Source organism: Flavobacterium sp. CFS9 (genome assembly GCF_041154745.1).
Lineage (GTDB): Bacteria > Bacteroidota > Bacteroidia > Flavobacteriales > Flavobacteriaceae > Flavobacterium.
This window is the reverse complement of record NZ_AP031573.1, coordinates 1785818-1901160: the sequence shown is the minus strand read 5'-3', so window position 1 is coordinate 1901160 and position 115343 is coordinate 1785818. Positions and strand designations below refer to the sequence as shown.

The window sequence follows — 115343 nt, the reverse complement described above, 5'->3', positions numbered from 1 at the left end:
TCTTTTGTATCATTATTCTTGATACAAAATCCGTTAAAGTTATCCTTTATTAAATCACGATTTCCATCACAATCTGAAACAACATTTGGGATAGATAATGCTAAACTTTCAATTATTGCATATGGTAATCCTTCATATCTCGATGTAGAAACATATAATTTTGACTTACTGGTGATATGTAAAACGTCTTCTCTTGAAGTCCAATTCAAAATAGTTATTTTATCCTTTAAATTTAATTTTAAAACTAAATCCTTAACGATTTCCAGTTGATCTGCATGATGCCCAACGCCAACTAAAACCAAATGCACATCTTCCGTTTTGTTAACTTCGTATAACACACGTATCAATTCTTCGGTATTTTTTTGATAACATGGCCTTCCTACACTACAGAGGTACTTGTCTGGCCATGTTTTTGGTATGGATAGTGTAAAAACTTTTTCAATTGGTGCTATTGCATTATTAAAAAGTGCTGTTTTAGATTTAGGATAACCTACTTCATCAATTCCTCGTTTCAATTCTGATTCTGAAGAAGCTAGTAAAACTGAGTTTCCTTTTGAAAGTAGCTTTTCAATAAATAAAAAAGCAGTTCTTCTTATTTTTTTATCTGTACATAAATAAGAAAAAGCTTGTGGAGTATGGAGAACTTTTATACCAGTCAAAAAACCAATTACTCTGGCAATAACACCTCCTTTTGTACTGTGTGAATGTATTAAATCTGGTCGTTCTTTACGAATGATTTTTAATGCTCTTATCGTTGCTAAGAAATCCTTTTGGATTGAAATTTCACGATGAATGGGCAATTTGAATTCTTTAACTGGTTCAAAATTCTTGTCACGAAATAAAACCTGAGTATCAGATTCTCCATGTAGAACAATACTTTCAAACTCTGACACGTTTATATTTTGAAGTATTTGTCGCAATGAAACATCCACACCTCCAACGGAATGCAAAATATGTGCAATTTTAATCTTACTCATTTGCTTTGTTCTTAACGTGAGATAAAGTTAAAATAAATATCCCCACAAGGTAACATCCAAATTGTCTGTAAAATATATTCTCAACGCAAAAAAACAATAAAAAAGATGCGACAATAGCTGTTTGAAAAAAATTCTCTCTGACTTCCAGAAATAATTTAATAAAAAAAGCAACAAATAGTGCTAAGCCAATTAAACCTCCAATTAAATAAAAATCTATAAACTGATTGTGAGAGTTAAATTTTTCTGAGAGAAAATATTCTTTTTTAGATACATTTTCAATAGTATTACTATAACAATCTAAAAAATTATCTGAGACTGTACTATATCCATCAAATCCAATGAAAGAATTAAAATCACTTTTCTGTGTCATTGAAAATGCACAATTCCAGATTACAATTCTTGGTTCATAATCAGACGCTACTTTAAGTGATTCTTCAAGATTACTCTTGATAAAAAAACGCTCCGATATGTTTTTATTTGTTGCTACAATTAATCCAAAGAAAACAATAAACGAAATAAGGGATGCAACCTTTTTTATCAAACTAATTTTAGCATAAAAAAACAAATAGATCGTCGCCACTAAAAACAATGTGATGATTGAAATCCTGGCCGAAATTAAAATTATAAATAGAAATAATAATACTGAATTAATTATCCAAAAGTACTTAAACTTAATTGATATAAATACTCTTTCAATGGCTAATAAAAGACCTAAAACAGCAATAAAGCCAATATAAGGTCGCTCAAGAAGTAATAACTCATTTACCTCTGCAGTGTTTGAAAAAGGTAATATACGATGTCTCAAAAAGAACAAACTAACTAAAACGACAGAACACACAATTACAGCATTTATTCCCCATAAAACGGTCACTTTAAAAGAATTAAAATCTTTAACTTTTTTCAAAATAATCGCCAACCAAAAGAATAAAAAGAAACCTTTAAGAATTTTAAAATCATGTAATATTGTACCAAAAAAAATTGATTTTACAATAAGAAATGTTAACAACATCAATAAAATAGCACTTGATGAGAAGGTAAAATTTAATACTAAATTTCTATACTTTCTATAATCAATAATTGTCCAAATTGATAAAATTGCCAAGATAATATTAGGAATTGCCATCGAAAAAAACAATGACAATAATAAGGCGTAAATGAGATATTCAAAACCTTTTTCTTTAACTAAATCTCTCATTTTTAACTCTTTTTTTGATTGCTAAAATTATAGTATAGGGCATAATCAATAATATATAATTTCTAATAAGTCCATAAATTGGATAATATCCAAAATAAAAATTTTCTTTTATAATTTGTATTCTCGCTTTTACCTGTTGTCTTCTTTTTTGAATAGAAATACCTTTGTCATTAATTTCAATTTGGGTCAAATATTGCTCAATGTTAGCCATTTTAAACTTTTTTGAAATAGCAAAAAAGAAAGCAAAATCCTCTGCAGATTTATGATTTGTAGAATAAAATCCTATAGCATTTATAATCGATGTAGTAAATAATATTGCCGGATGAATTAACATAGAGTTGAAATACATCTTATTTTTTATTTCTTTATCATTTAATGGTAAATTAATTGAATACAAATAATTATCATTGTTATCAACTGCCAATACATTTGAGCCTACAATTTTTACTTCAGTATTTTGATCTAAAAATGCGGCCTGAATAGCAAATCGTTTTCCTAAACAAACATCTCCACAATCTAGTCTTGCGGTGTATTTATATCCTTTTTCAAGACTAATTTTAAGTCCATGATTTAATGCAAATTCAATTCCCTGATTTTTCTTGAAATATTCGAAATAAAGAGTTCCTTTTGCTTTAAAATTCTTTCGAAGTATTACCTCATCAAATTTATTTTTACTTCCGTCATCTACGATGATAATGTCCAATTCTTCACTAGCATCAATCGAATTCAGTGATTTTATTAACCCAATAGAATTATTATAGTAGGGAATCAAAAGTACAATCTTATTCATTTTCTGCTAAATTTGATTTTTTTCTCATTCTAATTAAAATTGCCAAACTTAACCAAACACCATACATTCTAAAAGTATCTATTTGAAACCAATTTACATATAAACCAATAAGTGAAATAAGAAGAATCATTAAGAGAACTTTTTCTTCTCCCTTAGCTATTTTTATTAATAGTCGTATTTCATTAATTGAAAAATAAAGTATCATTAAGAACAATATAATTCCAACTAATCCTGTCTCTGCCATCAAACGAGTATAGATATTATATCCAGGTGGAAATGCTCTTTCTTTTTTATTCTTATAAAACAATGTAAATTCATAATTGTTTCGAGTTGCCCATATTGGATAATGTGTTCTGCTATGGTAGGTTTGCTGACCAAATCCTACACCAATAATCGGATTTTCTAAAAACACCTGCAAAGAAGCATATTGCATTCCGAATCGTGATTGATTAGAAACACTTTTTGTGAGATTCTTTTTAAAGTCTAAAGAATCCATTTTTTCAGATACAGATTTTAGTACTTTTTCTCCGTTTAAAACTAATAACACACTAAAAAAAAGAGAAAATACTAATCCAAAATTTATAATATATTTCTTGAATTTTTGGTCTTTATACAGAAAAACTGAAAAAATCATTAACTGAATAAAAATTACAACAAGTCCAGTACGAGATCCTGAAAAATAAGTTAAAACTAAAATACAAATTGTAGGTAAAAATCTGCAAGGATTATTACTAGTAATAATGTAACTAAACATCCATCCTGAAATTGTAATTAAATAAATTGCGAGGAATGGTGGTTCATAGCATATTGATGAAATTCTTTCTTGAGGAAAAAGATTAACTTCTAAAAATGGAAAATAATTGAACAACTCCAGAATTTTGTAAAAAAAATGATATCCTACTGTGGAAATTAAAATTTGAAGAAAGCCACAGACAGAAGCTACTACTAAAGACCAAAGAAAAATTTTCCTGATTTTAAAAAGAATTTCTTTCAAATGCATTTTAGCCAAAACATTGATATACAAAATCAAAAACACTAAAATTGATAATAATAAAGCAAAATATTGTCTTATAAATCTATTTATACCGCCTGTTTGTTTAAAATAATTAGATAAAACAGTATTTACATTTAATAGAGTGGTAATCAAACACCAAACTAGAAAAAACATTACTAATTGAAAAATAAGATTTCTATAAGGTATATGAATTTTTCCGGAACAGACAATGTCAACACACAAAACCAAAAATCCCGCAATTAAAAAAATAGCACCAGCCTCACTTTTAAATTCGCCAAGCAAAGGAATTCCTTCATAAGTATTGAATGGAAAAAAGAAAAATCCTAAAAAGAATAATATTGTATATAATTTTCTAAGCAATACTTTTAAGTTTTTTGATTTTCAGATTATTTAGATTTCGGGCCACTTCTGAGATTCTTGAATGATACATAACTTTAGCCATTAAAACTAATAAATACAAACCCTTCTCAGATTTGTTTTTTATAATTTTCAAAACTAATCCTTCAAAGACTCCTTGTTTATTTAAAATATCTTCAGAATACTTCTTTGATACCTTAATAACTTCGGAATCAAAAGCTATGGTTTTTATTTTTTCAAATTTCTCCGAAAAGGACGTTTCTATAGTTGCATACTTAAATATCAAATAAAAAACTTTCTGAACAAATCTAATTGCTTTTAGTCTATCAATCTCTTCTTCTGAAAGTATTAAATCACATCTTTCTTTATAATTTAAATGAAGTTTCTGACGCGCTATTTCAAAATAATCAACTTTAAAGAGATTCTTAGAAACTCCATTAAAAACTTCTCTGTAAAAATAACCTGAATAATCTATAAAAAGAGCATTTGACGCTACATTAAAAGCTAATAAATTAAACAATTGATCTTCTTCATACACACTTGGAAAAGTTATCTTATTAGCTAAAATAAGATCTCTTTTATATAATTTATTCCAAACTGAAAAAAGATCCTCTCTTTCTAGCAAATTCGAAATAATTTCCTTTTGAATGTACTCTTTATCATAAACTATATTTACTGGAAATATTTCTTTTTTAAGTACATACTTTTTATCTCTTCCTAAAAAATAATTAGAAACAACCAAATCCACATTTTCCTTACTTACTCTATTATACAAAGTTTCAAACATTTCATCTGCCACAAAATCATCAGAATCTATAAAGCCTATATACTGTCCTTTTGCTGCAATTATTCCAACATTTCTTGCTATACTTCGCCCAGCATTTTCCTGATTAATAATTCTAATTCTTTTATCAAGTTCTTGATACTTCTCAATTATTTCCAAACTTTTATCAAATGAACCGTCATTTATAAAAATAAACTCGCATTCTTGCAATGTTTGATTTGTTAGCGACTTAATACAATCTTCTAAAAAGGATTCTGCATTATATACTGGAATAATCACACTAACTTTTATTTGTTTCATGCTTAATTTATTTTAGAACGATTTTATCAACCTCTTTTCTTGCATAGAACCACATTCCTAAGGCTATAAAAATTTGCGTGATCAGCAACGAAATGGCTGTACCGAATTCTTGGTATAATTGGGTTAAAACCAAATTAATAATCAAATTTAAAATTGTTGCTAACAATATAACCCGAAAATATAATTTATCTTTTCCTAAATTTAATAGAATCTGCTTACCAAACATCGTATCTAAAAACGATAACAAGGGTATAAGAATTACTATTCTGAATAAAAGAACTGCAGGAAACATTTGACTACCATAAATAATTACTATGATTTGCTCTGCAAAGCAAAAGCATGCGACTATAATTACAGAAAACAAAATGGCTCCAAATTTTGTTATTTTCTTTATTTTTTGAACTGTTTTTAACTTATCAACAATCATTTCCTTTGAAAGGTATGGAAAAATTGTATTTGAAATTGGAGTTTGAAAATTACCCACAGCCCTGACAAGTTTTTCTGCTGCTGAAAAGTATCCAACAGCATGATTTCCTGCTAGAATTCCTAAAATTAAAGTATTTGTATTCGTAAATAAAGAAATTTTAAGTTCAGATAAAAATACATATTTCGATTTTTGAAGTTGCTCTATGATACCACTTAATGGTTGTACTTGAAATCTAATATTAAAATCTTTATGTATATAAAACAACGCAAAAACTCCGGCAAATATAAACCCTAAAGCGTTAAAAACGGGAACTAGGTAAAAATCAGATTTTTCTCTAACAAAAATAAAAAGTGCTATAGTAAAAATTAACTTGGTAATTAAGTTGAGATAAGTAATATATTTCATCTTCTGAACTCCCTGAAAATACCAGACAGGAAAAATTGCCTGTCCAAGAATAGAACCAAATGAAAATAAATATATAACCCAATATGTTCTGAAAATTTCAAATGAAAACACAAGTGTCATCATTAAAATAAAACTTACTGTCACTAAAAATAATTTTGCTGACATAATTTGATTAAAAATTAAATTATGCTTCACACAATCGTCAATAGTTAATGAGATATCACGAGTTCCAGTAGCATTAAAGCCATAATCTGTAACAATTTGAAAATAGGTAACAAATGCAAAAGAAAATGACAATAGTCCGAAATACTCAACACCTAATACTCGGATTAAATAAGGAAAAGTAATTAAAGGTAAAAGCAAATTTAATCCTTGAAGAATAGAAAGATACACGAAATTTGAAGCTAAATTTTTATGCTTTTTACATCGCTGAAATATATCAAAAATTAGTTTCAATATTTATTTATGTATTATTAAAATAAGGCTATACCTTAGAAGGAACAGCCTTAAAAAATTAATTGTATTGAAAAAACTACAATTGAACTCCTCTTACTTTTTCTATTTCAGTATAAATTACTGGTTTTGTTAAAAAATACGGATCAAAATTTTCTCCATTTTTAATAAACTTTACTTCTCCTGTTGCTTCATCAAATTTTATAAATTCATTTGGCGTAAAATATTTTAAAATATCTCTTTTTTCAATTTTAAAAATTCTTCCTTCAAAACTTAAAGTTATTGCATTAATTATTATCGGATCTTGATCCTTTTTTGAACTAATATCAAGACGAATATCATTTGGTAAAATTCCTTCCGGAATACTGAATGTCAATGATTGTATCTCTGAACTTCCTTTTACACCGTTATAAACTGTATTTTTATCATCAAAATATGCAATAGAAGGATCCTTGTAAAAGAGAATTAATTCGTCATCCTTTTGTATTTTTAGATCAACAATTACATCAAATGTATTGGCTTTAATTTCCTCAACTGGTGTAACTTCTTCTTTATTCTTACATGATATAAAAAAAGTTAGTAAAACTAAATTTATAAAAATTAGCTGTTTTTTCATTGTAATGTACTTTTTAAATAGATTTTTTTTAAAACTAATAATATATTCCATTCTTTAAATTAGAATAATTTTTAATCATTATTTATTTGAATTTAAAAACTTTTGTTTGTTATAAAAAATCTTGAAAAGATTTATAAATCCAAATAAAATAATGAATAAAGCTGGTAGTATAAATTTTAACTTTCCAAAGATGGAATTTGTATTTTTTATATTTAAGGTTGAGTTAATATCTTTGACTGTTTTATCAAAACTTACTAACTCTAGCCTATTTCTGCCCTGATCATTAACCAAGTCTTGTTTCGTCTTTATAATGTCATTTAATTGCGTATTCTCATTATAATATACTAATTTGTCGTTTTTAGCCGTATTTTTTACTGTCCCTGAAAACCCGTTTAGAACATCATTTATCTGACTAATTATAGTATCATTTTGAGCAATTTTCAGTTCAATATTTTTGAATTCTATTTTTTGAATTGAATTATAGTATTCTGAAGTATTCAAATATTTTAATATCGGTTCTACAAATTCTTTTTCATCAATTAATTCATTAGAAATAAATGAAATCGAATGAAAAGTATAATTTTTACTGGTAACATTATCCAATAAGATTTTGTTAATGTCACCATCTTCAGCCATTAACTTTATAAGCTCAAAATTCTGTTCTTTATTTTCTACAAATCTAAAAACATCAGAAATGGGTTTAATTTCAATTTTTGAAATTACTCTCGGATTCGAAATCCCAACAATATTTTTTAAGAAAACAGTATCTCCGGAAGCAATCTTTGAATCAATTAAATCAATCTTTGAATATAAATAATCAACACTCCCAAAATTTGGTCTAACAATAATTTTATTATCATACGATTCTCTATTGGCATCAAAATACCACCCCATCAAAAAACCTAACAAAATGAGTACTGCTACCAAAATCCAGTTTCGAATAAAAAACTGAATACCCCTAAAAATAGAAGTATTAATGCCCTGAAAAAAGTTGCCTATTTTTTTTGAAATCTGCAACAAATCAATCTCCTGATCCTCTTGATTTTGGGATACTTTTGTACTCATTTATAAGTTTTATTATACGTTGAAAATCTGCTCTAAAATTTTAATAGTAATCAAATACGTTGGTTTTACACCTGTTGTACCTAATCCGCCTGACGCTAATGTGCTGCCGGTTTCCAGTGGATTATCTGATGCATAATAAGCGTAACGAACTTTGATATCATGCGGTACACTTTTTCTGATTTTTGAGGCAGATTGTATCGCTTTCTGATAATAAGAACCTTCCATTTCAAGACCAATTACACCCCAGGTAGACTCGTGGAAAAATTTCAACAAATCTCTGTTCTGTAATGATGTTCCTAAAACGGTAACCATAGCTCCTTCAAAAACAGCAATATCATTTCCTTCAAACATGGCTCCTGTTAATTCATTTTCAAAGAAATAATTATCAGCAGTTCCTTCATTTATATGTGCTGTAGGAATCATAATATCTCCTTTTCCACCCTCCAGAATTCCGGCTTTACCCATTATCGAAACCGATTTTACGTTCAATAAGGTATCTTTTTTATACGGTTTCAAAAGCTCATCAATTGTTTCATACGCCTGCTCTCCAAACGCATAATCCATTACAATGATAACCGGTTTTTCTTCTTCTAATTTTGCCTTTGGAAAAGCAGTTTTTGCCCAGTCAATTTTAGCCGTATCAAAAATCTGAACGTCGATATTCGTTCCGGAGCTATCCGGTAGCGAAATCATTCCGTTTTTTAATGCCAGTTCTTCTACATGGCTTCTAATTTCTTTGGCACCTGATTTACTTAACTCTTCGTAAATATAGAAATCAGATTTCTCCTTGAATTTTGTTTTCAACAACGGTGTTGCAAAAATTGAATTCATTACACTGTGCATATTGGCACTGATCACATGAATTGGGCGTTTTAAAAGGTTATTTGCCTTAAGAACTTCCTTGATGTTTGTTGCCCAGATTTCACCGTGAATATGGTGGCCTAAACGTTCTCTTAAAACCGGACTAAAGGTGATTGTACGCTTATTATTGTCAATAACTTCTTCAATCGCCAGTTTTCCTAACCAGTAAATAACGTGAAGGAAACGATCCGGAGCATTCTCTGATCCAAAAGCATCGTAAATATCTAAAACTTCTTCAAAAGTTCTTGCCAAAATATTAGCAACATGTGAAATTGCTTTTTCTTTTTCTATTTGAGAAAGCTTCTTGGTTTGCAATACGGCTTGTTCTAGTTTTAACCAATCGCGGGAAACCTCTCCTCCATCGTCTAGTAAAACTCTGTTTTTAATTTTATGTGATTCAATGAAAATAAAAGTCAAATGCGTCAGAATATCATAAATATCGGATCGCCCGCGGGTGATTTCAACATTCATTTGTTCCTCATCAATTCGGTAGCAGTTTCTTCTTCTTTTTGGAGGAACAATTGGCTGGAAATGTGATTTAGAATATCCTTCGTCTGAAGTTAAGTTAATGAAACGGCATTGCTCGATTCCTATCGGCAAACGTTCTATAACGTATAAAAGACCATTAAGTTCTACTTTTTCTTCCCCTATATTTCCGTATATCTCCGGACGTAATGCTAGTAATGACTCACGTAAACTATCTCCTGAAACTCCCATTGGTTTATAAAAACCACGGTTGAATAAGTGACGCATTGTAATGTACATTTTTTCTATAGCGGCAGACGATTCCTGCGCTCTTGATCTTGATATATGTTTGGTTTCTTTCATGCTATTCTATTTTAAAATCTTCTTCTTCAGAAGATGCAATTTGTATTTTTCAATCAACGAAAGTAGTAATTTTAAACTATAGTTTCATAAAACCCTAGTGTTACTAAACTGTTGTTTCATTATAATCTTACTTTAAATTATCAGCAATATCTCTATTATTTGATAATCTTGGGATTTTGTTCTGACCTCCTAATTTTCCTTGGGATTTCATGTATTTCTGAAATCCATTTTTTGATACTTTGCTTACCACAACTTTACGCAAAACATTTCCGGTTATCAAATCATCGTAGTAAATATTTTGTTTTCGCATCGAATTGTCAATTGCTTCTGCAAAAACATCCATGTTTTCGGGTTCTGTTTCAAATTCAATCAGCCATTCATGGTACGGTAATCCATTTGAAGGATTGATTTGAGGGGCAACTGTAAACTCATTAATTACAACTTTGGTTCCTTGTGTGGCTTCTTTCATTGCATTTTCAACCTCGTTCGCAATCACATGCTCTCCAAAAGCTGAAATAAAGTGTTTGATTCGGCCTGAAACAATAACTTTGTGTGGAAATAAAGAAGTAAACTGTACAGTATCTCCAATGTTATAACGCCAAAGCCCGGCATTTGTTGAAATAATCAGAGCATAATTTACACCAACCTCTACTTCTCCAATGGTCATACTTTTTGGGTTGGGTTCAAAAAATTCATCTGCTTTGATAAATTCGTAAAAAATTCCTGAGTTCAGCAACAACAGCATCCCTTTTTCTTTTTGAGAATCCTGATACGCGAAAAAACCTTCTGAAGCCGGAAAAAGTTCAATACTGTCTACCTTTCTGCCCATCAGATTTTCAAACTTGGCACGATACGGTTCGTAATTTACTCCTCCGTAAATAAACAATTGAAAGTTTTTAAACAAATCCGTGATTTTTTTACCGCCGCTTTTTTCCTGTAAACGTTCAAAATACATCTGGACCCATGACGGAATTCCCGAAATAACGGTCATATTCTCCTGTATTGTTTCCTCAACAATAGCATCAATTTTAGTTTCCCAATCCTCAATACAATTGGTTTCCCAAGAGGGCATTCGGTTTTTTTGAAGGTATTTTGGAACAAAATGTGCTGCGATTCCCGATAATCTTCCAAACTTGATTCCGTATTTTTCAACTAAAATAGGGCTTCCCTGCAGGAAAATCATTTTACCATCAACAAAATCAGTCTTTCCTGTTTCACGAATATAATGCAGAATCGCATTTCTGGACGCTTCAATATGAAAAGGCATCGACTCTTTTGTAAGGGGAATATATTTAGCTCCGGAAGTTGTACCGGAAGTTTTCGCAAAATAAAGCGGTTTTCCTTTCCAAAGAATGTTTTCTTCCCCCATCCTGGCCTTATCAATATAAGATTTTAGATCTTCATAATCCCGAACAGGTACATTATTTTTAAAATCATCGACCGTTTTTACCTGATCAAAATGATGATCTTCTCCAAATTGAGTTTCTTTGGCACTATGTATTAAACTCTTAAATACAGCTTGTTGGGTTTCGACCGGTTTATTGGCCCAGGCCTTGGTTTGATAATATATGGTGCTGGCAAATAATTTTGCTGCTACTGACTTAATAGACATTGTTTGAGATATTAATTCTTGTCACTTTTCTTTGTATTTCGGGATTTTTCACCCGACTCCTTCTCCATTTTGGCCACTTCTTCTCTTAATTTGATTTCTTCCTCTGAAGCTTTCATATCTACCTGTGAAGGTTCATCTGTTTCTGCCAGAATAGAATCTTTATTGAATTTCGCGTATTCCAGTTCTCCTCTCAAAACCTTCTGAATTCCTTTGATATAGGCTTCATTTTTCTTTAAAGCGGTTTCCAGTGAATCTGATTTTATAGCCAATTCTGTCGCATTCTTTTTTAATTCAGAGGAAGAATACCCCGGAATAAACTCGCGTAAAGGTGTAAAAGCAATGATAAAAGTGGTAACTAAAATTAAAAAAATGCCACCCAAAGTAAACGTTACAAAAACGTTCATCAAATTAAGTTTGAACGAAAAAATTTCTTCAAAAGTATCCTCATTCAAAATCACCAATCGGTTCTTAATGAATAAACTTTTCCTGAAATTGAACTTTTTACTGGTCATTTATGGTTATTTATTACGAGCAAATATAACAATTAATCGTCTTGTTGCTGCGGGACAAAAATGAACGAATACACTTATTTTACTATTTTATAAAATATTTAACGCTGTCACAAACAAATATTTTAATCTAAAAAGACTTCTTGTTCGTATAATTCTATATACCTTTGCTTAAAATTTAGAAAACAATTTGCTTCGGCATTAAATATACAATCATGGGAAGATTAGGTCTTACAGAAATCCTCGTAATAGTAGGTATTGTGATATTACTTTTTGGAGGTAAAAAAATTCCGGAATTAATGAAAGGTTTAGGAAGCGGAATTAAAGAATTCAAAAATGCCGCTAAGGATGATCAATCTGCTCCTGCTGCTAAGAAAGAAGAGGAAGAAACAAAATAATAACACTAAGTTATTAAAAATCCCAAATTACAATAATTGTAATTTGGGATTTTTTATTTTTTGTTTTATAGTATCATCGTCAGCTGAATTCTCTTCCTGTCTTCATCAACCTCAGTAACCTTAACGTCAACATGCTGATGTAATTTTACAACTTCGTTTACATCACTCACAAATCCGGCTTTCAATTGAGAAATGTGAACCAAACCGCTTTCTTTGATTCCAATATCAACAAAACAGCCAAAGTTGGTAATGTTATTCACAATTCCCGGTAAAATCATTCCTGTTTTCAAATCTTTAATCGATTTTACATTGGCATCAAACTCAAAAACCTTAGCCGATTTTCTTGGATCTAAACCTGGCTTTTCAAGCTCTTTTATAATGTCTTTTAATGTTAGTAACCCAATTTCAGGAGTAATATAATTTTCGGCCTTAATAAGAGCTGTTTTCTCTTTATTAGCAATTAATTCATTCACCGAAAGTTTTAAATCTTTTGCCATTTTCTCTACAACCGCATACGCTTCAGGGTGCACCGCCGAATTATCCAATGGATTTTTAGCATTTGTAATTCTAATAAAAGCAGCTCCCTGTTGATAGGCCTTATCTCCTAAACGAGGCACTTTTTTAAGCTGTTTTCTGTCTTCAAATGGACCATTTTCTGAACGGTACTGAACGATATTTTCGGCCAGCTTCTCTCCTATTCCACTCACGTAACTCAATAAATGTTTACTTGCCGTGTTGATATTGATTCCCACTGAGTTTACACAACGAATTACAGTATTATCAAGTTCTTCTTTTAATTTCGTCTGATCCACATCATGTTGGTACTGACCTACTCCAATTGCTTTTGGGTCAATTTTTACCAATTCGGCCAAAGGGTCAGAAAGTCTTCTTCCGATAGAAACAGATCCACGAACCGTAACATCATAATTTGGAAACTCTTCTCTCGCAATTTTTGATGCCGAATATACCGACGCTCCTGCCTCAGAGACAATAAAAACCTGTATCGGCTTGTCAAACGCGATTTTTTTAATGAAAAACTCCGTTTCACGCGAAGCGGTACCGTTTCCAATAGAAATTGCATCGATCTGATACGCATTTACCATAGAACGTATCTTCTTGATCGCCATAGTTTCCTCATTTTGAGGTGCATGAGGATAAATTGTTTCGTTATACAACAAATCTCCTTTTTCGTCTAAGCACACCACTTTACAGCCGCTTCTAAATCCGGGATCGATCGCTAAAATACGTTTTTCACCTAAAGGCGGTGCCAATAACAGCTGTCCTAAATTGTTTGCAAAAACCTGAATTGAATTGGCATCGGCTTTTGCTTTTGCTTCTTGTAAAGTTTCATTTCCAATAGCAGGATTTAACAGTCGTTTGTAACTGTCTTCAATGGCTAACTGCAAATGAGCTGTTGTACTGTTTTGCTTTTTAATAATAATTTCATCAATAATGTCATAAGCTTCATCCAGATCAACATCCACTTTCATTTTTACAAATCCTTCATTTTCTGCACGAAGCATTGCCAATAAACGATGTGACGGCGCTTTAGTCAACGGTTCTTCCCACTCAAAATACTGACTGAACTTTTGAGCTCCTTCTTCTTCAGCCTTCTTTTTTACAACTTTAGTGGCTATCACTGCTTTTCGCTGATACAATCTCCTCAATTGTTTACGAACATAAATATTTTCGTTAATCCATTCCGCAATAATATCTCTTGCACCCTGCATGGCAGCTTCTTCATTAATCACATTTTCGTTCAGATATTGTGTCGAAATAAAATCAACATCAACATCACTCTCTGACATAATAATTTTTGCCAATGGCTCTAAACCAAATTCACGCGCAACATCAGCTTTTGTTTTTTTCTTCTTTTTAAAAGGCAGATAAAAATCTTCTATTTCCTGTAAATCAAAACTTTGCTCAATTTTCTGCTTCAATTCCGGCGTAAGCGATTTTTGTTCTTCAATAGATTTCAAAACCGCTTCTTTGCGTTTTACGATCGTTTCATATTCCTTTTGAAGTTTCGCAATTTGCTCAATTTGAACTTCGTCCAGATTTCCGGTTGTATCTTTTCGGTAACGGGAAATAAACGGAACAGTACAATCTTCCTCTAGTAATTTTACCGTGTTTTGAATGTTAATTGCTGCTGTTGGAACAGACTTGGCAATGAATTGAATATTAGTCATACTTTATAATGAAATAATTTCTGGATTAGAAAATGAGATCATCTGTCTGTCAAAATCGACATTAGATTAATCAATCACCCGGCTAAAATAATATCTTTGTTTTTAATTTTAAGCCGATGGAAGTTTTATTAACGTATTTTTTAATTGTAAATATCAGTGTTTTTGCTCTCGCAGGATATGATAAATATCAAGCCAGGAAAAACAAACAAAGAATTCCTGAAAACACCTTGTTTTTTCTTGAAGCCGTTGGCGGTACAGTTGGATTGTTTTTAGCCATGTTATTCTTTAGACATAAAACGAGTAAATCTTCTTTTATTATAAAATTCTCGTTTATTTTTTTCATTCAGATTATACTTATTTATCTAAAACTAACTTATAAAATCTAAATAATTACTCTTATTAATCACTTCAAAAGCAGCTTCAGGATAAGCTTTTGCGAAGGCTGTTGGGATTTTTGCTTTTTTATTTTCGTTCCACTTAAATTCAAAACCGTTCAATTGATCTCCTATTTCTTCCAGCCAATCCATCTCTTGCTGGTCATAAGTTCTCCAGAAATAATTATTGGTTTTAATTTTAAAATAATGCTGTTTTTTAATTCGCTCGTAAGCTAAATAATTCTCCCATAGATCTCCAACATCATTTCTTAAAGCCAGAGTATTAAAATTGTTAATAACAGCATTTCTGATACCATTATCATAAAAATACCAGCGGCTTGACTTTACAATTTCTTTGCGTAAATTTCTGCTAAATCCTTCTACTTTAAAAAGAATAAACACTTTTGAAAGTAAATCTAAATAATTTGCGACTGTATTTTTAGACAATTGCAATTGATTGGCTAACTCTTGAATAGAAACTTCTTTTCCAACCTGATAAGCAACTAAACGAAGTAAATCATAAATTTTATCTGCATGTTTTATTCCTTCAAAAACTAAAATATCTTTTAATAAATACGAATTAATAATTTCAAATAAATATTCCTTTTTATCTTCCCAATTATCATATTGAATCAATTCCGGATAACCTCCAAAAAGCAACTTTTCTTCTAATTTTTCAAGTGTTTCTTTATAATTTTCCGTTTCAGAAAACTCAAGCTGTGCCAATGGAAACAAGTAAATTGTATTCTTCCTTCCTACTAAAGGTTCTCCTAATTTATTACTTAAATCAAACATTGAAGATCCCGTAGCAATAATCTTTATCCCTTCTATTGTATCAACAATTAGTTTTAGTATCAGACCTATTTCAGGAACATTTTGAGCTTCATCAATTACCAGTAAATCAATACCTTTCAGAAGTCTTTTATAGTTATTAACAGAGCGTTCTTTAAGCAGGTTAATATCATTTATATCTTCTCCATTAAGCTGTAAATAACTATTTGCTGGTATATCTTTCAAATAATTAATAATGAGCGCTGTTTTTCCAACACGTCTTGCTCCTAATAAGATTAAAACTTTGTTTAGAATTATTTTTCGATTAAATTCCTCTATGACTGCTCTTTTTAGATAGACTTTCATTCTATTTTTAATTAGAATTACAGTACAAAGATATAAAAAATGTAAATTCAGTCATCGTATTCATCAAATTTACATTAATTCAGTCATTTTAATAACTGAATTTACATTTAAAAAGAAAAACCGGAAGAATTTTAAAAATCCGCCCGGCTTATACATTTAGTATTGGTGCGAAGCACCGAATTTTTTTTGACTTTTTACTGACAAGCTATTTTACTCACTCTGTTTTGATGTCTTCCTCCTTCAAATTCAGTTGTTAAAAAGGTTTCAACAATTTCAACTGCTTGAGGAATAGAAGTAAAACGAGCTGGAATACTTACAATATTAGCATCGTTGTGTAAACGTGTTAAATAAGCAATTTCTTTAGTCCAGCACAAACCAGCTCTCACTTTTGGATGTTTGTTAGCCGTCATTGCAATTCCGTTTCCACTGCCGCAGATTACAATTCCAAAATCAGCTTTACCTTCAGATACATCACTTGCAACCGGGTGTCCAAAATCGGGATAATCAACAGAAGCTTCTGTATCAGTTCCGTAATTCGTTACTTCATATCCTTTCGCCTCCAGCATTGCAACAATTGCTTTTTTGTAATCCGGTCCTGCGTGGTCATTTCCTATCGAAATTTTCATTTTTTCTATACTATTAAGTTGTGTGGTACAAATTTACTCAATTAATAAATGTTTGCTACGAATTACATGAATTTTCACGAATTTCTTTTTTCTACTCACTTATAAACATTCCACAAAACATCTCAATTGCAATTGATATACATTCGTAAAATCAACTGCAAAAAACAAAATTTATAACTATCATACTATCAAAATCTTAACAGTTATCAACATTATTAACAACTCTGTAACTGTCTCATTACCAATAAGGAATAATCATAATATTTGTTAAAATTTTGAAGTGTTGATAGCGATTCGTAATTCGTTGATATTCAATTAACTTTAAGTTAACATTATTTGTTAATAAGTTAGAATAGAAAATAAGAAGTTTTTTTTGGTCGTGTCGAAAAAAAACCTAATCCAAAACGTAAATGAAATAACCAAACAAAGTTTCGGGAATTTTTAGAAAAGTTATCAATATCAAAAATACCATTTTCAACAACTATGAACAGATCAACTTATTTACAAAATCAGATCAACTTTAGTTGTCAACCGTTGTTAATTAAAATACAAAAAGTCTTATAAATTAATCTTTTAGCTAAAAATAACTATGTTAATAACTCAGAATAAATAAGTAAAACGAGATTTCAATGACTTTAAAAAAAAATTTATTCGACATATTAACAAGCTATAATAACAACCAAATTTTTTAAAATTTTTAAAATTCTTTTTTGTTGTATTTAATATATGTTGAAAACTAAAAAAGTTGAAAAGGAAAAAATTTAAATTTTAGTTGAATTCAAAGCTGATTTGAATTTGTTTTTGATTGTTGTTTCAAACGATTTTGAGAGGATTGTTCAGATTGTCCAGAATTTGCTGAACTTCTTCGAAATCGTTCGGATGAACTTTGAGTTTGATTCCACCCAGCGCAGTGCTGTACAGCGGGACAACAGACAGTGTCATTTCGTTTTCAAAAAAATAAGGAATTCCTTCCTGTTCCAATAAGTGTTTCAGAACCACGGTCTCGTGTAAATAATTGAATACAGCAATGGTTTTAAAGCTTTCCATATCAGGTCTTTTTGTAAAGATACTGAAATGAACATTATTAAAATTTGTTGTTGATACTAATTTGATAAACGAATTATAAAGGATTCCGGAAAGTTATATTTTTAATAATTTATTTGTTAAAATATATAATCTGATATCTTATTTGTAATTTTAAACTTTTAAGAAAAGATATATGAGTAAGAAAATTAGAAAGCCGATAAAAAAAGAGAAGGATTTCTCCAGTAAGATAGTAAAAATTTTATCGCAAAGCCCTAATAAAGGATTTAACTACAAACAAATAGCAGCAAAACTAGAACTTGACGATACTAAAAGCAGAAATCAGATTATAAAAGATTTAAAAATTCTGGCTGCTTCAAAGAAAATTATAGAATCAGAACCGGGTAAATATTTAGTAAAAGCCGAGAGTCAGGATTATTACGAAGGAACAATTGATATGACCAGTAGAAAAACGGCATATTTTATTTGTGATGAGTTTAGCGAAGATGTATTTATTCCAACCAATAATTTAAACAGGGCATTAGACAAAGACAAAGTTAAAGTCTATGTTTACAACCGAAGAAAAGGTAAAAGACCTGAAGGTGAGGTTATTAGTGTAATAGAAAGAAACAAAACAGAATTTGTTGGAGTAATTGATATTCAGGCCAATTTTGCCTTTGTATCTACAGCAAACCCTAAGATGTATACCGATATTTTTATTCCAAAAGATAAACTGGGAGAAGCAGAAAATGGTGATGTTGTTTTGGTTAAAATTGAAGATTGGCCTAAAAGAGCTGATAGTCCGTTTGGATCTGTAATCAGAGTTTTAGGAAAACCAGGAGAACACAATACTGAGATTCACGCTATTCTGGCCGAATACGGTTTACCGGCAGATTTTCCAGTAGAAGTAGAGGTTTATGCCCAAAAAATAGATACTTCGATTCAGGAAGCTGAGATTGCAAAACGTCGTGATATGCGTGATACACTTACGTTTACGATAGATCCGAAAGATGCTAAAGATTTTGATGATGCCTTATCTTTCAAAAAGTTAGAGAATGGAAATTATGAAATTGGAATTCATATTGCCGATGTTTCTTATTACCTGGAAGAAGGAACAATCTTAGATGATGAAGCTTATCAGCGTGCTACTTCAGTTTATTTGGTAGATAGGGTAGTGCCAATGCTTCCGGAAGTATTGTCTAATTTTGCCTGTTCATTACGTCCAAATGAGGAGAAATATACCTTCTCAGCTATTTTTGAAGTTTCTCCAACTGCACAGGTTATGAATCAATGGTTTGGAAGAACTGTAATTTATTCTGATCAGCGATTTGCATACGAAGAAGCGCAGTATATAATTGAAACTAAAGACAATACAATTCCTGTTGATATCTCAATTACCGGAGAATCGTATACGGTTTCAGATGAAATTACGGAAGCCACTTTAAAATTGGATGAATTAGCAAAGATTTTAAGAAGAAAAAGAATGGCTAATGGAGCTATTTCTTTTGATAAAGTCGAAGTAAAATTTAACCTTGACGAAGAAGGAGAACCGGAAGGAGTGTATTTCAAAATTTCAAAAGATGCCAATCATCTGATTGAAGAATTTATGCTTTTGGCCAACAGAAAAGTGGCGGAGTACATTGGTAAACAAAAGAAAACATTCGTTTACAGGATTCACGATGAACCTAATGAAGACAAATTAATTGCGATGCAGACCGTAATTGCTAAATTTGGTTACAAACTAGATTTTAGAAATAAAGGAGATATTTCGAAATCATTGAATGCCTTAATGGAAGAAGTAAATGGTAAAAAAGAGCAAAATTTAATTGATACTCTTGCTATTAGAAGTATGAGTAAAGCTAAATATTCGACAGAGAACATTGGTCACTATGGTTTAGCTTTTGATTATTACAGCCATTTTACATCACCAATTCGTCGTTATCCTGACGTTATGGTGCACCGTTTACTGCAGTATTACTTAGACAATGGAGCTTCTGTAGATGAAGAAGTCTATGAAACAAAATGTTTGCATTGTTCTAATATGGAGAGTTTAGCGACTAATGCAGAACGCGATAGTATCAAATACATGCAGGTAAAATACATGCAGGATCATCAGGACGAAGAATTCCTTGGTGTTATTTCAGGTGTGACAGAATGGGGAATTTATGTGGAGATTGTTTCCAACAAGTGCGAAGGAATGGTTAGGATCAGGGAGATAAAAGATGACTATTATACTTTCGATGAAAAACAATATGCATTGGTTGGAGCCACTTCAAACAGCGTTTTACAGTTAGGTGACGAAATTTATGTAAAAGTTAAAAATGCCGATTTAGTTAAAAAACAATTGGATTTTCATTTTTTAAGAAGAGCAGAATAGAAGTTTAATTTAAAAGAATAGAAGTATGAAAAAGTTAATTATAGTAGCTGCAATTTTATTGGTTCAGATGTCTTTTGGTCAGGTTACTAAAGAGTTAGGTGATTTTGATTCGGTTAAAGTATTTGATAAGCTAAGTGTAAAATTAGTTCAGTCTTCAGAAAATAAGATTGTAATTAAAGGAGCAAGAGAATCAGAAGTTGAAGTTGTTAACAAGAAAGGTTTATTAAAATTAAGAATGCCTTTTCCTAAGTTATTATCAGGAAATGATTTGGATATTACTTTATATTACAAACGTTTAGAGCTTATAGATGTTAATGAAGGAGCAAGCGTTAGTGGTAAAGATGCTATCAAAGCAACAGTATTTAAAGTAAGTGCGCAAGAGGGAGGAACGATTAATGTTGAATTAAATGTTGATAAACTCAATGTAAGCTCCGTTTCCGGTGGTTCAATTACTTTAACTGGTAAGGCTGATAATCTGGATGCAGGTTTAGGAGCTGGTGGTTATTTGCTGGCAAGTAAATTAAAGACCTCACAAACGAAAGTAAGCGTTTCTGCGGGCGGAAAAGCAGATGTGAATGCTTCAACCCTTGTGGATGCAAAAGTGAGCGCAGGAGGCTCTATTTACATTTATGGAAAACCGAAACAAATCAATCAAAAAACGGTTTTTGGAGGTAAAATTGAAGAAGTAAAATAAGAAATTGTATTTGAATGATAAATGATATTTTAGCTGGACTGCCTTGGGGGCTTTTTTTAAGTTTTATGATTGGTCCGGTATTTTTTATACTATTGGAAACCAGTATTACAAAAGGATTCAGAGCTGCATTAGTTTTTGATCTTGGTGTTGTATTAGGTGATATTTTCTTTATTGCAATTGCCTATTTGGGAAGTTACAGACTGATTCAGAGTTTAAAAGACAAACCGGCTCTTTTTATTTTCGGCGGAATAATTATGCTGGCCTATGGTATAATCTCTTTTGTAAGATTAAAGAAAGAAGCAAAAATAAATGATGAAGAAATCGATCGTGATATTATCAAAAGAGATTATGGTAGTTTATTCGTAAAAGGCTTTTTACTGAACGTTATTAACATTGGTGTTCTTGGTTTTTGGTTAGCCGTTATTATTTCTGTAGGACCAAAGTTAGAAATGCAAAATTCAAGAATGATTACTTTTTTTACTTCGGTTATTATTACATATTTATTAGTTGATTGCCTTAAAATATTATTAGCCAAACAATTAAAGTCTAAAATGACACCTGTTAATATCTTAAAAATTAAAAAAGGTATTAGTGTGGTTTTGATGGTTTTTGGTGTTGTTTTAATGATTCAGGGATGGTTTCCTAAAGAAAAAGAAATGGTGAAAAACGCTTTCGAAAAGATTGAAAAGTAAGTTGTTAATAACTCTAAATTTTAAAATTAAACCTCTGTATTTCAGAGGTTTTTTTTATGTTTATAATGTTTATTTAGAACTTTTTCAAAGTTTCAAAGTTTGAGAAAGTTAACAACGGTTTGTCATTTCGACGAAGGAGAAATCTTCGCAAGTAACTCTGCAACAATTGTATAATCTTGGTCGAATTGCGCGTGTGATTCTTCGTTCCTCGGAATGACAAAATAGTGTGTAATTGTACTAAATATAAATCCGACAGGTTTTTTTAAAACCTGTCGGATTTATTAACCGTTTGTAATCAGTGTTTTCTAAAAATTACCTATAGAAAAATTAGACACATTTCTGTATCTTTTTTAGAGATATCGTCCGGATTTGAACATAACTATTTATTTAATTTTTTCTAAAAATTAGGCATAAAAAAAAGAGACACATTTCTGTATCTTTTTTAGAGATATCGTGCGGATTCGAACATAACTATTTATTTAATTTTTTCTAAAAATTAGGCATAAAAAAAAGAGACACATTTCTGTATCTCTTTTTGAGGCATCGTCCGGATTCGAACCGGAGTAGGAGCTTTTGCAGAGCCCAGCCTAGCCGCTCGGCCACGACGCCATTACTTGAACGGATGGCAAAAGTAACTAAAATCTTTAAATTTCAAAAGTTTCAAAGTAACTATTTTAAAAAATTCGCATTTTTAAAGAAAAAATTATTTTCTGGTTTCCGTCATTTTTATAGTAACTGTTTCAACATCACCACCAATAGGAGGATTTATCTTAGAAACCCAAACAGTAGTTTTTTCTATCATTTCGATCTCCGAAAGTACACGAATATTGATTCTTTTGGCTACATGCTCTAGTAAATGAGATCGAATTGCCATTTCTTCCGTTACAATTTTGTTCAAATGAACGTAATCAACAGTGTCTAACAAATGATCTGTTTGTGCTGATTTTTCTAAATTGGTTTTAATTTTTAGATCGACCGTGTAATCAGATCCAATTTTTCCTTCTTCAATTAAACATCCATGGTAGGAAAAAGTGCGGATGTTTTTTAATTTTATAACTCCCATTTTTAATTTTAGTTTCAGGTTTTATGTTTCAAGTTGCACGTTTACTGAGAAGTTTCTAAAGAAAACTGTAAACTGTAAACCGAAAACTGTAAACTTTTTTATCTTTGCTAAAATTACTATAAAATAATGGCATCAGAAGAGAAATCACTCAATTTTATTGAACAAATCATAGAAGAAGATTTGAAATCAGGTCTTTCTAAAACCAAACTTCATTTTCGTTTTCCACCAGAACCAAATGGATATTTGCACATTGGACATGCAAGTTCTATTGCATTAAATTTTGGTTTAGGACTTGATTATCAGTCACCGGTGAATTTACGTTTTGACGATACAAATCCCGAAAAAGAAGAGCAGGAATTTGTTGATGCTATAAAAAAAGATGTAGAATGGCTGGGATATACCTGGGCAGAGGAACGTTATGCTTCAGATTATTTTCAACAATTATACGATTGGGCTGTTCTGTTAATTAAGAAAGATAAAGCCTATGTAGACAGTCAGTCTTCAGAAGAAATGGCAATTCAAAAAGGAACTCCTTCAACTACAGGAACGGATAGTCCATACAGAAATCGTTCGGTTGAAGAGAATTTAGACTTGTTCGAAAGAATGAAAAACGGTGAATTTGAGGCTGGTACACATATTCTTCGTGCTAAAATAGACATGAAATCGACCAATATGCTGATGCGTGATCCTATCATGTACAGAATTTTACACAAGCATCATCATAGAACAGGAGATAATTGGAAAATCTATCCAATGTACGATTGGGCACATGGACAAAGTGATTATTTAGAGCAAATTTCACACTCATTTTGTACACTGGAATTCTTGCCGCATCGTGAATTATACGATTGGTTTTTAGACCAGATTTTTGAAGATAATAAACTGCGTCCAAAACAAAGAGAATTTGCCAGACGTAATCTTTCACATACAGTGGTTAGTAAAAGAAAATTACAGCAACTGGTTAAGGAAAAGCATGTTAACGGTTGGGATGATCCTAGAATGTCAACCATTTCCGGACTAAGAAGAAGAGGTTATACTGCTGCATCTTTGCGTAATTTTGCTAATACAATTGGTATTGCAAAACGTGATAACTTAATCAGTGTATCGGTTTTAGAATTCTGTATTCGTGAAGATTTGAACAAAATTGCACCACGTGTAATGGCTGTTTTAGATCCGGTCAAATTGGTAATTAGAAACTATCCGGAAGGAAAAGAGGAGTGGTTGGAAGCTGAAAATAATCAGGAGGATGAAAATGCCGGTTTCAGAAAGGTACCTTTTTCACGTGAATTATACATTGAAAGAGAAGACTTTTTAGAAGAAGCTCCTGCTAAATTTTTCCGTTTGACTTTAGGAAAAGAAGTACGTCTAAAAAATGCTTATATCATTAAAGGAGAAAGTGTTATAAAAGATTCAGAAGGTAATATTACTGAGATTCATGTAACTTATGATACTGATTCTTTAAGTGGAAGTGGGACAGAAGCAAGTCAGAGAAAAGTATCCGGAACCTTACATTGGGTTTCCATTCAGCATGCCGTTGAAGCAGAAGTTCGTTTGTACGATCGTTTGTTTACAGATGAAGCTCCGGACAGTTATAAAGAGAAAAATTTCTTAGATTTTGTCAATCCAAAATCATTAGAAATTGTTACCGGATTTGTTGAGCCAAGTTTAGTTACAGCTCAAAATGAAGATAAATTTCAGTTTCAACGTTTGGGTTATTTTACTGTTGATAAAGAGTCAACTCCTTCAAAATTAGTATTTAACAAAACGGTTGGACTAAAAGATGCCTGGGAAGAGAAGGGTAAAAAAGAAGAAAATAGCATCAACAATTCTTTGAAGGATATCAATAAATATTTCAAAGTAGAGACAAAAGCAGAGCGTATTGCCATTGAAAGTGCTATAGGGGAGAGCATCAAAAATGTTTCTAGTTTTTCTTTGCTGCAAAATTCGTTAAAGAAGAATATTAACAATAACAAAGCTTCATTGTTGTTTGCTCAGTTTATTTTAAAATATTCAAGTTTGAAATCTGCTGATTTTGAAGAAGAGGATATTAAAAAATTATACACGATGTCTCTTCGCAGTGAATCTACTTATGTGAGATCTAAAGCACTTTTAAATTTAAGAGATTTAGAAAATGAAAACCTAAGAAATCAATTTGAAGAAGATATTTTGAAGTTACATTCAAATCCTCCAAAAAATGCTTCGGAGAGAGAAATTGAAATTCTTTCTGAAATGATTCGAAAATAATATTAATAGAATCTATTGAAAAGCGCTTTTTATAAGCGCTTTTTTTATTATTTATATTTACTATTGATTTTTTAAATTCAATAGAGTTTTTATATTAAAAATAGCCTTCATAAATTGATTTTAAGCAAAAAAAATACATCTTCCTACTCATTTGTCATCTTTTTAAAAATGGTTAAAAATTTGGCTTTATTTTAATTTTAGCTTTTATTTTAGTCTGATTTGATGCTTTTGAACATTAGATTATGTAAAAAGTTACGAATTCGATCAGTTTTACAAATTTTTCAATGAATTTATCCAATCTTATCACTTTTGAAGCGAAATAAAAAGTAAAAAGTATAATAATTAATTTTATCTATTAATATTGTTTTTTATAATGTTTTTAATTATTATTTATAAAAACTATTAATTTATAAAATAATATAGTTTTTATAAACTAAAAATAGCTTTTATAAATCTAATTTAAGCTATAGAAAATAATTTGTGGAGTAATTTATCATCTTTTTAAAAATGATTTAAAAACAGTGCTTATATTGATTTTAGCTATTTTAGAGTATATTTTTTAGAGGAAAAACTCATTATTACTTGTAAAATTTATGGTTATCCAATTTTTGGAAAACAGAAGAAGAATTTCGATCAGAAGATAGATTGAAATAAGAATTTTGGACAATTAGTTAATTATTTATTTTAATTATATAATTTTCAATTAAGTATGATTTTATCTATTATTTGTAAAAACTATGTTATTTTTTAAATTTATAGATTTTGTAGATTAAAAATGGCTTTCATAGAGTAATTTTGAAACAATTTTTTATTTCTTCCATGTCATAACTCATTTATTGAATAATCGTTGATTTAAGGTCTTTATTTTAGTTTTTGATGTTATTTTTCTCAGTTTAACGGGTTATTAACACACAATTGTTTATAAAGTTCGTATTTTTATACAAATGTCAAATTGAAAATGTTTTTTCGATAATTTAAAACGAAAGTTGAGAATCGAAAAGTGAGTTCTACTAAAGTTTAAAAATGAATTATTTTTTGCTTTAGTTTTAATTCTAAATATGAATTCTTGCCAGTCGTTTTATATTCTAATTTTCATTGTGATCTCATTTTGATAATACTTTAACAGATAAGTATTTTTTCGAAGTAGTTTCATAATGTTAAAAATCATAGAATTATTCATACTGATAGTTTCAAATTTTGATTTTCAATTTTTGACTACAAACAATTTTAAATTTATTTAGTTATGAAAAATATTATTATTACACTGTCGTTTTTATTTGCAAATCTTGCAATCGGTCAGACGCACCAAATTCTAAAACACAATGGAGAACAATTGGATGTTAATTTTATCAAACAAGAAAATGATTTAATTTATTATTCATTAGATGGGAGCAGAGAAGAACACAAAATTAGTAAGTATGCGGTTTCGCAATTGACCAATAAACAAACAAAAGAATCTAAAAAAATAACGGATAAAGTTCTGGTTGATTCTAAATCAGATTACAAATTTGTTACAGTTTTGCCTCAGGAGAAAACAGCTGGTTTAAAACAAGTAGCTAATTTTTCTGGAGTCTCAACTAAGACAAAAGGGGAGTCACCACTTGCAAATCAGCAGCAGACTGCCATGAGAATAAAAACAAAATCGGCTTCAAACGGATATCCATTTGTAAGCATTGTTGAAAAGGCCGATGGAAAGTATGAAGCGGTAGCTTATGCGTATTAAATTTTGTGTTAACTTTTATTAAATAACATCAAGTCAGTATTTTATAGTTTAAAAAAAGAGTACCTTTAGTAATCACTTAAATTAAATATTATGTCAAAGAATCTAAATACTGTAGCAGCGATCATAGGTGCTGCGGCCGCTGGTGCAGCGATTGGAATTTTATTTGCTCCTGATAAAGGATCTAAAACCCGTGCTAAACTTAAAGAAGGTTTAGATGATGCGGCTCACAATTTAAAAGATTCACTTTCAGCAAGTTCTGAAGTATTACGTGAAAAGTTTACCCATGCAAAAGAAAATTTAGATGGAACTTATGGAGAGCTGCTTTCCAATATGAGTTATAAAACCGAAGAAGTAATTAGTTTTTTAGAAGCTAAACTGGCTGATTTAAAAGCGCAAAACGCTAAACTTCAGAAATAATAATCCAGAAGCACAAAGCTTAGAATGATTTGTTGGATTGTTTTGGTTATTTTATTTTTAGAATAATCAAATGGCAATTTTTAGATCATAAGTTTTGTGCTTCTTTTTTAACCAAAACTACAACTATGGCTTTTGAAGAATTAAAAGAGAATACTGAAAACATTCAGGATCAGGCTAAAATTTATCTCGACAGTCATTTGGCCTATTATAAACTTTGGGGTTTTAAGGTTGCAATGAAATCGACCACACTAATTTTTAAGTTTACTTTGATTTTATTGTGTGTTGGAATGGTATTACTTTTTGGATCTGTTGCCGCGGCATTCGCTTTTAGCAATCTGTTTGGAAGTTATACTTTAGGATTTCTGACAGTAGGAGGGATATATCTTTTGGCAACAATACTACTTTTCTTTGTAAAAGATAAGTTTGTAGAGGGACCAATTTTGGAGAAATTTTCAGAAATATTTTTTAATGATTAATTATGGAAACAAAAAAATATTCGTCGTACGCTGAAATCGAGAGAGATTTAGAAATTCTGAAACTGGAGAAGGATATTAATTACCAGAAATTAGTATTAAGTTTTCAAAAAACGAAGGAGTCTCTAACACCACAGTATGTGATTAATGGAGTATTTTCTTCTTATAAAGAGTATTTCTTCAATTCGTATCCACAAATTTTACAATCCATTTTGCCCTATATTATCAATTGGTTTATAAAAAGAAAAAGAGGCAAATAGCCTCTTTTTTCTTTTGTTAATTATTTTACTTCCGGTGGAGTGTCCTCTTCATAACCGGATTGTTGTGGTTCAATTGGTTTTGGTTTTGTAATTGGTTTGTTTGTTTTTTTCATCATTTCACCAACCTGGTTCGAAGCTGTAAATGAAGCAACCATATTGTTGAGCATATCACTTCCGGCTTGTGGAGAATTTGGTAACAAGATTAGGTTCGAATTAGCATCAGCACCAATTGCTTGTAACGTATCATAATGTTGAGTAACTACAATTAGGGCAGAAGCTTCCTGAGAATTTATACCTACATTGTTTAAAACTTCAACACTTTCTACAAGACCTCTGGCAATTTCACGACGCTGATCTGCAATACCTTGACCTTGTAAACGTTTACTTTCGGCTTCGGCTTTTGCTTTTGCAACGATTCTGATTCTGGAACTTTCAGCCTCAAATTCAGCAGCAGTTTTTTCTCTATCTGCGGCATTAATTCTGTTCATGGCATTTTTCACCTGAATGTCAGGATCAATATCAGTCACCAAAGTATTGATAATATCATAACCATAAGTAGTCATCGCTTCATTTAATTCTCTTTTTACAGCAATGGCAATATCATCTTTTCTTTCAAAAACGTCATCCAGTTTTAGTTTTGGAACTTCGGCACGAACCACATCAAATACATAAGCAGTAATCTGATCGTGTGGATATTCTAACTTATAAAAAGCATCATATACTTTTTCCTGAATAACTTTAAATTGTACCGAAACTTTCATTTTTATAAAAACGTTGTCTCTGGTTTTGGTTTCAATAATAACATCTAACTGTTGTATTTTAAGATTTACACGTCCTGCCAATCGGTCAACCAAAGGAATTTTTAATTGTAATCCTGAATTTCTTACGCTTAAAAATTTTCCAAATCTTTCTATAATAACCGACGATTGTTGTTTTACGGTAAAGAAGGAGGACATTAGTATAAAAAATGCCAGGACTAAAATGATAATAAATGCTGTGTTCATGGTGATATTGATTTAGTTTTTGATGCTGTAAATTACGAATATTCTTCCAATTTAAAATTTTAAAACATTAAAAAAACGCTAAGAACATTTGTTAGTTGTTACTTAGCGTTTCTGTATTTAAGTGGAATTCTGTTTATAAAGTTGAAATTGCTTTTTGAATTCTCGAAATAGTTTCTTCTTTTCCAATGATTTCAACAATGTCAAATAGGTGAGGGCCTTTTAATGCTCCAACCAAACTAAGTCTGAATGGTTGCATGACTTTCCCCATTCCAATTTCATTTTTATTGAGCCAGTCTTTTACAATGGTTTCGATATTTGAAGAAGTAAAATCTTCAATATTTTCCAAAACTGAAATCAGTTCTTGCATTAAAGCCGGTGTTGCTGAATTCCAGTTTTTAGTTGCTTTTTCATCATAAGAGGTTGGAGCCTGGAAAAAGAAATCAGTTAAATCCCAAAATTCTGAAACAAAATTAGCTCTTTCTTTAATCAGCGAAACAATTCTTGTGAGCTTTGCATTGTCTTCCTGAGCGGAGGCGAAGGAAGAGAAGCCCTTTTCCTCTAAAATAAGAGAGAAGCTTTTTGCTAAATCGGCATCATTCTGTTGGATAAGATGCTGGTGATTGAACCATTTGTTTTTCTCAGGATCAAATTTTGCTCCCGCTTTATGAACTCTGTTCAAATCAAAAGAGGCTACTAATTCTTCTAAAGAAAATATTTCTTTATCAGTTCCATCGTTCCATCCTAATAAAGCAAGGAAATTTACAACTGCTTCAGGGAAAAATCCTTTCTCTCTATAGCCTGATGAAATACCTTCTTCCGTTTTCCATTCCAATGGAAACACAGGAAATCCTAGTTTGTCACCGTCTCTTTTAGATAATTTTCCGTTTCCAACCGGTTTCAAAATCAAAGGTAAATGTGCAAATTCAGGAGCATCCCAGCCAAAAGCTCTGTACAATAAAACGTGAAGAGGCATAGAAGGAAGCCATTCTTCACCACGAATTACATGTGAAGTTTCCATTAAATGATCATCCACAATATTGGCTAAGTGGTAAGTTGGCATTCCGTCACTTTTGAATAATACTTTATCATCCAATAAATTGGTTTCAAATTTTACATCACCACGAATGATATCTTTCAAATGTAAAGTTTCATCAACCGGAGTTTTAAAACGAATGACATAATGTTCTCCATTAGCAATTCTTGCAGCAGCTTCATCGGCAGAAATTACCAATGAAGTATCTAACTTTTCACGGTTATGATGATTGTATATAAACGTTTTTCCTTCAGCTTCATGTTGTTTTCTGTGTGCATCTAATGCTTCAGGAGTATCAAATGCGTAGTAAGCCCAGCCAGATTGTATCAGTTGATCGGCATATTTTTGGTATATTTCTTTACGATCACTTTGTCTGTATGGACCAAATTTTTCATTTTTTCCAACCGTTTCTTCCGGAGCAATTCCTAACCATTCCAGTGCTTCCATAATATAAGCTTCAGCTCCTGGAACAAAACGAGTCTGATCTGTATCCTCAATTCTCAGATAAAAAACACCGTTATGTTTTTTTGCAAATAAATAATTAAATAGAGCAGTACGAACACCGCCAATATGTAATGGTCCAGTTGGACTTGGTGCAAAACGCACACGAACTTGCTTTGACATTTGTTTAAATTTTGATACAAAGATACGCTTTATGATTTTAGATTTTAGAATGTCGATTTTAGATTTTTGCCTCTTAGCAGCTTAGTGTCTTAGTAACTTAGAATCTTAAAAGGTATTATTAAAATTACTACTTTTATAGGTTATAAATAAAAGAGATTCATTTTGAAAACAACATCTGCGATATATCAAAAGTTAGAAGCGTTTATAAAAAAATATTATACGAATGAATTGATAAAAGGAGGACTTCTTTTTATTGGTTTTGGATTATTGTATTTTCTTTTTACCCTTTTTATAGAGTATTTTCTATGGCTAAAACCATTTGGGAGAACCGTATTGTTTTGGTTATTTGTTGGAGTAGAAGTTTTTCTTTTGTTTCGATTTATTTTATTTCCAGTTTTTAAGTTGTTTAAACTTCAAAAAGGAATAGATTACAATCAGGCTTCGGCGATTATTGGAAACCATTTTACTGAAGTAAGTGATAAGCTGACTAACTTTTTGCAATTATCAGCTTCAGGAAATACAGCTGAAAGTTCAGAATTAATGCTGGCTTCAATAGAACAAAAAGCCAATTCTTTACAACCGATTCCGTTTGGGAATGCTATCAATTTTAACAACAACAAAAAGTATTTGCCATTGGCAATTGTTCCGGTTTTGCTTTTTGCTGTGTTTTATATTTCAGGAAACAGTACTATTATTTCGCAAAGTTTAAATAGAGTAGTACACTTTAATGCTACCTTTTTGCCTCCGGCGCCTTTTAAATTTGTAGTTCTAAACCAGAATTTACAAACGGAACAAAACAAAGATTTCGTCATCAAGATGGAATCTGTTGGTAAAATCGTTCCCGAAAATGTCATGATTCATATTGGTGATGAAAGTTATTTTATGGAATCTTCTCAACCAGGAAAGTTTGAATTTAAAGTAGAAAAACCAGTTGAAAATGTTTCGTTTTCTTTTGAAGGTAATACCGTATCATCGGAAGAATATGAGTTAAAAGTGATCACAGTTCCATCAATAGCGAACTTTGAAATGGTACTTAATTTTCCATCTTACTTAAAAAAGAAAGCAGAGGTTATTCAGGGAACAGGAAATGCAATCCTGCCTGAAGGAACTTTGGTAACCTGGAAAATGAAAACACAAGCTACTCAGGAGATCGTTTGGAAGGGTGAAAATTCAATTTTTAAGTTTGATAAAGACCAAAATGAGTTTAAATTGGCCAAAAATATCAGCCAAAATACAGAATATCAAATTCTTACCTCGAATAATAAGGTCAAAAACTACGAAAAACTGGATTATCAGCTCTCAGTAATCAAAGATCAGTACCCATCGATCCATGTTGCACCAGCTCCGGATAGTTTGAAGTTAGATAAAAATTATGTTCTGGGCAGGTTAGGCGATGATTATGGTTTGTCCAAATTACAAGTGGTGTATTATGAAAGAAACAAACCCAACACTGCCAAGCGTGGAACAATACCTGTGAAGTCAGGAGTATTTGATCAGTTCGTTTTTAATTTTCCAAGTAATCTGGCAGTACAGGAGGGAGTATCTTATGAATACTATTTTGAAGTTTTTGATAACGACGCACCACATGGTTTTAAGAGTACAAAGTCTTCTGTGTTTTCTGACCGTGTTGCTACAAGCGATGAAATTCATGATTTAGAATTACAGCAGCAGAATGAGAACATCAGTAGTTTAGAGAAGTCTTTAAAAAATCAAACCAAACAGTTTTCTGAGATGGACAAGATTCAGAAAGCTGGAAAAGAAAAAGATAATTTAGAGTTTAAAGATCAGCAAAAAGTAAATGATTTTATCAAACGTCAGAAGCAACAAGACGAATTGATGAAGCAATTTACAGAGAAGATGAATAAAAATCTGGACAAGTTTCAATCCGATAAGAAAGATAAAACAGCTGAAGATTTGCAAAAGAGATTGGACAATGCAGAGAAGGATCTTGAGAAAAATCAGAAGCTAATGGAGGAATTGAAGAATCTAAATGACAAGTTGAATAGTGAAGATCTGTTTGATAAGATGGAAAAATTCAAACAGATTAGTAAAAACCAATCCCGTAATTTAGAGCAATTAGTTGAATTGACAAAGCGTTTTTATGTATCCAAGAAAGCAGAGCAAGTTGCTGAAAAGTTAAACAGGCTTGCAGAGAAACAAGAACAGCTTTCAAACAAAGACAAAGAAAATACACAGGACAAACAAGAAGATATCAATAAAGATTTTGATAAAATTCAGGAAGATTTAAAAGATCTGAAAGAAGAAAATAAAACATTAAAAGCTCCATTAGACATTCCGAATGATGCTTCAAAGGAGAAAGATGTGAAGAGTGATTTGCAGAAAGCTTCAGAAGAACTGAGTAAAAAGAATTCGGCATCGGCTAAACCAAAACAAAAGAGTGCTGCTAAGAAAATGAAAAGTATGGCAGAACAAATGGATGCCGGTATGGAAGGTGGAGAACAAGAACAAATGGAAGAAGATGTTGCAATGCTTCGTCAGATTCTGGATAATCTTTTAGCATATTCTTTGTCACAGGAAGATGTGATGAAACAATTTAGAACGATGAAATTGGGTTCATCAGCATACACGAAGAACATTAAAATTCAGCAAAACCTGAAACAACAGTTCAGATATGTAGATGATAGTTTGTTTGCTTTATCACTCCGTAACCCTAAAGTAGCCGAAGATGTTACTAAAGAAATTGGAAATGTACAATACAATATTGATAAAGCTATTGAAAGTTTAAGCGATGTACAGGTTCCAAAAGGAGTATCACATCAGCAATATGCAGTTTCTTCCGCCAATAAGTTAGCCGATTTTTTAAGTGACTTACTTAACAATATGCAGATGTCTATGTCGAAACCGGGATCTGGAAAACCAAAACCGGGTAATGGACAAGGAATGCAGTTACCGGATATTATCCAAAAACAAAAAGGTTTGGGAGATAAAATGAAGGAAGGTATGAAGTCTGGTAATAAACCGGGAGATAAACCTGGGGATAAATCAGGAGAAAAAATGGGAGATAAACCAGGAGAAGGGAAAAATGGTGAAGGTAAAGAGAGTAATGGAAAGGATGGTAAAGGTAAAAACGGTGATGGTAAAACTGGTCAGGGAGATAGAAAAGGAGGTCAAAGTAATGGGCAGATGAAGGATAATGATGGAGAAGGAGATGCTGAGGCAATCATAGAAATTTATAAAGAACAAGTAAAATTACGTGAAGCCTTGCAAAAGGAACTTGCCAAAAAGGGATTAGATTCTCAAGGTCAATCTGTAATTGATCAGATGAAAGCTTCCGAAAAGCAAATTTTAAATAAAGGTTTTAAGAATGAAAATTTGCAGCGTATCCTTAATATTCAACAAGAATTATTGAAATTAAACAACGCAGTTCAGCAACAAGGCCAAGATACGAAGCGTCAATCTGAAACTAATAAGACAGAATTTCCTAATAGAACAAACGCATTACCAAGTTCATTACTGGAATATTTAAACAGTGTAGAGATATTAAACAGACAATCACTACCTTTGCGCTCGAATTTTAATCAAAAAGTTCAAGAATATTTTAATACAAAATGATCAATTTTAATTACGAAACCGAATTTACTTTAGACAACGAAGAAGCTTTTTCTGATTGGTTAAGTGCTATTATCGTTTCTGAAAACAAAAACGAAGGAGAGATAAATTACATTTTTTGTGATGATGAGTATCTTCATAAGATTAATGTAGAGTATCTAAATCATGATACGTTAACAGATATAATCAGTTTTGATTATACAATTGGCAACGAACTTAACGGAGATATTTTTGTTTCTGTTGAAAGAGTAGAAGATAATGCTAAGGATTTTAGTGTTTCTTTTGCTGAAGAATTGAAGAGAGTTTTAGCGCACGGTATATTACATTACTGTGGATATAAAGATAAAAGTGATGCTGATGCGGAGCTAATGCGATCTAAAGAAGATGAAAAGATTGCTATGTTTCACGTGGAACAGTAATTTAAACATCTTTTAAATTTAAAAAAATAACAGCGTTCCACGTGGAACATGTTTAAAAATTAAGATTTAAAAGTAGTGTATGTTTCACGTGGAACATAAAAAATCTGAATTTAGGTTTTGTTGTTGGAGACTTTTTTTTGTGTTCCACGTGAAACATCTGAATCGGAAATTGTTTTGAAACGAATAATTTAAGTTTTTAAAAATGTAATTTTTGAATAAAGAGAAATGTGTTCCACGTGAAACATTCAGGTTGTGAATTACGTTGAAATCGATAGTTTAAATTTGTTGAGTGAAATTTTTAAAAGAAAAGAAACGCGTTCCACGTGGAACAAAAGTGTGAATAAATAATTCTGAGAACCGCCTTAAACGGTTTGCAGAGAATAATAAAACAAAATGTTTTTAGAAGAATACGATGTTATTGTAGTGGGTGCTGGTCATGCAGGATCTGAGGCCGCGGCAGCGGCAGCAAATTTGGGATCCAAAACTTTATTGGTTACAATGAGTTTGCAGAACATTGCACAGATGTCTTGTAATCCTGCGATGGGTGGAATTGCAAAAGGACAGATCGTTCGTGAGATTGATGCGTTGGGCGGATATTCGGGAATTGTTTCTGACCGTACTGCGATTCAGTTTAAGATGTTGAACAAATCGAAAGGGCCGGCAATGTGGTCGCCAAGAGTTCAAAGTGATCGAATGCGTTTTGCTGAAGAATGGAGAATGATGTTGGAGGGAACTCCAAATCTGGATTTCTACCAGGAGATGGTGAAAGGTTTGATTATAGAGAATGGAAAGATAAAAGGAATCAAAACTTCGTTGGGAGTTGAGATCCGATCTAAGTCTGTTGTTTTGACGAACGGAACTTTTTTGAACGGTTTGATTCATATAGGAGAAAAACAGTTTGGTGGGGGACGTGCTGGTGAAAGTGCAGCAACAGGAATTACAGAAGATTTAGTTCGTGCTGGATTTGAAGCAGGAAGAATGAAAACGGGAACGCCACCACGAGTTGATGGACGTTCTTTGGATTATTCGAAAATGAATGAAGAAAAAGGTGATGAAAAGCCGGATAAGTTTTCTTATTCTGATTTGACTTCACCGTTAACGCATCAGCGTTCTTGTTACATGACGTATACGTCATTGGATGTTCACGATATTTTGAGAGACGGTTTTGATCGTTCGCCAATGTTTAACGGAAGGATCAAAAGTCTCGGCCCAAGATACTGTCCTTCTATAGAAGATAAAATTAATCGTTTCGCAGATAAAGAGCGTCACCAATTATTTGTGGAGCCGGAAGGATGGAATACTTGTGAAGTGTATGTGAATGGATTTTCAACTTCGCTTCCGGAAGATATTCAGTTTAAAGCATTGCGTTCTGTTGCTGGTTTTGAAAATGTGAAATTCTTCCGTCCGGGATATGCAATCGAGTATGACTATTTTCCACCAACACAATTGAAACATACTTTGGAAACAAAGTTGGTTGAAGGTTTATATTTTGCCGGACAGATTAACGGAACAACCGGATACGAAGAAGCCGCTTCTCAAGGTTTGATGGCGGGAATAAACGCACACTTAAAAGTGCATGAAAAAGCTCCATTGATTTTGAAACGTGATGAAGCTTATATCGGAGTATTGATTGATGACTTGATTACGAAAGGTACAGAAGAGCCTTATCGAATGTTTACTTCAAGAGCAGAGTATAGAACTTTGTTGCGTCAGGATAATGCCGATTTTAGATTGACGCCAATGTCACATGAAATTGGACTTGCTTCTGAAAAGCGTTTGCGTCGAATGGAAAAGAAATTAAACGAGTCTGAAAAGATGGTTGCCTTTTTTAGAGAAACAAGTGTAACGGTTGCGGAAACCAATCCAATTTTGGAAGCGAAAGAATCAGCACTAATTTCTCAAGGAGATAAAATGTTTAAAGTTTTCTCTCGTCCGCAGATTGATTTAGACGATATGCTTAAGTTTGAAAAAGTGAAAGCTTATGTGGAGGAAAATAATTTGGATCAGGAAATTTTAGAGCAGGCAGAGATTCAGGTAAAATATTCCGGTTACATTGAAAAGGAAAGAAATAATGCGGACAAACTGACTCGTTTGGAAGAAGTGAAAATTCCGGACAATTTCGATTACGATAAAATTAAATCGATGTCGATTGAAGCAAAACAAAAGTTAAGCAAGATTCGTCCCGTAACTATTTCTCAGGCTTCGAGAATAAGTGGAGTTTCTCCAAGTGATATTTCTGTTTTGTTGATTTACATGGGAAGATAAAAAATTAGAGACGTACCAAAAGGTGCGTCTTTATTTATTTTGATTTTCGTTGTTTCAAGTTTCAAGTTTCGGGTTTCAAGTTTCGGGTTTGATGAAATTTGAATATTTTGAAAAAGGGTAATCTGAAGTATAAATATGTTCCACGTGAAACTACTTTTGGAAAACCCTGTTAAGTTTGAAGAAAATTGTAAAGCTATTTTATAAAAAATCTGTGAGATGCGTAGTAAAGCATTTCAAGTTAATTAATACTTGTTGCATTAGTACTTGTGATGTAACAATTGAGTTGCCAAATTCTATTAAAAACCTATAATTAAAAATGAACGTTTTAAACAAAAAACATTTTCTTACTGTAAAAGACCATTCTGTTTCTAAAGAAATTTTTGATCTGTATTACGATGAAACTTTAGATATGCTGATTACTTCTCCACAGCCCGATTTAGAAAATCTTGGGAGATATTACGAAAGCGAAGATTATATTTCTCATACCGACAATAAAAGATCTTTGTTTGAAAAAGCTTATCACTTTGTAAAAAGTATTGCTTTGAAAAATAAATTGAATTTGATTAATGGTGAACAATCTCAAAAAGGAAGAATTTTAGACATTGGTGCCGGAACGGGAGATTTTTTATTGACAGCCAAAAATGATGGTTGGGATACGGTTGGAGTAGAACCAAGTGAAAGAGCAAAAAGCATTGCGATAGAAAAAGGAATCTCTTTTGTAAACGGAATAGATGCTCTTGAAAATAATTCTTTTGATGTTATTACTATGTGGCACGTTTTGGAACACGTTCCAAATTTAGAATTGCAAATTCAGGAATTGAAGCGTTTATTAAAACCAACTGGAACTTTAATTGTTGCGGTTCCAAATTTCAAATCGTATGATGCAAAATATTACAATGAATTTTGGGCAGCTTATGATGTTCCAATTCACTTTTGGCATTTCTCTAAAAAAGCCATTCAGTCTCTTTTTGAAAAAGTAGAGATGAAATTAGAAAAAGTGCTTCCAATGAAATTTGATTCTTTTTATGTGAGTTTGTTGTCGGAAAAATACAAAACGGGAAAAATGAATTATATCAAAGCGTTTTTAGTGGGAATGCGATCAAATTTGAAAGCGGGCAGTACAAAAGAGTATTCATCACACATTTATGTCTTAAAAAACAGCCAGAACGTAAAATAAACGCATTTAAGGCGCTTTTTAAGGTAAACAGAGGGTTTGTATTGTCTTTTTTGAGAAAACGGCTTAAATAAAAGCTATGAAAGTCACTTTTGATAGTGATATTTTATGGTAAAATGCGAGCCTATAAATAAAATTAATGCAGTAAAAATGGAGCATTTTTCTGGAAATTTTGTGATTTCTTTTTAGAAATTCGGGGTTTTAGAAAAGGGCGTAATTTTTTCGTAAAGTTTTGTTTTGTGAATGCAAAAACTGAAAAATATTTTTTTTGACTGGATTAATTTTTATGAGTTTATGATCAGATAAAGTGCAACGGCAAAAAAGAACAATTTTTTTAAGATTTACGCTTTAAATCACTCTAAAACTTAAAATAAGCTTGTTTAAGAAGGTTTCTAATGAAAGACGAGTGTTTGTGTTGTCTTTTTTAAGAAAACACCTTAGAAGAAGGCTGTGAAAGTCATTTTTAATAATGATATTTTATGGTAAAATTCTCGTCAATAAATAAAAGTAATATCATAAAATTATAGCATTTTTTAAACTTTATGTTGATGCTATTTATTTTTTTATATTTTTGTCTTCATTCAATACAATAAAAAAAATAGAGATTTAAAAAAAATGAAAAAAGCATTAGTAATTATCGCACTTTCAATTTTTGCCGTTTCATGTAATAAAACTGCAGAAGTAAAGGAAGTAAAAACAGCTTACGTAGATACTTCAGTTTTAATGAAAGAATACACTGAAGCAAAAGACCTTGAAGCTAAATATAAAGCTCAGGCAGAAGAAAAAGGAAGACAACTACAAGCTGAAATTACACGTTTTAAACAAGACGCTGCTAATTTTCAAAGTCAGGCACAAGCAAACGGTCAGGCCTGGGCACAACAAAGAGGTGCTGAATTACAAAAAAGAGAACAACAATTAGGGTATGCTCAGCAAGCTTTATCTCAACAATTACAACAGGAAAGCGGAGTTGAAATGGATTCTTTGGTAAGTGGAGTTAAGAAATTTATTAAAGATTATGGTAAGAAAAACGGTTATTCTTATATCTATGGTACTGGGGATGCTGCTTCAATTTTGTATGCTGAAGATAAATACGATATCACAAAAGACATCGTTAAAGCTTTGAATGATAAGTATAAAGCTTCTCCAAAAACAGAAGATAAACCTGCTGTAAAAGAGGAAGCTAAAAAATAATACCAAACTAACTAACTAAATTTAAAAACCTAAATCTGTCAAGATTTAGGTTTTTTCTTTTATAAAAATGCGATACTTTTAGCGCTCAATTTACGCCTAATGCAAAACGTTTCAGAAGCAGCAGCTTATACTTTACAATTCATCAATCAAACGCAAAAATCTATTTTCCTGACGGGTAAAGCAGGGACAGGAAAGACTACACTTCTCCGTGAAATTATTGCAACAACGCATAAAAATACCGTGGTTGTGGCTCCAACCGGAATTGCAGCGTTAAATGCCGGAGGTGTTACCATTCATTCTATGTTTCAGCTGCCGTTTTCGGCTTTTATTCCGTCTTATGCCGAGGCTTCTCAGTTTACAGAAACGGTTAAATTTGAGAATAAGGAGACGCTTCGAAGACATTTCAAAATGAATAATTTGAAGCGAAATGTGATTAGAAATATGGAGCTCCTGATCATTGATGAAGTGAGTATGCTTCGGGCTGATTTACTGGATGCCATTGATTTTATGATGCAGACGGTACGTAAAAATACACGTGCTTTTGGCGGGGTTCAGGTGCTTTTTATTGGCGATTTGCTACAATTACCACCAGTGATTCGTGACGAAGAATGGCGAACTTTAAGGAATTACTATAAGGGAAAATTCTTTTTTCATTCCCACGTAATTCAGCAATATCCTCCGTTATATATCGAATTGTCAAAGATTTACAGGCAAAGTGATGATACTTTTATTTCGGTTTTGAACAATTTGCGTAACAATCAGATCACTCCGCAGGACATTCAGGTTTTAAACGAGTATGTTCAGCCGGATTTTGATTTAAAGAACAATCCAGGTTATATCACCCTTACCACGCACAATGCTAAAGCGGATTCTATTAACGAGCAGGCTATTGGCGATTTGGCAGGCAATGAGTTTTCGTATCAGCCTTTTGTAGTAGGAGATTTTCCGGAAAAGATATTTCCTGTAGAAGAAAATCTAAAGCTAAAAGTAGGTGCGCAAGTCATGTTTGTGAAGAACGATTTGTCTTTTGAAAAGCGTTATTTTAATGGAAAGATGGGTGTTATAAAATCGCTTTCTGCGGAAGAGATTTTTGTGCATTTTCCGGAAGAAGATAAAACGATAGAAGTAGAAAAATACGAGTGGAAGAATATCCGCTATAAGGTAAATGAACTGACCAAGGAGATCGAAGAAGAAGTTCTGGGTACGTTTGCACATTATCCGATCAAATTAGCGTGGGCTATTACAGTGCATAAAAGTCAGGGATTAACTTTTGAGAAAGCTGCGCTTGATGTATCGCAAGTTTTCTTACCCGGGCAGGCCTATGTTGCTTTATCGCGTTTAACGTCCTTAAAAGGGCTTATTTTGCTTTCTCCGATACAAATGAACGGTATTTCTAACGATCAGGATGTGATGGATTACGCTTTGAACAAAGCAACCGAGGAAGTTTTGAAAAATTCGTTGCATTTTGAAACTAAAAATTTTATTCATAACTATTTGATAAACAGTTTTAACTGGAGCGATTTGGCACAAGAATGGCGCAATCACCGTTTCAGTTATAATGAAAATGCTGCCGGATCAGAAAAATCAAAGCATTCTGCCTGGGCTCATAAACGTTTGGAAATTATTGACGGACTAACTGATCCTGCCCAGAAGTTTGTGAATCAACTTAATAAAATTTTCAGTAAAGAAACGGTCGATTTGTTATTTGTTCAGGAAAGGGTCGTAGCAGCTTATGATTATTTCTTTAAACCGATGGACAAATTAGTGACGGACCTTTTGCAAAAAACTGCTGAAATTCAAAAATTCAAAAAGGTGAAAGAGTTTTACGAAGAACTGACTTTTTTGGATGATTTGCAGACGAAAGCTGTTTTACGCTTAATGAAGGCCAAATTGCTCATAGAAATTGTCGTAGCAGGTGAAACCATCTGTAAAGAAAAATTGTCGTCTACAGCGATTAAAAACTACAAATTAGACAAGGTTGATAAGATCCGCGAGGAATTCAATATGGCGAATACGGATATTTTTAAAACCGATCAGCCTGTAATGCGATATACTTCAAGAAAACTGGAAAAGAACGAGGCTAAAACGGTCAAGAAAACAACTATTGAAGAAACTCATGATTTGTGGCTGGAGAAGAATTCGATTGAAGATATTGCACGAATCCGTAAACTTACAGTGCAGACCGTTGAAATGCATTTGGTTAAACTAATTCAGGCTAAAAAGGTTGAGATCTCAGATGTTTTACCGTATGATAAAATCCTGGCCCTGCGTGAAGCTTTTGAGTTTTATCAGGAAGAATCCCTAAGTCCGCTGAAAGAAAAGTATGGTGATGAATTTACCTGGGATGAGCTGAAGATGTTTAAAGCCAGTATAAACTGATTGTTAGATTTTTGGATTGTTAGATTTTAGATTGTGGAATTTGGAATTTGGAATTTGGAATTTGGAATTTGGAATTTGGAATTTGGAATTTGGAATTTGGAATTTGGAATTTGGAATTTGGAATCAACGATAAGAACATTATGTAAAATAGGAAATATGAAAAAGTTATTGTGTATACTGCTCATGGGCATTACGATTCAAAATATGTCAGGTCAGGACTTGAAACCCGAATATCAAAAGTTTGTCAAAAATTTTATTGATAATGTAAAAAATGATAATAGAGAAGCTGTAGCAGAGGCTATTAAGTATCCTCTGAGAAGAGATAATCCAATTCCGAGTGTTAAAAATAAAGCGGAGCTTGTAAAACGATATGCTGAAATTTTTGATGCTAAGCTAAAAGCCGAAATTTCAAAATCAGATCCGGCAAAAAATTGGTCAGAAGTAGGCTGGCGTGGTATAATGCTAAATCAGGGTACTTTGTGGATGGATACCGACGGAAAGGTTTTCTCTATAAATTATCAGTCAGAAGTTGAAAGTGTTCTCAAAAACAGATTGATAGCTTCTGAAAAAAACAAACTTCACCCATCGATTGCAAAGTTTAAAGCACCGGAAATTATTTTAGAAACATCTAAATTCAGAGTTCGAATTGACGACTTGGGAAATGATAATTACAGATATGCTTCGTGGTCGATAAATCAATTGATGAGTGAAAAACCGGATTTAATCATTACCAATGGAAAATGGTTTCAGGATGGGACAGGAGGTAATCACCATTACGATTTTAAAAAAGGTAATTACTTGTATCAGTGTTATATTTCGGTTTTAGGTACAAAAGATTCAGCACCAGCTAATTTAACCATTTATCAAAACGGAAAAGAAATCCTCAATCAGGACGCTCAAATTGTTCCACGTTAAACAAATTCCTATTCGAAAGAATGGGAATTTTTGTTTTAGATCTCAGTTTCAAATTGATTTTAACTATTATAAATTAGCTATATTTGATTGTAATTGTCGGATTAATAATTAATTAAAAATATTTGAGATGAGAAGAAGCAATTTATTTTTAGTAGTATTATTTTTTTGGAGTGGTTTTATTGTTGCCCAAGATTTGGACGTCGAATATCAGAAGCTTGTTAAAAAGTTCATTGAAAATGTCAAAAATGACAAGAAAGAAACCATTGCTGATGCGGTGGTTTATCCGCTAGACCGAGAATATCCCATACCTGATATTGCAAATAAAGCAGATTTTATAAAACGATATTCTGAAATTTTCGATGCTAGATTAAAAAATGAAATTATAAAATCAACGCCAGCAAGTGGCTGGAATGATATGGGTTTGCGTGGAATGATGTTAATTCATGGCAAGATTTGGCTTGACACTCAAGGACGTTTAACTGCCGTAAATTATCAATCGAAAGCGGAAATAGAACTTAAAAACAAACTTAATGCGTCGCAAAAGAAAAATCTGGATCCCAGTATTGCTTTTTTTCAAGATCCGGTTTGTATTCTGGAGACTTCTAAATTTAAAATCAGAATCGATCATTTAGGTTTTAATAACTATCGATATGCATCATGGTCCATTCAAAAAGAAATGACTGAAAAGCCTGATTTAGTGATTAATGGAGGAGTTTTAGTGGTTGAAGGCATTGGGGGTAATCACCAGTATGAATTTAAAAAGGATGGTAGTGTTTATGAGTGTGCCATTATTGTTTTGGGTGAAAAGAATTCTCCTCCGGCAAGACTGAAAGTATATAAAGGCAAGAAAGTAATTCTTTCGCAAGATGCGGAAATAATAGCGAATTAAAAAAGCCCATTCAGAAGAACGGGCTCTTTTTAGTTTTATAGAGGTTGTACGAGAATCCAGGCGTCCGGATTTTCTCCTTTTTGTATTTCTTTTTGTGCTTTTTCGGCTTCAGCCATAGTGGCATAGCTTCCATATAAAACAGGGAATAATCCGTGTTTATTTTCGCCTAGCATTCTAGCTTCATAACCATCTTTTATCAATTGATTATAAGCTTTTCTAGCATTTTTTTCACTTCTGTATGCACCGGCCATAATGTGGTAAGGCATTGTTTTTTCTGCGGCTGTTTCTACATTTGTTGTATCTACTGAGAGTGTTACAGCAGGCATAGGGTTTTGGATAAAGAAAGTGGCTTCCTGAATCTTGTTCTCCACTTTTTTCTGCACACTGCTTTCTACAACAAGTGTTTTGGCGGCGATTTGATTTTGATATAATGGATATCCAATACTTCCTGTAATTCCAAGCCCTAAGACTAGTATTGCAGCATATTTTAACAATGGATTTGTTGTTCTTCCTTCTTCATTTTCATATAGAGAAATTGCATCTCCTTCTGAAATTTCTTCTATTTTTCGTTCGAAATTCTCTTTTTTAACTAACGGAGAAACAAATGGACTTAGTCCAAAAGAACTTGTTAGGAAATTGGTTTGATCATTAGGAGTGAATACCATTTTCTGATCAGCATTGAAGCGAATTTCACCAATATTTTTAAGTGTTACGACACCGTTTTCTTCTAAAGTTTTTTTCCAGCTTACCACTTCAAATGCAATGGCACTTACTGCAAAACCATAAGAAGTTTTTTCAGCCTGTGCGATATGATTTGCTAATAGTCCGTCGTTATTTTTTAGATGGCTGTTGAAAGAGATCATTTTTGTCGGTGGAAAGAAAGAATTTGTGCTTTCATTCAGCTTTGCCGATTGAATTTCTGTTAAAAATGCTCCAAACCCTGGAACCGTTACACACTGATAACGATACAGTAACTGTGCTATGTAATTTTCGATTTTCATAGTAACAAAGTTACAACTACAGAATACTTATCAAAATGTTATTCACAATTTTTATTAACAATTATCTTATTTTTATATACAATTCTTTTTGAGATAGTTAAAAGTAAAAAGTTAAATGATCTAAGTTTAGATGCAATATTTATATTAAAATTTAACAGGATTATACTTTGTTTTTATGATATTTGCTCTTTAGAAATTGTATTTTATTTTTTGTATTTTACATAATGTTTAAAGCGGATGCCAGATCAGGATTTATTCTATTTATTAGCGTTACTAAAAGTCGATGGAGTTGGAGATATAATGGCCAAAAAGCTGCTTAATTATTTTGGCAGTGCAGAAGCTGTTTTTAAAAGTAAAGCGAATCAAATGGCTGCTATTGATGGTGTTGGATCGGTTTTGTTACAGAATTTTAAGGATAAGTCGGTTTTTGAAAAAGCGAAGCAGGAAATGGAATTTATTAAATCCAGTGGGGTTAAAGCGTCTTTTTTTAAAGAGGATAGTTACCCAGAGCGTTTAAAACACTGTATTGATTCTCCTGTATTGATTTTTTCCTCGGGAAACATAAATTTAGAAAATAAAAGAATCATCAGTATAGTCGGAACACGTCAGATTACTTCGTATGGAACCGAGTTTTGCCGGAATATAATAGAAGAACTGGCGCCTCTCGATCCGGTAATCGTTAGTGGTTTTGCGTATGGTGTAGATATTGTAGCACATCAGCGGGCAATGGATCTTAATCTGCAAACTATTGGAGTTCTGGCACATGGTCTAAATCAGATTTATCCAAAATCGCATAAGAAGTACATTGTTCCGATGGAAGAAAATGGTGGTTTTATAACTGAGTTTTGGAGTACATCAAATCCCGACAAGGAAAATTTTGTGCGCAGAAATCGTATTGTAGCCGGTATGACTGAAGCAACAATTGTAATAGAATCTGCCGAAAAAGGCGGTTCTCTGATTACCGCAAATCTTGCCAATGATTACAATCGTGATGTTTTTGCCGTTCCCGGACGTGTGACAGATAAATACAGTCAGGGTTGTAATAATCTGATTAAAACACAGCGAGCCAATGTGTTAACAAGTGCGGCAGATCTGGTTTATATGTTGAATTGGAATGTGGAAACAAAGGCAAAACCGGTTCAAAAACAGCTTTTTATTCATCTGGAAACGGAGGAGCAAAAAGTGTATGATTTTCTGCTAAAAAATGGTAAAGAATTGCTTGATATTATTGCACTGCAATGTGATTTTCCCATTTATAGAATTTCGGGAATTCTCTTAAATATGGAACTGAAAGGAGTCATTCGGCCCTTGCCGGGAAAATTGTTTGAGGCGGTTTAATTTGGATTAAATCTGACGGGTTTTTAAAACCCGTCAGATTTAGATGTTTATTTACTAAATCCCAGAACTTCTCTTACTTTGGCTAAAACACCATCAGCAATTACTGAAGCTTTTGAAGCTCCTTTTTTCAGTTGAGCATCAACTTCATCAAGGTTGTTCATGTAATAAGTGTATTTTTCTCTTTCGGTTTTAAATCTTTCTGTAATAAGCTCAAATAAAGCTTGTTTGGCGTGACCGTAACCGTAGTTTCCACCCAAATAGTTTGCTCTCATTTCGGCAATTTGAGCTTCTGACGCCAGTAATGAATAGATTGCAAAAGCATTACAGGTATCCGGATTTTTAGGATCTTCAAGAGGGGTACTGTCGGTTTCAATACTCATGACCTGTTTGCGTAACGTTTTGTCATCCAGGAAAATATTAATGATATTGTTTGCAGATTTACTCATTTTTCCACCATTCGTTCCCGGTATCAGCATAATGTCTTCCTGAATTTTAGCCTCAGGAAGTACAAAGGTTTCTCCCATTTGGTGGTTGAAACGTGAAGCGACATCACGGGTGATTTCTAAATGCTGTAATTGATCTTTACCAACCGGAACAAACTCGGCATCATACAATAAAATATCAGCGGCCATTAACATGGGATACGTAAAAAGTCCGGCGTTAACGTCGTCTAAACGATCGGCTTTATCTTTAAACGAATGTGCCAGAGTCAGACGCTGAAAAGGAAAAAAGCAACTTAAATACCAGGTTAATTCTGTCGTTTGTACCACATCAGATTGTCTGTAGAAGGTTACTTTATCAGGATTTAGACCACAGGCCAGCCAGGCAGCGGCAGTGCTGTATGTATTTTCTCTAAGAGTTTTACCGTCTTTAATTTGTGTAATCGAGTGTAAATCAGCAATGAATAAAAAGGATTCATTTGCCGGATTGTTTGATAATTCGATTGCAGGAATAATTGCTCCTAATAAATTGCCTAAGTGTGGCGTTCCAGTACTCTGAACACCGGTAAGTATTTTTGCCATTCTCGTTTTTTCTTAATCTTTCAATCACAAAGATTGCAAGTTTATTTTTTTTAACCGCAAAGGTCGCAAAGTTTTTTACAAAGTGGGCAAAGTTTATCGAACATCTCGTTGATTTTAAGTTTTATTTTGGAGAAAAGAGTAACATTTAAAATTTCTAAGGAGCTAAAAAATCCAAATTCATTTCTGATTTATTACATTTGAAACCATGAAAGGATTAAAAATTATATTTTGGGTTTTATGGCGTGTATGGTTTTATATTTTAATGGCCATTCCGATATTGATTATGCTGCCGTTTTTGCTAATTTCTATAGCATCAGAGAAGGGTTACCCCTATTTTTTTAAAATGGCCCGCATTTGGGCTAAATTTATCCTTTTCGGGATGGGTTTTTATTATAAAGTCGAGCGTGAAGAGAAGCTGGTTCGAAATAAAAGCTATATGATCGTGGCCAATCATACTTCGATGACTGATATTATGCTGATGCTGGCTCTTGTTAAAAATCCGTTTGTTTTTGTTGGAAAGAAAGAGCTTTCAAAGATTCCTTTGTTTGGGTTTTTCTATAAGAGAACCTGTATTTTGGTTGATCGCAGTTCTTCGAAGAGTAAAAATGAGGTTTTTAAAAGAGCACAAAAAAGACTTAATCAAGGACTTAGTATTTGTATTTTTCCTGAAGGCGGAGTTCCGGACGATGAATCTATTTTACTGGATGAGTTCAAGGACGGTGCTTTCCGTTTGGCAATAGAGCACCAGATTCCAATAGTTCCCATTGTTTTTGCGGACAACAAGGAACGTTTCTCCTATACTTTTTTCAGTGGAAGTCCCGGAAAAATGCGTGCAAAGGTACTTCCTTTTGTTTCTACTGATGGATTAACTGCTGACCATAGAAAAGAACTTCGGGATCAGGTAAGACAGATGATTTATAAAGATTTACTGAAGTTTAAAAACAAAGAGTAATAACTCATTTTAAGGATAAAACCCGGCAAAATTTTTAAAATTGCCGGGTTTTCTTTTGAATTAAAATTACTCCATTTTATATTCAATACTGATTATCTGTGAATTATTTTTTCAGAAATAAAACGCAATACTTTTCTCAATTTCAATTTGGTTTTTTTACGGTTTTTGTTGTACAACACTTCTATTTTCTCTTTCATGGTTAAAATACTTTGGGTTGATACTAAAGAGTTTATTAAAACTCAAGTTAACGACATACTAGTATAGAGAGTAAAAAACGAAAAAGGTTGCGTGAAAAGGTGAAAAAAATAATAAAAACCCGTTAGAACCAAAAAACTAACGGATTTTTATTGAACAAACCAACCAAATTTAAAGAAAAACCTTTGATCAGATACTTTTGGCTAAGCATCAGTCAAATCTTTTGTCTCTTAATTAGATGGCGAGGTTCCGTAATGGTTGCGTCAGTAAATGCATTTTTTTTTAAATAAAAAACCCGATCATCTTTTAAGAATGATCGGGTTGTATGTAAAGTATTGATTGTAAATACTTTTTAAGATTTTAAGCGTCTGCTAATTCTTTGATATGAGCTTTAATTTTAAGTTCAAGTTCGTCCGCTAATTCAGGATTATCTTTGATTAAAGCTTTTACAGCATCGCGGCCTTGTCCTAATTTGGTGTCTCCGTAGCTAAACCATGATCCTGCTTTTTTAACGATTTCAAATTCAACCGCAAGATCAAGTATTTCACCTGTTTTAGAAACTCCTTCTCCGTACATGATATCAAATTCGGCAGTTTTGAAAGGTGGAGCAACTTTGTTTTTTACAATTTTAACTTTGGTTCTGTTTCCGATTACATTTTCACCGTCTTTAATTTGCGAAGAACGACGAATATCTAAACGTACTGAAGCGTAGAATTTTAAAGCATTACCTCCCGTTGTAGTCTCAGGATTACCAAACATAACACCAATTTTTTCTCTCAATTGGTTGATGAAGAAAACGGTACAGTTTGTTTTACTGATGGTTCCGGTAAGCTTTCTCAATGCTTGTGACATCAAACGTGCATGAAGACCCATTTTGGAATCTCCCATCTCACCTTCGATTTCACTTTTTGGAGTCAAGGCAGCAACAGAGTCAATTACCACAATATCAATTGCTCCTGAGCGAATTAAATTTTCGGCAATTTCCAGAGCTTGTTCCCCGTTATCAGGTTGTGAGATGATTAAATTTTCGATATCTACACCTAATTTTTCAGCATAATTTCTGTCGAAAGCATGTTCAGCATCTATAAAGGCAGCTATTCCGCCTGCTTTTTGAGCTTCAGCTATTGCATGCAATGTTAGAGTGGTCTTACCAGATGATTCCGGACCGTATATTTCAATAATTCTTCCTTTTGGATATCCATTTACTCCAAGGGCTAAATCAACCCCAAGTGAGCCAGAAGAAATCGTTTCTACCTCCACAATGGCTCTGTCGCCCATTTTCATTACGGTTCCTTTTCCGTAGGTTTTGTCAAGTTTATCAAGCGTTAATTGTAACGCTTTTAATTTGGCTTCTTTGTCTGAACTCATCTTTTCTTAAATGTCTAAATTGTTATTTTTTTCTTTCAAATAAATTCAAAGAAGATACTAACTTCTTGATCTTTATTAGTCAGGCTTATATTTTGTAAAAATAGTTCTTTTTTCGAAGTTTGATTGTTCCAAATTGTCACAATTTGTACTACAAGAATAAAGCCTTTAATTCTGTGGCATCTGAAGGATTTAGTTTCCCGGCCAGTACTAAACTAAGCTGTTTACGACGCAAAGCGGCATCAAAACGCTGTATTTCAAGTTCAGTTTCAGGCAATATAGCAGGTACTTCTACAGGTCTTCCGGTATCGTCTACTGCTACAAAAGTGTAAATGGCTTCGTTGGCTTTGGTTCTGTTACCAGATTCGCGGTCTTCTACCCAAACATCAATGAAAACTTCCATTGAACTTTTGAAAGATCTTGAAACTTTTGCTTCAACGGTCACAACACTTCCCAACGAAATGGCTCTGTTAAAAGCCACGTGATTTACAGAGGCTGTAACTACAATTCGGCGGGAATGTCTGCGGGCTGCAATACTTGCGGCACGATCCATTCGGGCTAATAATTCGCCACCAAATAGGTTGTTTAAAGGATTTGTTTCACTTGGTAAAACTAAATCGGTTAAGATAGTAAGGGACTCTGATGGGTGTTTTGCATTCATTTTTTTACTGTAAATTTTATTTTTTGCCACAACTTTATTTCTTGATTTCAATTCAATTTTGTTTTTAGAATGTTGAATCTGTGACGATTTTATTTTAATTTTTTATTGACTTTAATACGTTATTATGTCAAATTAGTTCAACCAGTAAACCGCCATTACTGCCGGAATAAAATAGATAACGATGGTTCTTGCACCGTCATAATCTTTGGCTAACCGCTGTCCGAAAAGCATCATTAACAATGTGATACAGGAAAATATAGCGCCGTATAAACCAAATTCGCGACCACTGTCGGTGAGCAATTGTATCGCTCCAACAACACATAAAATTCCGGAGATCAATTCCATAACTAAGAGATGAAGCAGGGCAAGTGGTACTTGATTTTTAAGTCTTGTTTGGGCAAAATGTCCTTTAAGCCACTCGACATTGTCTTTCCAGTAAAATATTTTTTCGTATCCGGACTGTAAGAAGGTTAAAGCTAAAAATGCTAATAGTAAAATGGAGGCAACATTATTCATTTGATAACTATTTTTTGTGGATTAAACGAGTCAGTTTTATAGATAAGTCGGTTAGAATTATTTTTGCATTTCCGTTCCTTTCGATATGATACATCGCATCTGAAAGTTCTTTGAAAATTTCGTGAATATTGTTTCCGTTAACAAAAGGCGCAAAATTTTCGAGTTTGAATTTATCTACTTTTGGTTCAATGTACACAAGAGTAGGAGCCTGGTAGTTAAGCAGCAAAGCTTGTCGAAACATTTCCATGCAAAACTGGATGAATTTTTTCTGACTTTCACGCCCCAAACCGGCAATTTCTTCACTCCAGGAGATTAAATCCTGAATGGCTGCGGCATTTCCTTTTGCTCTAAACGCGGCACGAACCCAATTGACAAACCATTGTTCGAAAGGTAACTCCGTATCATCTTCTTTTATGAGATGTAAAGCTTTGCTAAAATTTCCTTGTGCCTGATGGGCAATTTTAAAAGCTAATTTTTCGTCGATATTTTCTTTAGAAACTAAAGCTTCTGCAATCACTTTTTCGGGAAGCCCGTTAAAATGAATGACCTGGCAACGGGAGCGGATGGTTTGAATGATATCTTCTTCATTTTCAGAAATGAGAATGAAAATAGTCTTGTCCGAAGGTTCTTCGAGTAATTTCAAAAGTTTATTGGAAGCAGCGATATTCATTTTATCGGCCATCCAGATAATCATAATTTTGTATCCGCCTTCGTAGGATTTTAACGAAAATGATTTCAGTACTTCCTGTGCATCTTCAACACGAATTTCTCCTTGTTTGTTTTGAACACCAAGTACTTTGTACCAGTCAAACAAACCTCCATAAGGCATTTCCTGAATAAAAGTACGCCAGTCCTGAATAAAATCTAAACTTTTGGGTTTTGTTTTGACATCCTCTGTGGTTACTGTGGGATAAATAAAATGCAGGTCGGGATGAGAGAGGTTTTGAAATTTCAAATTGCAGGAATCATTTCCGTTTGAGTTTTCGTCTCCTGTATTGTTGCACAAAATATATTGTGCGTAGGCAATTGCTGTTGATAATGTGCCACTTCCTTCCGGCCCAATGAAAAGTTGTGCATGCGGAATTCGTCCGGAAGCTGCACTTTTTATCAAGTGACTTTTGATGTAATCCTGACCTAAAATTTGAGAAAATTGCATGAAGCAAAGATAGAAGAAAATGATGTAGTCAAAAATTTTAGCTCAAAAGTTTATCTATTCAGAGAGATTTCTAATAATCATGAAGATTTCGGACTATTTTTTTGCCGTTTGTTAACCAACTTTTGTTAATAAACATGGCAAGATGTGGAGATATTAAGACTTTTTTGTTAATAGTTTTTTGCTACAAACGATTAACGGAAGCTTTTTTTGATTAATAATATAGCACGTCGCTTTTGTTTTTATAGCTAATATCTTACCCTTTGAGATTGAGTCAATTTTAACTAAAACCTCGTTAAAACGCACATTTTCTCGACATAACGCTGGTTTTTAAGCTTTTTTTAAGCTTTTTTTTTGAAAAAAGAAATCAATAAAGTTGCAGTTTAAGTTAATTTCTATATTTTTGTTTTTATGAACAACCAATTATAAACTAAGAATCTATGAAAGGGAAAATTATTTTATTAAGTGCACTTTTTTTTATGACGACTGGTGCCATTTCGGCTCAGGCGAAAAATGCTCCAAGAAGTATAATCAGTACAACTGCGATTATTCGCAAATACCATGATCAAAAAGAATTGAGTGGTATGCAGAAAGGAGAACTTTTAGAATTGTACATCGAGCGTATTAAAGTTTTAGTAAAAACTCTTCCTTACATTGCTTTGGTAACAAAACCAGGAGTTACTATGGCCGACTTAGGTATTCCGGACGATAACGAACACAAAAAAGTGTTAGATGGTCAGGCCGTTGGTACAACAACATTTTTAGATACAACAGTAGAATTTCAAAGAAAGATGATGCCGTATTCTGATAAAGGAAACTTAATCGCTGCAATTTTATTCTACGAAAGCACATTGAAATCTTTACACGAGTTCAACGAATTGAACGAAATGTAATATTATATAATTTTTTAAAGTTTTTTTGGAAATGTTTACGCAGATGATTAAATTTATGTAGATGTTTTTAAAAAAGGAATAAAAAACAACTCTCTCGAAAAGTTCTGTACATCATCAGAAAATTCGAGATGAGTTTTTTCATTTACGCATACCCAAATTTATTATTAACTTAATACCCCCATATCATGAAAAAAATTACTCAAATGATCTGCGTTCTTTTGACAGTTACGAGTATGAGTGCTCAACAAGAGAAAGGAATTATGGGCTACAACAATTGGTTGAACAACTGGACCGAATTTAAGCCTAACAAAGTAGAGTATGGAGAAGCAAACCAAATTTTAGCAGGAAATATTTCTGTTAATACTAAATTGCTGAAAAAGAATATTTATGTACTGCAAGGAAATGTTTATGTTACAAACAATGCAGTTTTAACTATTGAACCGGGAACTTTAATTATTGGTGATTTTGAAACAAAAGGAACTCTTGTTATTACAAAAGGTGCCCAAATTATGGCCGATGGTTTAGAAACAGATCCGATTGTATTTACTTCAAACCGCAGCCAGAAAAAAGCTGGAGACTGGGGTGGAATCGTAATTCTTGGTGATGCACCAATTAATAAATTTGGAAATGTTGGTTCTTACAACTTAGATCTTGATCCTAGTTTAACGACTTACGGTGGTGATAATGCTGCGGCTAATTCAGGAATTTTAAGATTCGTAAGAGTTGAATTTGCAGGTAAAAAAGTAAAAGGTGTAGACACTTTCAACGGTATAACTTTTGCCGGTGTTGGATCTAAAACAGTACTTGACAACGTTATGGTAAGCTACTCTGGTGGTGACTCATTTGCCTTTTTTGGAGGTGATGTAAACGCTACTAAATTTGTATCTTATAAATCAATCAACGACGATTACAAATTTACTCAGGGTGTACAATGTCGTTTGTACAATTCATTAGCAGTAAGATCTTCTTATTTATCAAGTAACAAAGACGGTTCTCGTTGTATGGAGGTAAAATCTTTCGAAAAGAAAAGTGAAACAGATTTTACTAAAAAACAAACTTTAGTTGTTGCAACTAATATTACTATGCTAAATGACAGCGAAAACATCAAAGCTGATATTCAGTCAGGTTTAGTAAAAGAAGCTGTTTTTGTGGCTGAAAATGCCTCTCTTGAAATGAAGCGTAGTGTAATTTCCGGATTTAATCCAGCTGTTTTATTAGACAGTAAAACAGAAATTAATGATGCTAATCTTAAGAAAATCAAATTTGAAGAAATGTACTTCAACCTATGTAACGGAAATATCTTTACAGAGTACAACTCAAACAATGAAGATTTAGAAAGCTGGTACGGAAATAGCGTATTTTTCAATGTGTATTCTCAAAGTAACAACAGAGAGACTTTCATTGATATCTTCAATCCTAAGAAGCCGGATTTCAGATTACAATTAGGAAAAATTACAGCGTCTAGCAGCAACAGATAATAGATTTCGATTTTTATTTCAGCGTAAATTTTATTAATAAAGTCCCCAGACACAATTTATGTATTCGTCTTAATACCGGACAAATAAAGATCAAGACATAATGGCACCATCTAGAAAAAAATATTTTACATATATAATATTTTTGGTTTTCCCTATTTCGCTTAGTTTATATGCTCAAAATACCACAGTAGAACGACCTACTTCTACTGAAGCATTAAGCGAAATAAGAGGCTGTGAGAACCAAAAAATAAAAAATGCTGATCAGGTATGTATCGGCGAATTAGATAATTCTAATCAGTTATTAGCAGGGCTATCCATCCCCAAGGATAGCCTTTCTATGGCAGCTGAAGGGAAAGATCAGAATTCAGAGTGCAAAGAAAATTCACTTTTAACCGGTTCTTTTTCAGTTCTTGCAAAAGATATTATCGAGAACTATAAGTACGATTTTTCTGAAACATTTATTGATATCCTCTTTTTTGAAGACATAGATTTAGCAAGAACACGCACTATATGATTCAAAAAATTACCCCAAATTTTACCAAATTAGTGCTTTTGTTTTCTTTAGTTGTTTTAACTAGATTAAATTCATATGCCCAAACACCGGTGATAGGACCACAGCAGCTTCCCTTTGAGAGAATCTGCGCTGGTCTTATCGTCAATGGTGTTGTGTTTAATGAATATTTTGCAACGTTCAGCTATGTGGATTTTCCGGCTGGAACAACTTTTGCCGTTGAACTTTCAGATGAGGCAGGAAATTTTACAAATCCAACACCTACTACTACACTTTCGATTACAGATGATGCTGCTTTAAAACAGCAGACCATTAAATTTGCGATTCCAACTAATCTAAAAGGATCGGATGTATACAGCTTACGCGTTAAAAGTTTAAATACTACACCTGTAGTATATAGCCCAAGATTTAAGAATGCTGTCGGAAATCCGACTTTTGCTGTTTATTACAGTACTTATGTAAGTTCGTTTTATATTAACGAAAAACAACCAACAGCCTCTTTTTGTGCTGGTGGAAATCTTACTCTTTCCGTTTATAATCCTACCCCTTCTGATCAGGCTTCTTCACCTGCTAATTACCCAAATCTAAAATACAAATGGTACAAAGATGGTGTGGTAATTAACGGACAAAGCTCTAAAGATTTGATTGTAAATGCAGCAGGAAAATACTACGCTGAAATTGACTATGGTTTTTGTTCTGATGTAAACTTTAGTTCTAACCGTGTTGATGTAACCACGTCAGGATCGGGAGGATCAGCTGTTACTATTAGCTCTAGTTTAGGAAACCCATTTTGTGCATCCGGATCAGGAACTGTTTTAACGGCTACATCCGGAAATACTTATGTATGGAAAAAAGACGGAGCAATAATTTCCGGGGCTACTACTCGTAGTATTAATGCAAATGTATCAGGAGTTTATACTGTACAGGTTGATTTTGGAGGATGTAGTGCTACAGGAACTATCGATCTAAAAAGTAATAGCTTTAATGCGAGTATAGACGCACCGGAAACCACTTCATTAAACGAGGGGGAAACTCTGAATGTTTCGGTTACAACAGATGCTTCGAGTCCTACTTTTGAATGGTTTTTAAATGGAAACGCAATTGCGGGTGCAACATCAAGTTCTTATGTTGTATCTGTTCCAGGTAATTACAAAGTTAAAGTTTCTCAGGCATCAGGCTGTGTTTCTTCTCAGGAGTTTAGTTTTAAAGTGACAGGACAAATGGGACCAACTACTGTTATCCCAAACGTAGTAAGTCTCCAGAATCCTTATTGGAATATTCCTGATGTTTATAAAACGGCCCAGACCAAAATCATAGTTTTGAGTACCAACGGGGAAATTGTGTATGAAGGAGCAGGCAGTGATTATGACCCTCAGGTCAATTCGTTTATAAAAGATTTTAAAAATGTCAATCCGGTATATTACTATGTCATTAAATCCGATAGTGGTGAAAAAAAAGGATCAATAACTGTAATAAGGTAATATGAAGAAAATTTTACTATTCATCACGCTATTTTACGGTTTTTCAAATACACTCTATTCTCAGGACAAAAATGAGGATGGAGTTGTTTCGTTTTCGTTACCTATTAGAAATTCTTTAAAATTCAATCGATATTTAATTAACCCGGCTTTTAGCTTTGTTCGTGAAACAAATGCATATGCCAGTTTTTATAATAAGAGACAATGGGTGCAGTTTGAGAATGCACCAAACACCTATTTAGCAAATTATTCGGGCCGTTTCAGAGAGAATGAAGCTTTTGCTTTTGGTCTGTTTCAGCAAAATTATGGTTTAATGACTGTCTTTGGAGGAATCGGAAACTTTGCTCATAACATCGTTTTAGAGCAGGACAGTAATTTAACTTTTGGTTTAAATGTTGGAGTTTACCAAAGTGGTTTAAACAAAGGAAAAATCATCACAAATGATCCAAATATTTTGATGGGTGATTATCCGTCAAATACTTTGCTTACGGTTAATCCGGGAGTAAATTACGGAACAGAGTTCCTTGACTTTGGATTAGCGGTAAATAATCTAATTCTTTACAATTTCGGTGGTGGAATTGTGAAAGAAGACCCTGAAAGAGCGATTCAGTTGCACGCCATGTATACAGGATATATTGACAGTTATGGTTTTTTTGACAGAAGTAAATTTTCAGGAATTGTAAAAACAGAAGTTAAAAAAGGTAAAACAGTAATCTCTGGACTTGCAATGATCGCAATTCCGAAAGGAGTTTGGGCACAAGCTGGATACAATACTTTATATGGAATTTCTGCCGGTCTTGGATTTAATATTTCTCCAAGTATCGCATTTGAATATAACTATGAAAAAGGCATGGGAAATTTTACCAATATGGGAGGTTCTCATGAGTTTACAATCGCTTATAAGTTTAAAAATAAGAACTATTACTACGGTGACGATGAAGAAGGTTCTTTACTAGATCCGGCTAAACCAAAACCAGTATTGGCCAAACCATCATCAGGAACAACCGCTGAGAGAACCGATGGTGCAGAAAAAGCGAGACTGGCTGCCGATGCTAAGGCTAAAGCAGATGCGGAAGCACTTAAAGTGAGACTTGCTGCAGCCGAAAAAGTGAAGGCTGATGCCGCCGCGGCAGCAAAAGCAAAATTAGAAGCGGACAATAAAGCGAAAGCTGATGCCGAGGCTCTTAAGATAAAAATAGCTGCTGACAATAAAGCAAAAGCTGATGCAGCTGCAGCCGCCAGAGCACAAACTGCCACAGTAAACAGAGCTGTTGCAGCAGAACAAAAAACACAGGCACAGCTGGCTGCAGACAAGGCAAGAGCCGATGCTGAAGCTCGTAGGATAAAATTAGCTGCGGACAATAAAGCGAGAGTAGATGCGGCTGCGGCTGCAAGAGCGAATGCTGCTAATGCTAATAAACCTGCAGCAACGCCACAAAAAACACCAGCTCAATTAGCTGCTGATAAAGCTAAAGCTGATGCCGAAGCTATGAAATTAAAATTAGCTGCAGATGCTAAAGCCAAGGCTGATGCGGAAGCTGCTAAAGCAAAAACTGCTGCAGAAAATAAACCGGCAGCAACATCACAAAAAACTCAGGCACAATTGGCCGCCGAAGCTAAAGCGAAAGCGGATGCCGAAGCTGCTGCGAAAGCTAAATTGGCCGCTGATAAAGCGAAGGCGGATGCGGAAGCTCTGAAAATAAAACTAGCGGCAGATGCTAAAGCCAAAGCAGATGCTGCAGAAGCAAAACGTAAAGCTGATGCTAAAGCGAAAGCGGAGGCTGCAGACTTACAATCCATTTTAGCTGCTGATGCAAAAGCTAAAGCCGATTCAGATGCGCTTCAGGCGAGACTGGCTGCTGAAGCCAAAGCCGCTGCCGCTGCTGCTGCGAAAACAAAGGCAAGTATAGATGCTGCCAATAAAGCAAAATTAGCTGCTGAAGCGAAAGCTAAAGCTGCTGAAGAAGCTGCCTTAAAAGAAAAACAAGCTGTTGAGGCTAAAGCCAAAGCAGATGAAGAAGCAAGACAAGCAAGAATTGCAGCTGAAGCCAAAGCTAAAGCAGATGCTGAGGCTCTTAAGGCAAAATTAGCTGCCGATGCAAAAGCTAAAGCGGATGCTGAAGCCCTTCAAGCGAAGTTGGCTGCCGATGCAAAAGCAAAAGCAGATGCTGAAGCCCTTCAAGCGAAGTTGGCTGCCGATGCAAAAGCAAAAGCAGATGCTGAAGCCCTTCAAGCGAAGTTGGCTGCGGATGCAAAAGCAAAAGCGGATGCTGAAGCTCTTCAAGCGAAGTTGGCTGCTGATGCTAAAGCCAAAGCCGATGCAGAAGCTCTTCAGGCGAAATTAGCTGCAGATGCTAAAGCTAAAGCTGATGAAGAAGCGAGACAAGCCAGAATTGCTGCTGAAGCTAAAGCTAAAGCGGATGCTGAAGCCCTTCAAGCGAAGTTGGCTGCGGATGCAAAAGCGAAAGCTGATGCGGAAGCCCTTCAGGCAAAATTAGCTGCTGATGCCAAAGCAAAAGCTGATATGGAAGCTTTACAAGCTAAATTACTTGCGGATGCAAAGGTAAAAGCGGATGCAGAAGCAACTGCTAAAGCGAAAGCTGATGCAGAAGCAAAAAAATTACAGGAAGCGGAAGAAGCCCGTTTGGCAAAATTAGCTGCTGATGCTAAAGCGAAAGCCGATGCAGAAGCTCTTCAGGCAAAGTTAGCTGCCGATGCTAAAGCGAAAGCTGATGCCAAAGCTAAAGCCGACGCAGAAGCCCTTCAAGCGAAATTAGCAGCAGATGCCAAAGCAAAAGCTGATGCAGAAGCTCTTCAGGCAAAGTTAGCCGCCGATGCTAAAGCTAAAGCCGACGCAGAAGCTCTTCAGGCTAAAATAGCTGCGGATGCCAAAGCTAAAGCCGACGCAGAAGCTCTTCAGGCTAAATTAGCAGCAGATGCCAAAGCAAAAGCTGATGCGGAAGCTCTTCAGGCGAAATTAGCTGCCGATGCGAAGGCAAAAGCAGATGCGGAAGCTCTTCAAGCGAAGCTAGCAGCAGACGCTAAAGCTAAAGCCGATGCCAAAGCGAAGGCTGATGCTGAAGCCCTTCAAGCGAAGTTAGCAGCAGATGCCAAAGCAAAAGCAGATGCGGAAGCTCTTCAGGCAAAATTAGCTGCTGATGCTAAGGCTAAAGCCGATATGGAAGCCGCACAAGCGAAGTTATTGGCAGATCAAAAAGCGAAGGCAGATGCGGAAGCGACAGAAAGATTAAAAGCCGAGGAAGAAACAAGACAGTTACAATTAGCAGAAGAAGCGCGTCAGGCAAAATTAGCTGCCGATGCTAAAGCCAAAGCGGATGCGGAAGCTCTTCAGGCAAAATTAGCTGCCGATGCACTTGCAAAAGCTGCTTCAGCTCCAAAAGATGATACAGCGAAAGCAATAGATAACTTATCTCAGTCTATCGAGAGCGCAAGTAAAATGCAGAAAGATTTATTGGCACAGTTTAATACAACAGTGGCAAGTAAACAAAGAGACTTGAACGACTTAAGAGAAGAGAATGATTTAAGTGAAAAAGGAATTTATAAAGAACCAAAACCTTTCAAAAGCGTAGCAGCCGAGAACAGTCAGCTGGAAGCTTTAAAATCTCAACTTGCTGAAGTAAATAAAGCACAGAAAGATGAAATTGAGAAGTTGACTAATCTTTACAATGAAAGGCTTAAAAAGGTTCCAAATAAAAACGATGCTTTGAACAAAGCTTATCTCGAAAAGATAAACGAGTTAAAGGCAGCACAATTGAAAATGGAACAGGATAGTGCAACATTACTTTCTAATTTAGAACGTATCAAGGCTGAGACTGAAATTGAGAAAAAACGTAGAATCAAACGTGCAGCATATGAAAATGATCAGGGCCGATATGCACAGGATGTTGCCGCTCTTAAACGTATTAAAGAAACAACGAAGTTAAGCAGTACGCCTCTAACAGCAAGTGATTTTGATTTTGGTGAAGACCAGTCAAATATGCAGATTATCAAGAATATTAAGAATGCTGATGGTGGATATTATTTAATTATTGCAGTTCACAGCAGCGTTGAAAAACGCGATCAGTTCCTTGCTAAAGCAGTTGCAGCAGGACGTTCGGATGTTAATTTCTTTTACAATGTAACGACAAGTAAGTATTACATCTATTATGAGAAATTCGATGGACTGTCAGAGGCTACAAAAGCACTGGAAGCAAAAGGGACTAAGCCATACAACGGGAAAATGGCAATTGTGAAAGTGGAGAATTAATATAATTATTGAGAATAAAGCCCCGTTCTTCTTGATTTTTTAAGAAGGACATCTATTATAAATGTTTCAGAATGCTTGGATTTATTTTTTAACGCCCCTTAAAAAATAGAAGAAGAGCAAAAACAAAATGAAGATTATGAAAAAACCTACTAACCTAAGATTGATTTTATTAGCTTTGATTTTCTTTCAAAGTTACTTTGTAATTTCTCAGAATCTTAAGTCATTTACTCCGAGATTTGACAAGAGGCTAAAAGGAGACATGTTGCTTATTGGTAATAATATTCTAAATAGAAATACCAATAACAGGAATCCGGAAGATGCCTATAATGGTTCCGGATACAATTCTGATTTCAGTATGGAATATATTGATATCGATAATGACAACAGTACTTTCAGTTCGAGTAGTGCGACTTTAACCGTACCAAAACCGGCTTGTTATAAAATTGTTTATGCAGGTCTGTATTGGGGAGCGATCCTACAGCAAGATGATCGTACAGGCATTGAAAAAGTAAAGCTTAAACTACCATCAGGTGGTTATAATGATATTACAGGGCAGATTGTGTATGATGCTAATGCAGCCCCAATTGGTGGCGACAAAAACAAAGCATATGCCTGTTATGCCGATATTACTTCTTTAGTGACCGCGCAGGCTAATGCTCAGGGTTTGTATACCGTTGCAAATGTTAAGTCCAGTGAAGGTTCTAATGGAGGTACAGGTTTATCAGCAGGTTGGTCTATTTTTATTGTTTATGAAGATCCAACTTTGCCAGCTAAATATATTACATCATTTGATGGTTTTAGCGGAATTGGGGGGGCAACTACTTTAGATATTCCTGTTTCAGGGTTCAAGACCATTCCTACTGGTCCGGTTCGTGTAAAATTTGCTTTCGCTGCTTTAGAGGGTGATCAGCCAATTTCAGGGGATTATCTGCAAATAAACGGAATTCCAATTAGTGCCACAAACGCTTCAAATACATCTATTAGAAGTTCAAATAATTTCTTTAATAGTAGTGTAACTTACGTTGATCCGGCTACGGATAAAACAGATGATTTCTTAAATCGAAACCCCGCCAGTACCAACACTTTGGGGTATGATGCAGGTATTTTGAATATTAATAACCCCGGAACTCTTTTGAGACCGGGAGGTATTGTTATTGATAATAATGAGACTTCGGCAAATATTAGATTAGGAAGTACTCAGGACGTTTACTTTTATTATTTTAATGCATTTGCGGTAGATATTATTGAGCCTCATATTGTACTGACGAAAATTGTTAAAAATTCAGCGGGAACAGATATTGGAGGTCAGAATGTAGTACTGGGACAACAGTTAAATTATGAAATTGGTTTTAGAAACACAGGTAATGATGATGCAAAATCTTTAACCATTAGAGATCAACTGCCAATCAATATTATATTTAATTATCCTGGAGATTTGAACCCGCTTCCAGCTGGTGTAGCGGTACAAAGTTATGATCCTGCAACGAGAAGCATTGTTTTTAAAGTAGACGATTCTGTTGTTAAAGCCAATACTCTAACAGAGAAAGTGATCAGCTTTAAAGTTAAAGTTGTTCCGGATTGTAATTCCTTGAGTGAAGCATGTTCAAATAGTATCGATAACTCAGCATATGCCACTTACAAAGGAACTTTAAATCCTGATTTTCAAATTTCAGATGATCCGAGTGTCAATACCAATACAGGATGTATATTAACTCCAAAAGCGACTAACTTTTTAGTAGGTGTTGATGGTTGTAAGTATACAGCTAATGTTACTTTATGTAAAGACACTGTAGATTTAGTTGCAGCAAACGGATATACAAGTTATACCTGGTATAGTGACGAAGCCCGCACAAAACAAATCGGAACTGGTCAGACACTTACTGTTAAAGATCCGGGAACTTACTATGTATACAATTTGGCTGCGGCACCTTGTAGATCAATTTATCAGGCTATTACAGTAACCAGATTTGGTGCTACAAATACAAACCCTGTAATTCCTTATGCAAAAGCTCCGTATAAAGGTGAGGTTTTAATTTGTCCAAATAATGGAAAAGAGTTACCTAATCTTTTCTTATGTGGTGCAAATGATTCCAGACTAATTGAAACGCATATCTCAGATGGTTCTACTCTTGTTTGGGAAAAACTGGATGAAACAAGCTGTACAGCACCAAGCAGTCCAAATTGTGCCAATGAAGGTACTTCTTGTACTTGGACTCAGGTTGCAACGGGACCAAATTACTTGGCTAAAATTGCCGGGCAATATCGATTAACATTAAACTATGCCGGTGGTTGTTTTAACCGTTTTTATTTTAATGTTTTCACCAATTCATTAAGTCCTACAGAGAAACATACGGATATTATTTGTGGTAAACCAGGTACGATTACAGTAGGAGGAGTTCCTGCAGGATATGAGTACAGTATTAATGGTACAACTTATCAGGCTAGTAATGTATTTAATGTTACTACGGCAGGCTTCTATACAGTATATATTAGACTGGCAGGTGTAACAGGTAACACGTGTATTTTTACAGTTCCGAATATTCAAATCAGACAAAGGAATTTTAACGTAGTACAAGAGGTAACACAACCATTATGTTATGGTGAAAAAGGTAAAATTAAAGTAGCAGTAAACGATGCTAATGCACAATATTATTATAAACTTTATAATAATGGAACTTTATTATCGAATGTTGGACCAGTGCCGGATTCTGAATATACTTTTGATAATTTAAATACAGACCAGAATTATGTCGTGGAAGTTACAACAGATGACGGTTGTAAAGATACTAAGTATATATATGTTGGTAAGGTTTGGAATGAGTATAAAGCGACAGTTGCTTTAGTAGAACCTCTTACTGCATGCAGTGATGGAAAAATCAGAATCACAACAGAAGGAGGTAACTCACCTTACAACTATTTCATAAACAGCGATACCGTTTTTCAAACTAGTAATGAGTTTGTGGTGACAGCTCCGGGACTTTATACGATTAAAATTGTAGATAAAAACAACTGTACCATAGTAAGAACAATTACAGTTCCTGATAATACAAAACCTGCTTATACTATTGATCATACTAATAGTAATTGTTATGACGCGACCTCTCAGATAGAAGTAAAGCTTACAGCTGGAGCAAACGGATACACAATGGGGTATAGTATTAATGGAGGTGTAACTTTTCAGTCTAATCCTGTTTTTTCTAACTTACAGCCGGGAACTTATGATGTAGTGGTAAGATATGGTATAGGAACACCAATTAAATATTGTACAGATCCAGTACAAAAGATAACGATTACAGGACCAACTTCTGCTATTTCGGCTTCTGCCGGAGTTGCTGCTTTGGCCGGATGTACACTACCTGACGGTAGCGGTGCAAACCAGGGAGGAAAACTTCGTATCAATAACGTTCAGGGTGGAACTCCTGCTTATCAATTTAGTTTTGATGGTGGTCTTACATGGCAGGCATCAAATGAAAAAGATGTCATGCCGGGTAACTTTATTTTACAGGTTAAAGATGCTTTAGGCTGTATATTCGAAATTCCTTATCAGGTTACTTTAGATCCTAAACCTGCCGATCCAACAATCACGGTGGCTGATCCAGTTTTTGGTTGTAATGGTATGGCATCAACTACGGTTACGGTTACAAATCCGTCAAACAATTATACTTACGAGTATTATATTAACGGAACGCCTAACACGCCAATTACAAATAATGTCTTTACAAATGTTCCTTCAGGAACACATACTATAAAAGTTAAATATAAAGTTACTACAGTACCTACTTACAGTAACTTATTAACAGAGGATTTTGGCAGAGGACCGGATACAACGACTCCGGGTATTCACCCTAATTATTGCTGGGAAAAACAAGATGCTGTAGCAGATTGTAATGGTTCCGTTTTACTTAATGATGGAGAGTACGTTGTGACTCAGGCTCTATTACCGAGACATCTTAATGATTTCGGATGGAATTTACCTAAAGATAATACAGCGGTTATTAACAATACACCACTAATAAAAGACGGTAGATTCTTAGCTGTTAATGTTGGAGGTGTAGTGCCACCGGGTGGTGTTTTGTATAAGAAAACGATCAATGATGTTATTCCGAATCAGGACATACAGGTATCTCTTTACATGCTTAATTTATTAAGTGCAAGTAATAATAAACCTTCTCCAAGATTAACGATACAACTTCAGAAAAATGGAGTTGCTATACCGGGAGCATCTAAGGATACACAAACGATTCCTAGAGATGAGAAATGGCATAATACAACTGATCTTGGAAGTGGTCAGGTATTAACTTTAAATCCGGGAAATAATACTTCTCTTGACTTTGTTATTTTATCCTATAGTCAGGTGATTGATGGTAATGATCTTGCTGTTGATGATATTTGGGTACGTCAGATTCCGGAAGTTTGTGGAGCTGAGAAAGATTTCCCAGTTGTGATTGGAACAGATAAAGCATTTAAAGCTTCAATTGTAGGTCATAAAGACGTAACCTGTAATGGCGCTAATAATGGAGAAATTACATTATCTGCACAAAATTTTGATGCCACTTATGGTTTTGATTACTCTTTAGATAATGGTGCAACATGGGTAAATTCTAAAACGTCACCAGTTACAGTTAAAAACCTGACGAGTAAAACCTATAATATTTTAATTCGTTATGATGATAAAGCAGGAACTTGTAGTTTCCCATTCGATCAGCCAATAGGTACTCCTGCTGCATTAACAATTACAGCAAGTGTTACAAAAACAGCTACTTGTACTACAGGAGCCACTATTACAGCAGTTGCCGGAGGTGGAACACCGGCCTATCAATATGAATTGAGAGCAGCAGATGGTATTACAGTAATCACTGCATTCCAGAGTTCTGGTGTATTTACAAATGTTCCTACGGGTACCTATACAGTGGTCACTCGTGATGCCTATACATGTTCTTCAAGTGCATCTGCACAGGTTAATGTTGTGGCACCAACAATGCCAACAGCATCTTTAGCAGCTACTAGTGATTATTGTGTTACCGGAACTAAAGGAGCAACTCTTGTTGTTACGGCTACAGGTACAGGAGCTCTAACGTATAGTTTAAATGGTGCACCCGCACAAACCAGCAATACATTTACAAATGTTGGAGCTGGAACACATACTATTACGGTTACTGACAGTAATAATTGTACGGTTACTATAAACGGAATTGTAATTGCTCCTGAGTTAAAAGCAGCAGCTTCTATTACAAAAACATTGGATTGTACAACTCCAAATGCGATGATTAAAGTTGACATTACAGATGGTGTTGCTGCCTATACTTATAAAGTTAAAAAAGATACAGGTGCTTACGGTGCCAGTGTAAATGTTACAGGTAATACTTTTAATTATCCTGCACCAACAGCCGGACTTTATACTTTTGAAATTACAGATTCTAAAGGATGTAAAGCTTATATAGATGCTACAATTAGTCCAATTACAAATCCAACAGTTACTGCTAATCCAACACAAATTACTTGTAATGGTCTTAAAAATGGTAGTGTACAATTAGTTGGAGCGGGAGGTTCAGGCGGATATGAGTACAATTTTAATAATTTAGGGTGGTCTACAACTTCATTATATTCCAGTTTAGATCCAAATATTAGCTATTCTTATCAGGTAAGAGACAGTAAAGGATGTACTTCTGCTGTTGGAAATCTTACTTTAACGCAGCCAACTGCTGTATCTGGAACTATTGGAGCTACTATTATTAAATGTGGTACGCCAAGTACTGTACCTGCAGTAGTTACAGTTACAGGTTCTGGAGGAACGGGTCCTTATACTTACAGTTTCAACGGAACTGCAAACTTTACAACAACGAATACTTATTCAACAACAGCTGCCGGAACAGTTACGGCATATGTTAGAGATACAAATAACTGTCAGTTTGGGCCATTGTCAATTACAATTGGTGCTTTAGAACCAATTACAGATATCACTATTGTTGATAGTGGATATGATTGTTCTACAGTTCCGGCTGGAGGACGTGTAACTTTGACAGCGGTTAAAACTGGAAGTACAGCAAATGTTATCTATCAGATTATTTCTGGTCCTGTCGGATTTAACCCTGCGACAAATACAACCGGAAACTTTACATCACTGACTCCGGGAGATTATATCTTCCAGGCAACTGATACCGCTACTAATTGTTCATTCACAAAAGGACATACCATTAAAGCAACTTCAGATATTATTACAGGAGGTTCAGTACTTACAAGTATTCAATGTTTTGGTTCTACAGGAACTATTGAATTTACTGTAAATGGTGTTAAGGCAAACGGATATGATTATGTTATTAAAAATGCTGCCAATACAATCATTCAGCAAGCAACTGGTGTAAGTGCAGCTACAACTACTGTTGCAGTTCCTACTGCTCAGCCTGTAGGAGCGTATACTATTACTGCAACAGACAGATTAACTAAATGTCAGTCTTCTTATACAGTAACTTTAACGCAGCCAGCCGCAGTTGTTGATGTAACTGCTGTAGCTACTACAGTAAATTGTAACAAATTTACAGCTGAGATTACTGCGACCGGAACAGGAGGGACACCAAACTATACTTATGCGGTAGCAAGACAAGGTGCTCCGGTTCCTACGGTTTATGCTTCAAATAATGTTCTAACAGTTGATACGGTTAACGGTACAGTAGTAAACTGGGTAGTTTATATCAAAGATGCCAATGGCTGTTTGGATAACGTTCTTGTAAAAATTGATGTTGACGCTAAACCGGTTATTACAAGTGTGGCGGTTGACAATCAATGTCAGACAGGATCTGTTTCAAGTTTTACAATTACAGCTAATGCTACGGGATTAGTGCCTTTAACGTATAGTATTGATGGAACTAATTTCCAGACTAGCAATACTTTTACAGTAAGTGCAGGATCTTATACCGTAACAGTAAAAGATAAAAATGGTTGTACAACAGCTGCTGCAGTTCCTGTAGTAGTTTATCCTAAAGTTGGTGCCTTAGCAGAGGTTACTAAAGAATTAGATTGTAGTGCATCTCCAAATGCAACAATTAAAGTTGACATTAGCGGAGGAAAAACTCCATATACCTATACTGTAGCGAAAGGTACAGGAACTCCTGGAGGAGTTATTAATGTTACCGGAACATCGTTTACAATTTCTGTTGCTCCGGCTAACGCTGATACTTATACATTTGCAATTACAGATGCAAACGGATGTACTACTACAACATCTGCTACCGTAGCTCCTATTGCGCCTCCAACAGTATCTGCTGTAAAAGTAGATGCTTCATGTAATGGTTCTGCAACAGGTACGGTTCAGTTGACAGGTGCTAATGGTTCAGGAGGATATACCTATAGTAAAGACAATGTTACCTTTGCAGCGGCTTCATTATTTGAAAATCTGGCAGCAGGTAACTACACTTTCTATGTAAAAGACAGTAAAGGATGTACAGGAAGCGTTAATGTTACAATAGGGGAACCTACAGAATTAAAAGCAAGCGCTGCTGCTACCAACTTTACGTGTAGTGTTACTAATACTAAACAATCTGCGACTGTTACTATTACAGCAACAGACGGTACAGCTCCTTATACCTATAGTTTTAACGGAAGTGGATATACTGCTGCGAGTACGTTAACAATAAACGATAACGGTGCAGATCAAATTATTAGCTATTCTGTTAAAGATGCTAAAGGATGTACCACTGCGGTTCAAACAATTACCATTAAGAAATTAGATCCTCCTGTTATTGTTTCAATATCAGGTAGTGCAATTCTATGCTCACCAGCTGCAAGTACGACCAGTACAGTAACTGTTACAACAACAAATGGAGTAGGAGCTTTAGCTTATGTTATTACAGCACCGGCTTCTGCAACTTCAAACGTAACAGGTGCTACAACTGGAGTATTTACAGGATTAGTGGCAGACACTTATACTTTTAAAGTAACAGATGTAAACGGATGTTTTGCTATTCAGTCTTATACAGTACTTCCATTAACTCCTATCGCAGTTGCTGAATCAAAATTAAGCGATGTTTTATGTAAAGGAGGAAATACCGGTTCTGCAAAATTCAGTATTTCCGGATTTAGTGCGACAGGAAATTATGCAGTAGCAGTAACATCTACTCCTGCAGGATTACCATATACAACTGTAACGACAGGAGATGTGATTACCTTAAACGGATTAGTTGCGGGTACTTACAACCTTGAAGTAACAGATAATACAACAAATTGTAAGGCAAACAAATCAGTAACGATTACAGAGCCAGTAAATCAATTAGGAGGAACGCTTACAATTGTAAATGCTAATTGTAATGTTCCAAATGCGCAGGTAACGGTTAATGCTACTGGTGGAACGCCAACATATTCTTATGCATTTGTACATAATAATGTGGCTCCTGTATCGACAGATTATAAATCAAGTAACACAGCTAATCTTGATCCGGCTACTCCAGATTGGGACGTTTGGGTAAAAGATGCAAATGGTTGTGTATTTAAATTAGACGCAGCAATTATTAAAGATGCAGTTCCGGATGTTACAGCTTCGGTTACTAACCAATGTACCTCTACGGGAACTTCATTTATTATCAAAGCTGTGGGAACAGGAGGTATTGCTCCTTTAACCTACTCTATTAGTAGTGGTGTTGCACCATCTCCTGCAGATACTTTTACAGTAACGTCACCTGGTACTTATGTGATTACTGTAAAAGATGCGAATAACTGTACAGATACGGTAACCGTAACAGTAAATTCTGTTTTAACAGCCAGTGCAGTTTTAGTGAAAGATATTACTTGTGCAGCTTCTGTTAATGCAACAATAACAGTTAATGCCGGAGGAGGTTTAGCACCTTACACTTATTTAGTTTCTACTGATGGTGTAACTTTCGGAACATCTCCTGGTTTGATCGGAAATACATTTACAACAAATACTGCTGGAGACTATTATTTCCAGGTAACTGATGCTAACGGATGTATAAAAATAACGAATAAAGTTACCGTATCATCGCCACAAACAGTAACGGGAACTGCTGTAAAAGTTGATCCTACTTGTAACGGTTATACAGATGGTTCTATTACATTGACAGCTACAGCGGGACTTTCTCCATTTACATACAGTATTGATGGCGGTACTACTTTTGTAGCGACAAATATTTTTGGAGGATTAGCTTCCGGAACGTATACTTATGTAGTAAAAGATGCTAAAGGATGTACTTCAGTACCTGCAACAGTTACTTTGGTTAATCCTGCTCCAATTGCTGTTAACATAGTACGTAATGCTATTTTATGTAATTTAAATACGCCTGGTAGTTTTGACGTTAATGTAACATCAGGAGGAACAGCTCCGTATGTATACACCTTATACGATAATACATTTACACAAATAGATACTTACACGGAGACCGGTACTCCTGTAACTGCAGTTCATAAATTTCCAAACTTAACCTTTGGAGATTATTATATTACTGTTGTTGATGCAAATGGTTGTGAATACAGAAGTGGTAAATTAAGAATTGAAACACCTCCTTACTTAAAGATGAGTGCTGTAGCAGATTCAAATAATTGTGCTACAGGTGTGAATGTTACAGTAACTACTACAGGTGGTACACCAGATTACAAATACTCTATTTTTGGACAGCCTTTAACAGAAAGCGCTGCACAAACGAGCCCTACTTATACTTTTGTTGGTTTAAAACATGGAACTACATACTTTTTGCAAGTAAAAGATGTTAATAATTGTATTTCTATTTTAGAATTTACAACACCTAATCCACCATCAAGTATAAAAATTACAGGAACAACTGTAACAGATGTTACTTGTAATGGAACTTCAACTGGAATATTGACATTTACGGTTAGTGATTTTGATCCATCAATTACTACAGTAAATTATGAAGTATTAAATGCTTTAACCTTGTTACCGGTTTCACCGGCAATTAATAGCACATTAACTGGTCCATTAGGCGGCCCGGTTTCTGGAACTATTTCAACATTGAAAGCAGGAAATTATGTTTTAAGAGTTACTGAGGCGGGAGGAACACTTTGTTCGACTACATTTAGTTTTACAGTGTCACAGCCGGTTCAACCGCTTAAAACAACAATTACAAAAAATGTAAATGCTACTTGTAATGTTGGTGCACAAGTTACGCTAACTACTATTGGAGGTACAGGACCTTATGAGTACGCAGCAGGAGCACCTGGATTTATGCCAACAACTTTTGGAAGCAGTAATGTTTTAGTTTTAGATTATACTACCAGAACAAATTGGGATATTGTTGTAAAAGATGCAAAAGGATGTATAGACAGAGTTAATACAACAATTGGCCTTGATCCTAGTCCGGTTATTGCATTATCAGTTGTTGATAAATGTGTAGCTGAAGGAGCCTATGTGGTTAGAGTTTCTCTTACTACAGCAGGAATCTCTCCTTATGAAATTAGTGTAAACGGCGGAGTATATGCACCTGTTGCTATTACAACAGCGGTACCATATGATGTAACGGGTCTTAATTCAGGATTAAATACAATCAAAATTAAAGATGCAAATGGATGTATTGATACTAAATCAATTACTATAGATAAACCATTGGGTGTAACACCAGTGATAACAACATTGCCAACTTGTGCCAACAACGATGGAGTTATAACATTAACATCAATTGGTGGTGCAGGACCATTTACTTATAGTATTGCACCTCCTGTTGGAACTGTTGTCGGGAATGTTATTTCAGGAGTTCCTGCCGGAGCTTACACCATTACGATTACAGATACAAATACTTTATGTACAGCAACAGCTCCAGTTGAGCTTTCTGCACCAACACCGGTAGATTTTGATGCTGTAGTAACAAATGTTTCTTGTAATGGAGGAAGCAACGGAACTATTACCGTAAACTTAGCTGCGGGAAGTGATAACCCGGTTTATACCTATTCTATTTTACCTGTTCCTGTAGGATTAGGACAAACAGATAATGTATTCTCAAATCTTCCTGCGGGCACTTATTCAATTACAGTGTTTTCAGGCAGAGGATGTTCGGCGTCTAAACCGTTTACGGTAGGTCAGCCGCTTAAACTAGACGCTACTGCTGCTGTTACAGATTACGCTTGTAATGCAAGTAATGTTGCGCAGCCGGCTGTGGTAACAGTAAATGTTACAGCTGGTACAGGAACCGGACCTTATAAATATAATTTTGATGGTTCTGCTAACTATTTTGACGCTAATACGCTAACAGTATTGGATAATGGTGCAGTACAGACTATTCACTATTATGTAAAAGATGCTAACGGATGTTTATTTGATGATACAGTAACGGTTAATCCATACAAAAAAATTACTGATTTAACTTTTACCGGAGCAGCAATTACTTGTAACGATCCTGCGACAAGTATTACAGTTACAGTATCAGGTGGATATGCTATTAATAAGTATGAAATCGTTTCACCAATTGCAAATGCGGTTAATAACGGAACGGTGAATGTTTTCAATGGCTTATTACCAGGCACCTATGTTTTCAAAGTAACAGATGCTAATGGATGTTCATTCCAAAAATCATTGACAATAAAACCAGTAACCAATATTACAGTTTCTGGTCAATTAATAAAAGATGTAAGTTGTAACGAAATAGCAGCAACACCTAACGGTTCTGTTGAGTTTACCGTAGGTAATTTTGCAGCAAATTATACGTACTCTATCAACGGAGTTGCGGTTGCGGGAACACATACGAATCCTAAAGTTACACTTACTAATTTAGCAGTAGGGAACTATAAAATAGATGTTGTTGACGTAGCTACTGGTTGTGTTGCAACAGCAAATGTGGATGTTAGTGAACCGGCTACACCATTAATATTAACATTAGTCTCTAATTTTAATGCGAATTGTAATTTTGGTGCGAGAGTAAGCGTTGTAGGTTCAGGAGGAACTCCTGGTTATACTTACGCTTACGCTGAGAGCCCAACAGCACCAACAGCAGGAGCTTACAAAGCTAGTCCAAGTGCAGTTTTAGATCCATCTAAAGTTTGGATTGCTTATGTAAAAGATGCAAACGGATGTATTGCTCAGTTACCATTAACTATTACGACAGATCCTCTGCCAACAATTGACCCAATTACGGGTGTTTGTTACGATGGCTCTCCGGTAAATGTTACTTTGGTAGGTCATGGAGTTGGTCCATTAACTTACAGTATTGGTAATGGATTTAAAACTAGTCCTGACTTTGTGCTTAACGCACCGGGTTCATACACTTTCTATGTGAGAGATGCTAACGGTTGTGATGCGGTTACTCCATACGTTTACCAATTGGATCAGAAATTATTATTAGACGCTGTACTTCAGGATTTAACTTGTGCGGCTCCTAATATGGCGACTGTTACATTAACAGCTACGCAAGGATCTACTGTGTATACTAACTATGAGGTTTCATTTAATGGAGGTGGTTTTACACCAACTACATCTCCATACACAACTAACATTGCAGGAACTTATACTTTTAGAGTTACAGATAGTAAAAACTGTCAGTCAGTTTCAAAACCTGTAGTCGTAAATCCTATAGTGATGCCTACTATAGCTACTTCGGAATTCAACGTAAGTTGTAATGGAGGCAGCAACGGAAGTATTACAATTACTGCCGGCAGCGGACTTGCTCCTTACGAATATAGTATTGATGGTACAACCTATCAGGCATCAAATATTTTCGGTACATTAGGTCAAGGTAGTTATACGGTATATGTAAGAGATGCTAAGAAATGTGTGGTTAGTAAAACAGTTTCTATTACAGAGCCAACTATTTTAAATGTTGTTGCTGCAGTTACTCCATTTGGATGTAGCGTAACTAATGCACCACAGGATGCTGTAGTAACTTTAACCGCTACTAATGGTACACCAGGATATAAATATAGTTTTGATAATGGTGTTACTTTTGGAGATGCTTCAACATTAAATGTAAGCACTATAACGGCTCCTAAAACAGTATTCTACGTGGTAATTGATGCTAACGGATGTAGAGTTTCAGGAAATGTAATTGTAAGTCCTTATACTCCGCCAACAGATATGGATATTACGGCAACACCAATTTATTGTAATACGGCTGGAGGAGTTTCTACTGCTACAGTAAACACAGTAACAGGTGGTGTAGGTCCTTACAAATACGAAATAGTTTCACCGGCAACGGCTGTTACGAATAATGCAACTGGTATTTTCCCTGGATTATTACCGGATACGTATCAAATTAAAGTGACCGATGCTAATGGCTGTAGTACAACAAAAGCTATCGTAATTAAAGAATCTGATAAAATTAAAGCTACTACTCAGTTAGTAACGGATGTATTATGTAATGGAGGAAGCACTGGTACAGCATCATTTGTAGTAAGCAATTATATTACGCCTGCTGATTATATCTATTCATTGGCACCGGTTGCCGGAACAGCAACTAAAACAGGTGATGCTATAAGCTACACTGGTTTAGCTGCAGGTAAGTATACATTTACAGTAGTAGACAGAATTTCAGGATGTCAGGATCAGATTGTTGATTTTGAGATTAAAGAGCCTTCAATTTTAGATTTTACATCTACTGCTACAAATACAAATTGTAACAATAAAACTGCCGAAATAACCATTACAGTAACCGGAGGTACTCCTGCATATCGTTATGCTGTTGTTGTTTCAGGAGCACCAGCTCCTACGGCTTTTGGAACAAATAATGTTATTACCGTTGATACTAACAATGGTGCAAATAGAAATTGGGATGTTTATGTACAAGATCTTAACGGATGTCCGTTGATGAAAACTCAAACTATTGTGGAAGATTTATTACCAACAACTCCGTCAGTGGCACCATTTAGCCAATGTCCGGATCCATTAAACGGAACGTATACGTTTACGATTACAGGAGTTACAGGTAAAGCGCCAATCGAGTATAGTATTGGTAGTGGATTCCAATCCAGCCCAACATTTACAGTAAATACATCTGGTACTTATGATGTAACTGTAAAAGATGGAAATGGTTGCGAAGTGAAAACGACAGCAGTAGTTAATATTTTACCAGCTCTGACTTTAGATGTTGAGATCACAGCTTTACCAGACTGTAATACAAATAACGGAGCTATTAAAGCTACAGCTTCAGGAGGTGCAACCCCTGCGAATTATAGCTATAGCCTAAACGGAAACTTTGGACAGACATCAGGAATATTTACTAATATTGGTCCTGGAAACCATACAATTACAGTAACAGATGTGACTACAGGTTGTACCAGAACCGTTAAATTTGAAATTAAAGCTGCGACTCCAATTAAAGGATTTACTTTAGCACACACAGATGTTACTTGTAATACATTTACTAATGGAACGATTACTGCAACTATTGATGAAACAGGTGGTAATGACAACCCAATTTACTATTACAGTATCACAGCGGGACCAGTTCTTAGACCTAATCAAACTTCAAACGTGTTCACAGGATTGCCAAAAGGTCAATATACAGTAACCGTTACATCTGGAAGAGGCTGTAAAGATTTAGAAGATGTTGAAATTCTTGAACCAGCTCCAATTGTTGTTTCTAATGTTGTATTTACTCAGTTTGGTTGTACAGCAGGAACAAATACAAATACAAATGCGACAATTACAGTAAACACTGTAACTGGAGGATCTGGTAAGTATACTTTATATCAATTCATGAAAAATGGAGTGGAAGTTCAAAACAGTACTTCAAATACTTATACCGTATTTGATCTTACAGGAGGAATTTATACTGTAAATGTTTTCGACGATAAAGGTTGTGTTGGATCATCGACAGCGGTAATCGATATTAAGCCTTTTATTAGTCTGGACGATGTTACAGTAACAGTAGATAAAGAGATTACTTGTGTAAACAATGAGGACATTACTGTTAAAGCTGTTGTAACTGGTGGTACACCAACACCGACTCAAATAGTTTACAGTATTAAGGGAATAGGCGGAAGTACTTTTACAGATACTAGCACAACAGGAGTGTTTACAGCATTACCAATTGGTAACTATTTAATTACAGTTGAAAATTCGTTAACGGGATGTAAAATTGAGAAAGCCCATTATGTAATTAACCCGAATACATTTGAAATTAAAGCTACTCCGGTAGTAGCTGAAGTTTGTTTTGGAACTGCTGATGGAAGTGTGAACCTCACTTTTGTTGATAACCAAAAAGTTCCAACTGATGATGCAGGTATATTTGATTACACGATTACAGGTCCAGTAAATGTTCCATTAACTCGTTCAGCGGGTGCTGGTCCGATCCCTGTTACAGGTCTTCGTGCAGGTCAGTATACGGTAAACGCTACTTTAGTAGGTAAACCATATTGTTCAGTTTCAACTATTTTCTCAATAGGGCAGCCTACTGCTGATTTAGTGGTGACAACAACAAAATCTGAAATCACTTGTGTGGCAGGTAATAATGATGGAGAAATTTCAGCTACTGCAACAGGTGGATGGGATACGAATTACGAATATGAGTTAGTATTAAACGGAGCAGTTATTGCAAATAATACTGACGGTAATTTTACAGGATTATCTGCGGGTAATTACACAGTTAATGTTAAAGATGGTAAAGGATGTAAGGCATCAGCAGTACAATCATTGAAGATTCCTGATCCAATTGTGGTTACTGCAACAGCAACTGCTTCAGTGTTACCATGTTTTGGAGACAGATCTGGAATAATTACAGTAAACCCTCCAACAGGTGGTCAGGGAAGTAACTATATGTACACCTTGAATATGTTGTCAGAGAATCCGGTTGTTTCATCTGGTCCGCAAAGTAATCCTGTTTTCACAGGCTTACCGGCAGGAACTTATAGTATCACAGTTACGGATGGATTCACATGTTCTGCAACATCAGCAAATGTTGTAATTACAGAACCAACAGAAGTAGTACCAAATTTAGTGTTGGCATCTACTCAAACCTGTAACACACAATCAACGCTTACATTGAGCGCAACTGGAGGTTCAGGACCATATACATATAGTACCGATAAAACTTTTGCAACCACTATTGGTTCATTTGCAACTTCAGTTACCTTCCCGGTACCAGTTGGTAAATACCAGTATTATGTGAGAGATACTAAAGGTTGTGTGGCGAAAATTTCGAATGAAGTTAAAATCGATCCATTAGAACCATTAGAAATAGAGTTGGATGTGACCAATGCTGTAGTAAAATGTATGGGAGAAGCTACAGGAGTTATTGTAGCAAATGCAAAAGGTGGTTTAGGAAACTATATTTATACTTTAGAGAATAATGCAGGTGCTGTGGTTAGACCGGCACAGCCTACTGGTAGATTTGAAGACTTGCCAATTGGTACTTATGTTGTAAAAGTAGCTAGTGGAGATTGTCCTGCGACATCAGGTGCTATCGAAATTAAACAGCCAACGACAGCTATTCAGGCTACGTTTACGCCAACTAATGTTTCTTGTTTTGGAGAAAGCAACGGTCAGATTGTAGTTGCTGCATCAGGTGGTACAGGAATTATTAAATATGCAATATCACCGGATTTAGATCAGTTTGATGTTAAAACCACTTTTGATAAACTGGCACCTGGTAAATACACTGTTATAGCTCAGGATGAAAACGGTTGTTATGTTATCGATGAAATCGAAATCACACAGCCTAAACCGCTAATCGTAACAGAACTTCCAAATTCTATGATTCCGGAAGTTTGTAAAGGAGATAAAGACGGAGCATTCAGTATTGAAATTAAAGGAGGTACAGCACCATATAGCGTAAGTCTTGACAATAAAAAAGGAACTTACACGCAGGGTACGGCAACTCAAACGGTATTTGATTTTACTAATCTTTCAGGAGGAGTTCATACAGTTTACGTTAAGGATGCTCAGGGATGTGAAAATGAATTTGTAGAAAACATGCCTTTACCGGTTGTTCTTGATCCAACTGTGGAAGTCAATTACGATTGTGTGAACAATACACAATCTAACATGGTAACAGTTTCAGTAGATGAAAGCAATACAGATCTTTCAGAAGTAGATTACTCACTGGATAGTGATGTAGGACCTTGGCAGGCAGCTAATATCTTTACTAATGTTGCTCCTGGTAAACACTATATTGTAGCGAGACATACGAATGGATGTAAAAAGGAAACTGCAAGTTTTGAAATCAGAGCTTATGAGAAGTTAACAATCGCTGAGTCTGCAGAAAAACCTGAAATGAACATCATTTCAGTAACAGCAGCCGGAGGAGCGCCTGCTTACGAGTACAGCTTCAACGGAGAACCGTTTACTTCTTCTAACAAATACAAAATCTATAAAACAGGAGATTATGTAGTAGTGGTAAGAGACCAAAACGGATGTACAGCAACTATTACAGTTCATGCCGTTTATGTGGATGTGTGTCTTGACAACTACTTTACTCCAAACGGAGATGGCGTTTATGATACTTGGGGTCCTGGTTGTACAAACATTTACAATAACCTTGAATTCTCAATCTTCGACAGATATGGTCGTGTAATTGCTAAATACCGTTACGGACAAAAATGGGACGGTAGATACAATGGTGCCGAATTACCATCAGGAGATTACTGGTATGTTCTTAAATTGAATGACGAGAAAGATGCACGTGAGTTTGTAGGACATTTCACCTTATACAGATAACAAAATAAGAGCCCCTAATGATGTTATCTAAAAAAATTATTACAATGAAAAAGTTTATTTTATCTTTAGTACTCATGGCTGTAACAACTAGTTACAGCCAAGAGTTAAACCTACCGGTTTTTACACAGTATTTAGCGGATAATCCTTTTGTTATTTCTCCGGCCTTTGCCGGTATCGGGGATAACCTTAGAATTAGAGCCAATGGACTTACCCAATGGGTAGGGATTAAAGACGCACCGGATAACCAGTCGCTTTATGCCGATTTTAGAATTTTGGATCGTTCAGGAGTGGGTATCAATGTGTACAATGATAAGAATGGATATACGCGTCAGACAGGAGCCAAGATCTCTTTTGCGCACCATATCATCCTGGATTATTATTCAAAACAATATCTGTCTTTTGGACTTTCGTACAACTTTAATAGTTTCCGTATTGATATTGACGAATTCAATAACACCATCGAGCATCCTATTTTAGATCCAAGTGTAACCGATAACCGATATACCGCAAACAGTAACTTCGATATTAGTGCTTTGTACCGTAACAAATCATTTTATATCAGTTTTAATGCGAATAACGTACTAAAGAAAAACACCAACAAATACAGAGGAGTAGAGCCTAGTTTACTTTCCAATTATCAGGTATATTCCGGATTTGTTTTTAAAGACGGAGAAAATAGCCGTATCGAATACGAGCCATCAATTTACTACCAGTATTTTGCAAGTGATAAACGTTCTACAACCGATTTTAACTTCAAGTACAGACGTTACAACCGTTACGAGGATTATTACTGGATTGGAGTTTCTTACCGTTTCCTAAACGATCAATTCCCAAAACCATTATCTGTTGGACCAATGGTAGGTTTTATGAAATCTAAATTCTACTTTGGATATTCGTATCAGGTAATGTTTAACAATTTAGGGAATTACAACACAGGGACACACTCGGTAACCATTGGTTTCGATTTCTTACAATCGATTAGTAACTGTCCTTGTACACAAAGTCCGGTTCACGACTAAGTAAACATTTTTAGTGTTTTTAAAGTTAATTTGTTTTTTTTCATAAATTATATCGTTTTCGCTGTTACAGCGGGTTTATTTTTATATTTTTCAAATTTGTTGCAACCCTAAAAGTTCTATATTTGTTTTTCTATCAGAAAAAATTAAAAAATTATCAAATGAAAACTCTAAACGATTTCGACTTTAAAAATAAAAAAGCAATTATCCGTGTGGACTTCAATGTGCCATTGGATGAAAACTTTAATGTAACGGATGCTACACGTATCGAAGCGGCAAAACCAACTATCGATGCCATTTTAGCACAAGGAGGAAGTGTAATTTTAATGTCACATTTAGGCAGACCAAAAGGAGCAGAAGATAAATATTCGTTAAAGCACATTTTAAAAACAGCTTTTGAAATTTTAGGAGTTCAGGTAAAGTTTGCTGAAAACTGTGTTGGAGAAGCTGCAAAAACAGCCGCTGCAAATTTACAGCCTGGAGAAGTTTTATTACTTGAAAATTTACGTTTTCACGCTGAGGAAGAAGCAGGAGATGTTGCTTTTGCAAAAGAATTAGCATCATTAGGAGATATCTATGTAAACGATGCTTTTGGAACAGCACACAGAGCACATGCTTCAACCACAATTATTGCCCAGTTTTTTCCAACTGAAAAATGCTTTGGAACCTTATTGGCAAAAGAAATAGAAAGTTTAAATAAAGTACTTAAAAATAGCGAAAAACCGGTAACAGCCGTTCTTGGAGGTTCAAAAGTATCTTCAAAAATTACCGTTATCGAAAACATCTTAGACAAAGTAGATCACATGATCATCGGTGGTGGAATGACATTTACATTCGTTAAAGCATTGGGTGGTAAAATTGGAGAATCTATTTGTGAAGATGACAAACAGGATTTAGCACTTGAAATTTTGAGACTAGCCAAAGAAAAAGGAGTTCAGGTTCACATTCCCGTTGATGTAATTGCAGCAGATAGTTTTTCTAATACTGCAAATACTCAGGAAGTAGATGTAAACGCAATTCCTGACGGATGGCAGGGTCTTGACGCAGGTCCTAAATCATTAGAAAACTTTAAAAAAGTAATTCTGGATTCCAAAACAATCTTATGGAACGGTCCATTAGGAGTTTTCGAAATGGAGTCATTTGCTAAAGGAACAATCGCTTTAGGTGATTATATTGCTGAAGCTACAAAGAATGGCGCCTTCTCATTAGTGGGTGGCGGAGATTCTGTTGCAGCAGTAAAACAGTTCGGTTTTGAAGATAAAATGAGTTATGTTTCTACCGGAGGTGGAGCTATGCTTGAAATGTTAGAAGGTAAAATTTTACCTGGAATCGCCGCGATTTTGGATTAAAAAATCACAATTAACATTTTTTTACATAGTTTTCTTCAATAAACTGTTTAAGTTTGTAAAACTAAGGTTTCTGTAATTTATTGAATTATAGAATTTTAAAAAAATGTTATATGATTGTAAAAAAAATAGCAATAGTGGTTTCCGCTTTTTTTTCGATTTCTGTGGTTGCACAGAATGTTGCGAAAACCGATGCTGAAATTAAATCGGTTGTAAAAATATCGTATTTAGATTCTGTTAAAAGTACTTTCAAAAAAAATGAACTGGCAACACGTGTTGACAGTCTTTGGATGAACGAATTAGTAAGTCTCGATATCTACGACGATTTAACAAAAGACATTCAGACCATTAACACAGATGTAACCGTTGATGAAGAACTGCCGACAGATTTGCTAAAACAGCGATTACAGGCAATGAATGGGAAATCACCTTTTAATATTGAATACAATCAGGGATTAGAAAACATCATAAAGTCATTTCTTAAGAATCGTAAAAAATCGTTTTCACGATTAATGTCTTTATCAGAATATTACTTTCCTATATTTGAAGACGCTTTTGCCAAACAAAAGGTGCCTTTAGAAATTAAATATTTAGCCGTTGTAGAATCTGCTTTAAATCCTAAAGCAGTTTCTAAAATGGGCGCCACCGGACTCTGGCAATTCATGTACGGAACCGGAAAACAATACGCACTTAAAATAGATTCTTATATCGATGAACGCAGTGATCCGCTTAGAGCAACTGCTGCGGCATCAGAATATATGACTAAAATGTTCAGCATCTTTGGTGACTGGGAATTGGTTCTGGCCTCTTATAATTCAGGACCGGGAAATGTGACCAAAGCCATTCGTCGTTCCGGCGGAAAAACAAAATATTGGGACATTCGAAACCATCTTCCAAAAGAAACTCAGGGTTATGTGCCAGCTTTTTTAGCCACGATGTACCTTTTTGAATACCACAAAGAACACGGAATTAATCCACAAAGAGCCGTTGTTAAAAATTTTGAAACAGATACTGTTCAGATCAAAAGCCAAATGTCATTCAAACAAATTGCTGATTTGTTAGACATGCCGCAATCTCAAATTCAGCTTTTAAATCCATCGTATAAATTAAATGTAGTACCTTTTTATCAGGGAGAGGAGCATTATCTGCGGTTACCGAAAGATAAAATCGCCACCTTTGTTTCAAACGAAGACAAGATTTATGCCTATGTAGCTTACCAGGCGCAGAATAAAACCATTCCGGTTCAATTGGCAATGAGGACAGCCCCAAGAGCAAAATACATTGCGAAAGCCAAAGAAAAAGAAGAACCCTCTAAAGAAATTCAGTTTTACAAAGTTCGTAAGGGTGATAATCTGGGAGCTATTGCCGAAAAGTATAACGTAAGCATTGTCGATCTGAAGAAGTGGAACAATCTGAAATCAAACTCAGTGGCCTTCGGAAGAAATTTAAAAATTAAAACGGATATAGAAGCAGCCGTAAAAAATCCTAAAGAAGCTAAAGCAACACTTGCGATTGATAAAAAATCAGAGGAAGCTATTGCCGCGGCTGATGATAAAGATAAAAATAATGCACAACCACAGGAATATGTAGTAGCTGCCGGAGACAACTTAGGTAACATTGCAAAGAAATTCGGTACGACTATTGCGGAGTTAAAAGAACTTAATGGTCTTACTTCAAATAATATTGGTTTAGGAAAAACATTAGTAGTTTCTAAAGCAGTTCCTGAAATTGTAGATGAGAATGCTGTAACAACCGCTATTGCATCAAACAATTCAATTGATTCGTTTAAGAAAAAAGCAACATCAAAAGCTTTGGGTGAAGACTATTACGTTAAAAAAGGAGATTCGTTGTATAGTATTTCTAAAAAATATCCGGGAGTTACCATTTCCGATATTAAAAAATGGAATAATATTAAAGACGGAGACATTAAACCCGGAATGAAACTTAAAATAAACGGATAATTCAAAATCTTATATAAATTTGGGTTTTATTTCATAACTTAAGAGAATGAATAAAACCCATTTTTTATTAGTACTGCTTCCGCTGCTGTTCATTTCATGCTTTAAAAATGATAAGCAGACTGAAACTGTATCCGGAAAGACCAATACTATTTCTGTCATTATAGATGATCAGTTGTGGTACGGTGAAGTAGGCGACAGCATTCGAAATAAATTTGCTTCACCGGTTTTAGGACTTACACAGGAAGAACCGATATTTACGATCAATCAGTATCCGGCCCGTTTGCTGGAAGGTTTTGTTACCGACAGCCGTAGCATTATTGTGGTAAAAAAAGCTGCCGCCGATAAGTTCGAAGTCACACACAGTGCTTCTCTGCCTCATAATACTTTTAGAATTTACGGAAAGTCTGTCGATGATATCATCTGCAGTATCGAACTCAATTCCGCACAAATTATCAAAGTAATCCGTGATACCGAGATCAAAAAAATTCAGGAGGATAATAGTAAATCCTTGTTGAATCCGGCCATTTTAAAAAACAAGTTTCATATCGATCTTCAAATACCAGTTGGATATGAATACATGCTGCATAAAAAGAACTTTATTTGGCTTAAAAAAGACATCATTAGCGGAAACACCAGTCTGCTCATCTATCAAATCCCGATTCGCAGTTTTGAGAAAAGTTCAAATGTAGTAGACAACATTATCCGAATGCGCGATTCGGTTGGTTATTACATCAAAGGCAAGGAACCTAAAACACGTATGATTACGGGAGAGGCCTACGCACCTTATTTCTCGACAATTTCATTAGATGGAAAGAAGGCTTATGAAACCAAAGGCACCTGGGAACTTAAGAATGATTTTATGGCGGGACCCTTTATCAACTATGCTATTGTCGACGAAATGTACAACCGAATTCTGGTAATCGAAGGATTTTGTTATTCGCCCTCCAATGAAGAACGTGATTTAATGCTGGATCTGGAAGCAATCATAAAATCAGTTAAAATTGATAAAAGGTAATGTAAAGGGCTGAAAGCCAGAGAGCAGAAGCATGGTGCAGCGCACTATGAGGCATGAAGAAGGTTTTTTACGCCCTGAAAGGGCAAAAGCCCCATCCCGAAAGGTGTTCTCATCTAGAAGCCAGCATCTGTAAACAGAATAAATTTTTTCAATCCACAGCTTTTTGGAGTAATCCTGTTAAGTTTGGAGTAATGATCTGACAAATTAATTTTTCTTAATTTTGTTTTACAACTAACATTAAAACAGATCATTATGAAAGATTTAATTGCAGTATTATTACTAGTCATGTGTTTTGCTTCCTGCAAAAAAGAAGTAAAGATAACAACAGAAACAGCAGGTTCTTCTGATAGCATTAAAAAAGAAGAACCGGTAGCGGAGCAGCCTGTTGATTCGGCAGCACAAATGAAAGCGTGGCAGGAATATGCAACTCCTGGAGCTCCTCATAAATTAATGGCAGATGAGGTGGGAACCTGGAATTGTGAGATGACCTTCTGGTCAGAACCAAACGGGAAACCTGAAAAAGCCACTTCAACAGCAAACGTTAAAATGATTCTTGGCGGACGTTATCAGGAATCGAACTATCAGGGAACCATGATGGGACAAGCTTTTGAAGGTAAAAGTACCTTAGCCTATAACAATGCCAGTAAAGAATACACCACCACTTTTATCGATAATATGGGAACCGGTATGCTGGTGGCAACAGGCAAGTACGATGAAAGCACCAAAAGTATGGAGTTAAAAGGCGACATGGTTAATCCCGTAAACGGTAAAAAGACACCCTACAGAGAAATTTATACCATTGTAGATGCTAAAACACGTAAGATGGAAATGTTTGATGTAAAAAATGGTGAAGAATTCAAGAGCATGGAAATCATTATGAAGAAAAAATAAGATTCTCATTATATCACAAAAGTATAAATCCCGATTGCAGTTTGTAATCGGGATTTATATTTAAGAATATTTGGTATAATTTTGTTTTTAGCGTAAGTTAGAACCATAAACAATAAGACCATAACAATAAACAAAGAGCAAATGGAGCTAAAATGGAAAATAAAGCCTTTTGAGGCGTTAAATGTAAACGAGCTATACGATTTGCTCAAATTAAGAAGTGAGATCTTTGTAGTCGAGCAAAACTGCGTTTATTTAGACCTTGACGGTAAAGACAAGAAAGCATTACACCTGATTGGAGAGTATGATGGGAAAATTGTAGCCTATGTACGTTTATTCGACGCGGGGATTAGCTTTGATAATGCTTCGATCGGACGTGTGGTGGTAGATGCCAATTACCGTGACCGAAAATGGGGACATGATCTGATGCGTGAAGCCATTGCGGCCATAAAATCAAATTTTAATAAAGAGGCGATTACGATTGGAGCTCAATTGTATTTAAAAAAATTTTACGAAAGCCACGGATTCGTGCAAACTAGCGAAATGTACTTGGAAGACGATATTGAGCACATTGAAATGACTCGTAATTAGTATTGTTAGAAAAAAGGTACTGAGGTTCTGAGTTGCAAAGGTGCTAAGTACTAATTCGAAGGCATTATTTGAGAAAAAAATCTGCACAAATCTGCTTAATCTGCGTGAAATAAAATTTAGCGTTTTAATATTACTTAAATCTTAGTAATCAAAAACTCAACACGACGATCCAGATTATCTCCTTTTCCAAGTGGGTATTTATTACCGCAGCCCTGATAAGTCATTCGGTTTTTGGAGATTTTTTTGGAGCTGAGGTAGTAAAAAACGGTTTTGGCCCGGTTCCAGGAAAGCCTTCTTTCATTGGTGGCTCTGTCAATTCCGTCGGTGTAGATATCAGGAGTACAACAAACATGACCTCTGATTTCGAATTTTAAACCAATTTGTTTTTCTAAGATAGCCGCAACTTTATCTAATTCCTTTTTAGAGTTTGACGTAAGTTTTGAACTTCCAATATCAAATAAAATATTGTCTAAGAAGATCTTGTCGCCAATTTTAAGTTTGTTAGGGAATGAGTTGTAAATTCCCTTCCCAAAGCTGTTTTTCTTTACAGCAATTAAGTCAACCCGCCGGTTTCGGGTACGGGTTTCATGTAAATTTTCGATAGTATCAGGCCGTACAACCACACGGCCTTTTCCTTCCAGAATAACAATTTTACCCTGGTTGAAGCCTGCGCGAACCAATAAGTTCTGAATGGTAGCTGCGCGATTGTTAGACAAACGGAAGTTGTATTCGTCGTTTCCGCGATCATCACAATAGCCATATATTTGTACCGACTCAACTTTAGAGGTGTCGATACTTTTAATAAAACGGTTTACAACTTCGGTTTGTTTTGGTGTAAGGTCGAACTTGTCAAATTCGAAATAAATGGTTTCAATAGGTTTTTGCTGTGCCGATAAATTGTAAATGAGAAACAGAAATAAGGCTCTGTAAAGTTTCATTTTTTTACATTTTTAAAATCGTTTTATACTCGGTCTGGTTATTTAATACGTTTACTGCTTTTTTAATTTCTGAATTGTTTTTAAGATAAAATTGATACAAACCTTCCTGATACTGATATCTTTTAATCAATTCTTCCAGTATCAGGTTTCTGATTTCCTTTTGATTTTTATCCAATAATGTACTCTCACTTTTTTCAAGAGCGGCCTGTAACTGTTGGTATTCTACAGTAATAGTTTCGTCTATTTTTTCATTTTTGGCTGCAGCCATCATATTTTTCAACGCCACTTCCGATTCTGTATCAAAACTAATTTTGTTCGTTTTCAGGAACTGCTTAAAACTGGCGTAATCCGCATCAGTAATGGTTGGTGTTTTGTCTCCTAAGTTTGGATTTTTGTAATAGTAAGTGGTCGCATAATCAAAGATTCCGTCATTTTTTAGTAAGGCCGTTGTGATCGGACTCATTTTGGTTTCGTCCAGTTCGATATCCGGTAAAACACCGCCACCGTCATAAACCGTTCTTCCTTTTCGGGTTTTAAAAGCATTAAAGTTTTTGGCATCCGTTTTTTGTGCCACGCCATTTTTGTCTTTATGTGCATAATCCAAAGCCTGAATACAACGTCCGGAAGGCGTGTAATAACGTGAGATTGTCACTTTCAACTGAGTTCCGTAAGTTAAGTCAACAGAGCGCTGTACCAAACCTTTTCCGAAACTGCGGCTTCCCAGAATCACGGCACGGTCTAAATCCTGTAAAGCTCCCGAAACAATTTCTGAGGCCGAGGCACTTCTGCCATTGACTAAAATTGCCAAAGGAATCTCAGTATCAACAGGTTCTTTAGTCGTTTTATAAATGTTGTTGTGTTTTTCGATTCTTGATTTTGTCGTTACAATAACCTCATTCTTCGGAACAAATAAATTACAGATGTCAATAGCTTCATTAAGTAAACCACCCGGATTCCCTCTTAAATCCAGAACGATTTGTGTAGCGCCGTCTGCTTTAAGTTTCTCCAGAGCATCTTTCACCTCGTTGGATGCTTTTCTGCTAAAGTGTGCCAGAACAATATAACCGGTTTTGGCATCGATCTTTCCAAAAAACGGAACCGACTTAATATCTACTTCATCCAAAACCAGTTGGGTGGTGAAAGTTTGTCCTTGTCTGAGGTATTTGATGTTGATTTTCGTGTTTTTAGTTCCCTTCATTAATTGTGAAGCATCGTCTTTAAAATCGGCGATCAAAACATCTCCAATTTGAATGATTTCGTCTCCCGCTTTCAGTCCGGCTTTGTCGGCAGGATAGTTTTTATAAGGTTCGCGAACAATCAAACGATCTTTTTTTCTTGAAATCAAAGCTCCAATTCCGGTATATTCTCCGGTATTGTTGATTTTAAAATTCACAACATCCTGTTCGTTAAAATAAACCGTATAAGGATCCAGACTACTCAGCATGCTTTTAATGGCTTTGTCCATCAGGTCACCCGGGTTGGTCTCGTCAACATAATTCGTGTTGACCGCTTTAAACAGCGTAGTGAAAATTTCGATTTGTTTGGCAATTTCAAAAAAGTCGTCTTTGAAACTGGTTCCGATAAATAAAAACCCTGCAGCAACAGCAGGTATGACGAATTTCTTTTTGAAATAAGGATACATGATTATAATTTTTTTCTTTTAAATCTTTTTCTAATAAAGTAGACAAGCACGCAAAATACGATTATAAACGGCCATACGCTAATGATCGAAATTAAAAAGTCGGACAGACTGAAAAATCCGGACTGAATAGCCGTCCATATTTTTGAGCCATACGAAATCTTAACGCCTTGTTTTTGAGCGATCGTTTTGTAAAAGGAGATCGTTACGGTACTTTCTGAAACACGGCTTTCGAGGTACTTTAACTGGCCTTCTTTGGCTTCAATTTCTTCACGGATAGCTGAAATCTGTTTTTCGATTTCCAGAATTTCACTAATCTTAGTGGCTTTCTGTAAAATTTCTAAGTATCGGGTTTCAAGTTTGCGTTTCGTATTTAATCTTGAAGTTAAGTCAATGTATTGTTCGGTAACATTTTCTGCTGAAATTTCTTTTTGTTCAAAATAAGAAACCCCTTTAGAAACAGCACTTATAAAAGGATCGAAGTTTTGACTTGGAACCCGAATCGTTAAGGTTCTGTAAATGTTGTCATACTCTTTTCCTTCTGAATCATTCTGAATGAAGGCTTTATTGGCCGCAATAGCAGTTTGAATTTGTTTGAAAGTGTCTTCTAAATCATTGGTTTCAAACCGAAGTGAAGCCTGTTTAATAATTTTTTGAGGAATTTCGGATGCAGGCGATTTTTCTTTTTCGTAATTGTCATTTGCTTCAGATTCGTATTTTGGAGCAAGTTTGACAGCACTAATCGATAAATTTTCATTGTCAGCTTCTGATTTACTGCAACTTATAAGGCAAAAAAAAGTGAAAAATAAAAAGAAAATATACCGCATAATTTTTCAAATTAAAGTTAAAACTACAATTTTTTTATAATTTTTCGTATAATTTGATCAATAAAGTTGTTGTAAACGAATTACAATTCTGTTTTATTTTCAGAATCATTAATTTTATTTACTTGTTGAAGGAATTTCTCAAACAGCTGAACCGTTTTGGTGTTGATTTCTTCATAAGACAATCTGTCTTTCGTTTGATAGAAAAACATCATGGAGTAGGGCTGTGGAATGTTATCCAAAAGTAAATGTTTGTTCAGTCGGTACGTTTCTCTTAAAACACGTTTGAAGTAATTTCGGTCAACGGCTTTTTTGAAGTATTTTTTAGAAACCGAAACACCAATTTTGATTTTTTCTGGTGAATTTTCTTCCGCCGGAGCATAAACCAAACGCAAAGGATATTTTGAAACCGATTTCCCTTCAGAAAACAGTAAGCTTATTGTGGTTTTGCTCTTTAAGCGTTCATTTTTAGGGTAAGTGAAGTTCATTTAATTCAGAAAAAATTTGCAAATTTTAGGGCAAAGGTACAATTAAACCAGAAAAACGGTTATTGTTTTCAATTTTTATACCGCTAAAAATTTATTTATTACTTTTGGGCATTAATTTTTTAAGCATGCAAAAGATAATTTCGTACCCCATTTCCGTAATTTATTACTTGTGTTTTGGTTTTTGTCTGGCGGTATTTCACCCGATACAATGGTTCTGCCTGAATGTTTTTGGTTACCAGGCACATAAAAAAAGCGTAGATTATCTGAATTTCTTCCTGTTAAGGTGTACCAATCTGGTGGGAACAACTTATAAAATTGAGAACAGAGAAACAATTCCAACCGGAGTTCCATTGATATTTGTTTGTAATCATCAAAGTATGTACGATATCGTGGCAATGATTTGGTACTTTAGACGATTTCATTGTAAATTTGTAAGTAAGAAAGAGTTAGGAAGTGGAATCCCAAGTGTGTCTTATAATTTACGCCACGGAGGATCAGTGCTTATTGACCGTAAAGACCCAAAACAAGCTATTCCAGTTATCAAAGGCTTGTCTGAATATATCGAAAAAAATACAAGATCTGCAGTTATTTTTCCTGAAGGAACACGTAGTAAAACAGGAAAACCTAAAGAATTTGCACAAAGTGGTTTAAAAATCTTATGTAAATATGCACCATCGGCATATGTGGTTCCAGTGAGTATCAACAATTCATGGAAGATGGTAAGATTCGGTTTCTTCCCGGTAGGTTTAGGAAATCGCCTTTCTTTTACAGTTCATAAAGCCATGGCAGTAAAAGACTATAACTTTGAGGATTTAATGAAGATGACGGAGAAATTAGTTGTAGAAGGAGTAAATGAGTATAAATAGATTTTTGTTTTAGTACAAACGAAAACTTAAATCCCAATCTTAAATAAGTAATGTCTATAAAAAACATTAGATTAGAAGTAATGCAGTTCTTGGAAAAGAACGTGGATAGCTTCGTTGAACAGTATTTAATTCCAGTGGAAAAAATTTGGCAGCCGTCAGACTTTTTGCCTAATTCTGAAGGAGAAAATTTCTTTGAGGAGGTAAAAGAGTTACGTGAAATTGCTAAAGAATTGCCTTATGATTTCTGGGTAACTTTAGTGGGGGATACCATCACTGAAGAAGCTTTGCCAACATATGAGTCATGGTTAATGGATGTAGAAGGAGTCAATCAGGTAGAAAACGGTGGTAATGGCTGGTCAAAATGGATCAGACAATGGACCGGAGAAGAAAATCGCCACGGTGACCTTTTGAATAAATACTTGTATTTGTCCGGTCGTGTAAACATGCGTGAAATCGAAATGACTACTCAGCATCTAATCAACGACGGTTTTGATATTGGAACCGGATCTGATCCGTACAAAAACTTTGTGTATACCAGCTTTCAGGAATTAGCGACTTATGTGTCACATAACAGAGTGGCGCAAATGGCTAAGAAATTTGGGGATAACAAATTGTCTAAAATGTGTAAAATGATTGCAGGCGATGAAATGCGTCATCATCATGCTTACAGCGAGTTTGTTACCCGTATTTTTGCCGTTGATCCAAGCGAAATGATGTTGGCGTTTCAATACATGATGAAACAAAAAATCGTTATGCCTGCGCATTTCTTAAGAGAATCAGGTCAGAAAATAAGCAGTGCTTTTGAGCAGTTTTCAGATTCAGCACAACGTATCGGGGTTTACACCGCTAACGATTATGTTGAAATTATGCAGAAGTTAATCAACAAATGGGAAATTGATAAAATTTCAAATTTGACGGATGAAGCAGAGAAAGCGCGTGATTACTTAATGAAATTACCGGCTCGTATGGCCAGAATTTCTGAAAGGTTGGTAATTCCTGCGGAATCACATATCTTTAAATGGGTTGAACCTGCCAGATTGTAAATTACAGATTTCTGATTTTAGAGTTTAGATTTATGAAACTTTAAGCAGAAGATCTAAAAACATATTGTTGATTGTTGAAGTTTCAAAGCTTCGACAATCAACAATTTTTATTTAAAGTACAAAACACCAAAGTAAATCTGTTGCACCAGTTTGAGGTGTGTGACATTTACCGCAAACTATAAATGCTATGAATAACTCCGAACTGATAAATAAAACGATTGCTTTTGTAAAAGAGAAATTAAACGACGCCGAAGGCGGACACGATTGGTTTCATATTGAACGCGTTTATAAAAATGCCCTTTTAATTGCCAAAGGAACTGACTGTGATCTTACCGTAGTGCAATTGGGAGCTTTGCTGCATGATATTGCCGACAGTAAATTCCACAATGGCGATGAGACTATTGGGCCAAAAACTGCTCGTTTATTTCTGGAATCAGAAGAAGTTGCAGAGGAAACAATTCAGCATGTGGTAAACATCATCGAAAATATCTCTTATAAGGGCGGAAATTTTGAAAAGAGATTTTCTTCTGTAGAATTAGATATCGTTCAGGATGCGGACCGTTTAGACGCAATTGGAGCGATTGGAGTAGCAAGAGCATTTAACTATGGCGGGTTTAAAAACAGAACGCTTTATGATCCTGCAATTGCACCCATAACCAATATGACAAAAGAGGAGTACAAAAAGAACACAGCACCAACGATCAATCATTTTTATGAAAAGCTTTTGCTTCTGAAGGACAAGATGAATACCGAAACCGGTAAGCAAATTGCCGCGGAAAGACATCGCTTTATGGAAACCTTCCTGGCGCAGTTCTATTCAGAATGGGAGGGAGCTAAGTAGTATTAAGTCTCAGTATTCAGTTTTTAATAGAGAAGGGGGCTTCGACTCCGCTCAGCCTGACACCAGCAGAATGCTAGTGGAATGTCATCCTGAGCGGAGTCGAAGGCTTATGGAATTGTAAGTTTTCTAGTCTCAGTCTTAGTATTGAGTTTTTATTCTCAATAACCATGATGTCACCCTGAGCGGAGTCGAAGGCTTATGGAATTGTAAGTTTTCTAGTCTCAGTCTCAGTATTCATTTTTTGCTCTCAACAATCGTGGTGTCACCCTGAGCGGAGTCGAAGGCTTGTAGAATAGTAAGTTTTTTTAGTCCCAGTATTCATTTTTTGCTCTCAACAACCATAGTGTCACCCTGAGCGAAGTCGAAGGCTTATGGAACCATAAGTTTTTTTTAACCTAAGTTTCAGTTTTTAGGTTCTCGACTATTTTGATGCCGTTTTCTGAACAAATGCCTGTACAGCGTTTTTAAACTCTTTGTTTTTCTCATAATATAAAATGTGACCTCCTTTTATAATCGTTACTTCCCGGTTTGGAAATTGAAACATGCGGTAATGATCCGGGCCAATACTATGATCCTGCGATCCCGTGATTATAAGAGTAGGTACCTTTATCAGTGCGGTTTGTCTTGTAAAATTACTCAAGTAAACCGGCATGCTTAGTGCCTGCTGTCCAAAAGAGTAATTTCTTTTAAAACTGCTGTCGATACTATCCAGTTTTTTTACATTTTGTTCGCTGTCAGATAATATCATATAATCCTTGCCGGCTTTTTTAATGCGTTTCTTAGAAGCTATAAAAGTATCCAAAGCGGTTTCATTATTTTTTAGCGTTATATTTTCACCAAGTGTTTTACCCATAAAATTAATTTGATTCAGCAGCGAATCGTTGATATCAAGTGTAGCATTCAAAAGAATTAATCCCTTAACATGTTCAGGATATTTTTGAGCATAACTGCTGGCTAAGATTCCCCCGAAGGAATGCCCCATGATAAATACTTTTTCGGCATTCAGGGTTTTACGAATGTCTTCAATATCTTCCAGCATTCTATCAAGACTGTAATTGTTATCCGGGGAAGATGCGGAACGGCCACAGCCCCTTTGGTCAAAATAGCAGATGGTCAGTTTATCTTCAAGAACATTTCCTCCCATTTCTTCAAACGATTTGCTCCATGCGCCGGGGCCGCCATGCAAAAAAATGCAGAGATCGCCTTTACCGGAAACTTTTAGAAACAAAGGAATTCCATCAGAAGTAACGACGGTACTATCGTTTAGTCTTGCAGGAGTATTATTTTTCTGGCTGTGTCCATGATATCCAAAACACAAGAATAGAAGAAAAAATAGATAAATTTTCGGAGTCATTTTTAGCAGCTGTTTTTGAGGTTGAACTTGTTTGGTTTTTTAAAACCTGCTAAAAGTATAATTAAAACCACAAACTAAAAAATTAAAACAATCCATTCTGATTGGTACTAAGTTGATAGATAATAAAGTAATGGAGTGTTTTGCCCCAGAGAGACACTGAATAAACACAAAGCTTCACAAAGTTTTTTAAATCCTTTGTGAAGCTTTGTGTCTTTGTCCCTATGGACCTTTGTAACTCTGAACCTCTTTACTAAGAACATCCACAATTGTGATCACCACAATCTTTCTTCTTTTTAGATTTCCAGAAGAATTTCTTGATTAAATAACCAATAGAGATAAATAATATGATAAAGGCAATAATTTCTTGTATCATGATCGTTTATTTTAAAAGTTGATACGCTATAAGTGCGACAAAATAAGCAAGACCACTCATCAGGCCAAGCTGCATGGCAGGCCATTTCCAGGAATTGGTTTCCTTCTTGGTGATCGCTAGCGTACTGGCACATTGCATTGCAAAAGCATAAAAAAGCAATAGGGATATCCCGGAAGCAAAATTAAAAATCTTATGACCCGTTTCCGGATTTATTTCTTCCTGCATTTTACTTCTTATGGTAGATTCGTTATCCGTATCTCCAACACTGTAAATGGTCGCAAGAGTTCCTACGAACACTTCACGTGCAGCAAAGGAACTGATTAACGCAATTCCAATTTTCCAATCGTAGCCTAATGGCGAAATAACAGGTTCTATGGCTCTTCCCATTAAACCGATATAAGAGTTTTCCAGTTTTTGAGAAGCAACTTCATTTTCAAACTGAGTTTCATCTAAAGTAGTATCGGCAAACCTTTCTTTTACAATAGTTTCGGCTTCATTAAAATCTTTTCCGGGACCATAAGACGCTAAAAACCACAAGATAACCGATATGGCTAAGATGATTTTACCGGCACCCACGACGAAAGCTTTTGTTTTCTCCACAACATTAATCGCAACGTTCTTGAATAATGGCAATTTATAACTTGGCATTTCTACCACAAAATAAGTCTTTGAGCTAATTTTCAATATTTTGTCCAGGATGTAAGAAGCAAGAATTGCGGTTGCAAAACCTAGTAAATACAATAACATCAAGGCTAATCCCTGCATGTTTAAGATTCCAAAAACGCGTTCGTCCGGAATTACTAATGATATAATGATCGCATAAACGGGCAGTCTTGCAGAACAGGTAGTAAACGGAGTTACCAGAATTGTAATCAGTCGTTCTTTCCAGTTTTCGATATTTCGGGTCGCCATAATAGCCGGAATAGCACAGGCAGTTCCCGAAATTAATGGCACCACACTCTTTCCGGACAAACCAAACTTTCGCATGATTTTATCCATTAAAAAGACCACACGGCTCATATAGCCGCTTTCTTCTAAAATCGAAATAAACAGAAACAGAAAGGCAATCTGCGGAATAAAAATGATCACACCACCAATTCCCGGCACAATTCCCTGGGAAAGTAGATCGGTGAGAATTCCGCTTGGCAGTTCTGTGGCAACCCAGCTGCTTAAGGAAGCAAAAGAGCTGTCTATGAAATCCATAGGAATTGTTGACCAGCTAAAAATAGACTGGAAGATCAAAAATAAAATGGCAAGGAAGATGACATAACCCCAAACTTTATGTGTTAAAACACGATCCAGTTTCGCTCTGATATCCTTTGCCATCGAGGCATCTACTTTTAAACCTTCTTTTAAAACATCGTTTATAAACTGATATCGTTTTATCGTTTCTTTTTGCTGTAAACGTTTTAGTTCCGAATGCGATTTGGTAAAAGTGCTTCTGATTTCATTTCGATCCAGATTTGAAAAATTCACATCCTGTGTAATTACCAGCCAAAGTTTGTACAACAATTGATTTGGGAAAGCGTCCTGTAATTTTTCAAAATACTCCTGATCTATAACCGATGCGTTAAGGCAAGGTTCGTGCGGGATATTTTTATATGAAACAATAAGTTCTTTTAGCTCTTCAATTCCCAAACCTTTTCGGGAACTTACCAAAGCAATTTTCGTTTTTAGTTTTTCCTCCAGATAAGGAATATCCAAAGTAATACCCTTACTTTCCATACGGTCTGACATATTGATAACCAGAATCGTTGGAATTTCGAGATCTTTAATTTGAGTGTAAATCAGTAAATTACGTTTCAGATTTTCGACATCTGTAACCACTACCGCTACATCCGGATATAATTTGTCGTTTTTGTTCAACAACAGTTCAATAACCACACTTTCGTCCATAGAACTGGCATTCAGACTATAGGTTCCGGGTAAATCCAGAATGTTGGCTTTGATATTGTGTGGTAATTTACAGAAACCGATTTTTTTCTCAACCGTGATTCCGGGATAATTCCCAACTTGTTGATTTAACCCGGTAAGCTGATTGAAAACAGAAGTTTTTCCGGTATTCGGGTTCCCAATAAGGGCAACGTTGATATTTTGAACACTCATTACAAATTGGTTTTGATCAGTTCAACTTCAATTTCACGAGCAGTTTCAACGCGAATGGCTACATGTGAGCCATTAATGTCTAAATATAAAGGGTCGCCAAAAGGCGCAATTTGCAGTAATTCAACTAAGTTGCCCGGCAAACAACCCATTTCTAGTAGTTTTAGAGGAATAAGATCGATATCAAAATCTTTGATAATGGCTTTTTCGCCTTTTTTCAGAGTGTGGATAGTATTTTGCAAGCTTATTTAGATTGAATTTAGATTGCAAAAATAGGCAATTATTCTTTACTTCAGGGTATTTAACACTTGCTGAAATGCTAAATCTTTCTAAAAATAAGGGATTTTATACCAATTTTAATGAATTTCGTGATCGCTCTTTTGGGGGATTACTCCTGACATAGAAAATTAATGTCCTCTAAAAGACGTTTAATTTCTTCCTTATTGGTTCCGTCATAAAAACCGCGAACACGTCTTTTTTGATCCACCAAAACAAAATTCTCCGTATGCACCATATCGTAAAGCTGATCAGGACGTCCAAGTTTTACGGCCAGATAGGATTTTCGGGCCATCGTATAAATTTCTTTTTTATCGCCCGTAACCAGATTCCATTTGCTGTCGACCACACCATGTTTTATAGCATATGCTTTAAGAACCGGAATACTGTCGACCTCAGGAAAAACAGTATGAGAAAGCAGCATCACTTTCGGATTGTTTAAAACTGCTTTTTGAACATCCTCCAGATTGGTTGTCATTTTTGGGCAGATTGAACCGCAGGTAGTGAAGAAAAAGTCGGCCACATATATTTTTCCTTCGTAATTCTTTTGGGTAATGGTATCTCCGTTTTGATTTACGAATGAAAAATCGGCAATCGTATGGTATTTGCTTTTATACTGAACAGTACTGTCTACCAGTTCCGGATTCACATCGGCAGGATTGTAAATAGGTAAAGTTTTTTGCGGTTTTAAAGCCGAGTAAAATAAAGATATGGTAACGGTTGAAAATATGATAAGAACAATAAAGAATTTACGGTATTTGTATAGAAAAGATTTCATAAAAGCAATTTGGGGGCAAAAATACAAAAAGCACTTCTCAAAATCCTAGGAGAGCTTAGTTTTTAACAGGTTATAGGGAGTAATAAAAGGATTTGATGAATTTTACGAATTTTGAAGGTACAAGTAAAACCATTTTAGGACAGCAGATCTAATCAATGGAATACTCCCCATCTGGTCATCAGCAGATAAAAAAGGGCTGAAAGCACCAGCATAGCGCAACGCGCTATGACCTTTAAATTAATCGATTATAACGCCCTGAAGGGGCAAAAGCAAATCGGTCCCAACAAACAAATTCTTTATTTTTTGGTTTTCCGAATAGTCTTGTTGACCAAATACAACCCGATTAAGGTTACGATGGTACCAATCGCGATTGCCTGCGTAAGCGTTTCTCCGAAGATGAACGAGCCTAAAATCATCGCAACAATTGGATTGATGTAGACATAGATACTGCTGATCTCCGTTGGAAGATGCTGGAGCGAATAGATAAATGCAATGAAAGTTAAAACCGATCCAATAATAACCAGATAAGCAATAGACCACAAAGAAGGTAATGGAATTTCGTTTAGCGGAATATTAACTCCTGCAGCTTCTGTAATTCCAAAAAGAAAAACACTGGAAATCAACATTTGCAATCCTAAACTGAAGTAGGGATTAAAACTCGCTGCTTTCTTCTTTGTTTCCAATATTCCGAAAGCCCAGGTTATGGTAGAAGCCGTCATCAGTATAATTCCGAATTGAAAATCAGGTCGGAGAAAATCTGAGAGATAGTCAATAAAAATTATGCAGACCCCTCCAAAACTGATCAGAATCCCTATCAAAGCCATTTTGGCAATTTTCTGACCGTTAAAGAAGTTGATGATAATAATCCAGATCGGAAATAAAGCACTAATGATTGCTCCAAGTCCGCTGCTCATGTATTTTACACCCCAGGTACTTAAACCGTTACTGCATACAAAATTCAAAAAGGCCAGAATTATGATCGTACGCCATTGTCTGCCTTTGGGCCAGGGTTGTTTTTTCAGAATAAAGTATCCCACATATAAAATTCCGCCCAAAAACTGACGAATGGTGGCCAACTGTAAAGCAGGCATATGTTTTACCCCTTCTTTAGAGGCTAGCCAGGTGGTTCCCCAAAAAAAACTTACCCAGCATAAAGCTAAAATCGGTAATCCGATAGCTTCAATTTTTCCTGAAACGGCATTCTGAATTTTTGCTTTCACTTTTATTTAAATTCGGTGTAACAAATATTCGAAAAAGTATTCTAATATAGAGTTAAAAATCGATGATAAAAACATGAAAATATTGGAGAAGATCTATTTTGATGTTATAATAATGGAGTTTTTGTAATTATTTTAAAAAATTTAACATTACGTTCCGAATATTAGGAATACGTTTGTGCAACCACCAAAACTTAAATATAAATGAAAAGACAATTTAGCAGACCTTTGTTCTGCGCCCTTTTTTCAGCAGTTTCATTTACAGCAGTCAATGCTCAGAATGCAGCTCCCAAAGAGCCTGGTATTAATGTTTCGTACATGAACCCTAAAATCAGCGCCAGTCAGGATTTTTTCCAATATGTAAACGGAACCTGGCTTAGTAAAACTGAAATTCCAAGTGATCGTGCTACTTGGGGAAGTTTTAATGAATTGATCAAAAAAACAGATAAAGACGCAATGTCTATTCTGAAAGAGGCTTCTAAAAATCCAAAGTACAAGTCAGATACCGATCAGGGCAAAGCTGTAAACTTGTTTTCAACGATTTTAGATACAGTGGGGAGAAACAAAGCGGGGATAAAACCGCTGCAGCCTTACTTTAAAAAAATTGATGCGATTAAAAACATCGCTGATCTACAAAAATACCTGACTGAAATTGGACAGGAAGGGAATAGCGTGTTTTTCGGAATTTATATTGGCGCCGATGAGAAAAACAGCTCTAAAAACTCCGTAATGCTTTATCCAAACAGATTAGGATTGCCGGATCAGGATTATTATATCTCTGAAGATAAGGACTCTAAAGAAAAGCGTGCGAAATATGCACTTCATGTGGCGAGAATGATGCAGTTTATTGGCGAATCGCCGGAAAAAGCAAAGCAAAGTGCAACCGAAATTTTAGCCTTAGAAACACAATTGTCGAAACCGAGATTGAATCGTGTCGAAAGTAGAGACAGTCGTTTGCAATACAATCCAATGACCGTTGCTGAACTTCAAAAATTAACGCCTGCTATTAATTGGGATGCTTACCTTACAGGCATTGGTTTGGCAAAATTGCAGAGTATAGTCGTGACGGAGCCTAAATACATGAAGGCTTTACAAACTGTTTTTACAGAGAATAAAGTAGCATTGTGGAAAGAATACCTGAAATGGGATTTGCTTAACTCTTATGCAAGTGAGTTGTCAACAGATTTGGAGACGGCTAATTTTGATTTTTACAGCAAGACTTTAAGGGGAGCAATTAAACAATTGCCGCGTGAAGAAAAAGCATTACAGGTTGTAAACTCGAGTGTTGGTGAAGCATTAGGTAAGTTATATGTAGAGAAAGTGTTTCCTGCTGAAGCAAAAGCAAAAGCGGTAGACATGATTCATAACGTAATTCAGGCATACAAAACCCGTATCAATAATTTGACCTGGATGTCTGCAGCTACGAAGGTAAAAGCGATTGAAAAACTGGACAAGCTTACTGTAAAAGTGGGTTATCCGGATAAATGGAAAGACTATTCAGCCCTTCAAATTAAAGGTGTAGCAGAGGGAGGAAGTTATTTCGAAAATATGGTAAATCTGTCTAAGTGGAATTTCAAAAAAGGAATCGACAAATTATACAAACCGGTTGATAAAACCGAGTGGGGAATGTCGCCACAGACTGTAAATGCTTATTTCAATCCGTCGTACAACGAAATTGTATTCCCGGCAGCCATTTTACAGCCTCCTTTCTACAATTATCAGGCGGACGAAGCAGTAAATTACGGTGGTATCGGAGCGGTTATTGGTCATGAAATTTCTCACGGTTTTGATGATTCGGGAGCACGTTACAATGCCGAAGGGAATTTAGTAGACTGGTGGACACCGGAAGATTTAAAACAATTTACGGCACTTGGTACCGCTTTGGCAGATCAATACAGTGCTTTAGAGCCTTTACCGGGTATTCACGTTGACGGTAAATTTACGTTGGGCGAAAATATTGGTGATTTAGGAGGAATTAATGCCGCTTACGATGGTTTGCAGTTGTATCTGAAAGCACATGGTAATCCGGGATTGATTGACGGATTTACTCCGGAGCAGCGTTTCTTTATTTCATGGGCAACGGTGTGGAGAACCAAAACTAGAGACGAAGCTCTTAAAAATCAAGTGAAAACAGATCCGCATTCACCTGGAATGTACAGAGCTGTTGTTCCGGTTCAGAACGTAGATGCTTTTTACGATGCTTTCGGAATTAAAAAAGGAGACAAAATGTATATTGATCCTGATAAGAGAGTAAAAATTTGGTAAGAGATAAAATCATAGAAAACGGCGCTAATTTAGCGCCGTTTTTGATTTCTGTACGGTCTTCGTTTTTTTTCTCACGCAGATTCGGCAGATTTTTAATTTTTAAAGGGGGAATATTATAATAGAGCAACTGTAAAACATTATTCTTAATCTGCATAATCTGCGAGATTTGCGTGCTATTTTAAAGTTTATATCTTTCACTCAGATTTAGGAGATTTACAGATCTTTATTTTTTAAGGATGTACTATAGAAATAAAGAAATGTTAACCATCATTTTTAATCTACAGAATTCGCAAAATCTGCGCGCCATTTTAAACCATCCAAATAATAATAGAAATAGAAGCAGGCCATAGCTTGGAGGTGCACCATGATTCAATTTTATGTGAAAAATTTAACACGATGTTTGGAATAATTAGAATATGTTTGCGTATATACTAAAAACTACAAAGAAAAATGATCAAACAACTACGAAAACCAATGTTTTGTGTTGTTTCTGCAATGGTTACCATTACCGCAGTAAACGCACAAAGTGCAAAACCAAAAGAGCCCGGTATCAATCTGTCTAATATGGATACCAAAGTAAGTCCGAAAGAAGATTTCTTTAAATATGTAAACGGGACCTGGTTAGACAAAACTGAAATTCCAAGTGATAGAAATTCATGGGGAAGTTTCAATGAACTACGTCAGAAAACTGATAATGATGCACTTGCTATTTTAAAAGAAGCATCAAAAGATCCTAAGTACAAATCCAATACAGATCAGGGTAAAGCGATTGCCTTATTCAATACGATTATGGATACTGTTGGACGTAATAAAAGAGGAGTTACGCCGCTTCAGCCTTTCTTAAAAAAGATCGATGCCATTAAAAATGTAACAGATCTTCAAAATTTCTTTATCGAAATGCAGCCACAAGGCGGTATTGGTTTCTTCGGTGTTTTCGTTGGGCCAGATGCTAAAAACAGTAACAAAAACACAGTTAACTTAGGGCCGGGCGGATTAGGATTATCTGACAAAGATTATTACAATGCTGATGATAAAGATTCAAAAGAAAAACGTGAAAAGTATGAAGTACACGTTGCCAGAATGTTACAGTTTATTGGTGAATCTCCTGCAAAAGCAAAAGAAAGTGCCAAACAAATTCTGGCTTTAGAAATCGAATTGTCTGCTCCAAGATTAGACCGTGTAGAGCGCAGAGACCGTAGAAAACAATACAATCCAACAGCAATTGCTGATTTAAAAAAGAACACGCCTTCTATTCAATGGGAAAAGTATTTTGCCGGAATTGGAATGACAAAATTGGATAGTGTAAATGTAGCGCAGCCGCGTTATATGATTGCTTTGGAAAAAACATTTTCGGAAAAGAAAGTAGAAGCATGGAAAGAGTACTTAAAATGGTCTTTATTAAACAGAACCGCTTCGACTTTGAGTACAGATATCGAAAATGCTAATTTTGATTTCTACGGAAAAACGTTGACAGGAGCTTTAAAACAACGTCCTCGTGAAGAAATGGCGTTACAGGTAATTAATACTGCAACGGGTGAAGCCTTAGGTAAATTGTATGTAGAGAAATTATTCCCTGCTGAAGCAAAAGACAAAGCAAAAAAAATGATTGCTAATGTAATGTTAGCTTACGAAAACAGAATCAATGCATTGCCTTGGATGTCACAACAAACCAAAGTGAAAGCCATTGAGAAATTGAAAAAACTAACCGTTAAAATCGGATATCCTGATAAATGGAAAGACTATTCAGCTTTAGAACTTAAAAATGTAGGGGAAGGCGGAACCTATTTTGATAATATGAGAAGTATATCAAAATGGGCTTATGCTGAAAACCTGGCTAAATTAGGAAAACCGGTTGATAAAACAGAGTGGGGAATGTCTCCGCAAACAGTAAATGCTTACTTCAACCCGTCTTATAACGAGATTGTTTTCCCGGCAGCGATCCTTCAACCGCCTTTTTACAATTATCAGGCAGACGAAGCGGTGAACTACGGTGGAATTGGAGCGGTAATCGGACACGAGATTTCTCACGGATTTGATGACTCAGGAGCACGTTACAATGCTGACGGTAATCTTGTAGACTGGTGGACACCGGAAGATTTAAAACAATTTACAGCTCTTGGAGCAGCTCTTGCAGCACAGTACAGTGCTTTAGAGCCTCTTCCTGGAATTCACGTAGATGGTAAATTTACTTTAGGTGAGAATATCGGAGACTTGGGTGGAATAAATGCGGCTTACGATGGATTACAATTGTATTTGAAAGCAAACGGAAATCCTGGATTAATTGACGGATTTACACCAGAGCAGCGTTTCTTTATTTCATGGGCTACCGTATGGAGAACGAAATCAAGAGATGAGGCTATAAAAAGCCAGGTTAAAACAGACCCGCATTCACCTGGAATGTACAGAGCTGTAGTGCCAATTCAAAATGTTGATGCTTTTTATAAGGCTTTCGACATCAAAAAAGGAGACAAAATGTTCATTGATCCTGATAAAAGAGTTAAAATCTGGTAACAGAAAACCCATAAAAAACGGCGCTAATTTTAGCGCCGTTTTTGTTTAGTCTCTTTTTATCTTGTAAAGATTAATTAATGCCTGATGAAAAGAAATCCGTATTAATCCGCGTTTTCTCCAACGCAATAACTATCAAAAAACAGCTTTGGAACACCAAAAAGTTTTACTTAGTTTGCTCTCTTATTTGATATTATTTATGTTGTCACGCTTTACCGTATATTTTTTCTCGTTCTCCTCCATGCAGCCATTCAATTGTTGATAACTCTATAGGCTGAAATTCTATACCGGTACAACCTGCATCTTCTATTTCTTGCTTTAACTTTTCAGAAACAACATATTTTACTCCACTTTCAACATATCGTAGTAGAAAAAAATCTTCATTTATGCTATCTTTTAAAATGATTTTATCAATAAAAAAAGACTCATTATTCTTAATAGCTACATCTAGAAGAGAATTAAAACTGTCAAAATTTTCGAATGTTAAATATTCAGTATTTGTATTGTAAGTAAACTTATAATCATCTGCTTTTTTATGATACTGAACTCTACACTTATTGATATCAATAAAATTATTATTGTCCTCATACACATTTAGAATATAATAATCTTCAATGATTTTTTCTCGATAGAAGACTGGTATTTTAAAAAAATCGAAACCAGTAGTCCTTCTTTTTTCTAATATAGATTTTAGTTTACCACTTATTAGGATTTTGGATAAAAAACCAATCTCTCCTCTAACATCTATTAAGTCGGTTAAGTTAGAATTTTGATATAAAACGGGATTAGAAATGATTGGATTGATATTAATCTTTTCAAAACTGAATCTATCAATAAATCGTGGATCTTCCCAAACAGCACAATGATGAATGATTTCTTTTATCTGAGGATAATGACCTAATATTTTTTTATTCATTGAATGCTCAATAGAGTAATAATTCATAATTTAAAAATTTAATTGATTAAGATGTACTCCAGGATTGTTTCTAATGGCGGTTCTTACTTTATTTAAAATTTCCATTACTTTTTCATATGCTTCATCAGGTGTTGCATTTGGCTTTATTCTATCAAGATGTTCTTGAATTAAATTATCATAATGGGCATGACTCCCATTATGAACAGTTGTACTTAATGCTATTCCATTTAATTCTTCGTTCATATGAAAAGCATGTTTGGACTTAGATGCTTTTTGTATAACCTCTTTTGATTGTTTATTCCAAGGTATAATATGATGGGCTTGTCGTAAATCTCCAACCGCTAATCCTAAAACTTTTCGTAGTTGACCTCTTGATCCAAAAGTAATAACATCTCCAGTAACTTTCCAAACTAATTTTACCTTTGTAGCTATTACGCTAACTTCTTTAAATTTAATAGCATACTTCGTAGATACAGCAGCCCATCCTGCTAAAGGAATTGCACTAGCCATACTTAAAGTAGCATTAACACCATCGCCTTCAATAAGATACAAAGCGCCATTTGTTACATCTGCCAACTCTCCAACTACAGGCACTGTACCAAAGACATCCAGTGTAATATGAACGACTTCTTTACTGGCTTCCCAATAACACTTTAGATAACTCCATTCTGGATTAATTTTTTTTAAACGTACCATTTTTTCAATATGGTGTTGCCCAAAATAAATTATCAAATCTGGATCTGTATTATAAATATTGGATATATCTGCATCCATGTATTCATCTACGGACAACAAAAAAACATTATCTAAATCATAATAAATCTTGTTTTGGGCTTTGGCGCTTAAGGTAAAAATGAGTGCATTATTATCTACTGTGACATCTTGTTTAACGATGTCAATCATTTCTTTGCAAAAACTTTTGGCTTCATCAGAGAAGTTATTTGAATTTAAATAACTGCCAATAATATTCATCGTGTCGGGACGATTTCTTAAAAAAGCGATCTGAGCTATAGATAGGTTTAGCTGAGCACCTAAAATTTTAATCAATGGCATTGTATTTACCGGTACATATCCGGTTGGTGGAGTTACTTCGGGACAAGGTGCAGCACTTTTTGAAGTATGAGGATGCGGTGGGCGAACATCACCGGCATAATACCAATATTGTCCGTTACTGCCATAACAGTTAGAATGATCGTGACCGGAACTGCCATCGCCACCACCTTTATAACCGCCACTGCTTGGAGGGGAGTTGTATCCCGGAACGCTTGTGTTGAATCCTCCTGATGGGAGATTTCCGCCACCTCCGCTTCCTCCACCTGCGGCTGGATTACTCTTTGGATCTGATGATGAAGGAATAAAGATTTTAGCACATGGATCGTCTCCTGCACTGGACTTCGAGGTAAATTTTCCAGTAGTATTGTAACTAACCTGACTTATCTCGGTAGTACCATCAAAATATTTGAAATTAAAATGGTGTGCTTTAAAATTTTCATAATCCTCTGGATTACAAATATATTTAAAAACGTATTTTTTACTTTCTCCCGTTGGCAGTACATTTATAACCAGATTGTAATACACATTTTCAGGAGTGTCTGGATAAAAGAAGCTAATACTGTAATTGGTGATGTTCTTATCGTCAGTCATACTTACAATATCATACATCATAAATATTGGCTCGTTTAGAGTTTCAGTATTACCGGATTTTGAACTGTTTTTTGTTTCATCAGTGTTGATGTCTTGCTGAATGTCTGCCGGAAGTTCATTGGCATTAATGAGTTTCTTTTCAAAAGGAACCGATGATTCTGTTTTGGTTTGATGTGGTTCATTTGAATCTTTTTCGCAACTTGTCAAGGCAAGAAAAACAAACGCTAAGGCGTACTTAAATAGCTTTTTCATGATTATTGGCTTTTAATAGTTAGTAAACCGGGGTATATAGCTTGATAAGTTTGTTTTTGCGAAGAATTAAATATAGTAAAAATAAACCTACAAATAATTAGAAAGTAGAAATTATTTGTATTCTCATCAAATCTTAAACATGATACAGTTTTTTTTAATGTTAATAAGCTTTCTGAACTTTGGATTTAAGAAATATCCTCTGTTGTATGAAATGTACCCTATTTTATAAGTGTTTCGGTACATTAAAAGAGTTAAATAAAAAAGGGCTATCTTTTTAAGATAGCCCTTTCTGCATTTTTATGTTTTATGAGATCGCAATAAATATATCTACTATCGCATCTTCAGGATTTTGAGCCTGTTCTCCGTAAATTTCAAAATCTTCGGTATAAAGTCTGTCTAAATCTGAGTTCCAAATTTTCATCCATTCCTTAATCACAATGCCATCGGCCAGATTGCCTTTGGCTGTAAATTTTTGGTAATGAACTCCGGAGATTGTTTTGGCAACCATTCCTTCCGGAATATCATTTAGATTTTCTACTACACAGCCCAGTATCGTGGTATAAGGACGCGTATAATCCTTTTCATAGTCCGTATAGACACAATAGATCGCATTACTTGTTTTATTGGGAATTTTTTGAAGAATTCCTTCTGACATAAATCGATTCCAAAGTGCCGGAATATCTGTTCCCGATTGGCCATTTTCGTTAGTCGTTCTTATTGAGATACCAATAACATTGAGTTTTTGTTCCATCTTAGCTGTTTTTTGTTAAGCCGTAAAGGTAAAATGACGCAATGACAACAGTATGTCAGCAGGAAACGATATTTTTACTTTAAATGGCTGTAAATATAGGTTTCAATTGCTTTTAGCTCTTCATCCGACATAGCCTGTGTTACCGGAAAATTAGTCTTCATAACAGCAAACTGACTCGGATCAACAATTGGATCAGCATTTCCTTTCAGAAAAGTAATAATGTCTCCATTTTTGTCTTTATATATTTTGGCTATTTCCTGAATGCTTGGACCAATTACTTTTTTGTCCGGCTGATGACAGGAGAAACAATTTCCCTGTCCTTCAAAAATTTGTTTTCCAAATTCTTCCGGAGTTTTGGCTTTGGCTGTTTCTCCTTCTGAATAGGCTTCTGTTGTAGTTTCAACTGGTGTTTCTGCAGTTTCTTTTTTACAGGATGCAAACGCTAAAACGGCTGATAAGAATAGTATTTTTTTCATGTTATTGGTTTAGTAGTACTGCTGCTTCTTTTGCAAAATAAGTCGTGATAATATTGGCACCTGCACGCTTAATGCAATAAAGTTGCTCTAACATAATTTTGTCATGATCTAACCATCCTTTTTCAGCTGCGGCCTTTACCATAGCGTACTCACCAGATACTTGGTATACGGCAACGGGTACCTGAACGGTGTTTTTTATCTCACGAACAATATCTAAATAGGCGATTCCCGGTTTTACCATAACGATATCTGCACCCTCTTCAACATCTAATAAAGCTTCACGAATTCCTTCAATTCGGTTGGCATAATCCATCTGATATGTTTTCTTATCTTTTGGGATATTTTGAGAATCTACAGGAGCAGAATCTAAAGCGTCACGAAATGGTCCGTAAAATGCAGAAGCATATTTGGCGCTGTAACTCATGATTCCCACATTGTGATGTCCGTTTTCTTCTAATGCTTTTCTAATCGCTAAAACCCTTCCGTCCATCATATCACTTGGCGCGACAAAATCAGCTCCGGCTTCGGCGTGACTTAAACTCATTCGGGTTAAAGCATCAACCGTAGGATCATTCAAAAGCTGTCCGTTTTCTATAATTCCGTCATGACCATAAATTGAATAAGGATCGAGAGCCACATCAGGCATTACAATCATTTCAGGAACAGCATCTTTTATTGCGCGGATGGTTTGCTGCATCAAACCGTCTTTATTCCAGGCTTCGACACCTTTGTTGTCTTTTAAGTGATCACTGATTTTTACGTAGATGTTCACCGCTTTAATGCCTAAATCCCAGGCTTCTTTTACTTCTTTAATCGTATTGTCCAAAGAATGACGGTAAATTCCCGGCATAGACGGTATGGCCACTTTTACATCTTTTCCTTCAGTAACAAACATAGGAAGCATAAAATCCTGTGGACTCAAACTGGTTTCACGAACTAAAGAACGAATGGACTCATTGGTTCTTAAACGGCGGTTTCTTTGTAATGGGAACATAAAAATTTAGATTTTAGATTTAGATTTTAGATTGCAGCCGATTTCTTCGAAATCTGATGGAGAATCCTATTTCTAAAGTGTATTGTTTTTTGTTTTTTTGAAGATTGTGTTACTTTTTAATAAGTGCCACAAAGTTAAAGAAAAAGGAACAGAATAAGGTGTTTAGCACTCCTGTGAATCCGTTAATATTATCTAAAATTTTGAGTGTTTGCCTATTTTTTGAAGTAGATTTGAAAAATTAGATGCAAAACTTATTTTTGTGAATAATTAGTATAAAGATATGAGCAATATATTTTTAGAAAAAATAAATAATATTGAATGGTTTTCTAACTGTGGAAAGGAATTCCATATTTCAGATTTTCCAATAGAAATCAAGTTCTTACAATCATTTGATGAAATGGAAAGTAATATGTCTTCTCAGAATTGGGAAGATTTAACAATGGAAGCAAGAAACAGGTTAACGGTTTTTCTGGACAAGAATAATCGGAATAATTATCAGGATTGGAATAAAATTGCGGAAATAAAGAAAAGCAATTTGAAACATGTAGAATATATTGCAAAAGAATTTGCAGAAAAGAATGAATTAGGTAAGATTATCGTTGATGATGTATTATGGAACATTCTTGGAGCAGCAATGGAAAATCATTACTTTTCGATAAACAAAAAGATCCCAATATTTTTCCAATACCTTTTAGAGATTTATTCTCAGGGGAATATTCCATGTGGTTTAATAGGTGAGGTGGAGGAAGATTTTGGAGGAAAGCAAATTAATTTTTCAGGGTATACGATACTGGTTTATTAAGGACAAGATACTTCTTGCTCTATGTGTATTTCGTTCATGCAAGTAAAGGAGATAAAATATACAAAATGTAAAAGCTTAGATATGTCGACAATTCAAATGCTTTAAATCGGTGTTAGGAAAATTGCAAAAAGTATAAATACAACGTAAATTTTTTCTGTGATATTTTAATAGTACTTAAATTAACTTCTAAGAGTTCAGTATAAATAAGGTTTTTAAAAATATTCCATCTAAATTTGTCTGATGAAGAAATTTCTCGCATTATGCTGTTGTTTACTGCTAACCAGCTGTTTTGAAATAACAGAAAGGATCAAACACCACGACGACCAAAGCGGAGAGTACACGCTGATGGTTGACTTTTCGAAATCATGGTTTAAAACAAAATCGGCCATGTGGATGGAAGAGGTTGACGGGGTTAAAATTCCAAACGAACAGGAAATCACTAAAAAGCTGGAAGATTTTAAAGTCAAAGCCTTAAAAATTGACGGTATTACGAATGTAACCACTAAAACAGATTTTGATCAGTATGTTTTTATTATCAAACTCAATTATGCCAATTTGAAAGCGCTCAATGCTGTTGTCAATACGATCAACAATCAGAGTAATCAAATTCATTTTAGCAGTAATGCCAGGAGTTTTGAAAGGATCGCTTCTTACCCGGTTCCTGAAAAAGTAGTAAAAGATCCGAAGAAAAAGGAAGATTTGGAAGCAGCCAGTATTACAGCGATTTATACTTTTGACAAAGAGGTAAAGGCCGTAGAAAATCCGAATAGCAGAATTTCACCAAATAAAAAGACCGTTTTCTTAAAACAGAGTATGTACAGCGTACTTAAAAAATCGGCCTTAATGAACAATAGAATTCAATTAACCCCTTGATTTATGAAGCAATTTTACATTTTATTTTTAATATTAGCCACACATTTGACTTTTGGACAGGTCAATTCAAAATCCTACGATTATTTTGTACAGTTTAACGGAGATCAGCTTTCGAAAAAAGTAAGCGTTGATCAAATATTAAATCATCCGCTAATTAATAAGTACAAAGAAGGGAAAGCGAGTCTCGATCTTAAGAAATATGCAGCTCTTTTTAAATTGGATCAAAAGATAACCGTTCATGGCAACTTCACCGACAGTATTCCGTACTATCAGGTAACGCTTCCGATTAAAAACAGGGAAGCGGTGAAGCAGTTCTTGATTGAAGAGCATACAAAGAATAAAAACACAGATTCAGTTGAGGTTCCCGTAATTCAGGATTATGGCAAATATGCTGTTTTTACACCAAAAAATCAAAAGACTTCATTTGTTTGGAATGATAATTATCTGGTGTTGGTTGAATTGACTAAAAATTACAAACCAAAACCGTACGATTGGGAGAACAGAACACAGGATTCTATTGCGATAGACGAACCTTATCAGGAAACTTCAACAGAAACAACAGAAGAACCTGCACAGGAAGCAGCAGCTGTTGCAGAAGAAACAGCAGAAGCTATGGCCGTTTCTAATGCTGTATATGAGAAGGAAGCGGCTGATTTTAATCTTTTGCAAGCAGAACAGCAGAGCCTTTTTATCAAATCATTGTTTGAAAATGGATTCACCGCACCTGTTTCAGAGAAAATAAATGCGGCAGCCGATATTTCGTCCTGGCTGAATTACAGTTCGGCGATGACCAGTTTAAATTCGGCTTATAGTCTTTTGTCAAAGTTCGTCAGTTACAATAAGTTTTTACCCATGCAGAATAATGCTGCCAATATGGTAAAAGGAATTAACCTGGATTTTTATTTTGAGAATGATAACGCCCGTATTGAGGAAGTTGTTGAGTATGCTGAGCCAATGGCGCAGATTGTAGCGAAAATGGCGGACAGAAAGATCAACAAAAATATTTTCAACTATTTTCCAGATGAAAAACCATTAGGGTATATGTCTTATCACATCAATACGAAAGCGGCACTTGAAAAATTTCCAACCTTAGTGGCAGATTTATTTCAAAGTCAGTATTTAGTAAAAGAAGATTTGACGGTTATTACAGATTTAATTTCGACGATAGTGGATGAAGAAGCTACAGCGACACTTTTTGATGGGGATTTAAGTATGTTTCTGTACCATGTAAATGAAGTTGAGGTAACTAAGAAAGTATATGGATATGATGAAAATTACGAAGAAAAGATAACAGAGGAAAAAGTGAAAAAGAACATTCCGTTATTCTCTATGGTATTTACTTCGACACATCCTACTTTTGGTGATAAGCTAATCCAATTGGGCGTTCGCAAAAAATTTCTGGAACAAAAGGGAGATTTTTATCAAATTTTTGGAACGGAAGACTATGGGACTGTTTTTATCAAAAAAGACAAAGATGTAGTTTTGATAGCCAATACTTTAGATTATTTTAATGATGGAAAAGGACTTTTTGTTAAGGAAGCAAAAAAAGAATTAAAGAAAAATTACATCTCCGGAAAGTTAAATTTTGCAAGAGCATCATTTGCTTATGAGAATTCAGGGAAAGTAAAAGGCAAAGATTCAGAAAAATTGAAACGATTGTCAGAGCAGTTTAGTGATATTGTCATGCAGTCTCCTAAAAAATTGATTGATAACAAATTGAAATTTGAGTTGAAATTAAACGCTGCAAAATCAGATAAAAATATCATTTTGCAAACGTTGGATTTGGCAGAAGAATTGAGTAAATAATCTAAAGTTCACTATAAAACAATAATCCCCGATAAGAGATCTAATCTTTTTCGGGGATTTTTTTATTTTTATTTTAGAGGATTGATGCCTCATAAATTCCCTCAATGGATTTTCGAAGTTTTGAACTAAATTCATCATCAGACTGACCAAACGTTAGCCCTTCCGAAAGTGCTCGCGAGAAGCTGGCAATCAATCCGTGATTTAGGGCCAGTTTTTGGTTGGCCTCTTCCTGCGCATAGCCTCCCGATAATGCTACCACACGTACCAAATGAGGATCAGACATTAATTCTTTGTAAAAATCATTTACGGTTGGAATCGAAAGTTTCAACATCACTTTTACATCTTTGTCCAGTAAATTAAGCTGCTTGATGATTTCTGCTTTTAGAATTTCTTCTGATTTTTCTTTGTCGGCACTATAAATATCGACCTCAGGTTCAATAATTGGGACAAGCCCTTTGTTAAAGATTTGAAGCCCTACTGCAAATTGCTGTTCAACGGCTTCGCGAATTCCCGTAGCATTGGCTTCTTTGATTACAGATCGCATTTTGGTTCCAAAAATATTGCGTTTTACAGCACGAGTTAACAATTCGTCCAGATTTGAAATGGGTTTCATGAGCTGTACCCCGTTTTTGAGTTCAGCAAGACCTTTGTCTACTTTTAAAAAGGGAACGATATTTTTATGCTCCCACAAATAATCAGCAGTCCATTGCCCGTCAATTTTGCGGTCCATGGTATTTTCAAATAAAATAGCTCCCAGAATGTATTCGCTGCTAAAGGCGGGACTTTTAATAATTCGGGTTCGCATTTCATGTACGAGGGTGTACATTTCTTCTTCGGTTGTATAACTGTTTTCCTGTACACCGTATTGTGCTAATGCTTTTGGTGTACTTCCGCCACTTTGATCTAATGCAGCAATAAATCCTTTTCCGGTCTGCATGCGGTTCAATTGTTCTTTATTCACATTTGCCATACTATTTTATTTTAGATTTTAGAATGAAGATTTTGGATTAAGTATTACAAACCTATTTTCTGATTTACTTTATCGTAAACTTCTTTTATTTTTTTGGGTGGATCAAATCGGTAACCGGCAGAAAGTTTTAAAGTGGCAACATTATCATTCAATCGCGGATTGACTTTATCGTCCTGTGCAAAACTTACTGTATTGATGCTTGCAAAAGCAAAGAAACGGTCATTATTGTAGGCCAGTTTTAAATTAAAATCGGCTTGATACAGCGCAGATGAATCGCCGTCAATATCATTAATTCCAACCCCTAAAGCAATTCCGGCACCAATTAAAACGCGTTGACTAATTACAAAATTATAAAAATAGGAGGGTGCTATCGAAAAAACATAGATATCGGCGTTTGAAGAATCCGGTGTATTGTTTAGATTGAGATTGGTATAATAAAAAGAAAAAGTCGGAATAAAACTTCCGGAGCTTTTGGTCTGCCATTCGTTTTGGCTTACCAATGATTTAAAAGAAAACTTAGGATTGAAAACATAAGCCGTCGATCCGCCAATTTTTGTGGTGCGCATATCGGGCAATTGTGCCACTATATTATCATCGCTGATATAAAACCCTTTCTGATTGATAAAAGTAAAGGACTGCATCCATTTTTTATAGTAAAAACGGGTATTGAAATTAAAATGCTTGGAATGAGAATCGCCTTTATTTTGGCTCAGAAATTTTGGAGCGAAACCAACAGAAACATCAATGATTTTATAATTCAGATTAAAACCAATCTGTTCTCTTCTATTTGGAGTAAGATTAAGAAATGTTTGTGAATCCTGTGGGCCTGAAGCAATCTGAAAACTATTTGAAGTGTCTATATAATAAACGCTGCCGGTAATTTTATCGTTATAGGATTTAAAATAGGGGTTGTGCGATGCATCATTTTGAGCAAGACACCCTAAAAAGCTTCCGAGAAACACGATATAAACCAGCTTTAATTTCATGGGCAAAAATTGTAATTATCTGATATTGGTTCAGAATGTATCAAAGGGTAAATTACCTTTTTTTAATATATTACCCCTTCGGGGTTTAAAAACTAAATCTACAAAAAAAATATATAAATATGTCGTCCCGTTGGGACTAGGTTATGTATTGTTCTGAAATATCTATAAATATGTCGCCCCGTTGGGATTTGATTACGTATTGTTTTGAATGTCTATAAATATGTCGTTACGTTGGGACTCTGATATGTGTTTTTTTAACTATTTTAAAAAGACTGTATAATCAGGCCTTATAATTACAAATAATAGTGATAACAATTATTTTAGGAATTGAATTGTAATATTTTTAAGGAGCTCCAAAGGAGCACCATATCTATAGAAATATAGATATTAAATTTTTTAAGCTCCGGAGGAGCGATATATTTATAGCAATATATTTATAGCGTTACGTTTATCGCAGCATATTTATCGCGATATGTTTATAATGATATATTATTCATTAACATCATCAAACAAGTATTCATTTTTAAAATCAACATTAAACGATTTTAGGAAACCGATATATTCTTCTTTAAATGTCTTTTTTCTGTGATGTTCTTTCTGATTTTCAATGTATCTTATAACATTTGTCAAATGGGAATGGTTATAAGAAAAGGCCCCAAACCCGGTTTGCCATTCAAATTTTCCATTAATCCATTTCTTGTCGTTTATGAATTTTGAAGAATTTGCTTTAATGTCTCTCACTAAATCCGATATCGATTTGTCCGGTTTTAATCCAATCAGAATGTGAATATGATCCGGCATTCCATTAATAGCAATCAGTTTTTGACCTTTATTGCTGATGGTACCGGTTATATATTTATAGAGTTCATCTTTCCAATTTTTGGAAATCAGATTTTGTCGGCCTTTAACGGTGAAAACAATATGAATGTATAATTAAGAATAAGTGCTTGCCATAGTAACAGATTTTTATAGATATCATCCTTTATGGGGTTAAGGGGTAAATCTACAAAAATCTATTGACGTGACTTTAATTTTTTTTTAAGGAATTTCTTTCAATAACAACAAGAAACTATTGCAATTCAATCCAGTTAACTGGATTTTCTAACACCTGAACCAATTTTTCCTCAATACTTCCGGCTTCTGCGTGATGATCGTAAACCCATTGTACGTGCGGAGGTAAACTCATTAAAATGCTTTCAATTCTTCCGTTGGTTTTCAAACCGAACAAGGTACCTTTATCATGAACCAAATTGAATTCAACATAGCGGCCACGACGGATTTCCTGCCAGTTTCTGTTTTCGGCTGTGTATTCCAGATTTTTTCTTCTTTCTACAATTGGAACGTAAGCTTCCAGAAAACTGTTACCCACTTCGGTTACAAAATTGTACCAGTTTTCCATTGACATGGTTTCGGTTGCTTTGCAATAATCAAAAAACAAACCGCCAATACCTCGGGCTTCGTTTCGGTGTGCATTCCAGAAATAGGTATCACATTGTTTTTTATACTTAGGATAAAACTCCGGATTATGCTTGTCGCAAGCGGTTTTACAAGTCTGATGAAAGTGAATTGCATCTTCTTCAAACAGATAATAAGGTGTTAGATCCTGTCCACCGCCAAACCATTGCTGGATTATTTTTCTTGGACCATTATCGTCAGAAGACGAAGTATCATACATTTCAAAGTAACGCCAGTTCGCATGAACCGTTGGAGCCATTGGATTTTTAGGATGAAGAACCAGACTTAATCCGCAGGCAAAAAAATCAGCTTCGCCTACATTAAACATTTTTTGCATGGTTTCCGGCAGTTTTCCGTGAACAGCCGAAATATTGACACCACCTTTCTCAAAAACAGTTCCGTTTTCGATCACGCGGGTTCTTCCTCCACCGCCTTCCGGGCGTTTCCAAAGGTCTTCACGGAATTTTGCAGTTCCGTCAACCTTTTCTAATCCGGCACAGATCTGATCTTGTAAGTTTTGTATGTAGGCGTAAAATTTATCTTTCATGGATATTGTATTCTGATTTGAGTAATCCAAAGTAAACAACATCTTCCAGTGTTCCGTCGCTGTTTTTGAATTCGTCTCTTAATATTCCTTCTGGTTTAAAATGATGTTTTAAAGCAATCTGCTGACTTGCTTTGTTGATTTTTGAAGTACAGATGAATACTTTATTCATGTTTAAAGTATTGAAGCAAAAATCTAAAGTTTCGGAAACCATTTTTGAAGTGATTCCTTTTCCCTGATAATCTTCATCAACAAAATACCCCAGTTCACATTTTGAAATGCGATTGTCAATGCTTTTGATGCACAAATAGCCAATTAATGCATTGGTTTTATTGTCTCTTGGATAGAAAAAGTACCCCTCTTTGTGATTTTCTTTGTCTTGGTTGAAAGCAAGAAACTGCTTTGTTTTTTCGAGATCCGGACAGTAAGAAAGTGTGACAGGAAACGTTTTTTGAATATGGTTTCTATTCTTTTCGATGAGGTTGTAAAATTCCTCAGGAAGAATATTGGCAATCGTATCTGTTTTCCAATCTGTAAAAACCATTAGGATCTGTTTTTGGCCGAAGCAATTTTAGTATTTATCCCGAAAGAAAAAACCTTACTTTCCTGTTGGATGTATTGATAGATAGCCAAGGCTTTATCGGTAAAATTATAATTTTCAACCTTTGAGAATTCGATTAAAACATCTCCGAATTGCTCTAAATGTTCCCAGTCAAAATGAAGTCGTATTAATAATGTGATTAAATCTTCATCTTTTTGACGGGA

General features: G+C 34.8%; 85 protein-coding genes and 1 tRNA gene (2 of these 86 running past the window's edge). 40 read left to right on the top strand and 46 right to left on the bottom strand.

Annotated features, from left to right (window positions below):
* The 11 genes from ACAM30_RS08340 to ACAM30_RS08290 all read right to left on the bottom strand — a co-directional run.
* Nucleotides 1-977, bottom strand: the 5' portion of a protein-coding gene (locus ACAM30_RS08340) for a glycosyltransferase (protein ID WP_369618073.1). It extends 190 nt beyond the left edge of the window; 977 of the gene's 1167 nt are visible here — the first part of the coding sequence; it begins with the start codon at nt 975-977; the stop codon falls past the left edge of the window.
* On the bottom strand, nt 970-2172 hold the full coding sequence (locus tag ACAM30_RS08335) for an O-antigen ligase family protein (RefSeq protein ID WP_369618072.1): 1203 nt from the start codon (nt 2170-2172) through the stop codon (nt 970-972). The genes ACAM30_RS08340 and ACAM30_RS08335 overlap by 8 nt, the downstream gene beginning before the upstream one ends.
* The gene (locus tag ACAM30_RS08330) at nt 2156-2962 is read right to left on the bottom strand and encodes a glycosyltransferase (RefSeq protein WP_369618071.1); all 807 of its coding nucleotides are present in this window, start codon (nt 2960-2962) and stop codon (nt 2156-2158) included. The genes ACAM30_RS08335 and ACAM30_RS08330 overlap by 17 nt, the downstream gene beginning before the upstream one ends.
* Complete coding sequence (locus tag ACAM30_RS08325) at nt 2955-4337, bottom strand: O-antigen ligase family protein (RefSeq protein ID WP_369618070.1); 1383 nt, start codon at nt 4335-4337, stop codon at nt 2955-2957. Before ACAM30_RS08325 ends, ACAM30_RS08330 begins: the two co-directional genes overlap by 8 nt.
* Complete coding sequence (locus ACAM30_RS08320) at nt 4330-5418, bottom strand: glycosyltransferase (protein ID WP_369618069.1); 1089 nt, start codon at nt 5416-5418, stop codon at nt 4330-4332. The genes ACAM30_RS08325 and ACAM30_RS08320 overlap by 8 nt, the downstream gene beginning before the upstream one ends.
* A gap of 7 nt (nt 5419-5425) precedes the next feature.
* Nucleotides 5426-6706 carry a flippase gene (locus ACAM30_RS08315; protein ID WP_369618068.1) on the bottom strand — a complete coding sequence of 427 codons (1281 nt, stop codon included), beginning with the start codon at nt 6704-6706 and terminating at the stop codon, nt 5426-5428.
* 76 nt (nt 6707-6782) lie between these two features.
* Nucleotides 6783-7319 carry a hypothetical protein gene (locus ACAM30_RS08310; RefSeq protein WP_369618067.1) on the bottom strand — a complete coding sequence of 179 codons (537 nt, stop codon included), beginning with the start codon at nt 7317-7319 and terminating at the stop codon, nt 6783-6785.
* A gap of 78 nt (nt 7320-7397) precedes the next feature.
* Entirely contained in the window at nt 7398-8384 is a 987-nt protein-coding gene (locus tag ACAM30_RS08305) for a hypothetical protein (RefSeq protein ID WP_369618066.1), read from the bottom strand.
* Between the two features lie 12 nt (nt 8385-8396).
* A complete protein-coding gene (locus ACAM30_RS08300) occupies nt 8397-10073 on the bottom strand; it encodes a hypothetical protein (protein WP_285224627.1) in 1677 nt (558 codons plus the stop codon).
* Nucleotides 10074-10200: 127 nt separating this feature from the next.
* Nucleotides 10201-11685, bottom strand: coding sequence for a GH3 auxin-responsive promoter family protein (locus ACAM30_RS08295; RefSeq protein ID WP_369618065.1), 1485 nt, complete (start codon nt 11683-11685; stop codon nt 10201-10203).
* An 11-nt stretch (nt 11686-11696) separates the two neighbouring features.
* The gene (locus ACAM30_RS08290; RefSeq protein ID WP_369618064.1) at nt 11697-12197 is read right to left on the bottom strand and encodes a peptidase; all 501 of its coding nucleotides are present in this window, start codon (nt 12195-12197) and stop codon (nt 11697-11699) included.
* 212 nt (nt 12198-12409) lie between these two features.
* Here ACAM30_RS08290 and ACAM30_RS08285 point away from each other — a divergent pair, with 212 nt between their 5' ends.
* Nucleotides 12410-12592, top strand: coding sequence for a twin-arginine translocase TatA/TatE family subunit (locus ACAM30_RS08285; RefSeq protein WP_017498756.1), 183 nt, complete (start codon nt 12410-12412; stop codon nt 12590-12592).
* 65 nt (nt 12593-12657) lie between these two features.
* On the opposite strand, the gene ACAM30_RS08280 is transcribed toward ACAM30_RS08285, so the two are convergent.
* A complete protein-coding gene (locus ACAM30_RS08280) occupies nt 12658-14781 on the bottom strand; it encodes a Tex family protein (RefSeq protein ID WP_369618063.1) in 2124 nt (707 codons plus the stop codon).
* 116 nt (nt 14782-14897) lie between these two features.
* On the opposite strand from ACAM30_RS08280, the gene ACAM30_RS08275 reads away from it, so the two are divergent.
* The gene (locus tag ACAM30_RS08275; protein WP_369618062.1) at nt 14898-15167 is read left to right on the top strand and encodes a DUF1294 domain-containing protein; all 270 of its coding nucleotides are present in this window, start codon (nt 14898-14900) and stop codon (nt 15165-15167) included.
* On the opposite strand, the gene ACAM30_RS08270 is transcribed toward ACAM30_RS08275, so the two are convergent.
* The 3 genes from ACAM30_RS08270 to ACAM30_RS08260 form a co-directional block, all read right to left on the bottom strand.
* Nucleotides 15150-16292: an ATP-binding protein gene (locus ACAM30_RS08270; RefSeq protein ID WP_369618061.1), complete on the bottom strand. Its 1143-nt coding sequence runs from the start codon at nt 16290-16292 to the stop codon at nt 15150-15152. The two genes, ACAM30_RS08275 and ACAM30_RS08270, sit on opposite strands and share 18 nt — an antisense overlap.
* Nucleotides 16293-16486: 194 nt before the next feature.
* The gene (gene rpiB, locus ACAM30_RS08265) at nt 16487-16918 is read right to left on the bottom strand and encodes a ribose 5-phosphate isomerase B (protein ID WP_369618060.1); all 432 of its coding nucleotides are present in this window, start codon (nt 16916-16918) and stop codon (nt 16487-16489) included.
* An 813-nt stretch (nt 16919-17731) separates the two neighbouring features.
* Nucleotides 17732-17965: a DUF2007 domain-containing protein gene (locus ACAM30_RS08260; protein WP_017498760.1), complete on the bottom strand. Its 234-nt coding sequence runs from the start codon at nt 17963-17965 to the stop codon at nt 17732-17734.
* A 172-nt stretch (nt 17966-18137) separates the two neighbouring features.
* Between ACAM30_RS08260 and rnr the strand changes: the two genes are divergently transcribed.
* From rnr to ACAM30_RS08245, 3 genes are read left to right on the top strand one after another with little or no spacing between them, the layout of a single operon-like run.
* Nucleotides 18138-20318 carry a ribonuclease R gene (gene rnr, locus ACAM30_RS08255; protein ID WP_369618059.1) on the top strand — a complete coding sequence of 727 codons (2181 nt, stop codon included), beginning with the start codon at nt 18138-18140 and terminating at the stop codon, nt 20316-20318.
* Nucleotides 20319-20343: 25 nt separating this feature from the next.
* A complete protein-coding gene (locus tag ACAM30_RS08250) occupies nt 20344-21012 on the top strand; it encodes a head GIN domain-containing protein (protein ID WP_369618058.1) in 669 nt (222 codons plus the stop codon).
* A gap of 14 nt (nt 21013-21026) precedes the next feature.
* Nucleotides 21027-21704 (top strand): LysE family translocator, encoded by a 678-nt coding sequence (locus ACAM30_RS08245; RefSeq protein WP_369618057.1) that lies wholly within the window; start codon nt 21027-21029, stop codon nt 21702-21704.
* A gap of 538 nt (nt 21705-22242) precedes the next feature.
* Here the strand turns inward: ACAM30_RS08245 and ACAM30_RS08240 are convergent.
* Together ACAM30_RS08240 and folB are read right to left on the bottom strand one after the other, a co-directional pair.
* Nucleotides 22243-22313, bottom strand: a tRNA-Cys gene (locus tag ACAM30_RS08240).
* A 94-nt stretch (nt 22314-22407) separates the two neighbouring features.
* Complete coding sequence (folB, locus tag ACAM30_RS08235; protein ID WP_369618056.1) at nt 22408-22767, bottom strand: dihydroneopterin aldolase; 360 nt, start codon at nt 22765-22767, stop codon at nt 22408-22410.
* 126 nt (nt 22768-22893) lie between these two features.
* Between folB and ACAM30_RS08230 the strand changes: the two genes are divergently transcribed.
* From ACAM30_RS08230 to ACAM30_RS08210, 5 genes are all read left to right on the top strand, one after another.
* The gene (locus ACAM30_RS08230) at nt 22894-25011 is read left to right on the top strand and encodes a glutamine--tRNA ligase/YqeY domain fusion protein (RefSeq protein WP_369618055.1); all 2118 of its coding nucleotides are present in this window, start codon (nt 22894-22896) and stop codon (nt 25009-25011) included.
* 1243 nt (nt 25012-26254) lie between these two features.
* A complete protein-coding gene (locus ACAM30_RS08225) occupies nt 26255-26734 on the top strand; it encodes a hypothetical protein (RefSeq protein ID WP_369618054.1) in 480 nt (159 codons plus the stop codon).
* Nucleotides 26735-26824: 90 nt separating this feature from the next.
* Nucleotides 26825-27151, top strand: coding sequence for a YtxH domain-containing protein (locus tag ACAM30_RS08220; protein WP_017495752.1), 327 nt, complete (start codon nt 26825-26827; stop codon nt 27149-27151).
* Nucleotides 27152-27276: 125 nt separating this feature from the next.
* Nucleotides 27277-27627 (top strand): hypothetical protein, encoded by a 351-nt coding sequence (locus tag ACAM30_RS08215; RefSeq protein WP_017495753.1) that lies wholly within the window; start codon nt 27277-27279, stop codon nt 27625-27627.
* Between the two features lie 2 nt (nt 27628-27629).
* The gene (locus ACAM30_RS08210; protein ID WP_369618053.1) at nt 27630-27884 is read left to right on the top strand and encodes a DUF6327 family protein; all 255 of its coding nucleotides are present in this window, start codon (nt 27630-27632) and stop codon (nt 27882-27884) included.
* A gap of 20 nt (nt 27885-27904) precedes the next feature.
* On the opposite strand, the gene ACAM30_RS08205 is transcribed toward ACAM30_RS08210, so the two are convergent.
* Both ACAM30_RS08205 and gltX read right to left on the bottom strand, forming a co-directional pair.
* Complete coding sequence (locus tag ACAM30_RS08205; RefSeq protein WP_369618052.1) at nt 27905-28888, bottom strand: SPFH domain-containing protein; 984 nt, start codon at nt 28886-28888, stop codon at nt 27905-27907.
* A gap of 133 nt (nt 28889-29021) precedes the next feature.
* A complete protein-coding gene (gene gltX / locus ACAM30_RS08200) occupies nt 29022-30545 on the bottom strand; it encodes a glutamate--tRNA ligase (RefSeq protein WP_369618051.1) in 1524 nt (507 codons plus the stop codon).
* 162 nt (nt 30546-30707) lie between these two features.
* On the opposite strand from gltX, the gene ACAM30_RS08195 reads away from it, so the two are divergent.
* The 8 genes from ACAM30_RS08195 (at nt 30708) to ACAM30_RS08160 (ending at nt 43347) form a co-directional block, all read left to right on the top strand.
* The gene (locus ACAM30_RS08195; RefSeq protein ID WP_369618050.1) at nt 30708-34118 is read left to right on the top strand and encodes a hypothetical protein; all 3411 of its coding nucleotides are present in this window, start codon (nt 30708-30710) and stop codon (nt 34116-34118) included.
* A complete protein-coding gene (gene ybeY / locus ACAM30_RS08190) occupies nt 34115-34534 on the top strand; it encodes an rRNA maturation RNase YbeY (protein WP_369618049.1) in 420 nt (139 codons plus the stop codon). Before ACAM30_RS08195 ends, ybeY begins: the two co-directional genes overlap by 4 nt.
* Nucleotides 34535-34927: 393 nt before the next feature.
* The gene (mnmG, locus tag ACAM30_RS08185) at nt 34928-36799 is read left to right on the top strand and encodes a tRNA uridine-5-carboxymethylaminomethyl(34) synthesis enzyme MnmG (RefSeq protein WP_369618048.1); all 1872 of its coding nucleotides are present in this window, start codon (nt 34928-34930) and stop codon (nt 36797-36799) included.
* Between the two features lie 316 nt (nt 36800-37115).
* On the top strand, nt 37116-37976 hold the full coding sequence (locus ACAM30_RS08180) for a class I SAM-dependent methyltransferase (RefSeq protein WP_369618047.1): 861 nt from the start codon (nt 37116-37118) through the stop codon (nt 37974-37976).
* 612 nt (nt 37977-38588) lie between these two features.
* A complete protein-coding gene (locus tag ACAM30_RS08175) occupies nt 38589-39164 on the top strand; it encodes an OmpH family outer membrane protein (protein WP_369618046.1) in 576 nt (191 codons plus the stop codon).
* Between the two features lie 99 nt (nt 39165-39263).
* On the top strand, nt 39264-41543 hold the full coding sequence (locus tag ACAM30_RS08170; protein ID WP_369618045.1) for a helix-turn-helix domain-containing protein: 2280 nt from the start codon (nt 39264-39266) through the stop codon (nt 41541-41543).
* Between the two features lie 156 nt (nt 41544-41699).
* Entirely contained in the window at nt 41700-42458 is a 759-nt protein-coding gene (locus tag ACAM30_RS08165; RefSeq protein WP_369618044.1) for a hypothetical protein, read from the top strand.
* Between the two features lie 127 nt (nt 42459-42585).
* A complete protein-coding gene (locus ACAM30_RS08160) occupies nt 42586-43347 on the top strand; it encodes a hypothetical protein (protein WP_369618043.1) in 762 nt (253 codons plus the stop codon).
* A 35-nt stretch (nt 43348-43382) separates the two neighbouring features.
* Here ACAM30_RS08160 and ACAM30_RS08155 read toward each other — a convergent pair whose 3' ends face one another.
* Complete coding sequence (locus tag ACAM30_RS08155) at nt 43383-44348, bottom strand: SPOR domain-containing protein (RefSeq protein ID WP_369618042.1); 966 nt, start codon at nt 44346-44348, stop codon at nt 43383-43385.
* A 237-nt stretch (nt 44349-44585) separates the two neighbouring features.
* Between ACAM30_RS08155 and dprA the strand changes: the two genes are divergently transcribed.
* Nucleotides 44586-45686, top strand: a complete 1101-nt coding sequence (dprA, locus tag ACAM30_RS08150; RefSeq protein ID WP_369618041.1) for a DNA-processing protein DprA — start codon at nt 44586-44588, stop codon at nt 45684-45686.
* A 47-nt stretch (nt 45687-45733) separates the two neighbouring features.
* Here dprA and trpS read toward each other — a convergent pair whose 3' ends face one another.
* The gene (trpS, locus tag ACAM30_RS08145) at nt 45734-46708 is read right to left on the bottom strand and encodes a tryptophan--tRNA ligase (protein WP_369618040.1); all 975 of its coding nucleotides are present in this window, start codon (nt 46706-46708) and stop codon (nt 45734-45736) included.
* Nucleotides 46709-46913: 205 nt separating this feature from the next.
* On the opposite strand from trpS, the gene ACAM30_RS08140 reads away from it, so the two are divergent.
* On the top strand, nt 46914-47660 hold the full coding sequence (locus ACAM30_RS08140; RefSeq protein WP_369618039.1) for a lysophospholipid acyltransferase family protein: 747 nt from the start codon (nt 46914-46916) through the stop codon (nt 47658-47660).
* A 555-nt stretch (nt 47661-48215) separates the two neighbouring features.
* Here ACAM30_RS08140 and recA read toward each other — a convergent pair.
* The 4 genes from recA to ACAM30_RS08120 all read right to left on the bottom strand — a co-directional run bounded on the left by recA (nt 48216) and on the right by ACAM30_RS08120 (nt 51553).
* The gene (gene recA, locus ACAM30_RS08135; protein ID WP_369618038.1) at nt 48216-49223 is read right to left on the bottom strand and encodes a recombinase RecA; all 1008 of its coding nucleotides are present in this window, start codon (nt 49221-49223) and stop codon (nt 48216-48218) included.
* 148 nt (nt 49224-49371) lie between these two features.
* Complete coding sequence (locus tag ACAM30_RS08130) at nt 49372-49881, bottom strand: acyl-CoA thioesterase (protein ID WP_026109914.1); 510 nt, start codon at nt 49879-49881, stop codon at nt 49372-49374.
* Between the two features lie 132 nt (nt 49882-50013).
* The gene (locus ACAM30_RS08125; protein ID WP_369618037.1) at nt 50014-50397 is read right to left on the bottom strand and encodes a DoxX family protein; all 384 of its coding nucleotides are present in this window, start codon (nt 50395-50397) and stop codon (nt 50014-50016) included.
* Nucleotides 50398-50404: 7 nt separating this feature from the next.
* On the bottom strand, nt 50405-51553 hold the full coding sequence (locus ACAM30_RS08120; RefSeq protein ID WP_369618036.1) for an ATP-binding protein: 1149 nt from the start codon (nt 51551-51553) through the stop codon (nt 50405-50407).
* Between the two features lie 437 nt (nt 51554-51990).
* Here ACAM30_RS08120 and ACAM30_RS08115 point away from each other — a divergent pair, with 437 nt between their 5' ends.
* The 12 genes from ACAM30_RS08115 (at nt 51991) to ACAM30_RS08060 (ending at nt 84596) form a co-directional block, all read left to right on the top strand.
* Nucleotides 51991-52443 (top strand): hypothetical protein, encoded by a 453-nt coding sequence (locus ACAM30_RS08115; RefSeq protein ID WP_017495775.1) that lies wholly within the window; start codon nt 51991-51993, stop codon nt 52441-52443.
* Between the two features lie 185 nt (nt 52444-52628).
* Nucleotides 52629-53921, top strand: a complete 1293-nt coding sequence (locus ACAM30_RS08110; RefSeq protein WP_369618035.1) for a hypothetical protein — start codon at nt 52629-52631, stop codon at nt 53919-53921.
* Nucleotides 53922-54021: 100 nt separating this feature from the next.
* Entirely contained in the window at nt 54022-54435 is a 414-nt protein-coding gene (locus ACAM30_RS08105) for a hypothetical protein (RefSeq protein ID WP_369618034.1), read from the top strand.
* A complete protein-coding gene (gene sprC / locus ACAM30_RS08100; protein ID WP_369618033.1) occupies nt 54432-55913 on the top strand; it encodes a gliding motility protein SprC in 1482 nt (493 codons plus the stop codon). Before ACAM30_RS08105 ends, sprC begins: the two co-directional genes overlap by 4 nt.
* Nucleotide 55914: 1 nt before the next feature.
* Nucleotides 55915-60177: a type IX secretion system membrane protein PorP/SprF gene (locus ACAM30_RS08095; protein ID WP_369618032.1), complete on the top strand. Its 4263-nt coding sequence runs from the start codon at nt 55915-55917 to the stop codon at nt 60175-60177.
* Nucleotides 60178-60313: 136 nt separating this feature from the next.
* Nucleotides 60314-77779, top strand: a complete 17466-nt coding sequence (locus tag ACAM30_RS08090) for a T9SS type B sorting domain-containing protein (protein WP_369618031.1) — start codon at nt 60314-60316, stop codon at nt 77777-77779.
* Nucleotides 77780-77823: 44 nt separating this feature from the next.
* A complete protein-coding gene (locus ACAM30_RS08085; RefSeq protein WP_369618030.1) occupies nt 77824-78798 on the top strand; it encodes a type IX secretion system membrane protein PorP/SprF in 975 nt (324 codons plus the stop codon).
* Nucleotides 78799-78956: 158 nt separating this feature from the next.
* Nucleotides 78957-80144 carry a phosphoglycerate kinase gene (gene pgk, locus ACAM30_RS08080; RefSeq protein WP_369618029.1) on the top strand — a complete coding sequence of 396 codons (1188 nt, stop codon included), beginning with the start codon at nt 78957-78959 and terminating at the stop codon, nt 80142-80144.
* Between the two features lie 110 nt (nt 80145-80254).
* On the top strand, nt 80255-82102 hold the full coding sequence (locus tag ACAM30_RS08075) for a LysM peptidoglycan-binding domain-containing protein (RefSeq protein ID WP_369618028.1): 1848 nt from the start codon (nt 80255-80257) through the stop codon (nt 82100-82102).
* A gap of 46 nt (nt 82103-82148) precedes the next feature.
* The gene (locus ACAM30_RS08070; protein ID WP_369618027.1) at nt 82149-83117 is read left to right on the top strand and encodes a DUF4837 family protein; all 969 of its coding nucleotides are present in this window, start codon (nt 82149-82151) and stop codon (nt 83115-83117) included.
* A gap of 252 nt (nt 83118-83369) precedes the next feature.
* Nucleotides 83370-84008 carry a DUF1579 domain-containing protein gene (locus ACAM30_RS08065; protein ID WP_369618026.1) on the top strand — a complete coding sequence of 213 codons (639 nt, stop codon included), beginning with the start codon at nt 83370-83372 and terminating at the stop codon, nt 84006-84008.
* Nucleotides 84009-84149: 141 nt separating this feature from the next.
* Nucleotides 84150-84596 carry a GNAT family N-acetyltransferase gene (locus ACAM30_RS08060; protein WP_369618025.1) on the top strand — a complete coding sequence of 149 codons (447 nt, stop codon included), beginning with the start codon at nt 84150-84152 and terminating at the stop codon, nt 84594-84596.
* A gap of 134 nt (nt 84597-84730) precedes the next feature.
* Here the strand turns inward: ACAM30_RS08060 and ACAM30_RS08055 are convergent, their stop codons facing one another.
* From ACAM30_RS08055 to rnpA, 4 genes are all read right to left on the bottom strand, one after another.
* A complete protein-coding gene (locus ACAM30_RS08055; RefSeq protein WP_369618024.1) occupies nt 84731-85534 on the bottom strand; it encodes an OmpA family protein in 804 nt (267 codons plus the stop codon).
* A 4-nt stretch (nt 85535-85538) separates the two neighbouring features.
* Entirely contained in the window at nt 85539-87176 is a 1638-nt protein-coding gene (locus ACAM30_RS08050; protein WP_369618023.1) for a S41 family peptidase, read from the bottom strand.
* A 2-nt stretch (nt 87177-87178) separates the two neighbouring features.
* A complete protein-coding gene (locus ACAM30_RS08045; protein ID WP_369618022.1) occupies nt 87179-88000 on the bottom strand; it encodes a DUF4349 domain-containing protein in 822 nt (273 codons plus the stop codon).
* 80 nt (nt 88001-88080) lie between these two features.
* On the bottom strand, nt 88081-88485 hold the full coding sequence (gene rnpA, locus ACAM30_RS08040) for a ribonuclease P protein component (protein WP_369618021.1): 405 nt from the start codon (nt 88483-88485) through the stop codon (nt 88081-88083).
* 125 nt (nt 88486-88610) lie between these two features.
* On the opposite strand from rnpA, the gene ACAM30_RS08035 reads away from it, so the two are divergent.
* From ACAM30_RS08035 to ACAM30_RS08025, 3 genes are all read left to right on the top strand, one after another.
* Nucleotides 88611-89351, top strand: a complete 741-nt coding sequence (locus ACAM30_RS08035; RefSeq protein WP_369618020.1) for a lysophospholipid acyltransferase family protein — start codon at nt 88611-88613, stop codon at nt 89349-89351.
* Between the two features lie 50 nt (nt 89352-89401).
* Nucleotides 89402-90394, top strand: coding sequence for an acyl-ACP desaturase (locus tag ACAM30_RS08030; protein ID WP_369618019.1), 993 nt, complete (start codon nt 89402-89404; stop codon nt 90392-90394).
* A gap of 187 nt (nt 90395-90581) precedes the next feature.
* Nucleotides 90582-91235 carry an HD domain-containing protein gene (locus tag ACAM30_RS08025; protein WP_369618018.1) on the top strand — a complete coding sequence of 218 codons (654 nt, stop codon included), beginning with the start codon at nt 90582-90584 and terminating at the stop codon, nt 91233-91235.
* Nucleotides 91236-91656: 421 nt separating this feature from the next.
* On the opposite strand, the gene ACAM30_RS08020 is transcribed toward ACAM30_RS08025, so the two are convergent.
* The 6 genes from ACAM30_RS08020 to ACAM30_RS07995 all read right to left on the bottom strand — a co-directional run bounded on the left by ACAM30_RS08020 (nt 91657) and on the right by ACAM30_RS07995 (nt 97339).
* Entirely contained in the window at nt 91657-92589 is a 933-nt protein-coding gene (locus ACAM30_RS08020) for an alpha/beta fold hydrolase (protein WP_369618017.1), read from the bottom strand.
* Between the two features lie 250 nt (nt 92590-92839).
* Nucleotides 92840-92962, bottom strand: a complete 123-nt coding sequence (locus tag ACAM30_RS08015; protein WP_369618016.1) for a FeoB-associated Cys-rich membrane protein — start codon at nt 92960-92962, stop codon at nt 92840-92842.
* Nucleotides 92963-92968: 6 nt separating this feature from the next.
* Nucleotides 92969-95068: a ferrous iron transport protein B gene (feoB, locus tag ACAM30_RS08010; protein ID WP_369618015.1), complete on the bottom strand. Its 2100-nt coding sequence runs from the start codon at nt 95066-95068 to the stop codon at nt 92969-92971.
* Nucleotides 95068-95307 carry a FeoA family protein gene (locus ACAM30_RS08005; RefSeq protein ID WP_017495803.1) on the bottom strand — a complete coding sequence of 80 codons (240 nt, stop codon included), beginning with the start codon at nt 95305-95307 and terminating at the stop codon, nt 95068-95070. Before ACAM30_RS08005 ends, feoB begins: the two co-directional genes overlap by 1 nt.
* A 146-nt stretch (nt 95308-95453) precedes the next feature.
* Nucleotides 95454-96119, bottom strand: coding sequence for an SCO family protein (locus ACAM30_RS08000; protein ID WP_369618014.1), 666 nt, complete (start codon nt 96117-96119; stop codon nt 95454-95456).
* A gap of 296 nt (nt 96120-96415) precedes the next feature.
* Nucleotides 96416-97339, bottom strand: a complete 924-nt coding sequence (locus tag ACAM30_RS07995; protein WP_369618013.1) for a DMT family transporter — start codon at nt 97337-97339, stop codon at nt 96416-96418.
* A gap of 201 nt (nt 97340-97540) precedes the next feature.
* On the opposite strand from ACAM30_RS07995, the gene ACAM30_RS07990 reads away from it, so the two are divergent.
* Together ACAM30_RS07990 and ACAM30_RS07985 are read left to right on the top strand one after the other, a co-directional pair.
* The gene (locus ACAM30_RS07990; protein WP_369618012.1) at nt 97541-99601 is read left to right on the top strand and encodes a M13 family metallopeptidase; all 2061 of its coding nucleotides are present in this window, start codon (nt 97541-97543) and stop codon (nt 99599-99601) included.
* A 450-nt stretch (nt 99602-100051) separates the two neighbouring features.
* A complete protein-coding gene (locus ACAM30_RS07985) occupies nt 100052-102112 on the top strand; it encodes a M13 family metallopeptidase (protein ID WP_369618011.1) in 2061 nt (686 codons plus the stop codon).
* Nucleotides 102113-102314: 202 nt separating this feature from the next.
* On the opposite strand, the gene ACAM30_RS07980 is transcribed toward ACAM30_RS07985, so the two are convergent.
* The 5 genes from ACAM30_RS07980 to hemB all read right to left on the bottom strand — a co-directional run bounded on the left by ACAM30_RS07980 (nt 102315) and on the right by hemB (nt 107142).
* Nucleotides 102315-103052 (bottom strand): DUF1629 domain-containing protein, encoded by a 738-nt coding sequence (locus tag ACAM30_RS07980; RefSeq protein ID WP_369618010.1) that lies wholly within the window; start codon nt 103050-103052, stop codon nt 102315-102317.
* A gap of 3 nt (nt 103053-103055) precedes the next feature.
* Nucleotides 103056-104921: an AHH domain-containing protein gene (locus tag ACAM30_RS07975; RefSeq protein WP_369618009.1), complete on the bottom strand. Its 1866-nt coding sequence runs from the start codon at nt 104919-104921 to the stop codon at nt 103056-103058.
* A 304-nt stretch (nt 104922-105225) separates the two neighbouring features.
* Nucleotides 105226-105672 (bottom strand): GyrI-like domain-containing protein, encoded by a 447-nt coding sequence (locus ACAM30_RS07970; protein ID WP_369618008.1) that lies wholly within the window; start codon nt 105670-105672, stop codon nt 105226-105228.
* 74 nt (nt 105673-105746) lie between these two features.
* Nucleotides 105747-106148, bottom strand: a complete 402-nt coding sequence (locus ACAM30_RS07965; protein WP_369618007.1) for a c-type cytochrome — start codon at nt 106146-106148, stop codon at nt 105747-105749.
* Between the two features lies 1 nt (nt 106149).
* On the bottom strand, nt 106150-107142 hold the full coding sequence (hemB, locus tag ACAM30_RS07960) for a porphobilinogen synthase (RefSeq protein ID WP_369618006.1): 993 nt from the start codon (nt 107140-107142) through the stop codon (nt 106150-106152).
* A gap of 280 nt (nt 107143-107422) precedes the next feature.
* On the opposite strand from hemB, the gene ACAM30_RS07955 reads away from it, so the two are divergent.
* The 3 genes from ACAM30_RS07955 (at nt 107423) to ACAM30_RS07945 (ending at nt 110623) form a co-directional block, all read left to right on the top strand.
* Complete coding sequence (locus ACAM30_RS07955) at nt 107423-107944, top strand: hypothetical protein (protein WP_369618005.1); 522 nt, start codon at nt 107423-107425, stop codon at nt 107942-107944.
* 240 nt (nt 107945-108184) lie between these two features.
* Nucleotides 108185-108817 carry a hypothetical protein gene (locus tag ACAM30_RS07950; protein WP_369618004.1) on the top strand — a complete coding sequence of 211 codons (633 nt, stop codon included), beginning with the start codon at nt 108185-108187 and terminating at the stop codon, nt 108815-108817.
* A gap of 3 nt (nt 108818-108820) precedes the next feature.
* Nucleotides 108821-110623, top strand: coding sequence for a hypothetical protein (locus ACAM30_RS07945; protein ID WP_369618003.1), 1803 nt, complete (start codon nt 108821-108823; stop codon nt 110621-110623).
* 73 nt (nt 110624-110696) lie between these two features.
* Here the strand turns inward: ACAM30_RS07945 and ACAM30_RS07940 are convergent, their stop codons facing one another.
* The 6 genes from ACAM30_RS07940 to ACAM30_RS07915 form a co-directional block, all read right to left on the bottom strand.
* A complete protein-coding gene (locus ACAM30_RS07940) occupies nt 110697-111584 on the bottom strand; it encodes a fructose bisphosphate aldolase (protein WP_369618649.1) in 888 nt (295 codons plus the stop codon).
* 53 nt (nt 111585-111637) lie between these two features.
* Nucleotides 111638-112579 carry a DUF4421 family protein gene (locus ACAM30_RS07935; RefSeq protein ID WP_369618002.1) on the bottom strand — a complete coding sequence of 314 codons (942 nt, stop codon included), beginning with the start codon at nt 112577-112579 and terminating at the stop codon, nt 111638-111640.
* A gap of 489 nt (nt 112580-113068) precedes the next feature.
* Nucleotides 113069-113506 carry an IS200/IS605 family transposase gene (tnpA, locus tag ACAM30_RS07930; RefSeq protein ID WP_369618648.1) on the bottom strand — a complete coding sequence of 146 codons (438 nt, stop codon included), beginning with the start codon at nt 113504-113506 and terminating at the stop codon, nt 113069-113071.
* 142 nt (nt 113507-113648) lie between these two features.
* Nucleotides 113649-114581 (bottom strand): oxygen-dependent coproporphyrinogen oxidase, encoded by a 933-nt coding sequence (gene hemF, locus ACAM30_RS07925; RefSeq protein ID WP_369618001.1) that lies wholly within the window; start codon nt 114579-114581, stop codon nt 113649-113651.
* The gene (locus ACAM30_RS07920) at nt 114571-115122 is read right to left on the bottom strand and encodes a GNAT family N-acetyltransferase (RefSeq protein ID WP_369618000.1); all 552 of its coding nucleotides are present in this window, start codon (nt 115120-115122) and stop codon (nt 114571-114573) included. The genes hemF and ACAM30_RS07920 overlap by 11 nt, the downstream gene beginning before the upstream one ends.
* On the bottom strand, nt 115122-115343 hold the 3' portion of the coding sequence (locus tag ACAM30_RS07915) for a hypothetical protein (protein WP_369617999.1). Its footprint extends 159 nt past the window's final position; only the last 222 of its 381 coding nucleotides appear in the window; its start codon lies beyond the right edge, outside the window — the gene reads right to left on this strand; it ends in the stop codon at nt 115122-115124. The genes ACAM30_RS07920 and ACAM30_RS07915 overlap by 1 nt, the downstream gene beginning before the upstream one ends.

Bases quoted from the DNA above. Each gene is read 5' to 3' on its own strand.
- ACAM30_RS08335 (WP_369618072.1), bottom strand. From the start codon at position 2,172: ATGAGAGATTTAGTTAAAGAAAAAGGTTTTGAATATCTCATTTACGCC.
- ACAM30_RS08330 (WP_369618071.1), bottom strand. From the start codon at position 2,962: ATGAATAAGATTGTACTTTTGATTCCCTACTATAATAATTCTATTGGG.
- ACAM30_RS08320 (WP_369618069.1), bottom strand. From the start codon at position 5,418: ATGAAACAAATAAAAGTTAGTGTGATTATTCCAGTATATAATGCAGAA.
- ACAM30_RS08310 (WP_369618067.1), bottom strand. From the start codon at position 7,319: ATGAAAAAACAGCTAATTTTTATAAATTTAGTTTTACTAACTTTTTTT.
- ACAM30_RS08305 (WP_369618066.1), bottom strand. From the start codon at position 8,384: ATGAGTACAAAAGTATCCCAAAATCAAGAGGATCAGGAGATTGATTTG.
- ACAM30_RS08300 (WP_285224627.1), bottom strand. From the start codon at position 10,073: ATGAAAGAAACCAAACATATATCAAGATCAAGAGCGCAGGAATCGTCT.
- ACAM30_RS08295 (WP_369618065.1), bottom strand. From the start codon at position 11,685: ATGTCTATTAAGTCAGTAGCAGCAAAATTATTTGCCAGCACCATATAT.
- ACAM30_RS08290 (WP_369618064.1), bottom strand. From the start codon at position 12,197: ATGACCAGTAAAAAGTTCAATTTCAGGAAAAGTTTATTCATTAAGAAC.
- ACAM30_RS08285 (WP_017498756.1), top strand. From the start codon at position 12,410: ATGGGAAGATTAGGTCTTACAGAAATCCTCGTAATAGTAGGTATTGTG.
- ACAM30_RS08280 (WP_369618063.1), bottom strand. From the start codon at position 14,781: ATGACTAATATTCAATTCATTGCCAAGTCTGTTCCAACAGCAGCAATT.
- ACAM30_RS08275 (WP_369618062.1), top strand. From the start codon at position 14,898: ATGGAAGTTTTATTAACGTATTTTTTAATTGTAAATATCAGTGTTTTT.
- ACAM30_RS08270 (WP_369618061.1), bottom strand. From the start codon at position 16,292: ATGAAAGTCTATCTAAAAAGAGCAGTCATAGAGGAATTTAATCGAAAA.
- rpiB (WP_369618060.1), bottom strand. From the start codon at position 16,918: ATGAAAATTTCGATAGGAAATGACCACGCAGGACCGGATTACAAAAAA.
- ACAM30_RS08260 (WP_017498760.1), bottom strand. From the start codon at position 17,965: ATGGAAAGCTTTAAAACCATTGCTGTATTCAATTATTTACACGAGACC.
- rnr (WP_369618059.1), top strand. From the start codon at position 18,138: ATGAGTAAGAAAATTAGAAAGCCGATAAAAAAAGAGAAGGATTTCTCC.
- ACAM30_RS08250 (WP_369618058.1), top strand. From the start codon at position 20,344: ATGAAAAAGTTAATTATAGTAGCTGCAATTTTATTGGTTCAGATGTCT.
- ACAM30_RS08245 (WP_369618057.1), top strand. From the start codon at position 21,027: ATGATAAATGATATTTTAGCTGGACTGCCTTGGGGGCTTTTTTTAAGT.
- folB (WP_369618056.1), bottom strand. From the start codon at position 22,767: ATGGGAGTTATAAAATTAAAAAACATCCGCACTTTTTCCTACCATGGA.
- ACAM30_RS08230 (WP_369618055.1), top strand. From the start codon at position 22,894: ATGGCATCAGAAGAGAAATCACTCAATTTTATTGAACAAATCATAGAA.
- ACAM30_RS08225 (WP_369618054.1), top strand. From the start codon at position 26,255: ATGAAAAATATTATTATTACACTGTCGTTTTTATTTGCAAATCTTGCA.
- ACAM30_RS08220 (WP_017495752.1), top strand. From the start codon at position 26,825: ATGTCAAAGAATCTAAATACTGTAGCAGCGATCATAGGTGCTGCGGCC.
- ACAM30_RS08215 (WP_017495753.1), top strand. From the start codon at position 27,277: ATGGCTTTTGAAGAATTAAAAGAGAATACTGAAAACATTCAGGATCAG.
- ACAM30_RS08210 (WP_369618053.1), top strand. From the start codon at position 27,630: ATGGAAACAAAAAAATATTCGTCGTACGCTGAAATCGAGAGAGATTTA.
- ACAM30_RS08205 (WP_369618052.1), bottom strand. From the start codon at position 28,888: ATGAACACAGCATTTATTATCATTTTAGTCCTGGCATTTTTTATACTA.
- gltX (WP_369618051.1), bottom strand. From the start codon at position 30,545: ATGTCAAAGCAAGTTCGTGTGCGTTTTGCACCAAGTCCAACTGGACCA.
- ybeY (WP_369618049.1), top strand. From the start codon at position 34,115: ATGATCAATTTTAATTACGAAACCGAATTTACTTTAGACAACGAAGAA.
- mnmG (WP_369618048.1), top strand. From the start codon at position 34,928: ATGTTTTTAGAAGAATACGATGTTATTGTAGTGGGTGCTGGTCATGCA.
- ACAM30_RS08180 (WP_369618047.1), top strand. From the start codon at position 37,116: ATGAACGTTTTAAACAAAAAACATTTTCTTACTGTAAAAGACCATTCT.
- ACAM30_RS08175 (WP_369618046.1), top strand. From the start codon at position 38,589: ATGAAAAAAGCATTAGTAATTATCGCACTTTCAATTTTTGCCGTTTCA.
- ACAM30_RS08170 (WP_369618045.1), top strand. From the start codon at position 39,264: ATGCAAAACGTTTCAGAAGCAGCAGCTTATACTTTACAATTCATCAAT.
- ACAM30_RS08165 (WP_369618044.1), top strand. From the start codon at position 41,700: ATGAAAAAGTTATTGTGTATACTGCTCATGGGCATTACGATTCAAAAT.
- ACAM30_RS08160 (WP_369618043.1), top strand. From the start codon at position 42,586: ATGAGAAGAAGCAATTTATTTTTAGTAGTATTATTTTTTTGGAGTGGT.
- ACAM30_RS08155 (WP_369618042.1), bottom strand. From the start codon at position 44,348: ATGAAAATCGAAAATTACATAGCACAGTTACTGTATCGTTATCAGTGT.
- dprA (WP_369618041.1), top strand. From the start codon at position 44,586: ATGCCAGATCAGGATTTATTCTATTTATTAGCGTTACTAAAAGTCGAT.
- trpS (WP_369618040.1), bottom strand. From the start codon at position 46,708: ATGGCAAAAATACTTACCGGTGTTCAGAGTACTGGAACGCCACACTTA.
- ACAM30_RS08140 (WP_369618039.1), top strand. From the start codon at position 46,914: ATGAAAGGATTAAAAATTATATTTTGGGTTTTATGGCGTGTATGGTTT.
- recA (WP_369618038.1), bottom strand. From the start codon at position 49,223: ATGAGTTCAGACAAAGAAGCCAAATTAAAAGCGTTACAATTAACGCTT.
- ACAM30_RS08130 (WP_026109914.1), bottom strand. From the start codon at position 49,881: ATGAATGCAAAACACCCATCAGAGTCCCTTACTATCTTAACCGATTTA.
- ACAM30_RS08125 (WP_369618037.1), bottom strand. From the start codon at position 50,397: ATGAATAATGTTGCCTCCATTTTACTATTAGCATTTTTAGCTTTAACC.
- ACAM30_RS08120 (WP_369618036.1), bottom strand. From the start codon at position 51,553: ATGCAATTTTCTCAAATTTTAGGTCAGGATTACATCAAAAGTCACTTG.
- ACAM30_RS08115 (WP_017495775.1), top strand. From the start codon at position 51,991: ATGAAAGGGAAAATTATTTTATTAAGTGCACTTTTTTTTATGACGACT.
- ACAM30_RS08110 (WP_369618035.1), top strand. From the start codon at position 52,629: ATGAAAAAAATTACTCAAATGATCTGCGTTCTTTTGACAGTTACGAGT.
- ACAM30_RS08105 (WP_369618034.1), top strand. From the start codon at position 54,022: ATGGCACCATCTAGAAAAAAATATTTTACATATATAATATTTTTGGTT.
- sprC (WP_369618033.1), top strand. From the start codon at position 54,432: ATGATTCAAAAAATTACCCCAAATTTTACCAAATTAGTGCTTTTGTTT.
- ACAM30_RS08095 (WP_369618032.1), top strand. From the start codon at position 55,915: ATGAAGAAAATTTTACTATTCATCACGCTATTTTACGGTTTTTCAAAT.
- ACAM30_RS08090 (WP_369618031.1), top strand. From the start codon at position 60,314: ATGAAAAAACCTACTAACCTAAGATTGATTTTATTAGCTTTGATTTTC.
- ACAM30_RS08085 (WP_369618030.1), top strand. From the start codon at position 77,824: ATGAAAAAGTTTATTTTATCTTTAGTACTCATGGCTGTAACAACTAGT.
- pgk (WP_369618029.1), top strand. From the start codon at position 78,957: ATGAAAACTCTAAACGATTTCGACTTTAAAAATAAAAAAGCAATTATC.
- ACAM30_RS08075 (WP_369618028.1), top strand. From the start codon at position 80,255: ATGATTGTAAAAAAAATAGCAATAGTGGTTTCCGCTTTTTTTTCGATT.
- ACAM30_RS08070 (WP_369618027.1), top strand. From the start codon at position 82,149: ATGAATAAAACCCATTTTTTATTAGTACTGCTTCCGCTGCTGTTCATT.
- ACAM30_RS08065 (WP_369618026.1), top strand. From the start codon at position 83,370: ATGAAAGATTTAATTGCAGTATTATTACTAGTCATGTGTTTTGCTTCC.
- ACAM30_RS08060 (WP_369618025.1), top strand. From the start codon at position 84,150: ATGGAGCTAAAATGGAAAATAAAGCCTTTTGAGGCGTTAAATGTAAAC.
- ACAM30_RS08055 (WP_369618024.1), bottom strand. From the start codon at position 85,534: ATGAAACTTTACAGAGCCTTATTTCTGTTTCTCATTTACAATTTATCG.
- ACAM30_RS08050 (WP_369618023.1), bottom strand. From the start codon at position 87,176: ATGTATCCTTATTTCAAAAAGAAATTCGTCATACCTGCTGTTGCTGCA.
- ACAM30_RS08045 (WP_369618022.1), bottom strand. From the start codon at position 88,000: ATGCGGTATATTTTCTTTTTATTTTTCACTTTTTTTTGCCTTATAAGT.
- rnpA (WP_369618021.1), bottom strand. From the start codon at position 88,485: ATGAACTTCACTTACCCTAAAAATGAACGCTTAAAGAGCAAAACCACA.
- ACAM30_RS08035 (WP_369618020.1), top strand. From the start codon at position 88,611: ATGCAAAAGATAATTTCGTACCCCATTTCCGTAATTTATTACTTGTGT.
- ACAM30_RS08030 (WP_369618019.1), top strand. From the start codon at position 89,402: ATGTCTATAAAAAACATTAGATTAGAAGTAATGCAGTTCTTGGAAAAG.
- ACAM30_RS08025 (WP_369618018.1), top strand. From the start codon at position 90,582: ATGAATAACTCCGAACTGATAAATAAAACGATTGCTTTTGTAAAAGAG.
- ACAM30_RS08020 (WP_369618017.1), bottom strand. From the start codon at position 92,589: ATGACTCCGAAAATTTATCTATTTTTTCTTCTATTCTTGTGTTTTGGA.
- ACAM30_RS08015 (WP_369618016.1), bottom strand. From the start codon at position 92,962: ATGATACAAGAAATTATTGCCTTTATCATATTATTTATCTCTATTGGT.
- feoB (WP_369618015.1), bottom strand. From the start codon at position 95,068: ATGAGTGTTCAAAATATCAACGTTGCCCTTATTGGGAACCCGAATACC.
- ACAM30_RS08000 (WP_369618014.1), bottom strand. From the start codon at position 96,119: ATGAAATCTTTTCTATACAAATACCGTAAATTCTTTATTGTTCTTATC.
- ACAM30_RS07990 (WP_369618012.1), top strand. From the start codon at position 97,541: ATGAAAAGACAATTTAGCAGACCTTTGTTCTGCGCCCTTTTTTCAGCA.
- ACAM30_RS07985 (WP_369618011.1), top strand. From the start codon at position 100,052: ATGATCAAACAACTACGAAAACCAATGTTTTGTGTTGTTTCTGCAATG.
- ACAM30_RS07980 (WP_369618010.1), bottom strand. From the start codon at position 103,052: ATGAATTATTACTCTATTGAGCATTCAATGAATAAAAAAATATTAGGT.
- ACAM30_RS07975 (WP_369618009.1), bottom strand. From the start codon at position 104,921: ATGAAAAAGCTATTTAAGTACGCCTTAGCGTTTGTTTTTCTTGCCTTG.
- ACAM30_RS07970 (WP_369618008.1), bottom strand. From the start codon at position 105,672: ATGGAACAAAAACTCAATGTTATTGGTATCTCAATAAGAACGACTAAC.
- ACAM30_RS07965 (WP_369618007.1), bottom strand. From the start codon at position 106,148: ATGAAAAAAATACTATTCTTATCAGCCGTTTTAGCGTTTGCATCCTGT.
- hemB (WP_369618006.1), bottom strand. From the start codon at position 107,142: ATGTTCCCATTACAAAGAAACCGCCGTTTAAGAACCAATGAGTCCATT.
- ACAM30_RS07955 (WP_369618005.1), top strand. From the start codon at position 107,423: ATGAGCAATATATTTTTAGAAAAAATAAATAATATTGAATGGTTTTCT.
- ACAM30_RS07950 (WP_369618004.1), top strand. From the start codon at position 108,185: ATGAAGAAATTTCTCGCATTATGCTGTTGTTTACTGCTAACCAGCTGT.
- ACAM30_RS07945 (WP_369618003.1), top strand. From the start codon at position 108,821: ATGAAGCAATTTTACATTTTATTTTTAATATTAGCCACACATTTGACT.
- ACAM30_RS07935 (WP_369618002.1), bottom strand. From the start codon at position 112,579: ATGAAATTAAAGCTGGTTTATATCGTGTTTCTCGGAAGCTTTTTAGGG.
- hemF (WP_369618001.1), bottom strand. From the start codon at position 114,581: ATGAAAGATAAATTTTACGCCTACATACAAAACTTACAAGATCAGATC.
- ACAM30_RS07920 (WP_369618000.1), bottom strand. From the start codon at position 115,122: ATGGTTTTTACAGATTGGAAAACAGATACGATTGCCAATATTCTTCCT.